Genomic DNA, 114,412 nt, shown 5'->3' with positions numbered 1-114,412 from the left:
TGCGGACGGCCGGAAATTTTCAGCAATCGCGGCAGCGAAGGGCCGTAAATATCGGCATCGAGCATGCCGACCTTGAGGCCGAGCGACTGGAGACCTAGCGCCAGATTGACCGCGGTCGTCGACTTGCCTACCCCGCCCTTGCCCGAGGCCACGGCGATGATGGCCCGCACGCCCGGTACGCCCACCTTTGACGAGCCGGGCTGTGTGGCCGGCCGGCCGGGTGCAGCGGCAGGGCGCGCCGGCGCCGGTTGCTGCTGGCCGGGCTTGCGATCGGCCGTCAGAGCGACGACCGCGCCGACGATACCCTCAACGCTTTTGGCCGCCTGTTCCGCGGCAAGCCGCAGCGGCTCCATCTCCGCAGCCTTGTCGGCCGGTACGGTGATCGAGAAATAGGCTTTCGCATCGGCGATGAAGATTTCCGAGACCATGCCGAGTGCGATGATGCTCTTACCGCTGCCGGGATAGATCACCGCTTCCAGCGCCTTTTCCACCTGGCTCTTGCTGACCTCTGCCATATTCCTGCTCCGCTATATCGTCCGACCGGGTATTGCGTGCCATCCATAGACAAGCCGGAGCGCTTCGCCAATGCCAAAGCGCGACAGTCAGGCATTCGCGACGATTTAACGCTGCCGTTTCAGATTTCGTCGTCCATCGCCAGCGTTTCCGGATCGAAAACATGGCCGTCGAAAAAACAGTCGGGGCCGAGCACCAGACCCGTGCGCGACGCGCCGACATGAACAGGCTCGCGCAACGTGCCTTCGAGTTTCAGATTGGCACCCGGCACCGGCACGAAAAGCGGCTTCATGGCCTTGCGGAAAATATCCGGCCGGTAGGCGTTGCGGGCGGCCTCCACCACGGCGGCATCGAGCCGGTAATCGGCGGAAACCTCGCCCCAGCGCAACATCTGGCTGAAGAACCACAGGGCCTGGCTCTGCCAAGGGAAATTGGCGGCCTTGGCACTCGTCACGAAAAACTCCTGAAACCGCTGCATGTCCCGCTGAGAGGTGGAAATATAGCCTGTCAGCGCCGGCAGCAGGAATTCGCCGTTCTCATCCAGATATTGAGGCGCGGCGAGGATGCCGGCCAGTTCCTCTATGTTGGCGGCGTTGGCGCACCATTCGCCGGCGCGATAAAGCGCCCGCAGCAGTCCTTCCAAAAGGGCGGCGTTTTCCTCTGCCCAGCGCGTCTTCACGGCCAGTATCTTTTCCGGCGCATTGTGCCAGATCAGCGCGCCCGTGGTGACGATACGGCCGGCGCCGCCCAGCACCACGGCGCTGCCCGCCGGTTCGGCGGTACAGAGCGCATCGACCTTGCCGCTTTCCAGCAGCGATGGCATCGCCTTCGGCAGGGCTTCGACGATTTCCATGTCCCGGCCGAGCAGCACGCCGCAGCTTCCGAGCAGATAACGCAGGGCATAAAATGGCGTGGAGACAATATCCTCGACCGCAAAGACCGGCGGGGTTCCACCTGCCGCCCGGCGCGCGGCGCAGACACGGGCCATGGCCCGCCCAAAAGCCGCCGGATCCGGCAGCTTCAGTCCTTCGCGATAAAGTTCGTCGTAAAATCCGTGCGAAACGGTCGTTGCCGATCCGCCAAGGGAGAGTGTGAAAACGCCGACAATATCGCCTGGCAGGTCATCCAGGCCAACAGCGGAACCAACGGGAACCGGGGCGGGCAGATGCGCGACATGAACGCCATCCTCGCCAAGCGCCGCAAGCACGGCGCGCGCGGACTGTTTTCGGAAAAGTTCGAGTTCTATGCCCTCATCGGCAGCAAAGCCTTTTTCGGCAGCGGCTATCAGCACGGCGCAGTCGATAGTCGGAGAAAATCCCGCTTTTACCCTATGCCGTTCCGGCAAACGATTTCTCCTTTCCGGTGATTCGAAAGGAGGATCGCCCAGGAAGCGCTTTATCACAATGATAAAATTACGGTTTCGCTATTTTATCAGGCCGACCCGCAGCGCTTTGGCGACAGCCTGGGTGCGGTTGACCGTGTCGAGTTTTTTCGTTGCGCGGTTCAGGTAATGATTGATGGTGTGTTCCGACAGCATCATGATTTCAGCAATTTCAGCGCTGGTCTTGCCGGCGGCGGTCCAGTTCAGACAGTCGATCTCCCGCTCGCTCAATGTTTCGGGAACCCTCAAATCGAGGCGTCGTATTTCAGATAGCCGGGCAAAGACATGGCTGGAAATGTAGAAAAGCTCGGCAAGCCGGCTGGCGGGCAGAGCCGTCTTGTTGCCGGAAAACGAGACCGCGCCGCGTCGCATGGTGATGTCATGAACGGGAAACCACACCGAATTGATCATCTCGAAACGTTCGAAAAGGTTGATCACGGTTTTCTTGGCGATTTCTCCGTCGCCTCTGACCAGAAAATCCATCGAGACGGAAAAGGGGACGGTCGATTTTTTCAACTGGGCCATCACCCGGCTGGTCTGCAGCATGCCCTCTTCATCGTAGCGCTGCAAAAGCTCGGCCGGCCAGCTGGTGATAACAGTATATTGCGACAGTTCGCTCGCCACTTCCGAGGACAGGTCGAGCACCATGAAAGCCCTGAATTCCCAGGCCTCCGTCAGCCGCTTCAGAAACCGGAATATATCGAATTGCGTGTTGAGATCAGCGATCTCGCGAACGCAATCAACACCAATCGACTGAACGGCGGCCGTCTCTGTTTTCTGCATCAAAGCTGTTCTTCGAGAATGAGAAAATGCCGCCGCAAAGGCCCGCCTTTGCCCGGAAATTGTTGCGGATGTTACTCACCAAAACGATTCATGCAAACAAAAGTTGAAAACTTAATTCAGAATAGTCGAAAATAATATCAAATGCACCTGAATGGACGCGTCCCCGCGCTTTCCATAAGGGAAAATCCACCGGCTAACGCCCCGTTTTTTCCTCAACCATCCGCAACCGGGGATAATCTGCAGGCAAGATCATCGGAAATTCTATCGGCAGTCTCGCGCACCAGAGGGGCCCATTTGCGTAGCTGTTCCACATCCACACGATAGGCCGGACCGGTGACGGAAATCGCCGCGCGAAAATTGCGGCCGGGCGCCCGGACCGGTGCTGCAACGCAGTGAATTCCGATCTCGTGTTCCTGAAGGTCGAAACCGTAGCCATTGTCGCGAATGGTCGCCACATCAGCCATCAGTGCTTCCGGGGTCGTGATCGTATTTTTCGTGAAGTGGTGAAAATCCAGTTCCGCAGCCAGTTCCGCCAGATCATCAGCTGATAACAGCGACAGCGCCGCCTTGCCCACCCCCGTGCAATAGACCGGTGAGGTTTTGCCCACCTGCGAATGCATGCGCAATGTGTGCTGCCCCTCCATCTTGTCGAGATAGGTCACCTGCCTGCCGTTCAACACGGCGAGATGCACGGATTCCTGCGTCATTTCCTGCAACGCTGCCAGATGCGGGGCCGCGACGCTGCGCAGGTCGTTGCCGCTCCAGGCTTTCGCTGCCAGTTGCAGCAGCCTCAACCCCACGGCATAGGTCTGATCGGCAGCGTGATCGATAAGGCCCTCGGCGACGAGATGGGCGAGCTGGCGGTGAACCGAGCCGCGCGGCTGACCGCAGGCTTCGACCACATCGGTAAAGCGCATCGGCTTGTCGGCAAAGGCGATCAACTCCAGCAGCGAGACGGCCTTGCCGAGCGTGCCCGTGTCACTCCCGGTTTTCCGTTGCACCATCGGAACCGCGTCAGGCTTTTGCCCATTGGGCTTTTTATTATCGGCCATGGCAACATCCACCGTCATCTGTCTTGACATAAGCGTGACGCCAAGAGAATAATTCCATTTAGTAAAATCTAGTTCCAAATAATGGAACAATCAAGCCTTTCAATGGATGAGATGACGCCGATGACGCAAGCCCAATTTCCGGACCTCAAGGATGCGGGCGTGCTCGTCACCGGCGGCGGTTCCGGCATCGGGGCATCGCTGGTGGAAGCCTTCGCGATGCAGGGAGCGAGGGTTTCGTTCATAGACATCGCCGAGGAGCCAAGCCTGGCGCTCGTAAAGCGGCTTGCGACAACGGCGCAGCATCCGGTCCACTTCTTCAAAACCGACCTTCGCAATATCGCGGCGATCGGAAAGACGGTGGAGGCGGCGGCCTTGGCCACCGGCGGTATTAAGGTACTCGTCAACAATGCCGCCTGGGACGACCGCCACGACATAGAAACGGTGACCGAAGCCTATTGGGACGCCAATCAGGCGGTCAATCTCAAGCAGATGTTCTTCTCGGTTCAGGCAGCCCTGCCCTACCTCCGGCAGGCGAAGGGCGCCTCTATCGTCAATTTTTCGTCCATCTCGTTTCTGCTCAACATGGGCGAGCTGCCATCCTATGCGGCGGCCAAGGCCGGCATTATCGGGTTGACGAAAAGCCTCGCCGGCCGGCTGGGCCCGGAAAACATCCGCGTCAACACGCTGCTGCCCGGCATGATCGTGACGGAGCGGCAGAAGGAACTATGGCTGACGGATGAGGGCATTACCGCCACCACGGCGCGGCAATGTCTGAAGCGCACGCTCGTCGCCGCCGACCTGGCGGGTCCGTGCCTGTTTCTCGCATCATCGGCATCGAGCGCCATCACGGCGCAATCCATAATCGTAGACGGAGGCCTTCTATAATGTCTGAACCCGCTTTCATCGCCGTCGACTGGGGTACAACCAGTTTCCGGCTCTGGCTCATGAGCCGATCGGGCGCGGTGCTGGCGGAGCGCAGAAGCACGGAAGGCATGACCACCGCCATGCGGACCGGTTTTGCCGAGGTGCTGCAATCGCATCTCGACGCTATCGGCGCACCGGAAGATCTGCCGGTTCTCGTCTGCGGCATGGCGGGAGCGCGGCAGGGCTGGGTCGAAGCGGGTTATATCGACGTGCCGGCATCGCTTTCGGCGGTTCTCGATGGCGCGGTTCGCGTGCCGGGCCAGGTGCGGGATGTGCGCATTCTGCCGGGACTGGCGCAGCGGGATAAAAACGCGCCCGACGTGATGCGCGGCGAAGAAACGCAATTGCTTGGCGCTCTCGCTTCTTCGGACGCCGGTGAAAAACTCGTCTGCATGCCCGGCACCCATTCCAAATGGGTGACCGTAAAGGATGGCGGCGTGACGGGTTTTGCCACTTTCATGACCGGCGAACTCTTCGAAGTCATCTCGAAGCAGACGATCCTTTCCCATGCGGTGGCAGAGGCCGAAGCCTTTACCGGCGAGCATGAGGCTTTCACGGCGGCCGTGCGCGATATTTACGCCCATCCCGCGCTTGCGACCAATCGCCTTTTCACCCTGCGCTCCGGGCAATTGCTGCACGGGCTTACCGCGACCGACGCCAAGGCCAAGCTCTCCGGCATCATGATCGGGCTGGAAATCGCCGGTGCGCATTCGACGGCACGGCGGGAGACGCCCGTGGTGCTGATCGGCTCCGGTGCGCTCGGCGCGCTTTACGAGGGTGCCTTCGCAGCCCTCGAGATTCAATATACGGTCATCGACGCCGACGAGGCCGTGCGGCGCGGATTGCTCGCCGCTGCAAATGCCATCTGGCCATAGGATAAAGAGACATCATGCGTATTCCCTTCCCTTCCATCAAATATCCGCTGATCGCCATCCTGCGCGGTCTGAAGCCCGAGGAAACCGAAGGCGTTGTCGGCGCGTTGATCGAGACCGGCTTCCGCGCCATCGAAATCCCGCTCAATTCGCCCGATCCGTTCCGCTCGATCGAGATCGCCGCAAAGATGGCGCCCGCCGATTGCCTGATCGGCGCCGGCACCGTGCTTAGCGTGGAAGAGGTGGAATCGCTGGATGCGGCCGGCGGCAAGCTGATGGTCAGCCCCAATGCCGATGCCGACGTTATCGTCGCCGCCCGCGTCAAGGGCATGGTGACGATGCCGGGCGTTCTCACCCCCACCGAGGCGCTGGTGGCCGCAAAGGCCGGGGCGACCGGGCTGAAGTTCTTTCCCGCCAGCATCATCGGCCCCGCGGGTATCAATGCGATCCGGACCATCCTGCCGAAGGATCTGGTCATCGCCGCCGTCGGCGGCGTCTCGGACAGGAACTTCGCGGAATATACCAACGCCGGCATTACGGCTTTCGGGCTTGGCACCAGCCTTTATAAGCCGGGCATGACGGCGGCGGAGGTGCGCGAACGCGCCACTGTCACACTTTCAGCCTATGATGCAGCCATCGGAGGATAAGAGCTTGGCGACTGTTTTTCCCTTTGCCGGACGTGTTCTGGACGAGACGCCGATGCTACTCGGCGAAGGCCCGACCTTCGACCCTGCGACCGGCACCGCCTGGTGGTTCAATATTCTCGAGCGGGAACTGCACGAGCTGCATCTCGCCTCCGGCCGCAAGACCGTGCATGCCCTGCCCTTCATGGGCAGTGCGCTCGCCAAGGTCAGCGACAGCAAACAGCTGATCGCCTCCGATGACGGACTTTTCCTGCGAGACACGGCAACCGGCGTGCTGACGCTGCATGCGGAGCTGGAAAAGGATTTGCCCGGCAACCGCTCCAATGACGGGCGCATGCACCCCTCCGGCGCGCTGTGGATCGGCACCATGGGTCGCAAGGCGGAGACAGGCGCGGGCAGCGTCTATCATGTTTCCAAAGGCACCGTGACGAAGCTGTTTGGCGAGATCAGCATTCCGAATTCGATCTGCTTCTCGCCCGATGGGGCGACGGGATATTACGTCGATACCAAGGTGAACAAGCTGATGCGGGTGCCGCTTGATGCCGAGACCGGCCTGCCCTCCGGCAAGGCTGAAGTCTTCATCGATTCCACGGGTATCAAAGGCGGCGTGGACGGATCCGTCTGCGATGCCGAAGGGCATATCTGGAACGCTCGCTGGGGTGAGGGTGCGGTGGATCGTTACGATACGGACGGCAATCACATCGCCCGATATGAGGTGCCCGGCAAACAGACGACCTGCCCGGCCTTCATCGGCCCCGACGCGTCGCGCCTTCTTGTCACCTCGGCGCGCGAACATCTAGACGACGACGCCATTGCCGCCAATCCGCAGCATGGGTTGACGTTCGAGCTCGGGGTTGACGTCAAGGGCCGGTTTGAGCCGCTTTACAGGCTCTGAGACGCGGCACGCACCGCACTCTCCTCATTCCTGTGCTTGTCACAGGAATCTAGCCAGCCCAAGTCCTTGGGCTGAAAGGACTCTCTTCGCCGCGCAGACGCGCGTCGGCTGGATTCCTGTGACAAGCACAGGAATGAGGGAAGTTGGAGATTGCGTCCGCCGCCTTGCAGCCGCCGCCAGACCGCTCTGTCTCAGGAAATATCCGACAATATCTCGCGGTAATTCTCGTGCAGATACCGCTGGGTCGCGGCGGCATCGGCGGGGCGGCCGTAGAAATAGCCCTGCCCCATGGCGCAACCGAGCGCGCGCAGCTTTTCCTCTTCCGCCCGTTCTTCTATCCCCTCGGCCACGACTTCGAGATCGAGCCCTTCGCACATGGCGACGATGGCCTTGATGATATGTTCGGAAGGACGATCGCTGCTGATGCGCGACACGAAGGCGCGGTCGATCTTTACCTTGTCGAAGGTGAAATCCCGCAGGCGGCCGAGGCTCGACTGGCCAGTGCCGAAATCGTCAAGCGAAATGCGAACGCCGGCGCTCTGCAATTCGCTGATGATGCGTTGCGCGGTATCGGCTGATGTCATGACAGCCGTTTCGGTGATCTCAAGTTCCAGCCGATGCGGATCGAGGCCGACACGCGAGAGAATGGACAGAATATTGTCCGCCGTGCTTGGGTCCATCAATTGCGCGGAAGAGAGATTGAAGGACAGGAAGAGTTCACGCGGCCAGAACAGGGCCGCTTCCGCCGCCTTTCTGAGCAGGGCTTCCGACAGCGCATCGATGAAACCGCGCTCTTCGGCGAGCGGCACAAAAACCGCAGGCGATACGAAACCGAGATCGGGATCGTTCCAGCGGGCCAGCGCCTCGAAACCAATGACCTTTGCCTCTTCCAGCCGGACGATGGGCTGGAAATGCACATCGATGGCATCGGTGATGATGGCGTTTCTAAGCGCCTGTTCCAGCTGCGTGGCGCGCTTCATCTCCTGCGCGATCTCACGCGAATAGACCGTGATCTGGCCGCGGCCACGTCTCTTGGACCGATAGAGCGCCGTCTCGGCGCTTTTCAGCAAATCCTCGAATTCATCGCCGGCGAAGGGATAGATGGCGAAACCGAAGGAGGAAGAAAGCCGGACGTTGCGGTCGCCGAGATCATAAGGGGCAGAAAGCACGTCCTTGATCATGTTGCCGATACGTTCGGCGCCAGTACGCTCGAACACCAGCGGCAGCACGAAAGCGAATTCGTCACCGTCATGGCGCGTCACGACCGCGCCATCGGGAATGCAGGCCTTCAGCCGGTGCGCGACCTGGCAGAGGATTTCATCGCCCGCCTGCACGCCGAAAAGATCGTTGATGGGTTTGAAGCCGTCTATATTGGCAATGCCGACCGTGAAGGGGGCGGGATCGCTGGAGCGCTCGCTGGCAAGCATCCGGATCTTGTCCCGCAAACGGTAGCGGTTGCCGAGCCCCGTCAGCGGGTCGCTGTAGGCCATCGCCTGCAACTCGTTCTGGCTGACCTGCAACGATTGCGGCTCTGCCCGTTTCATTCCTGCATCTCGTGAATCCTGTGTCGACCGCGCTCACAATGCAGGGCAAGTATTAAAAAAGCCATAGCCTCCCGGCAATGGCAATTTCAGGCCTGCAGCCGTAGGGCGTCCTTGCCGAAAAGCCGCAGGAAAACCGCCTCGACCATGTCAGGACTGACGGGTTTCAGCAGCATATCGTCCATGCCGGAGGCCCGGCACTTGTCGAGATCGCCCTCGAATGCGTGGGTGATGACACCGACGATGGGAATATGTTTCTCGCCGCCCAGGCCGCGCATGCGGCGGGCGACCTCGAAGCCGTCGATATCGCCCAGCGTCGTGTCGAGCAGGACGGCGGAAGGCGGCTGTTCCACAAAGAGACGCAAGGCTTCCTCGCCCGAGGTGGCGAGCCGCCAGGAAAGCCCCAGGCCTTCGAGTATCTGCGAGAAGACGATCTGGTTGACCCTGTTATCCTCGACGAGAAGTATCTCGCAGACGCCGCCGGTCTTGAGTATTTCGGGCAGATCCTCCGTCATGATCTCCCAGTCCTCGTCAGCGGTTTTCTCATTTGGGGAGGATTTCAACCCAGCGGCAAGATAATGCAGCAGGGAAGCATCTATTTCCTCCTCCTCGATGGTGACGACGGGCAGATCATGCGCGGCGGCAATATCGAGGCATGCGACGCTCATCTGGGCGTCGACAACGACCACATCGATGCTCACACCGGCGGAAGCCGCGACATCGATGAATGTGCGCTGCTCGTCCTCGCTCGTCACCGCCGCATGGTCCATGCCGCCCGCGGTCAGAAGACGACCGGCGGCTTCCGCAAAGCGCCCGTTTTCAGAGACGACCAACACCGCCTTGCTCTTTAAAACCCCGCCGCGATTGTCCGTTTCCTCGTCCCTGCCATAGATGGAGGCCACGAAAGGAACATGTTCGAGCGAGGGGATGACGGGCGTGCCATTGGCATCGATGGTGGCAAGAGCGGTCACGTCCTCCATCGTCGTCACTAGGAAATATCGGCCGGGCCGGCCCACACGCTGCTTGCGGGTGATTGTCAGCACCTCTTCGCCATTCAGGCGTCGCACCCTTTCGGGAATGACAGCCGGCGTACCGCTATCCAGCACCATACGATCGGCGGCATCGATCCGTCCGGCGACCTTGCGCGAGTGGAGATCGAAAACGGTACGGCCGAGAATGCTCTCGGGACTGGTTTCGACCAGGGCGCTGGCGGATTTGTTGAGGGCGACATAGGCCATGTTCCGATCCTTGACGAAGACGGGAAATGGCAGATTGTCGAGAATTTCCTCAACGAGCTGTACGCGCTCAAGGTCGATGCGCCATTGCTCTTCGCGTTTCTTCTGTTCGGAAATATCGGCAACCACGCTGATGCCGAGGCCGGACGGCAGGCGGTTCATGACGAAGCGCAGGAAGCGCTCTCCCTTCAGCCGTTCGGTTTTTTCCGATCTTTCCTTCCAGTGCAGCGCCAGCCGCTCGCCGATCCATTCCTCCCGGCCGAGCGGGCGGGCATTGGCGGAGAGGCTTTCCGCCTCGAGCAGATAACAATCATATAGCGCGCTCAGATAGTCGCGCAGCCGCGCGCCAGGGCCGATGACGGCCTCTTCCAGCGGAAAAAAGCTGAGGAGTTTCCGGCTTGCAAAAATAATGTGATCATTACGGTCGTAAACGACGATCGCCGCGCCAAGCGCGTCGCAAAGGGCATCAAGCATCACCGTATGAACGCCCGCGCCAGAGGACGCCAAATCACTCAACTGCAAACTCCCGCCTGTTTTTCAGGGGTCAGGCTTATGTTTCTAGTGGAATCGTCCAGGGCAAATGCCGGGATGAAACGAAAAATTCCGAAAAAGAGACATCAGGGTTTGCAACTTGAAGCAGTCTTGAGGGGAAGATGACGCTCACCCATAGTCGACGTCACACGCCGCCCGGCGAAGGCGGCCCCGTTCCTGCGGTCATTTCAAGCCGCCTCACCATAATCAAGGCCGATTAAAGGCGGATTAACGCTTAACGCCATGTTGACCGAAATGATCAAATGCCCAAGGGACCGTAAAACATGTGCAAATTTCCACAGCCCGAGTTTTTTGCTTTCGAAGCCGTAGCGAATCCGCGAAAATGACGATCATGGCCATCAAGCAGCTTTCAGAAACCCTTATCAACCAGATCGCCGCCGGCGAGGTCATCGAGAGACCCTCCAGCGCCACGAAGGAACTGGTGGAAAACGCCATCGACGCTGGCGCGACCAGGATCGAGATCGCCACGGCGGGCGGCGGCAAGGGGCTGGTGCGGATTACCGATAACGGTTCCGGCATGTCACCTGCCGATCTGGAGCTTGCGGTCAGGCGTCACTGCACCTCGAAAATTTCCGATACGCTGGATGATATCCGCACGCTCGGGTTTCGTGGCGAGGCGCTGCCCTCCATCGGCTCGGTCGCCAAGCTGACGATTACCAGCCGCCAACAGGGCGCTGAACAGGGTTCGGTGATTTCCGTTACCGGCGGCAAGGTTTCCGATGTCCGGCCCGCCGCCTCGAATGCCGGCACAATCGTCGAGGTGCGCGACCTGTTTTTCGCCACCCCCGCGCGGCTGAAATTCCTGAAGACGGAACGGGCCGAGGCAGCCGCGATTACCGAAGTCGTCAAGCGCATGGCGATCGCCTTCCCGCATATCCGTTTCGTGCTATCAGGCACCGACCGTTCGACGCTCGAAATTCCTTCGACCGGCGACGATCATCTGGCCCGCATGGCGCAGATTCTGGGTGCCGAGTTCAAGGACAACGCCATCGAGATCGATGCCGGCCGCGAGGATGTGACGCTGACCGGTTTTGCCGGTGTTCCGACCTTCAATCGCGGCAACTCGGCGCATCAATATGTCTTCGTCAATGGCCGCCCGGTGCAGGACAAGCTGCTTTTATCCGCCATTCGCGGCGCTTATGCCGAAACCGTGCCGCATGGGCGATATCCGGTCGCGGTGCTGTCCATCACGCTTGACCCCGCCTTTGTGGATGTGAACGTGCATCCGGCGAAATCCGACGTGCGTTTTCGTGATCCCGGCCTCATTCGCGGGCTGATCGTCGGCGCGATCCGCCAGGCGCTGACGCGCGACGGCGACAGGGCCGCGACGACGGGCGCGAGCCAGATGATGAATGCGTTCCGCCCCGGCTATAGCCCGTCCGGCATCAGGCCCTCGCCTTCCATGGCAGCAGCCGCGCCGTGGTCCGCCGCCACCTCACCGTCGCGGCCGCTTGCGGTTTCTGGGGACATGCAATTTGCCGAGGCGGTGCAATCGCGCTTTTCCGACATCACCATGCCGACGGCGCGGGCCGAGCCTCGGGAGATTTACGAGACCGCCACGAGCCCCTCGCCGGAACCCGTGCTTTACCCGCTCGGCGCCGCGCGGGCGCAGCTGCACGAGAACTACATCATCGCCCAGACGGAGAACGGCCTTGTCATCGTCGACCAGCATGCCGCGCATGAGCGGCTGGTGTTTGAGGAAATGCGCAATGCACTGCATTCCCGGCGTCCGCCGTCGCAGGTGCTGCTCATCCCTGAAATCATCGACCTGCCGGAAGAGGATTGCGACCGGCTGATGGATCACGCCGCCGGGTTCGATGCACTGGGGCTCGTCATCGAACGTTTCGGGCCGGGCGCGGTCGCCGTCCGGGAAACACCTGCCATGCTGGGTGAGGTCAATGTGCAGGGGCTGGTGCGTCAGCTTGCCGACGAGATCGCCGAATGGGACGCCGCCTCCACGCTTGCCAACAAGCTGGAATATGTCGCGGCCACCATGGCCTGCCACGGCTCGGTGCGTTCCGGCCGGCGTATGCGGCCGGAAGAGATGAACGCGCTTCTGCGGCAGATGGAAAACACGCCGGGTTCCGGTCAATGCAATCATGGCCGACCGACCTATATCGAACTGAAACTTTCCGATATAGAACGGCTCTTCGGCCGCAGCTGACACCTTCATCCAGCCGCAAGCAGGCGGGGCTGGCCTTGCGCCGCGCCGGCCTATATAAATTCAGGATACTGGAGCATCCGGATTGTTCAGGAAAACGCTACGCCGTTTCGGACTGGGTGCCCTGACAGGACAGAGCAGGAGACGAAAACGGATGAACAGATTTGAAGGAGGCGGCAACCGCCTCGCCGTCATCGAATATCTCGACGGTGACTTCCGCATCGTCCAGACCGGCTCGCATGTCATCTGCGCCATGACAGGCAAGACAATCCCGGTTGATGAGCTGCGCTACTGGAGCGTGGCGAGGCAGGAAGCCTATGTGGATGCGGCGGCTTCGCTGGAGGCCGAAAAGAAGGCTGGTAATTTGCCCGCCTGATAAGGGCGCGGAAGCACGCCCATAAAGAGCCATGCGTGAGAACGCTTCTTTTCACGCTGAGACTGCTCAACTCTCCACCCTCATCCCTGTGCTCGTCACAGGGATCCAGCCAGCCCAAGTCCTTGGGCTGACAAGGCTCTTCCCGCCGCGCGGACGCGCGTCGACTGGATTCCTGTGACAAGCACAGGAATGAGGAGAAGTGGGTGCACAGCGGTTTATATTCTTCGGTACTCTAAATCGACGTCCGTGCATTTTCCCGCAGCAAACGCGCGCGGCAGTTTCTCACCGCCGTATCGATAATCGTCGCGGCGGCATTGGGGTCGTCGAACATCATGTCGATTTCGATCACCAGGCTGTTCCACAATAATTCTTCCGCCCGGCCGTGGTGGCCGTTGAGCCGCACCGCATCCTTGGCCGTCGTCACCAGCTGCAAATTTTGTTTGCCGGCGTCCTGCAGAAGATCGGCGATCTCGTCGTCGCTGAAGTGGTGATGATCCGGGAAAGAGCGCTGCAGCACGATCTCGCCGCCGAGCGCCTCGACGGTTCTGAAGAATTTGGCCGGGTCGGCAATGCCCGCATAGGTCAGCACGCGCCTTCCCCTGAAATCCTGCGGCTCCTGCGGCGTGATCGCCGCAACGAAGACGGGTTTGGCAGCCTTTGCCGCCTGCCTGACCAGCGCATCGGCCGCATGGCCGTTGCCGACCTTCAGGAGCCCGGTCATATGCCGCATCTGTTCGGCAAGCGGCGCTCTTACCGGACCGCCCGGCACGAGATGGCCGTTGCCGATGCCGCGCACCGTATCGATGACGACGAGCGCATAGTCCAGCGTCAGGCGCGCGCTCTGGAAACCGTCATCCATGATGATGAGATCGACGCCTTCCTTCACCAGCCGGTGTGCGCCTTCCACGCGCTTGCGGGAGATGACCGTGACGGCCTCGCGCGCCAGGAGCAGCGGCTCGTCTCCGACATCGGCGGATCGGTGCTGTCCGGGATCGACAAGGGTGGTAACGTCAAGCGTGCCGCCATAACCGCGGCTGAGAAATCCGGGTTTCAGGCCTTTTGCGACGGCGGCTCTCGCAATTGCCATCGCTGTCGGCGTCTTGCCGGCCCCACCCACGGTGAAGTTGCCGATGCAGATAACCGGAACGGGAACGCTTGCCCTTTTTGCCGTTCGCATCCGCCGGCCGGCAACCTTGCCGTAAAGAAGCGAGAAAGGTGACAGGAGCCACGCCTGCCAGCCCGCTTTCTGCCACCAGAACGGCGGCGCTTCAGAAACCATCTATTCCCGCTCCCGGCCGCGTCGCCCACGGCATTCCGTTCGCCTGTCACATGTCAGGAGGTTGTTTGCCAGAAAAAACCGTAAATTGCAAAAATGGATTAGACGGTTCCACGGGGCCATGCCGGGCCCGGCGGAAATCTAACCGGGTTCAGAGAGCCCGTTCCGGCAAAAGCGCTTCGAGAGCGGTAATGTCCTCGAAACAATAATCGGCATCCGCACCCAGGCTTTCGCGCGAGCCTGTTCCCGTCAGAACGGCGATACGCAGACCGGCTCCGGCATTTTTCGCCATGTGCAGATCGTGGTTATTGTCGCCGACAACGGCCACGCGTTCCGGCGGGAAGCCGATCGCCTCGCAGAAGCCCAGAACCATGCCGGGCTGCGGCTTGGTGCCGTAACCGCTGTCATATCCCGCGACGAAATCGACGTCGTTTTCGAAACCGAAGCGGATGGCCGTCTGTCGAATGGAGTTTTCATTGTCGCTGGAGGCAATGCCGAGCTTGTAGCCGCGCGCCTTCAGCCTTGCGAAAAATGCCTTGAGATCGGTCACCGGCACGGATTTATCCGCAGCCTCGGTGAACAGCCGGTCAAGGCGAGCAGTCAGTTCCCCGACATCGCAGGGCGAGCCCGCGGCAACCAGACCGGCGGCAATTTCCGCCGTGTTGCCGGCGGCCAGCAGGCTGTCCGGCACCACATGACCGGTAACGGGGTCCATGCCGCAGGCGGAGAGAAGCCGGTCGGCGAGAACGGGATCGCCCTTGGCCGCGATGGCCGCAAGTTCGCGGTTCACCGGTCCCCAGCTGGCGTCATAGCCTAAAAGCGTTCCGTCCTTGTCGAAAAGGACTGCGGCGATCAATTGCGCCGCGTTGAGTTCGATATCCGCTACCATGAACCGATGGCGCTCCGCGGTTGCAGCTTGGCGGAAACGGTGAGCGGGTTGATATAGGGCTCCAGCGCCTTGACGGTGGAAGAAAGAGCGCCGCGCATATCCTGAATGACCCGGTTGCCCGCATCGATCATCTTGTAACGCTCATTGTCGTTGACCAGGAGGTAATGCACCGCCTTGGCCAGCATCTCGACATCGCGGATGATACGCCCGCCGCCGGCGCGGATGAGCTTCTGATAGGCTTCGCGGAAATTCTGCACATGCGCGCCTGACAGGACGGCGCAGCCGAGCATCGCAGGCTCGAGCGGGTTCTGCCCACCTTCGGCCGTCAGCGAGCGGCCGACAAAGGCAAGTTCGGTCAGCCGCAGGTAAAGCCCCATTTCGCCGATGGAATCGCCGAGGAAAATATCGGTTTCCGGCGTTATCACGTCATTGCGGCTGCGACGCGCCACGGTGAGCCCCATGCCCTTCAGCATGGCTTCCACATCATCGCCGCGCTCGGGATGGCGCGGCACGATGATGGTCAACTGGCCATTGCGGGACTTGATCGCCGCATGCACGGTGGCGGCAGCCTTCTCCTCGCCGTCGAAAGTGGAGATGGCGGCCCATGTCTTGCGATTGCCGACCTGCTTGCGATAGTGCTCCAGAAGCGCCTCATCACAGGGCGGCGGGTCGGTGTCACCTTTGAGGTTACCCGAAATCACCACCGGCCAGGAGCCGAGATCACGGAAACGTTCGGCATCGAGATCGGACTGCGCAACCACCAGCGCCAGCTTTGAAAACAGCGATTCCGCAATATCATGCCGGGCTTTCCAGCGGTCGAAGGAACGGTCGGAGAGACGGGCATTGACCCGGATCTGCGGAATGTGCCGGCGCTCCAGCTCCATCATCGTCACCGGCCAGATTTCCGATTCCGCTGTGATGGCGGCATCCGGCGCCCAGTAGGTGAGGAAGCGATTGACCGCGATCTTGATGTCGAGCGGCACATATTGGTGGATCACGTCATCGCCGAGCCGGGTGCGGGTCAGTTCGGCCGAGGTGACCGTGCCGGTGGTCAGAAGCACGAAGATATCGCGCTTGCGGATTTCACGGATCAGCGGGATGAGGGCAAGCGTTTCGCCGACACTTGCGGCGTGGAACCAGACGAGCGGCCCGCGCGGGCGCTCGGCGCTCGCATAACCGAAACGTTCGAGCCGGCGGCGCTTGTCTTCCTTGCCCTTCGCGGCCCGATAGGAAAGATAGGGCTTGGCGAACGGGTACGCGGCGATACCGGCAATGCGGTAACCGGAAAGAGCGAAACGTGCGAGACGGCTGCTCATGACATTCTGCCCTTGATCATTCCGCGCAATGCCCTGCCCCTGTTCTGGTTGTTATCGCCGCCTACTTCTTCTCAAATTGCGTCATTTTTTGTCATCGGAAACGAAAGCGCGATCACATTTTCTCGCTCCGGCATTCCCGGCCTGCGCCGCTCGCGCAGGAATCACGGGAAAGCTCGCCTTCACCCAATAGTATTACAACGCAAGGGCAAAAGGACTCAAATTTTATCGTCCGGATTGAGAAGACGGTGCATATGCACGATAAAATAACGCATATGGGCGTTATCAACAGTCATTTGCGCCTTGGACTTCCATGCGGTGAGCGCGGAAGCATAGTCCGGATAGATGCCGACGATATCGAGCGCGTTCAAATCCCGGAACTGAACATCCTGAAGGTTTTCAAGTTCGCCGCCGAAGACGAGGTGCAGCAGCTGTTTCGGTTTGCCAGATTCCGTCATTTCTTAGTCTCTTTCTTAAACGCTGAGAGAGGCCTTCATCTGCGGGATTTCCCGGCAAACGTCAACTGTCAGACAGATGTGAAAACGCTTTCAAAAGTGCAGGCAGCGCATAATCTGCTGCAGCGCACAATGCGGGGTGGTTAACCTGCCGGCGATTATACATCAGAGGTTTTCCATCGAGCCCGACCAGACGACCGCCGGCCTTCTCCAGAATGAGGTCGGCGGCGGCCAGATCCCACTCATGCGAGTTGGCCTTGACCAGCGTTCCGTCGATGCGGCCATCCGCCACCATGGCCAGCCGGTAGGCGAGCGAGGGCACGTGTGGAATGCGTTTGACGGTGCTGCGCACCTCTTCCGGCAGATGCGTGATCACGTCTTCGGGCGCTGCCAGATGGAAGATGCCGGCATTTTCGCGCGCGGCAAAAACGGGTGACCCGTTCTTCAGAGCTTCACCACCTTCAAATGCGGTAAACTCCTCCGCAAGCGCCGGAGCGACAAGAGCCGCGACCACCGGTCGGCCTTCATGCACCACCGCGACGCTGACGCACCATGTATCCCGGCCGCCGATGAAGGCGCGGGTACCGTCAATGGGGTCGACGACGAAGACGGTGGAGCGGGAAAGCCTGTCGGTATCGTCATCCGTCTCTTCGGAAAGCCAGCCATAATCCGGCCGGGCGGAGCGCAGGATGGTTTCGAGGATTTCATTGGCGGCGTAATCGGCCGCGCTGACCGGCGAAAGCCCGCCATTTTTCCACCAGACCTCGGGATCCTTGCGGAAGAAACCGAGGGCCGTCTCACCCGCCTTGCGGGCGGCTTTAAGGACCAGCCGCAGATCGGAGGCCCAGCGGGCTTCAGCCATATCGTTCATTTTGCCGTCTTTTCCGCGCGCCTCAAACGGCGCGCCCGTTTTTCTCTTCGCACTTGCACATAAAGTGTCGGCGAAAACAACCCGCAGGCCGCCTCACTTGCCCGCGATCGTCATGCCTTCAATGGCGAGCGTCGGGGCCGCGACGCCGTATTTGCGATCGATATCATTGGCCGGCGTGACCCGCATGAACATGTCCTTCAGGTTCGAGGCAATGGTGACCTCGGAAACCGCGAAGGTCTTTTCGCCATTCTCGATCCAGAAACCGCTGGCGCCGCAGCTATATTCACCCGTGATCATGTTGGCGCCGTGGCCGATCAGCTCGGTGACGTAAAAGCCGGTTCCGACCTGCCTCAGCAAGTCCTCCGGCGAGAGATCGCCCGGCTCCAGCGCGAGATTGGTAGAGGCCGGCGAAACCGCCGTGCCGCCGCGCACGCCGCGCCCGTTGGTTTCAAGGCCAAGTTCCCGCGCCGCCGAAGTGGAAAGGAACCAGTGCTTCAAAACACCATCCTCGATCATCGTCATCTTCTCGCCCCTGACGCCCTCGCCATCGAAGGGACGCGAGGACGGGCCGCGCACGATCTGCGGGTCATCGGTGAGATAGAGGCCCTTTTTCAGAACCTGCTGACCCATCCTGTCGCGCAGGAAGCTGGTCTTGCGGGCAACCGAAGCGCCGTTGATCGCGCCGGCAATCGCACCGACGAAGCCGCGGGCGATGCGTGGATCGAAAACCACAGTGATGTTGCTGCCGGTATCGACCTGACGCGGGCCGACACGCCGCACGACTTTTTCACCGGCGCGGCGACCGATTTCCTCGGCCGCATCGAGATCGGCATAATAAAGGCGGCTGTCGAAATCGTAGTCGCGCTCCATCTTCGTGCCTTGGCCGGCGATGACGCTGACGGAGCGGCTGAAACGGCTGCCCATATAGCTGCCGGAAAAACCGTGTGACGTAGCGAGGACGAGACCACCCATGCCGCTCGATGCGCCGGCACCGGAGGAATTGCTGACGCCCTTGACGCCGAGTGCTGCTTCTTCAGAAGCAAGGGCTGCCTCACGCAGCTGATCGGCCGATACCTCAGTCGCATCGAAAAGCTCAAGATCGTCATAGGACGTCGCAAGCCGCTCCTTGTCCGCCAGGCAGGCAAAGGGATCTTCCGGCGAGACCTTGGCCATGGCGACGGCCCGTTCCGCCAGCGTCTTCAGATCGAAGCCGGGATTGGCGGACACGCTCGCCACCCGGCGGCCAACGAAGACGCGCAGGGAAAAATCGTCGCTTTCGGAGGATTCGGTGCTTTCCACCTTGCCGAGCCGCACGCCGACGGATTGCGAGCGGGAGCGGACCACAACGGCATCCGCCTCATCCGCACCGGCGGCACGGGCAAGATCGACAAGTTCGCTGGCACGATCGAGAAGTTTGGAAGAATCTATTTCTGAGGACATGAGTTGGCCTTTCATTCCTGTTCCATTTATTGTGCCAGCAACCCCGCATCAAGGGCGAAACGCCGCTTTCTCCATTCGGGCGGTTTTGTCGCCACCCTATTCGAAAGTCCGCCCGCATGACCGAGCACGACGCTCTCTTTTCCGAACCATTGCTGCTTCTGGCCGGCGCAGTCATCGCGGCCTCCGTTTTCCGCAAGCTCGGGCTTGGCACCGTGCTCGGTTATCTGGTCGCCGGCATCATCATCGGCCCGTTCCTGCATCTGGTCACGGATGCGAAGGACATCTTCAACGTCTCGGAACTGGGCGTCGTTTTCCTGCTCTTCATCATCGGCCTTGAGCTCAAGCCTTCACGCATCTGGCAGATGCGGCGCGATATTTTAGGCCTGGGGTTGGCTCAGGTGCTGGTGACCGGCAGCGTGCTGGCGGCCATTGCATGGTGGGCGGGGCTGATCGACTGGCGGGGAAGCGTGGTTGCGGGTTTCGGTCTTGCGCTTTCCTCCACCGCCTTTGCGCTGCAAATCCTTGCCGATGACGGCGACATGAATACGCGGCATGGCAACCGGTCCTTCTCTATCCTGCTGTTTCAGGACCTTGCCATCGTGCCGCTTCTTGCCCTCGTCACCATTCTTTCCAACCGCCCGGATGTGCCGACGGATTCGATGGTGTCCGATCTCATCGCCTCCGTCGTTGCGGTGGCGGGCATGGTGCTGGCCGGGCGTTACCTGCTCACGCCGATGTTCCAGATCATCGCCCGCACGGGTGCGCGTGAAGTGATGATCGCGGCCGCCCTTTTTGTCGTCATCGGTGCTGCCGCCATCATGGAGATGGTCGGGCTTTCCATGGGCATGGGTGCGCTGCTGGCGGGGCTGATGCTGTCGGAATCTTCCTATCGCCATGAGCTGGAGGCCGATATCGAGCCGTTTCGCGGGCTGTTTCTGGCGCTGTTCTTCATGGCCGTCGGCATGTCACTGCACATCCATATCGTTTATGAGCACATCGTCCTCATCCTGATCGCCGTGCCGGCGATGATGGCGGTGAAGGCTGCCCTGATCTATGGCCTCTGCCGCATCGCGGGCTCCTCGCGTTATGCATCGAGCCGGATTGCGCTGCTTCTGGCGCAGGGCGGCGAATTCGGTTTCGTGCTTTTCACCACGGCGGCGGCCTCCGGGCTGTTTCCGCAGGCAACCGCCTCGATCCTCGTTGCCGTTGTCACGCTTTCCATGGCGCTGACGCCGCTTCTGGCCGTGATTTCGCGGCGGCTGACGGCGGAGGATGCGGAAGAGGACAAGCTGGAAGAGGATTTCGACGGGGCGGGCGCGGATGTGCTGATGATCGGCTTTTCCCGCTTCGGCCAGATTGCCTCGCAGATCCTTCTCGCCGGCGGGCGCGACGTGACCGTCATCGACAGTTCCGCCGACCGCGTGCGTCAGGCCGCCCGGTTCGGCTTTCGCATCTTTTTCGGTGACGGCACCCGCAAGGACGTGCTGATCGCCGCAGGCATAGAGCGGGCCGATCTCGTGGCGGTCTGCACCCATAAAAAGGAGGTCACCGACCGTATCATCGACATGATCCAGTCAGAATTTCCAAGCGTGCGCATCTATGCCCGCTCTTATGACCGCGTGCATTCCCTCGACCTCAGGAAAAGAGGCGTGGAATATGAAATCCGCGAAACGCTGGAATCCGGCCTGCTGTTCGGCAGGCGCATTCTGGAGGGACTCGACATGGACGGCGAAAGGGCGTTGGCGATTGCCGACGATATTCGCGAACGCGACGAGCAGCGGCTGGAGCTTCAGGCCGTCGAAGGCCTCGCCGCCGGCCGGCAGATGCTGCACAACAAGCCGGTGCGCGAGGTGAAGCCGGAACCGCTGATGAAGCCGAAGACCAAGGCGGAAAAGTGGGAGGAGGAAGAGGGTTCGGAGGAGAGCGAGACGGAAGTTTCGCTGTGATTCAAAGGCGATGGCTGGAAGAGCGCCATTTGTTTCCCAGCGAATATCCAGGACGTACCGCTCAAGCCTCCACACCCTGCCCGCGATGAAACAGCTCCACCTGCATGTCGATCTGCCGTTTCAGGTCGTCCTTGATGCTAGCCGACGCGTTCAGCACCTCCTCGGACTTCAGGAAATCCAGCACGCCGAAACGGTGCACCGGCGGGCGCAGGAAAATATGCGGCGGGCGTAACCTCAGTTTCAGGGCGATTGCCGCCTGCATCATCAGCTGGCTGGCGCCGAACAGGCTGTCCAGCCGGTTCGGCATGGTGGTGCCGTCGCCTTCGGGGCCGCCGACGACATCGACGCCGATGACGATATCGGCCCGATCCAGCAGATGTTCATAGGGCACGGGGTTGAAGATGCCGCCATCGATCATGATGCGGCCATCGATACGAACAGGCATGAACAGTGCCGGAATGGCCGCGGATGCCGCCAGCGCCTGGATGATCTCCCCGCGTTCCACCACCACTTCGGTCTGCGCGTAATAGTCTGTGGTTATCACTTTGAGCGGAATGGCAAGCTCCGAAAAATCCTTCGGCAGAGCCTGCGGCATCAGCGCGTGCAGAATGAGTTCGAGGTTGAACTGCCCAAGGCGAAAACCGTCCACCGCGTGGCGCATCGATGCCGGGCCGAGGCTCCAGAGCCGGTTGGCGACCGAGCCCTTTCGTCCCATGAGTTCAAGCGTGTATTCGCGGATTTCGCGGCCGGTCATGCCGGCTGCCATGCCCGCGCCGATGATGGAGCCGATGGAAGAACCGGAAATCGCGACGGGCCGGATGCCGAGTTCGTCCAGCGCCTCGATGACGTTGATGTGGCAGATGCCCCGCGCCCCGCCGCCGCCGAGCGCCAGTCCGAATGTCGGCTCGTGGCCACCCGCGCCGTCAACTTGGAGAACCTCTTCCCCGGCGCGGACGATCGTGATGCTTTCGTTTACACCCTGCTCCATGCGAACACCCAAATTCTTTCCGCGGCAAAGACTCTGCCTATTTGGCAAACAAGACAAGACCGTGGCGTGACGGGAGGCGTTCCTATTAGAGTGTTTTCGCTTTTCTTCGAATCGCGAAAACACTCTAACTCTTTGTTCTGTCGCATTTCCGGACGGAAAACCGGGCTCCACTTTTCCTGGAAAGGTTCTAGGGCTCGTAGCGGTAGAAATGCATTTTCGTGTCGCCGAAGATGCGGCTTTCGAGCGGCTTGAATACCGGATCGACCTTCACCGCCACATCGCCGCGCTCTTCCAGAATGGCAAGCGCGCCAGGTGTCAGCCAGCCGCCGCCATGGGCTGCAGAGAAAGCCTTCTCACCATGGCCATGGCCATAGGGCGGGTCGGCGAAGAGAAGATCGAAGGGCTCGATATTATTGACACCACCGAGCTTGGTGGCGTCACGCCGCAAAATGCGGGCGCGGCCATGCAGACCCAGCGCATCGATATTTTCCCAGAGCAGCCCCCTGCCCTCGACGCCGTTTTCGACGAAGAGCGCCACACGACAGCCGCGCGAAAGCGCCTCCAGACCAACCGCGCCCGTTCCGGCAAAAACGTCCAGAACGCGCGTGCCGTCCAGACTTTCCGGATAGGCGTGGCTTAAAATGTTGAAGAGGCTTTCCCGCGTCCTGTCGATGGTCGGACGAATGGAATTCGATTTCGGCGCGGCCAGTGTCCGGCCGCGGAACTCACCGCCTACGATCCGCATTACGTGTCATTCCCCTGCCTCCAGAAGGTTTGCCACCCGGGCCTTTGCCGCCCGGCTTGCCGCCGCCGGGACCACCGGGGCCTTTGCTCTTGCCTGAGAAACCCGAACGTTCGCCACGCTCGCCCGATTTTCCGAAGGACGGTTTGCCGAATCCGGGTTTACCGCCCGGCTTGCCGCCACGAGGCTTGTCTCCCGCCGGGCGCTCGCCGCGTGGGCGCTCACCGTCTTCACGGGGCCTGTCGCGGAACGGACGGTCACCGAAAGGTTTTTCACCGCGGGCGGTGCGATCACCGAAACTCTTTTCGCCGCGTGGACGGTCACTGCGCGGACGATCACCCTCTTCACGCGGCTTGTCACGGAACGGCCGGTCGCCGAAAGGTTTGCCGCCGCGCGCCGGGCGGTCACCGAAGCTCTTTTCGCCGCGCGGACGGTCGCCACGCGGGCGATCACCTTCTTCACGCGGCTTGTCGCGGAATGGCCGGTCGCCGAACGGCTTTCCGCCGCGGCCACCACGATCGCCAAAGCTCTTTTCGCCGCGCGGACGGTCGCCGCGTCCGCGGCCACCTTCTTCTTCGCGGGGGGAATCTGAGCGGATCCACTCGCCATCGGCATCCGCATGCCGCACAACGTTGCGGCGCGCCTCGTCCTGGGCGGAAGGCTTCTTGAAGAGGTTTTCGGCTTCCGCGCGGGCGGAAGACTTGCGCTCCTTGCCATCACGGGTGGGCCTTGCACCGGGCGCCATCCAGACATTGGCCGTGCGGCTGGTGCCGGCGGGCTGGCGTGGGCGGCGGTCGTCGCCATCATCCTCGCTGCGGCCCTTTGCGCCAAATTTCCCGGCGGGCTTGGAGCCGAACTTGCCAGCCGGCTTGTCGCCGCGCTTGGTATCCAGCCGTCCGAGCGCCTTTTCGCGACGGTCTTCCGGCTTGCCGGCAGCCTTGTCGAAACGCGGCTTGCCTTCCGGCGCATCGCTCTTTGCCCATTCGGACTTCACCGCCCGCTTCGGCGTGTTGTCTTCCTCGTCTTCAACGGGCGCATTATAGATCGGCGCGTCAAAATTGGCGCCGGCCTGTTCGATCAGACGCGGTCCGAGCTGGTCGCGCAGCATGCGGCCGCGCACTTCCAGCACCTTGCCTTCGGCGAGATCGCCGAGCTGGAACGGACCGTAGGAAACGCGGATCAGGCGGTTGACCTCGAGGCCGAGTGCGCCGAGCACGTTCTTGATCTCGCGGTTCTTGCCTTCACGCAGGCCCATGCTGATCCAGACGTTGTGACCCTGGGTACGGTCGAGCGTCGCGTCGATTGCGCCGTAGAGCACGCCATCGACGGCAATGCCTTCCTTCAGCTTGTCGAGCGCTGCCTGATCAACCTCGCCATGGGCGCGCACGCGGTAACGGCGCAGCCAGCCGGTGGTCGGCAGTTCCAGCACGCGGGAAAGACCGCCATCATTGGTGAGCAGCAGCAGGCCTTCGGTATTGATATCGAGGCGGCCGATGGACAGAACGCGCGGCAGTTCGCTCGGCAGATTGTCGAAAACGGTGGGGCGGCCTTCCGGGTCTGAGTTGGTCGTCACCAGACCGGCGGGCTTGTGATAGAGCCACAGGCGCGTGCGCTCGGCACCGCGAATCGGCATGCCGTCGACTTCGATCTTGTCGGACAGCGTGGCGTTGACCACCGGTGTATCCAGCTTGACGCCGTTCAGCGACACGCGGCCTTCCATGATCATGCGCTCGACATCGCGGCGCGAGGCCACACCTGCGCGCGCCATGATCTTGGAAATGCGCTCGGGCTTGGAGCCGCCAACGGTTTCCGGCGCCGGGGCGGCCTTTGCCTCGGTCGGTTTCTTTTCGCGCTCTGCGGCGGGCTTGCCGGGGCCTTTCGGCTTCTTGTCGCGGCTAATTGTCTTGCCGCCGTCACGCTTCGGCTTGTCTTTAAAAGTCATTTGCTGTTTGCCTGTTGTTTGGGCTGTCCTATCAGGTCCAAGCACAAGGGTTAAGAGGAAATTGAAACGCAATGGCCGAAAGGACGCATTTCATGGAACTGGCGCTGGCGGAAGCCCGTGCCGCCGGCGAGCGGCAGGAGGTTCCGATCGGCGCCGTACTGGTTCTGGACGGCCGCGTCATCGCCCGTTCCGGCAACCGGACCCGTGAATTGAATGATGTGACGGCGCACGCCGAAATCGCCGTGATCCGCATGGCCTGCGAAGCGCTGGAGCAGGAACGCCTGCCCGGCGCTGATCTCTACGTGACACTGGAGCCCTGCACCATGTGTGCTGCGGCGATTTCATTCGCCCGTATCCGCCGGCTCTATTATGGCGCGGAAGACCCGAAGGGCGGCGCGGTGCATAATGGCGTGCGCTTCTTCAGCCAGCCGACCTGCCACCACGCGCCGGATGTCTATTCCGGGCTGGCGGAAAGCGAAAGTGCCGACATCCTGCGGCAATTCTTTCGCGAGAAACGCCTCGACGATTGAGCGGCCGGCGGGAGGCTCATGCTTTCCCGCAGGCCATCAGCCATTCGTTTTTACTGGAAGGGGTTCCACCAGCTCTTGCCGGTGCCGGCGACAGCCGCTTCTTTCTTGCGGCGCTTTTCTTTTTTCTGCTCAGGCTCGCCGAGATCGGTCAACTGATCCTGCGGGACGCTGCGATATTCAGCCGGCGGGTCGGTGAGGAACTTGCGCTGGGCGTTGACGACCGAGCCGCCCTGGGCTTCGGCCTTCGCCTTGCGGAAGGCTTCCCATTTCTGGCTTTCGGTCATCTGGCCGGCAGTGCCGTTACCGGCGAGCAACGGCGAGCGGTAATGCGGGTTGTTCTTATTGGCATCCGCCTCGTCGCGCAGGCGCTCGCGGGTCTCTTCCGGCGATTCCACCCATTGCGGGTTGTTTTCGCGGCTTGCCATGTTCTGCTGCGGCGTGGCCAGCTGTTCGGCACGGGTCTGGGCGGGAACGACGAGACCCGGGCGGGGGCTGTATTTCAGGTTGCGCTTGCTCTGGTCACCGGTGATCGAGGTCGCGTTGCCAAGATCGTCGACAAGCTGTTCAGCCGCCGTCTTGCCCGTACCGTAGGTCGGGCTCGTGCAGGCGCCGAGCAACACGCCTATCGCCGTGATGCCAACAACCGTGCGAAACATGCCCAAACCCTGCGCATTACCCTGCATCGTCTTCATCGAAACCCTTCCAGCCGTCCGTCCCACTGCGCCAGACATCGTCTTTCGGCAGGCGGCAGCCCGCATTGCCGTGCAAATCCGGCCATTTTCAGGCAGGTGTACCGGATGAAGAGGCAAAGCGCAATTCATCCGGCCATTTTCATTATGCGAGGGCTGCAAGCTCGCGCAGCGCGGCCGCATCGCGGGCGGAAACCTCCGGATAGTCCGGATCGGAACCGACATCGGTGGTGATGCGCCAGGAGCGAGCGCATTTTACGCCCTCCGCCAGCTTCTGCTCGACCACGACCTTTGCCACTTCCGGCAGGCGGAAGCCATCGGCGGGGCCTTCGTCACCAACCACCGAGATGGCCGAGGTGATGCAGATTTCGGCGAAATCCTGCCCCTTCAGCGCCGCCAGAAGATCGGCGTCGGCAATGTGCACGACGGGCGCGGCTTCGAGCGAGGAGCCGATACGCTTTTCGCGGCGTTCGACTTCCAGCGCGCCTGTCACGACCGTGCGGACCTTGCGGATTTTCTCCCACTTCGCTTCCAGCGCGTCGTTCTTCCATTCCGCCGGGATTTCCGGGAACTGGGCAAGATGCACCGATTCCGCATCCGGATAACGCGATAGCCACGCTTCTTCGGTGGTGAAGGGCAGCATGGGCGCGAGCCAGGAAACAAGGCAATCGAACAGCTTGGCGATGACCGACAGCGATGCCCGGCGCTTCAGCGACGACGGCGCGTCGCAATAGAGCGTGTCCTTGCGGATATCGAAATAGAAGGCCGAAAGCTCGACATTGGCGAAATCCACCAGCGCGCGGGCGATCTTCTTGAACTCGAAGCCGTCATAACCCTCGCGCACGACCTTATCCAGATCGGACAGGCGATGCAGCACCAGCTTTTCCAGCTCCGGCAGATCGTCATAGGCGATCTCTTCGCCCTCATAATGAGCGAGCGTACCGAGCATCCAGCGGATGGTGTTACGCAGCTTGCGATAGGCATCGACATTGGTCTGGATGATGGCCTTGCCGAGACGCTGGTCTTCCCAGTAATCCGTCGTCATGACCCACAGGCGCAGGATATCGGCGCCGGCGTCCTTCATGACTTCCTGCGGCGAGACGACGTTGCCCTTGGACTTGGACATCTTCTCGCCCTTCTCATCCATGGTGAAACCATGGGTGACAACGGCGTTATAGGGCGCGCGGCCGCGCGTCGCGCAGCTTTCGAGCAGCGACGAATGGAACCAGCCGCGATGCTGGTCGGAACCTTCGAGATAGACATCCGCCGGCCACTTCATGTCCGGGCGGTCTTCAAGCGTGAAGGTGTGGGTGCAACCGCTGTCGAACCACACATCGAGGATGTCCATGACCTGCTGCCATTTGGCGTGGTCGTGGTCATTGCCGAGGAAACGTTCCTTGGCGCCTTCGGCAAACCAGGCATCCGCACCTTCAGCTTCGAAAGCCTCGATGATACGGGCGTTGACGGCCTCGTCGACCAGAACCTCACCATGCTCGTCTGCGAAAACGGCGATCGGCACGCCCCAGCTGCGCTGGCGCGACAGAACCCAGTCGGGACGGCCTTCGATCATGGCGCGCAGGCGGTTCTGGCCGGAGGCCGGAACGAAGCGGGTCTGATCGATGGCGTTCAAGGAGCGCGAACGCAGCGTCGTGCCGTCGCCCAGTTCCTTGTCCATATAGACGAACCATTGCGGCGTGTTGCGGAAGATGACCGGCTTCTTGGAGCGCCAGCTATGCGGATAGCTGTGCTTCAGACGGCCGCGGGCAAAGAGGTTATTGGTAGCGATCAGCGCCTTGATGACGCGGTCGTTGGCGTCGCCCTTCTTGCCGTTATCGTCCATGACGCGGGCAGCGCCGCCTTCGGCGGACGGGCCGAAACCGGGAGCGTCTTCGGTGTAGAAACCATCGTCACCGACCGGGAATGGGATGGCCGACGAAACGCCGCGCGCTTCCAGCTCGCGCTGATGCGCGGTCCAGACGTCAAAGTCCTCACGACCGTGGCTCGGCGCGGTGTGCACGAAGCCCGTACCGGCATCGTCGGTGACGTGATCGCCTTCGAGAAGCGGAACCGGGAAATCATAGCCAAGCGACGCCAAAGGATGGGCGCAGGTGATGGCGGCCAGTTCTTCGGTTTTCACGTCGCGAACGATCTTGAAGGTCAGCTTTGCCTTGGCTGCGGCCTCATCGGCGAGCTTCCTGGCGAAGATCAGCTTTTCACCCGGCTGCGGACCGAAATCATTCTGGGCGCTCTCGACTTCGAACAGGCCATATTCGACCCGCGAAGAAAACGCGATGGCGCGGTTGCCGGGGATGGTCCACGGTGTGGTCGTCCAGATGACGACGGAAACGCCGGCAAGCGCGGGCGCAGCGTCCTTTACCGGGAACTTCACCCAGATCATGTCACTCTCGACATCCGCATATTCGACTTCGGCTTCCGCCAGCGCCGTGCGCTCGACGACCGACCACATGATCGGCTTGGAGCCGCGATAGAGCTGGCCGGTGCGGGCGATCTTCAGGAGTTCGCCGGCGATGCGGGCTTCGGCGTGGAAGTTCATCGTCGTGTAGGGATTTTCGAAGTCGCCCTCGATGCCGAGACGCTTGAACTCTTCGGCCTGGACCTTGATCCAGCCGGCCGCGAAGTCACGGCATTCCTTACGGAATTCGTTGACCGGAACCTCGTCCTTGTTCTTGCCCTTGGCGCGATAGGCTTCCTCGATCTTCCATTCGATCGGCAGGCCGTGGCAATCCCAGCCCGGAACGTAATTGGCGTCGAAGCCGCGCATCTGGAAAGAGCGGGTGATGACGTCCTTCAGGATCTTGTTCAGTGCATGGCCGATATGGATGTTGCCGTTGGCATAGGGCGGGCCGTCATGCAGCACGAATTTCTCGCGGCCGGCGGCGGAGGCGCGCAGGCGCTTGTAGAGGCCCATCTCCTGCCAGCGCTTCACCGTTTCCGGTTCCTTCTGCGGCAGGCCAGCGCGCATCGGAAAATCCGTCTGCGGCAGATAGAGGGTGGAGGAGTAGTCCAGTTTTTCTGCGGTGTCGCTCATAATCGTACCGTTGTTGCGCGCCGTGTCGGTCGCGCCGTCTCAATTTCAAAGAGGGGCAAATACGGAAAGCGCCATGACAAATGCCATGACAAGCGCCAAAATCCCGGACCTTCCGGCTCGTCAGAGCGGGCGGAAGGCCGGGCCAATAATTCGGCCAATCTGAACTGTAAACTTCAACCGGTATTGGGACATGGCCGGTTGTTTATGCGGTTTTCCGGCAAAAAGGAAGAGAAAAGCGACGGCAATATAGCCCGGAATATGGGCTGACAGGTCTCATCAGATCAAAACGCAATCTTCGCATCCAACGCGCTGAGCGGGCGCACGCCCGATAACATCGCTCTCGCCTCTTCTTCATCGCGCCTGATCTGGGCGACGAGCGGATCGAGGCCATCGAATTTCAGTTCATCGCGCAGGTGACCGAAGAAGGAGACCGAACAGACCTCGCCGTACAGATCGCCGGAGAAATCGAAGACGAATGTTTCGAGCAGCGCCGCGCCGTTTTCGGTGACGGTCGGACGATAACCGAAGCTTGCCACGCCATCGTGGATAGAACCATCGGGGCGACGGAACCGCACGGCATAGATGCCGGCCTTCAGTTCCGTTTCCGGGGCGAGCGCCATGTTGGCGGTGGGATAACCCAGCGTGCGCCCCAGCTTCTGGCCGCCGATGACCTCGCTTTCCACCGTGAAGCGGTATCCGAGCAGGCCTGCGGCGCCTGCCACATCACCGTCGCACAGAAGCGAGCGGATACGGCTGGAGGAGACGACATCCGCACCCTCGTCGCGGAAGGCATCCACCAGCGTCACGTCAAAACCATGGCGTTTGCCGGCCTCCATCAGGAATGCCGGGCCGCCTTCGCGGCCCTTGCCGAAATGGAAATCGAAGCCGGTGACGACGGCGCTGGCATGAAGCCAGTCGACCAGGATGGATTGAACGAATTCCTCCGCCGAGCGCTGCGAAAATTCCCGGTCGAAGGGATATTCGATGACGGAGCGGAAACCGATGGCCTCAAGGATGCGCGCCTTCAAAGGCGCGGGCGTGAGGCGAAACACCGGCGTGTCGGGACGGAAGACGGAACGGGGATGCGGCTCGAAGGTCAGCACCAGCGCGGGAACGCCACGGGCTTCCGCCAGTTCCAGAGCACGATCCAGCACAGCCCGGTGGCCGCGATGCACGCCGTCGAAATTGCCGATGGCGATGACGCCGCCACGAAGAGCTTCCGGCAGCGGCTCCTTTTTTTCATTGCGGTGAAAGACGGTCATGGCAATCGATCCATTCCTGCGCCAGCTATTCCTCAGGCGAGATATCCTCAGGCGAGACGGGGCATCCACCAGCCGGGAGCAGCACCCTGCCCCTTGAGATAGGCGTTGAGAAGCGCCTCGTCCGTCTGGCCGTTCAGCGTATATTCGGCAGCGTGAATGCCGCCGCTGATATAGAGAAGGTTGAGACCGCTCGCAATCGCGCCCTTCACATCCGTCGGCATGCCGTCACCGATGGCGAGCACGCGATCCTTGGCGAAGGCGCCGCGCACTTCCCTGGCCGCAGCTAAGCAGGCTTCATAGATCGGCGCATGCGGCTTGCCGGCAATGCGGACTTCGCCGCCGAGCTGTTCGTAATAGGCGGCCATGGCGCCGGCGCAGGGAATGATGCGCTCGCCGCGTTCCACCACCAGATCGGGGTTGGCGCAGATCATCGGCACCTTGCGGGCAATGAAGCCCTTGAGCATTTCGGTATAGTCTTCGGGCGTCTCCGTCTCGTCGTCGAAGAAGCCGGTGCAGACCACGGATTCCGTTTCCGCCTCGCCGACACATTCGACATCGAGACCTTCCAGCAGCGGCATGTCCCGTTCCGGGCCGAGCAGGAAGACCTTTTTCGGGCCTTCCGCGATCAGACCACGGGTAACGTCGCCCGAGGTGATGATGCGGTCATAGGCCTCATCAGGCACGCCGAGAACGCGAAGCTGGGCGATGACGCCGGGGGCGGGACGCGGCGAATTGGTGATGAGCACCACCGTCTTGCCAGCCTTGCGCGCTTCCCGCAGCGCAACCGCCGCATCCGGAAAGGCGCTCACCCCATTGTGCAGCACGCCCCAGACATCCGAAAGAATAACGTCGAACCCATCAGTGATTTCGCCGAGAGTGAGAATGCGGTGGGCCATGAGATGCTTTCCGGATGCGAGAAGAGGGTGAGCGTCACATCGCAAAGCGGGACGCCGATGGCAAGGAAAAAAGCGGTGCGTGACCGGTCTTCGGCCCCGCCTGACGCAGCATGAACACAAATGTCCCGCAGATGGATGCGACGCGCATCGCGCGAAAAGAATGTCGTCATGGCGCGCATCCGCACATGGGAAATTTCTGTCATGGAACGCTGATAACCATAAGCCATGAAATTTTTCAGACAGGGCGTTCTTGACTCCGGCAGACGCCCTCCTTATCTCGGTTCCGCTGGCACTCGATAAAGGAGAGTGCTAACACCCATCAGGCGAGTTCCAAAAGCTCGCGCAGTCATTTGATCGAGGGATTAGGCAATGACAAGCACCAATTTCCGCCCGCTTCACGATCGCGTCGTGGTTCGTCGCGTTGAATCCGAAGCAAAGACCAAGGGCGGCATCATCATTCCCGATACCGCCAAGGAAAAGCCGCAGGAAGGCGAAATCGTCGCCGTCGGTTCCGGCGCTCGCGATGAGGCCGGCAAGGTCGTCGCTCTCGACGTCAAGGTTGGCGATCGCGTCCTGTTCGGCAAGTGGTCGGGCACCGAAGTCAAGCTCGACGGCGAAGACCTTCTGATCATGAAGGAAGCCGACATCATGGGTATCATCGGCTGATTTCGCCGAACCCATCGTTTCCTTAAATTTCAAGCCGGATCCATTCCGGCCGTTCGAAACCAGGAGTTTTGAAAATGGCAGCCAAAGAAGTCAAATTCGGCCGCTCAGCGCGCGAAAAGATGCTCAAGGGCGTCGACATTCTCGCTGATGCAGTGAAGGTCACCCTCGGCCCGAAGGGTCGTAACGTCGTTATCGACAAGTCCTTCGGCGCTCCGCGCATCACCAAGGACGGCGTTTCGGTCGCCAAGGAAATCGAACTGGAAGACAAGTTCGAGAACATGGGCGCACAGCTCGTTCGCGAAGTCGCTTCCAAGACCAACGACATCGCTGGTGACGGCACCACCACCGCGACCGTTCTGGCCCAGGCCATCGTTCGCGAAGGTGCAAAGGCAGTTGCTGCCGGCATGAACCCGATGGACCTCAAGCGCGGTATCGATCTGGCCGTTGCAGAAGTCGTCAAGGACCTTCAGGCCAAGGCCAAGAAGATCAACACTTCGGAAGAAGTTGCACAGGTCGGCACGATCTCTGCAAACGGCGAGCGTCAGATCGGTCTCGACATTGCTGAAGCAATGCAGCGCGTCGGCAACGAAGGCGTCATCACCGTTGAAGAAGCCAAGACCGCTGAAACCGAACTCGAAGTCGTCGAAGGCATGCAGTTCGACCGCGGCTACCTGTCGCCTTACTTCGTGACCAACCCGGAAAAGATGGTTGCGGACCTCGAAGACGCATACATCCTTCTGCACGAAAAGAAGCTTTCGAACCTCCAGGCTATGCTGCCGGTTCTCGAAGCTGTCGTTCAGACCGGCAAGCCGCTCGTCATCATCGCTGAAGACGTAGAAGGCGAAGCTCTTGCAACGCTCGTCGTCAACAAGCTGCGTGGCGGCCTCAAGATCGCTGCCGTCAAGGCTCCGGGCTTCGGCGACCGCCGCAAGGCCATGCTGGAAGACATCGCCATCCTGACCGGTGGTACCGTCATTTCCGAAGACCTCGGCATCAAGCTCGAAAGCGTTACCCTCGACATGCTCGGCAAGTCGAAGAAGGTTTCGATCTCCAAGGAAAACACCACGATCGTTGACGGCGCAGGCCAGAAGTCCGACATCGAAGGCCGCGTTGCCCAGATCAAGGCGCAGATCGAAGAAACCACTTCCGACTACGACCGCGAAAAGCTGCAGGAACGTCTTGCCAAGCTCGCTGGCGGCGTTGCCGTGATCCGCGTTGGCGGTTCGACGGAAGTTGAAGTGAAGGAAAAGAAGGACCGCATTGACGACGCTCTCAACGCGACGCGCGCTGCTGTTCAGGAAGGTATCGTACCGGGCGGCGGCGTTGCCCTGCTGCGTTCTTCCACGAAGATCACCGTCAAGGGTGCAAACGACGACCAGGAAGCCGGCATCAACATCGTGCGTAAGGCTCTGCAGTCTCTGGTTCGCCAGATCGCAGAAAACGCAGGTGACGAAGCTTCCATCGTTGTCGGCAAGATCCTCGACAAGAACGAAGACAACTACGGCTACAACGCCCAGACCGGCGAATATGGCGACCTGATCCAGCTCGGCATCGTCGACCCGGTCAAGGTTGTACGTACGGCTCTGCAGAACGCAGCTTCGGTTGCTTCGCTGCTGATCACCACCGAAGCCATGATCGCCGAGCTTCCGAAGAAGGAATCGGCAATGCCGCAGATGCCCGGTGGCGGCATGGGCGGCATGGACTTCTAATCAGTCCTGTCACTGGAATAAGAAAGGGCGGTCTTCGGACCGCCCTTTTTCTTTGCCGTCCCTGCACGTTTGACGAAAGGGGCGTCATCTTTGGGCCTGTCCCGGGGATCTGCAACCGATTGATTTCCCGCGACGTGATTAGATCCTCGGCACGAGGCCGAGGAGGACGTCGTCTCTCTTGCGAGAGATGCCTAATAAAATCAACCGGTTGCATAATTCTGAAGGCCGAAAGCGGAAGCGCTCAAATATTGTCCCGTTTTGGAACAGCCGTGATTTTATCCGGCTATTTTTTGCCATCCCATGCAATAATGCGGCAGCGCCATGAGCGAATCACCACCCCATACGGGCCTGATTTCCACTCGGACCGGCTTATAAGTGCGCTATTTAGTTGTGCTTTTTCGCAAATCTCGCGATTTTGAAGAAGAAATACATAATATTTTTGATTTTCTCACTGACTGGTTGTTGTAGGTAGGGGAAAATAAACTATAAGTCAGCCCCCGTAAGGGTTCCGCGACTGGGCGGCGAGCATTGAAGGGGTTTCGATGCTTGGCAAACACGTTCGACTGCGGGTGGCGGTAAAGGTTCAACCTGGCAGTGGCGCTAGAAATGGCGGCGCTGGCACGTGTTCATGCGGGGGCGCGATTTGTTTGAAATATCAAGACGCAACGATGCTCTGCCAACGGCGGTGACGACCACGCCCGATCCCCGGACCATGTCGCATTTCTTCATTTCGGAGGAGTGGAGCAGCGATCTTTCGAGCGGCGTCATCCGGCTCGGCGAACACGCATCATTCATGCACGGCCTGCCGCCGGGCGAGTGCGGGTTGCTGAGCCTTGTCCGCTGTTACGACCGCGCTGACCACGCCCGCGTGCTGGAACTTTTCGAGCAGGTTTCCACGGCGCCCTCACGTTTCTGTTTTTCAACCGGCCTCTCCATCTTGCCGGCAATGCGGCAGCCGGTCATCTGCATGGGTGAATCTTCCGGCTTCGAAGACGGCCAGCAAGGGCGCATATCAGGGCTTTTCCTGTTTCCGCGTCTTGAGGATATTCGCTTCGCCGCCTAAGGCTTTTTGCAGCGATGCCATCCACCGTTCACAAAATGAAGACAATTTGTCTTCTGTTGTTCATCTTTATGGATGAGTGATTTTCCGACATTGATGTCTCCAGACATTGCCCTGCAGATCAACCGGCAACACGCCGATCAATTACCGGAGATATCCATGTCCAGCAGCCAGAACGTTCTCGTTCTCATCGCCCGCATTCTGCTTTCCTTCATCTTCATTACTTCGGGCTTCAGCAAGCTCGTCGATCCGGCCGGCACGGCCGGCATGATCACCGGCGCCGGCCTGCCCGCCGCAACCGCGCTTGCCTATGTCGCAGGCCTGTTCGAACTCGTTGCCGGTCTTGCCATTCTCGCTGGTTTCCAGACCAAAATCGCCGCCTGGGCGCTTGCCGTCTTCTGCGTCTTCACCGGTCTGGTTTTCCACAGCGGCACCGTTGCCGTTCCCGGCTGGCCTGAGCCGGCTCTTGGCTGGATCAACACGCTGAACGGCATCATGATGGTGAAGAACATCACGCTTGCCGGCGCTTACATCCTGCTTGCCGCCTTCGGCGCTGGCGCCTACTCCGTCGACGCAAAGCGCGGCGCGGCTGTGGCCCACGCCTGAGCCAGATAGATCGACCAACAAAAAAGCCGCCGGATCGCTCCGGCGGCTTTTTTTGTCTGGCGTCAGACCGCCGCTCTTATGCGCGACGCGATCTCCTCAACCCTTGCATCGCCATCGTGCTCCGGCTTACGGGCGCGGACAAAGCAGGCCTCCGAACGGACAATGATGCCGTCGGAGAGGATTTTCAGATGATTGGCTTTCAGCGTCGAACCGGTTGAGGTGATATCGACGATGATATCCGCCTGCCCCGCCGCCGGCGCACCCTCGGTCGCGCCAAGGCTTTCAACGATACGGTAAAGCTGGATGCCGTGCTGGCGCGAAAAGAACTGCTGCGTCAGCCGCCAGTATTTGGTGGCGATCGCCAGCCTGCGGCCATGACGGGCGCGGAATTCCGAAGCGACATCGCCGAGATCGGCCATGCTGTCCACATCCAGCCAGATTTCCGGCACGGCGACCACGACGTCGGCATGACCGAAACCGAGGCGGGCGCAGAATTCCACCTGCGCATCGGCATTGGTCAGTCCCTCGCGCACAAGGTCCTCACCCGTCACGCCGAAATCCACCGTGCCCGCGCCGATCTCGCGGGCGATCTCGGAGGCCGACAGATAGGCGATCTCGATATCGTCCCGTCCTTCGATACGGCCGCGATAGGAGCGGTCGTTGCCGACTGCCGCGACCTTCAATCCGGCGCGTTCCAGAACGGCGGAAGCGTCTTCCTTCATACGGCCCTTGGAGGGCAATGCGATGGTGATCATGGCTTGTCGCTCCCCCGCACCGCTTCGATGCGATCCAGCCAGAGCGAAAAACCCACAGCCGGTATTTTTTCCTGTGCGCCGAGCAGCGTCAGCAGCCGGTCGAAACGGCCGCCACCGGCCAGAACGCTGTCTCCACCCGCTTCCACCACCTCGAAAACAAGGCCGGTATAATAATCGAGCGGACGGCCGAAGGCCGCGCCATAGGTGACGGTCTCAAGATCGACACCGGCATTGGCAAGGGCTGCGACACGTTTGTCGAAAGCGGAAAGCGCGCCGTCAAGTTTCAGCTTCGCCTTTGCGGCAAAATCAGCCAGAACCTGCGAAGCCTGCGGCAGGGGCGCTTTCAGGGCCAGAAACTGCTTGAGCAGCGCGAAGCTATCATCCGGCAGGCGGGTGGCCGCAAGCGCCAGTTTCTCCCGCAGACGGCGGGCGATTTCCTGCGGCGAACGGCTGGCATTGGTGGAATAGCCGGTCTCTTGCATCACCGTATCGAGATAATCGACCAGCACCGCCTCGTCGCCAGTCGCCAGCAGGCCCGCGACCCGGGCATCAAGACCGGTCATCGGCTTGGGATGCACGAGGCTTTCCAGCAGCGCGTCGAGCTGCGCCATATCGCCAAAGGCCTGCACCAGCCGCTTCTGCCAACCGAGCGGCAGTCCAAGGGCGGCAACCACCGCCTCGAACACCTGCTGATCACCCAGCGTGACGGCAAGCGCCCGGCCCGGCAGCAGGCGCTGCAGAATACCGGTCGCATCGATGACGGCACGGGCATCGGCAGCGGCAATATCGGTATCGCCAAGGTCTTCGATACCGGCCTGATAAAACTCGTTCGCACCCTCACGGCGCTGGCGGAAGACCTCGCCGAGATAGGAATAACGCTTCGGCGTGCCGGTCGCCGTCTCGATATGGCGCAGGCAAACCGGGATGGTAAATTCGGGGCGAAGGCAAAGACTCGTCCCCGTCTCGCTCTCCGTCATGAAGATACGGCGGCGCAAATCCTCGCCGGCCATATCCAGAAACGGTTCGGCGGGCTGGATGACGGGCGTGTTCACCCGGCTCGTGCGGCGCGCGGCGAATTCTTCCAGTAGCTCTCCGGAAAATTCCGGCATGTCGATCAGGGGCATGAAACGGTACTTTTCGTCACGGTTCGAGCGGTTGCATCAATTCGATACGGTTTCCGAAGGGATCATGGACATAAAACCGGTGATATCCTTCAAACGGCTCATCCTCAATCACATGGCAGCCCGCAGTTTCAAGTGTTTTTCGCAAGATCACCAGATCATCGACCAGAAAGGCCGGATGGGCTTTCCGCGCCGGCCGGAAATCCTGCTCAACGCCAAGATGCAGCTTTATCGGGCCGCAGGTAAACCAGCATCCGCCACGCGCGGCCAGATTAGCGGGTTTGACCTGCTCCGCAAAGCCAAGCAGGCCGCCATAAAAGGCACGCGCCTCATCTTCGCGGCCCGCCGGCATCGCCAGCTGAACATGGTCGAGCGCAAGGATCGCCATGGCTTCAGCGCCCTTCGGCGGCGCGGCGAACGTCCTCTGCCTGATGCTCCAGAATCTCGCGGACCTTCGCCACCAGTTCGGCCTCCGGCACGCTGACCTGCGCCACGCGCGCCTCGCGCCAGCTGGCATTGTCCTCGATTTCGCCGGAGAGGCGCTTGCCTTCGATCAGATCCTTGATCTGGACCACGCCTTCGGCACGCTCGTCACCGCCCTGGATGATGGCGATGGGGGAGCCGAGACGGTCGGCATATTTCAGCTGGTTGCCGAATTTCTTCCAGTTGCCCTGGTACATTTCAGCACGGATGCCCTCGGAGCGCAGCGCCTGCGTGAAGCGCTGGTAACGGCCCATGCTTTCCACATTGCCATCCATGACGGTGATCAGAACCGGTGCGAGCGGCTTGACCTGGCCGAGCTTGCCGAGGTTCTTCAACGCCGTCATCAGGCGCGAAACACCGATGGAGAAGCCCGTGGCCGGAACCGGCTGGCCCATGAAGCGCGAGACGAGACCGTCATAACGCCCGCCGCCGCCGACCGAGCCGAACACGACCTTTTCGCCCTTTTCATTGGTGACATCGAAGGACAGCTCGGCCTCATAGACCGGGCCGGTATAATATTCGAGGCCGCGAACGACGGAGGGGTCGATCTTGATGCGCGTCGCATCGTAACCGGCACCGGAGACCAGAGCGCCGATGATGTTCAGTTCATCAACGCCTTCCGCGCCTTTCGAGGTGCCCGCAACCAGTTTCGCCAGATCATCGGCGCTTGCCGTATAGTCCTTGATGCCGACGAAAAACAGGACCTTTTCGATCTGCTCCTCGCCAAGGCCCGCGCCCTTGGTGAAATCACCGGACTCGTCCTTGCGACCGGGACCGAGCAGCAACCTCACCCCTTCAGGACCGAACTTGTCGAGCTTGTCGATGGCGCGCAGCACATTCAGACGACGGCCGGCATTTTCCTCGCCGCCGAGGCCGATGGCTTCCATGACGCCATCAAGCACCTTGCGGTTGTTGACGCGAATGACGTAATCGCCGCGCTTGATTCCGAGCGCTTCCAGCGTATCGGCCATCATCATGCACATTTCGGCATCGGCCTGCACGCCGGCGGCGCCCACCGTATCGGCATCGAACTGCATGAACTGCCGGAAGCGGCCGGGGCCGGGCTTTTCATTGCGGAACACGTAGCCAGCGCGATAGGTGCGGTATGGCAGCTGGATTTCGTTGAAGTTTTCCGCGACATGACGGGCGAGCGGCGCGGTCAGATCGTAGCGCAGGCTCATCCACTGATCGTCGTCATCCTGCAGCGAAAACACGCCTTCGTTCGGACGGTCGCTATCGGGCAGGAATTTGCCGAGCGCATCGGTATATTCGAACAGCGGGGTTTCCACCGGATCGAAGCCGTAGAGCTCATAGACCTTGCGGATCTTCTCGATCATCTCATTCACGGCATGAATATCGGCAGCCGTTCGATCCACGAAGCCGCGCGGCAGGCGGGCTTTCAGTTTCTGAGGCTTTTTTGCTTTTTCGCTCATGGGGCCGATCCGATATTTTCCTGAAATTATGCCGGTGTATTAGAGGATGAAGCCCGGTGCGGCAAGCCGCAAAGGCTCCGGTTTTGCTGGCTCACGCAGCCAGGCGGTGCTATATGGGATACATGTATCCCAATTCGGATCGGGAAGGACGCGACCCATGAGCAAACAGACGGCCATCCGCCTGCCTGATGAGACCTATGAGCGGCTGAAGGCGCTTTCCGAGCGCACCGGCCGCACATCCGCCTATTACATCCGCGAGGCGATCGAGAAACATATCGAGGATATGGAAGATCTTTATCTTGCGGAGGAGGCGACGCGGCAGCGCATCGCCAATAAAGAACGCACCTATACTCTGGAAGAAGTGATGCGTGATCTTGATCTGGAAAATTGAGTTTCAGCGCGCTGCCGTCAAGCAACTGGGCGCTTTGACGAAAAGCGATGCCAATCGCATCGTTTCTTTTCTGACGGACCGCATTGCCAGAGATGGCAACCCTCGAAGGACCGGCGCCGCCCTTCAAGGCTCCGAACTCGGAAATTTCTGGCGCTACCGGGTGGGCGATTACCGCATCATCTGCGATATACAGGATCACAAGCTCGTCGTGCTGGTGGTCGAAATCGGCCATCGCCGTGAAATCTACCGATAGGCATTCATGATCCTCGAAGCCCTGCAATATGCCGCCACACGCGCGGTCACGCCGAAAGAATTCCGGCCGCATATACGCTATTCCGTCAACCTCTGGGCGCGCGCCAACCGCTGCGCCAACGCCTGGGCAGAGCATGAAAACAACAGCCGGCAATTCGTGCTGCAATCGGCCGGAAAGCTGAAGCAGCGGCGAACGGCGGTGGTGCTGGGCTCGGGCCTGTTGCGCGATGTGCCCTATGATGCGCTGGTGGCGATGTTCGATACCGTCGTGCTGGTCGATCTGGTGCATCTCGCCAGCGTGCAGGCAAAGCTGCGCCTCAATGCCAAAAAGAATGTCCGCATCGCCAGTCGCGATCTTTCCGGTTTTGACGATGTTCTCGCCGGCCGGCCGGCCGAACCGCTCGATTTCCTGCGGCGGGTGCCCTATCTCGATCTCGTGGTATCGGCCAATCTCCTGTCACAGATCGGCACCGGTGCGCGCCACCGGCTGGAGCGGGAAAAGATCGCAGATGCCCCGGACGATCTTCTGCCGAAGCTCATTCACACCCATCTGGAAGCGCTGGCTGGCCTGCCCTGCAAGGCCTGCCTGATAACCGACACCTCCTTCGACGTCATCGGCAAGGATGGTAATCTGCACCAGCACGAAGACCTGCTGCATGGCATCGAGCTTCCTGCGCCCGCCGCCGCATGGGAATGGCCGCTTGCCCCGTTTGGCGAGGAAAGCAGGGATTACCGCATCGTGCATCACGTCATTGCGCGCGAACTCACCTGATCGTCATGCTTATTCCATAATTTCCGCGGTAAATTCACGCCATGTCCCAGGTGGTCCGCACATTGATGTTCCTTGCCTGCCTGCTTTACGGCGCAATGCCGGCGCAGATGGCGATGAGCATGCCGACGGGCATGGCGGCTTCCTCACAATCGCCGATGAAACACGACGATGCCCATTCGCATCATGCAGATGATCGGGACCACGGCTCTCAAAAACACGCGGAGAATGCGGCCCATAAAGCGGAAACGGGCGGTTGCTGTCCGCATGGTGACAATGCCGCCCATCCCGGTTCCTGCGCCGCGTGCCTGATCGTGGTTCCACGAACCATCTTCGCCGATAGCGGATGCATGACGTTTGCCTATCCGAAGCCGCAACGCGGCATTGCCTTCGACGGCAAGGCTTTCGCCCCGCCGCTGCCGCCTCCCCGCGCCTGACCGCAGATTTTTTCAGACCACCATCGAAAAATCCGTCAGACACAGGAAGGATAATCCATGTCTATCAAGACCATGACGCTCGCCGTCGCTTTCGCAGCCTCTCTCGCCATGCCCGTTTTTGCACAGGATGCGGGCGGCCATGCCGGACATGACATGTCAAAAGGCACGATGAGCGACAGCGCTTCCACCAAGGCCTTCATGGAAGCCAGCAAGAAAATGCATGGCGATATGGCCATCGATTATAGCGGTGATGCCGATGTCGATTTCGTGCGCGGCATGATCCCGCACCATCGGGGCGCAATCGATATGGCCAAGGTCCAGCTAGAATACGGCAAGAATCCGGAAATCCGCAAGCTGGCTGAAGAGGTGATCAAGGCGCAGGAAGGCGAGATCGCCATGATGAAGGCCTGGCTGGAGTCCAAAGGCAAGTGATTGATGCTGACGAATGGGGAACGCCGGTTGCGGCGCTCCCCTTTTCTTCTCCCCGCCGGGGAGAAGGTGGCCCGAAGGGTCGGATGAGGGGGCAAGCTCTCCGAATATTTCGACCGTCGCCCCCTCATCCCGCTGCCGCGGACTTCTCCCCGGCGGGGAGAAGAAGCAGGCGGCGGCCTTCCCATGCCAACGGTGCCACTCGCCACTCTGCTACAATCCCGCAAGGCCGGCCTTGTAATCCTCCGACGCCGCCCGGCTGAGGCGCTCCAGTTCCATCGCGGCCCGGCTGGTGTGACGTTCCTTGTGACGCAGCAAAGCGAAGTTGCGGGCAGGCAGATCGATGCCGGCGCGGACGAGCAACCCTTGCCGCAGGAACAGGGATGCCACTGAGGCGGACACCGCCGTGGCGGCGCCCCCGGAACGCGCCGCCATCACCACCGCCTCATTGGACGGCAGTTCCAGCATGACGGACAGTTCAGCGGGATCCACCCCCATCTGCCGCACGGCCGCCTCGAAGGCGGAGCGGGTGCCGGAGCCCTGTTCGCGCAGCACCCAGGAGGTGCCATAGAGCATATCGAGCGCGGTGAGGTAACGACCATCGGCAAAGGGGTGGGCCGAACCGGTGACGACCAGCAGCTTGTCGGAGACGACGGGCTGCACCATCAAAGCCGGCTCATCAATCCTGCCTTCGATGAAACCGACCTCCGCCAGACCGTCAAGCACCGCCTGCGTCACCGTCTTGGTATTGCCGATATCAAGCCGCACGGTCACGCCGGGATAGAGTTTCTTGAACTGCATCAGGATCGGCGGCAGCCAGTAGCTTGCAATGGTCTGGCTGGCGCAGACGGTGATTTCACCACGCGTCAGCCCGCCCATTTCGGAGAGAATCAATTCCGCATTGCGCACACGCGCCAGCGTCGCCTTGGCTTCACCCAGAAAAACCCGACCGCTTTCGGTCAATTCAATGTTGCGGCCGACGCGATGGAACAGCTCGACATTATAAAATGCTTCGAGATTCTTGATGGCGGAGCTGACGGCGGAGGCGGTCAAACCGATGGCTTCTGCGGCCCTTGTGAGGTGTTCGCGTTCGGCAACGGCGATGAAGATGCGGAGCTGTTCAAAGGTCATGATCATTCATTCGATTTTATCGAATAATATATGCCATATTATTTGATAGAATAAAACAGGCGGCTGCGGCATTGTCTGGCCATGGCACAACATCGCACCCTCGCTCATCCCTTTCAGTTTTCGCTCCGCTGGCTTACCCCGCTTCTGCCGGGAATTCTCATCTGCGCGGCGGTCAGCTGCGCCGCCATTCTGGCGGAGCGCTTTCAGGTGCGGCTTGCGGGCCACGCATGGCTTGGCGATCTTGTGCTCGCCATTCTGATCGGCACGCTGCTGCGTTCGCTGGTGTCTCTGCCTGCCGTCGCTTCGGCCGGTATAAAGTTCAGCGCCAAGACGCTGCTCGAAATCGCGGTGGCGCTTCTTGGCGCATCCCTGAGCCTTTCCATCCTCAAAGGCGCAGGCGGCTTGCTGATCGGCGGCATTGCGCTGATCGTCGCGCTGTCGCTGGTCGTGAGCTACGCGGCCGGACGAATGCTGGGCCTGCCACCCAAGCTCGCGACGCTGATTGCCTGCGGCAACTCCATCTGCGGCAATTCCGCCATTGCCGCCGCAGCGCCCGCCATTGGCGCCAAGCCGGAAGATGTTGCCGCCTCGATTGCCTTTACCGCGGTTCTCGGCGTCGCCGCCGTTCTTTTGATGCCGTTCCTGCCGCAGCTTTTGGGTCTCGATGCCACCCAATACGGAATTTTCGCCGGCCTGACGGTCTATGCCGTGCCGCAGGTTCTGGCGGCCACCGCCCCGCTCGGCGCGATCGCCGTGCAGACCGGCACCATCGTCAAGCTCATCCGCGTTTTGATGCTGGGGCCCGTGATCGCTGCCCTCTCCGTTATCCACGGCCGGTCCGACAAGGGACGCCTGAAGCTGCAGCAGATGGTTCCGTGGTTCATCATCGGCTTCGTGCTGATGATCATGGCCCGGTCCTTCGGCCTTATTCCCGAGGCTCTGATCGGCCCCGTCGCCTCGCTCTCCAACATCCTCACCATCATGTCGATGGCGGCTTTGGGCCTTTCGGTCGATATCCGCAGCCTGCGCCATGCCGGCGGCAAGGTCATCATCGCCGCCAGCCTGTCACTCGTGCTGCTCTGTGTTCTGAGTTTCGGCCTGATTGTGCTGACCCAGGCGGCCTGAACAAAAGGCGGGCCGTTATTTTCCGGTGCTGACCGTCAACGTGTAGTGCGCGCCCAGCCCACGGCGCGGTGATCCCAGAATAAGCGTCGGGCGGATCAGCCATTCCGTATCCGCCTTCGGCGTCAGCGTCGCGACCTTGCCTTCGGAATCGCTGAAGAAGATCGCATCCTCATCCGGCGTCGAAAAATCGAAGACCGCCATCAGGACGAATTCGCTGGAGGCGGCAAGCTCGATCTTCACCGTCTGCCCGGCCTTCACCTTCAGGCGATAGACATCGCCGCGCCCGCGCCGCGTCCAGCCGTCAAGCTTCAGCGGGCCGGCCGGTGGCAGCGCCACTTCCTTCAGCCTTTCGCCGTCATCCAGCCAGATGCCGTCGACATTGCGGCCTTCTTCGGCGAAGGAGGAATGCGGCACGGCGGCCACGACCATGGTGAGAGCCAGGAGAAGGGAGGTTACCTTCATGGACGTACAAACTCCCGCCGCATGACCTCTATCGGCTGGCGGCAATGACAGCCTTCGATATGATCGTTGACCATACCCATGGCCTGCATGAATGCATAGACGGTCGTCGGGCCGACGAAAGTCCAGCCCCGCTTCTTCAGATCCCTGGAAAGACGAGTGGAGGCGGCGCTGGTGGGGTTGGCCCTTAACGTCGCATAGTCGAGCCTTTGCGGCCTTTCTGCGGCAGCGGGTTCGAAACCCCAGAAATAACGCGCGAGCGAACCGAATTCGTCGCGCAGCGCCACGGCGCGGCGGGCATTGTTGATGGTCGAAACGATCTTGCCGCGATGGCGGATAATGCCCTTGTCGGCAAGGCAGCGCTCGATATCGGCCTCGCCGAACTCAGCCACCTTTTCGAATTCGAAATTGGCGAAGGCAAGACGGAAAGCCTCGCGCTTGCGCAGAACCGTCAGCCAGGAAAGGCCGGACTGAAAACCTTCCAGACAGATCTTCTCGAACAGGCGGCGATCATCGGTGACGGGATAACCCCATTCCTCGTCGTGATAACGGCTGTAATCTTCCAGCCCCTGCTGCCAGAAACACCGCACAAGGCCATCCGCGCCCGTTTCAAGTCCCGCTTCGCTCATTGTGCCGACAATCCCTTTCGCTACCGCTCGCAAGCGGTGTGAACCTGCGCGCTTACCACTCATTCACCACGTTTCAAAACCGGGCGCTAACCTTAAATCCAGCTTTCCCTAATCAAGCGCTTTTTAATGAACAGCCATTTACGATTCGCTGGCGTCGAGGTGCGAACGTGTCCGGCAAAGCGGACGAACAGTCCCGCAAATTCATAGTTGCGACATCCCGCAGAGAGAGTCCACCCGATGCCGATGAAGTCCGTTTTTCTGGCGCTGAGCCTCGTTTCCACCCTCGCCGTCCCGGCCGCCATGGCCAATGAGCGTTATCGCGAGCGTCCGCCCGTCGTCGTCAGCCCGGACCTTTCTGCCCCTTGGGTAACCCAGCTCGGTGGCCGCGGCAATGTTCGACCCGTGGTCTATCCGCGCGCGCCTGCCGCACGCCAGCCGCTGTTCCAGCAGCGCCAGGCGGCCGCCATGCCGCAGCGACCCAGCTCCGGCGTCACATCGCAGCGCCCGGCACGGGTGCAGAATGCCGCCGTCCGCCCGAACGCACCGGTGCGCACCCAGATCGCGCCGCAATTCCTGCCGCAGATCGTGAACTATGACACCGCTGAGAAGCCCGGCACCATCGTCATCGATACGCCGAACCGCTTCCTCTATCTCGTGCTCGCCGATGGCAAGGCCCGGCGTTACGGCGTCGGCGTCGGCAAGCCCGGTTTCGAATGGGCCGGAACCCACAAGGTGACCCGCAAGGCAGAGTGGCCGAGCTGGACCCCGCCGAAGGAAATGATCACCCGCGAGGCGGCCAAGGGACATTACCTGCCGGCCTTCATGGAAGGCGGCCCGGCCAACCCGATGGGCGCGCGCGCCATGTATCTCGGCTCGACTCTTTACCGCATTCACGGCACCAATCAGCCCTGGACGATCGGCAGCAACAATTCCTCCGGCTGCATCCGCATGCGCAACGAGGATGTCACCGATCTTTACGAGCGCGTGAATGTGGGAACCAGGGTCATAGTGATATGATGGCAACGGTTCAGTCATTCCGGCCGCTGCAGGGCCGGAATGGCGGCGTATCCGCTTGAATTGCCGCCTTGCAGCGGTACAATCCGGCTCACTTCAATGAAATTGAGACTTGGCGGGGGACGCCAGGCGCCGGACCTCTCTCAGGGGGATGACGGAACGGCCTTAAAACGGGTGGTCAATAGACCGCCCGTTTTTCGTTTCTGTCATTCAAATGTTATCAAAAAACGCTTTGGTGAATTACTGATATCAATCTGGATTCACTTCATGTCGCGCCATACTTTATTTGTTTGCGCCCTGCTCTGCAGCGGCGTTTCCTTCTCTGCCGCAATAGCGGGCGAACTTGAAATTTCCGGTTACGGCGGCTGGCAAAGCGCGCCGCACAGCGATGTGAAGGTTTCCGACGGGCCGGATTTCCGGGCCGGATGGGAAGGAAAGTCCTTTTCCAACCCGCCCTATTGGGGCGTGCGCGGCACCTACTGGTTCGATGAGGGCCAGCTCCGGAATTTCGGTATTTCGCTCGATTTCACCCATGACAAGGTCTATGCCGACGACCAGACGCTTGCCCGCTCCGGCTGGTCGCATTTCGAATTCACCGACGGCCTGAACCTTTTGACGCTGAACGCGCTCTACCGCTTTCCGCTGGAATCCCTGCCGATCACCCCTTACGTCGGCGCCGGCGTCGGCATCAATGTGCCGCATGTGGAAGTATATCGTCCCTCGGGCAAGACCTTCGAATACCAGTTCGGCGGCGCAACCCTGCAGGCGCAGGCCGGCCTCAGCTACCGCATCACCGACAATTGGTCGACCTTCGTGGAATATAAGGGCACTTATTCCTTCGTCGACGTCGATATCGACAATGGCGGCTCGTTGAAGACCGATATCATTACCAATGCGGTGAATTTCGGCGTGGCGTATAAGTTCTAGTATCGGAGTAACCACCCTCTTCCCTCATTCCTGTGCTCGTCACAGGAATCCAGCCGTCGCGCGCGTCTGCGCGGCGGGGAGAGTCCTTTCAGCCCAAGTCCTTGGGCTGGCTGGATCCCTGTGACAAGCACAGGGATGAGGAGAAGCCTCCGAAAGGCGCACCGGCCCCAACCTATCGTCACGCGCCGTCATTCCGGATCGCTGCCTTATCGGCAAACGGCGCTCTAAACCGAAAGCCTCGCCGGTTTCGGCCCGCCATAAGCCCAGTCCAGCAGCTCCACCGTGTGCAGGATCGGCATATCAGTGCCGGTTCCGATCTGCGTGATGCAGCCGATATTGCCGGTGGCGATGACATCCGCCCGTGTGGCCTCGATGTTCTTCACCTTGCGGGCCTTCAGCTTGCCGGAAATCTCCGGCTGCAGGATGTTGTAGGTCCCTGCTGAGCCGCAGCAGAGATGCCCCTCCGCCGGATCACGCACTATGAAACCCGCCGCCTTCAGCAGCTGTTTCGGTGCGAGCGTTATCTTCTGGCCGTGCTGCATGGAGCAGGCGGAATGATAGGCAACCGTCAGGCCCTGGCTCTGCCTTTGCGGCAGATCGAGACCGGCGAGATATTCGGTGATGTCCTTCGCCAGCGCCGAAACCCGCGCGGCTTTTTCCGCATAGGCGGGATCAAGCCGCAGCATGTGGCCGTAATCCTTGATGGTGGTGCCGCAACCCGACGCGGTAATGATGATAGCGTCAAGGCCGCCATTTTCCATCTCCCGGGTCCAGACATCGACATTACGCCTTGCTTGAGCGAGCGCCTCTTCCTCCCGGCCCATATGATGCACCAGCGAGCCGCAGCAGCCCTCGCCCTTCGGCACCACAACCTCAATGCCAAGCCGCGCGAGAAGCCTCAGCGTTGCCTCATTGATACCGGGGTCGAGCACCGGCTGGGCGCAGCCGGTAAGGATGGCGACGCGCCCGCGCTTTTCGCCCTCGGCCGGTCTTTCTCCCGGACGGGTGGAGGCGGAGGCCGCAGGAACAGCAGCGGGGGCGAGAGCGAGCATGGATTGCAGCGGTTTTAGCGCCGGGGCTTTGGCAAGCAGGCCCGCGAAAGGCCGCGCCAGCCTTGCCAGCTGCAAGGCCAGCCGGAAACGGGTGGGATGGGGCAGAACCGCGACCAGAAGATTGCGGATCAGCCGATCCATGAACGGGCGCTTGTACGTCTGTTCGATGTGGGCGCGGGCATGATCGACAAGATGCATGTAATCCACGCCGGAGGGACAGGTGGTGGTGCAGGCAAGACAGGAAAGACAGCGGTCGATATGGGTGACGACCTCACGGTCGGCCGGGCGGCTGTTTTCCAGCATGTCCTTGATGAGGTAAATACGGCCGCGCGGGCTGTCCAGCTCGTTGCCGAGTGTCACATAGGTGGGACAGGTGGCAGTGCAGAAACCGCAATGCACGCATTTGCGCAGGATTTTTTCGGATTCCGCCACATGCGGATCGGCCAGTTGCTGCGGCGTGAAGGATGTTTGCATGGTTCAGACCGCCCTTTGCATCGTTACGGCCATCTTGCCGGGATTAAAGATGCCCGCCGGATCGAGTTTTTCCCTGATACGTGCAGACAGGATGGCCTCCGCCGCCGGGCGCGGTTCGAAGGCCGCCACAGTGGCGCGCACGGCATCGCTTGCCCTCACCAGCGTGGCATGGCCGCCGCCCAGCGCCTTGATAGCGCCGCGCAGCAAAGCGGCCTCCGGGTCCGCCTCCATCTGCATCCAGACAAGACCACCCTGCCAGTCATAAAAGGCATCGATGCCCGCTTCCATGCGTAGCGCAGCGACGAGCCGGTGGCCGGCGGCAGGTGCAACGGAGACTTTCCACAGCGGCTTGGTATTCTGACCGGCATAGGGCGCAACATCGCACACCTGCCGCCATAAAAGCCCGCTCTCTTCGCCCTCCAGCAGCGCCCATGGCCCGACCCGGTCCATGACGGAGAGGAGTTTACGGGCGCGCGCTTCCACCGAGGCGGAGAGCCCTTCCAGCCGCAGAATTGTCGCCGGACCTTCCGGCAGGTCGCCATCGATGAAGCGGGAACGCACGCTTTCGGGCAGATGCGCCGCTCCGGAGACCTCGACGCTCAGCGCCATCGCCGCGGCCATGATGCGTGTCGCCGCCTCATCGTCGAGACCGGAAACGACCACGGTTTTTTCCGCAGGCGGTTTCGGCAATACGCGGAAAGTCACCTCCGTGAGAAAACCGAGCGTGCCGAAAGATCCGGCAAGGAACTTCGACAGGTCGAGCCCGGTGACATTCTTCATCACCCGGCCGCCGGCCTTGATGATCTCGCCGCTGCCATTGACGAAACGGATGCCGAGCAGGCTGTCGCGGGCGGCACCCGCCACATAACGGCGCGGGCCGGAGGCATTGGCGGCAAAGACGCCGCCGATGGTCGGCTCACCTTCTGTGCCCATGATCGGGCGGTGGTCCATCGGCTCGAAGGCCATCATCTGCCGGTTTTGTGCAAGGGCGGCTTCGATGGTGGCAAGTGGCGTGCCGGCCCTGACGGTCATGACCATTTCGGCGGGGACGTAGGAAACGATGCCAGCCATTGCGCGGGAGCTCAGCCCGGTTTCCGCCGCCACGGCATTGCCGAAACCGGAGCGGGTATTGCCGCCGAAGATTTTCAGCGGGATTCTTCGGGTCGCGTGGTCGCGGATGATATCGGCGACCTGGGTTTCTGCGTACGGCGTCAGCATGGGGTTGCGGGCTCCGGGCATGGGACAGCGAAGTTTTCGCAAGGGATACCCCCCTCCGCCCTGCCGGGCATCTCCCCCTCAAGGGGGGAGATCGAATCGAGGCGATCTCTCACTCCACTCTCGAACGCTGCGAATGAAGCGATGCGCGGGCGTCTTGCCGATCTCCCCCCTTGAGGGGGAGATGCCCGGCAGGGCAGAGGGGGGAGAGCCGTACCCACAGAGACCATAAAACTCACACCCATCACTCCCTCCCCTCCAGCGGAAACACCTTGGAAGGATTCATCAACCAACCCTCGTCAAAAGCCGCGCGCACCGCCATCTGCTGGGCAAGATCGGCCTCACCATATTGGTGGCGCATCAGATCGCGTTTTTCGATGCCCACACCATGCTCGCCGGTCAAACAGCCACCCGCATCCACACAGAGCTTCAATATTTCATTGCCTGCCTCTTCCGCGCGGGCCGCGTCTTCAGGATCATTGGCATTGAACAGGATGAGCGGATGCATGTTGCCATCACCGGCATGGAAGACGTTTGCGACGCGCAGGCCGAGACGGTCGGTGATCTCGCTCGTCTTTTTCAGCACATAAGAAAGCTGGGAAAGCGGCACCGTGCCATCCATGCAGATATAATCCGCGATGCGGCCCGTTGCGCCGAAGGCGGATTTGCGGCCTTTCCAGATCGCCGCAGCCTCCATGGCCGACTGGCATTCCTTCACCGTCTTCACGCCATGTTTTCGGGCAATGGTGACGATATCGGCAAGCATGGCGTCCATTTCCGCCTCGGAGCCTTCGACCTCCACGATCAGAAGCGCGCCGACATCCAGCGGATATCCCGCTTTGGCGAAGGCCTCGCAGATCTCGATGGCCGGCTTGTCCATGAACTCGATGGCAACAGGGATGATACCCGCACCGATGATATCGGCCACGCAGGAGCCCGCTTCTTCCGAGGTCTCGAAGCCGAACAGCACCGGGCGCGCGCCTTCCGGCTTGGCGATCAGCCGTACCGTCGCCTCGGTGACGATGCCGAGCTGGCCTTCCGAGCCGCAGACGAGGGCGAGCAGGTCGTAACCGCCGGCATCGAGATATTTGCCACCCAATTCGAGAACAGTGCCATCCACCAGCACCATTTTCACGCCGAGCAGATTATTGGTGGTGACGCCATATTTCAGGCAATGCGCGCCGCCGGAATTCATGCCGATATTGCCGCCGATGGTGCAGGCCAGCTGCGAACTGGGATCAGGCGCATAAAAGAAGCCTTCAGCGCCGGCCGCATCGGAAATGGAGAGATTGGTAACTCCCGCCTGCACCCGCGCCGTGCGATTGTAAAAATCAAGCTCAAGGATCGCGCTCATCTTCGAAAGGCCGATCACCACCGCATCCTCCTGCGGGATCGCCCCGCCGGAAAGCGAGGTGCCTGCGCCGCGCGGCACGACTGGAATGCCGTAGCGATGACAATATTTCATCACCGCCGCCACGTCCTCGGTCGTCTTCGGCAGCGCCACGGCAAGCGGCAGGCGGCGATAAGAGACAAAGGCATCGGTTTCGAAAGGCACGAGTTCGCGCGGCTCGTGCACAAGACAGTCCGCCGGCAGAATATCCTTGAGATCCGCTATGATGCGGTCGCGATCTGCGACCACCTTCGCGCGCGGCTCCAGAAACTTTATCGGCTGTGTCACCGCCCCTCCTCCATGCCATTTCACCAACTGGTATTGTTTCTTTACCACTTTGAAACGGCGCAATCAAATGATATGGATTTTTTCCATTCCGGAAACAATCAAGGGCAACTATGACAAATCTGGGCGATCTGGAAGTCTTCGCAAGCGTTGCCGCCTCCGGCAGCATGTCGCTTGCCGCCAAGGAGCTTGGTTATTCGCCCGCCGTCATTTCCAAGCGCATCAAGCGGCTGGAAGAAAAGCTCGGCGCACGACTTTTCCAGCGCACCACGCGGCAGATTTCTTTGACCGAAGCGGGACAGGGCTTTTACGAGCGGGTGCTGGCCGTATTGGAAGGGCTGGAGGAAGCGGAGGATTTCGTCTCCGGCCGCGCCAACACCGTCAACGGCACACTGAAGGTTTCCGCACCCACCTCCTTCGGGCGCATGCATATCGCGCCGCATCTGAAGACATTCATGGAGCGGCATCCGGACCTCTCGGTCCATCTGGTGCTCAGCGACGAGTTCATCGATATCATCGAGGGTGGTTACGACCTGGCTATCCGTATTGCCGATCTCAACTCCTCCAGCCTCGTCGCCCGCCGTCTGGCGCCGGTGCGCCGCGTGCTCTGCGCCTCGGCGGACTATGTGGCGGCCCACGGCATGCCGGCGACAATCGAGGATCTGAAGAAACACCGCTGCCTGCCGGCGCACAATAACGACGTGTGGCGACTGGAGGGGCCGGGCGGTGCGCTCAGCATCCGGCCGGAGGGAATGCTGGTCACCAATTCGAGCGAAGTGATCCGCGAGGCGGTGATATCAGGACTTGGCATTGCGCTGCGTTCCACCTGGGATATCGGCCATGAATTGCGCAGCGGGAAGCTGGTACAAGTGCTGCCCGGTTATGAGGGATCGCGCAATGTCACGCTGTCGGCGGTTTATCCGAGCCGGCAGTTCCTACCCGCGAAGGTGCGGCTGTTCATCGACTATCTGGCCGGACTTTATGGGCCTTCGCCCTATTGGGAGCAGGGTTGAAGGCGCCGCCGCCTTCCTCATCCCTGTGACAAGCACAGGAATGAGGGAGACTAGGTGGTCCCTTAGTGCCCGCCCTCTGCATGGGAGCGGCGGATGCGGCGCACGACCCACCACACGCCAAGCACGGCGACGGGAACGGAGATACCGGTGACCACGGCCGGATCAACCGGAAGCACATCATGGCTGATCGCCTTGGTGAGATAACCGATGAGGCCGACGACATAATAGGAGATGGCGGCGACCGAGAGGCCTTCGACCGTCTGCTGCAGGCGAAGCTGCATGGCGGCGCGTTTGTTCATGGTGTTGAGCAACACCGTGTTCTGCCGCTCCAGTTCCACATCGATCCAGCTTCGAACCAGAGCCGTGGCGCGATAGAGCTTGCGCGACAGGTTGGCCTGCCGCTCCTCCACCGACTGGCAGGTGCGCATGGCGGGCGCCATGCGCCGTTCCAGAAAGCTGCCCATGGTCTCATGGCCCTGCACCGGCGTTTCCGCCAGCGCCCGGATGCGTTCGCGCACGATGCCGTCATAGGCGCGGCTGGCGCCGAAACGATAGAGGCTGAGCGCGGCATTGGCTTCGAGTTCCGCCGCAAGCCGGGTCATCTCCGCCAGCAGCGCATCGGCCTCGTCGCGCGCACCGTTTTTCATGCGTTGGGTGATGCCGGTCAGACCATCCTCGATGCGGCGGATTTCCGGCGACAGCGTCTGCGCCATCGGCAGGCCAAGCATGGCGAGCGTGCGGTAGGTCTCGATATCCAGCAGCCGCTGCACCAGCGCGCCGCGGCTGTAATCGGTGAGGCCCCGGTCGATCACCAATATCTGCGTCAGCCCGTCGCGATCCTGGCGGAAATCGGTGAGGATAGCGGCCTGCCCGTCGCGCACATCGCTGTGACAGAGGCTGGTCGGTTCGAACATCGCTTCCGCCTGGGAGGTGACACCGTTCTCAGGACGGATTTCCAGCCGCACGCCCGAGATTAGCGAGCCGGGTGGCGAAAAGCCGTCGCCGAAGGGATCGCCCGCGATTTCGCCGCCAAATTTTTCCGGTGCGGGGCCATCCCAGAACCAGGTCGAGAACTCGGTATGCCGCTCCCAGCGAAGAGTCCCCTGCCCCCAGGGCATGGCATGGTGGCGGGCATCTCGTTCCGGTGGTGCGACACCACGGCTGCGCGACATTTCCGCGATGACCGAGTGATGCACGGCCGAGCCGCCATCCATCATGAAGGCGAGCTGGATGATGATGCGCGATGGGGCGAGCAGCACGGTCGGCCGCGCATGCACCTCGCCCAGTGCCAGCGACCTTTCCGGCGCGCTTGCGAATGCAAATCTACCCTTGGCCATTGCGATATCGTCCCCGCTTCTTGTCCCGGATTTCTAAGCCATCGATCGCAATGAAAACACCGCAATCGAAGCCAATGTAATTGTTTTGATCCATCTGGCGGAAGAATCCGCCATCATCACCCTGTCCAGCTGCTGCTTTAACAAAAGCCAGTTTCAAAGGGCAGATGCCGTGTTGCCGCAGGCAGGAAAAGGCACACGAAGAACTGGATAGAATATTTGACCAGTGCGACGCTTCGCTGGTACTTTGCACGGCATCAAATACGGGGCGGCATCTCGCCGGAGACTTCTGCGATGGACGAAACGCTTTTTGCGCGCATCGAGCACAGCCGCACATCGCAGGAGGTCGTGCTGCGGTTTGAGGAACTGATCCTCGACGGCATCTTGCGGGATGGCGACCGGCTGCCGGGCGAACGGGAACTGGCGCAGAAGCTGGATGTATCACGCCCGATCCTGCGGGAAGCGCTGAAGGAGCTTGAGACCCGCGGCCTTCTCGTGAGCAGACATGGCGGCGGCACCTATGTCGCCGATATTGTCGGCGCGGTCTTTTCAGACCCGCTCAGCGCACTGATCACCCGCCACAGCAGGGCGACGCGGGATTTCCTCGAATATCGCCGTTATATCGAAGGAATGACCGCCGAACTTGCCGCACAGCGGGCGACAGAGCCGGACCGGCGCAACCTTGCCGCCATCGTCGACAGGATGCGTGAGGCGCATGAGGCGGGCCGCTTCGAAGAGGAGCTTTCGGGCGATGTGGAGTTTCACAATGCCATTGGTGAGGCAGCGCATAATATCGTGCTGATGCACACGCTACGCTCCTGCTACCGGCTTCTGAGCGACGACATTTTTTACAATCGCCATCTCATCTTCACCGTCGCAGGCGCCCATGACGAGGTGTTGAGGCAGCATATCGCCATCCACGACGCCATCGCCGCCGGCGATCCGGCAGCGGCAAGAGCGGCGGCGGAGGCCCATATCGACTTCATCGTCGAGACGACATCCAAGGCGCATCAGGCGCAGGAATGGGACCGGATTTCCCGTTTGCGACAGCAGCAGCGCAGCGGCTGAAAACACCATCTTGCGAAATGCGCCATCCATTTTATTCGATTTTTGATGGAACCTTTTGTGCTCTTCGGTCTTTTTATCGGGTTAATTGGAAAAATTTACCAAGATGGGACCCATGACAACCACGAGCGAAACTGAACGCTATCCGCGGATAGCTCTCATATCGACGCATGGCTATGTCGCCGCGCACCCGCCACTTGGCGCGGCCGATACCGGGGGACAGGTGGTTTATGTGCTTGAGCTTGCACGCAAACTCGGCCAGCTCGGCTACACCGTCGATCTTTATACCCGCCGTTTCGAAGACCAGCCGGAATTCGATGAGGTTGACGAGCGCGTCCGTGTGGTGCGCATTCCCTGCGGCGGGCGCGATTTCATTCCCAAGGAATATCTCCACCGTCACCTGATGGAATGGTGCGAAAACGCGCTGCGTTTCATCAAGAAGAACGACCTGAATTATTCTTTCATCAACAGCCATTACTGGGACGCCGGCGTGGCAGGCCAGAGGCTCTCCGAAGCGCTCAAAATCCCGCATCTGCACACGCCGCATTCGCTCGGCATCTGGAAGAAGCGCCAGATGGAGACCGACTATCCGGAAAAGGCCGATACGTTCGAACTGGAATTCAACTTCAGGGAACGCATTCAGCACGAGCTTATCATCTATCGCAGCTGCGACATGGTGATCGCAACCACTCCGGTACAGCTCGACGTGCTGATTGAGGATTACGGGCAAAAACGCAAGCATATCCACATGATCCCGCCGGGTTATGACGACAACCGTTTCTTCCCGGTTTCGGATGCGACGCGGCAGATGATCCGGCAGCGTTTCGGCTTCGAGGGCAAGGTGGTGCTGGCGCTCGGGCGGCTCGCCACCAACAAGGGTTATGATCTGCTGATCGACGGCTTCTCCGTTCTTGCGGAGCGTGAACCGGAAGCCCGTCTGCATCTCGCCGTTGGCGGTGAGAATATGGACGAACAGGAAACCACGATCCTCAACCAGCTAAAGGAGCGGGTGAAAGCGCTCGGCCTGGAAGACAAGGTCGCGTTTTCCGGTTATGTCGCGGATGAAGACCTGCCGGATATCTATCGCGCCGCCGATCTTTTCGTGCTTTCCAGCCGCTATGAGCCGTTCGGCATGACCGCGATCGAGGCGATGGCGAGCGGAACGCCAACCGTTGTCACCATCCATGGCGGGTTGTTCCGGGCCGTGAGCTATGGCCGCCATGCGCTGTTTGCCGATCCTTTCGACAAGGAAGACCTCGGAATCACCATGATGAAGCCCTTCAAGCATGAGCGGCTTTACGGGCGACTTTCCCGCATGGGGGCACACAAGGCGCGCAGCCTGTTCACTTGGACCGGCATTGCCCAGCAGCTGCTCGCCCTTGTGGAAGGCAGGACCATGATGCCGGTTCTGGAAGAAGCCGACTGGGCAGAACCATGGAACGACGGCGATTGAAACCACTTCGTCTTTTTTCCACCGATCTCGACGGAACCGTCGTCGGCAATAATGACGCCACGCGCCGGTTCCGCGATTTCTGGCAGTCGCTGCCGGACGATCAGCGCCCTGTTCTCGTTTTCAACAGCGGCAGGCTGATCGACGACCAGCTTACCCTTCTGGAAGACGTGCCGCTGCCGCAGCCGGACTATATCATCGGCGGCGTCGGCACCATGCTGCACGCGAAGGCGCGCAGCGAGCTGGAAAGCGCCTATACCCATTCCCTCGGCACCGGTTTCGACCCGCAAAAGATCGCCGAGGTGATGGCCGACCTGCCGGGTGTGACGATGCAGGAGGAGCGTTATCAGCACGGCTTGAAATCGAGCTGGTTCCTGCATGACGCCGATGACGCCGCGCTCGGGGAGATCGAAGCAGCGCTTGTAGCGGCTGATATCGACGCCCGTCTCGTCTACTCCAGCGATCGCGACCTTGACATCTTGCCGAAAGCCGCGGACAAGGGCGCAGCGCTCACATGGTTATGTGGACAATTACGCATCGGCCTCGACGAATCAGTGGTTGCGGGCGATACTGGCAATGATCGGGCGATGTTCGAGTTGAAGAATATTCGCGGCGTGATCGTCGGCAATGCCCTGCCGGAGCTTGTCTCGCTGGCACATCAGGAAACACGCTTTTTTCACGCGGCTGCGAGAGAAGCGGACGGTGTGGTCGAGGGCCTCCGGCACTGGGGTATAACCCCTGATTAAAGCAGCCCCGACCACAATTCATAGCGGCTTTGCATTCTGAATGGCTTGAAGGCAGGCAGAGAGAGTATTACCGCATCGGCTGTCCGGCTGCGGGGAACCGCCCGGTCAGAACTTTGTTCGCAAATCTACCACATCCCCTGCGCCCAAAGGCTTCATCAGCATGAAGACAGTAGTGGGTTATGGGTAAAGGGGGATTGGCGGAATCTGCGGCATCTCTATATTAGCAATTATCACTACCCGGCAAAGAGGATTTATTCGGATTGAAGATTTTGAATCGATTGGCGACAGATGTTGGCTTGATGTTGCGCAGACCGCCGCGACAGCAATATGCGGCGCTGTGCTATCGATTGTCGAAAAAAAATCCGGGGCCGGAAGTCTTACTGCTGACCAGCAGGGATACGGGCCGATGGGTCATTCCCAAGGGCTGGCCGATGGCCAACAAGAAGGCCCATGCGGTGGCCGAGCAGGAAGCCTATGAGGAAGCCGGTGTCAAAGGCACGGTGGAAAAGGCGCCCTTCGGTTATTACGACTACGAGAAAAAGCTGAACAGCGGCGTCAACGTGCCATGCAGGGTGCAGGTGCATCTGCTCGAAGTTTCGGAAATGCAGGAAAGCTTTCCCGAGAAGGAATCGAGACGTTTGGAATGGGTCAGTCCGCAAGAAGCTGGCAAGCGCGTCAACGAGCCGGAACTGAAGGCGCTTATGCTCGCTTTCGACAAGCGGATGGCGCATTCGAAATAGCGCGCCCGCCCCTGATGTGGCAATGTGCAGTTTGTTTTTCCAACATGGCTTTTATCGTCTTTCCTTTTGGAAAGATGTGCGAGATGTAACAGTCTTTCTGTAAATTGCCTTCAACCTGCGACGCTGCCGGACGAAAGGGAATGCTGGCAAACGAGGTGTGAATGGCAACGAAGCCGCCATCAAACATGAAGCCGACGCTCGACAAGGATCTCGACAAGTTCACCCGTGTCGAAGAGGCGACGCTGCACGTCACGCAGCAGCTTGCCGGCCTTGGCGCGGGGTTCATGTTCGTTGTCCTCGCGGCGGTCTTCGCGGGCGCTTTCGTCACGGGCACTGCGGGTGCCGTCATCATCATCGCCGCCGTCGCCATCGGCGCTTATATGGCCATCAATATCGGCGCGAATGACGTGACGAACAATGTCGGCCCGGCGGTCGGCGCCAAGGCCATGCCGCTTGCCGTTGCGCTCATCGTCGCCGCCATCTGTGAGATCGCCGGGGCATTGATCACCGGCGGCAATGTCGTGGAGACCATTTCCAGCGGCATCATCAACGTCGAGACCATCCCCGACAGGACCGCCTTTTCCTGGGCGATGCTGTCGGCGCTTCTCGCCGCCGGCCTTCTCGTCAATATCTCGACCTGGACAAGAGCGCCGATCTCCACCACCCATACGGTGGTCGGCGGGGTTGCGGGCGCCGGAATGGCCGCCTATGGGGCGAAAGCGGTCGACTGGCTTTCGCTCGGCAGCATCGCCTTCGCATGGGTACTCGCACCCTTCATCAGCGCCTTCATCGCCGTCGCCATCCTTGCTTTCATCAAGGAATTCATCATTTACCGCGAAGACAAGATCGGCTCGGCCCGGCTGTGGGTTCCGGTTCTCATCGGCCTGATGGCGGGCGTCTTCATGGCCTATCTCATCTGGGTCGGATTGCGGCAGCTCATGCATGTGTCGCTTGGCCATGCCAGCCTCATAGGGCTGGTGACCGGGCTTGTGGCGTGGCGGCTTTGTGTGCCGATCATCCACAAACAATCGGAAGGGCTGGAGAACCGCAACCAGTCGCTTCGAATCCTGTTCCAATGGCCGCTCGTTCTCGCCGCCGCCTTGATGTCCTTCGCGCATGGGGCAAATGACGTTTCGAACGCCATCGGCCCTGTCGTGGCCATCGTGCGCGCCCTGCATGATGAGGCGGTGAGCACCTCCGCCCGCGCACCGCTGTGGGTGATGCTGGTCGGCGCCTTCGGGCTTTCCTGCGGTATTCTTCTTTATGGCCCGCGCCTCATCCGCCTCGTCGGTGAACAGATCACCAAGCTCAATCCGATGCGCGCGTTTTGCGTTTCCGTGGCCACGGCGCTCACTGTCCTCGTTGCATCGCGCTTCGGCCTGCCGGTCAGCACCACCCACACCGCCATCGGCGCGGTGTTCGGCGTTGGCTTCTTCCGTGAATGGTATACGCAATCGTCACGGCGGCGGCAGGAGCTCGTTCAGGCGGGAGCCGGCCAGACAATCCGCCGCGCCCAAAAATATGCCGACAATCCCTCCGAGGTGCGCCGCCGTTATCTCGTCCGGCGCTCCCACTTCATGACGATCATCGCCGCCTGGCTGGTCACCGTTCCCTTAAGTGCAACGCTTGCAGCGCTGCTCTATTGGCTCATGTCCTTCCTCTTTCTCTAAAACCGAAAAATTCCATGCGCGCTAATTTCCGGATGCAACGCCTTTATATCGAAGCCAATCTTGCCGAAGGCGTCGCGCAGGAGGCAACAACCGAACAGTTCAACTATCTCGCCAATGTGCTGCGCATGACCGACGGCGCGGAAATCCTGCTGTTCAACGGGCGTGACGGCGAATGGAAAACGAGACTTACCTTTCCGAGCCGCAAGAAGATCGTGCTCGTTCCCCTCGAGCAGACACGTCCGCAGCCGCACGCACCTGACCTGCATTATCTTTTCGCGCCGCTGAAAGTCGGGCGCATGGACTATCTGGTGCAGAAGGCGGTGGAAATGGGCGCCGGCCTGTTGCAGCCGGTGATGACGCAGCATGTTCAGGGCAAGATTCACAACACCGAAAAGCTGCGCGCCAACGCCATCGAGGCCGCCGAGCAGTGCGGCATACTGTCCCTGCCCGACGTGGCCGAACCTGTGAAACTGAAGGACATGCTCGAGTCCTGGCCTCACGACCGGCGCATCATCTATTGCGACGAAGGCGATGCGGGGCAAAATCCGTTGCCGATCCTGCAATCCGTCACGGAACGCAAAATTGCCCTGCTGGTCGGCCCGGAAGGCGGATTTTCCGAAGAGGAGCGGGAGCTTCTGCGCGGCCTTTCCTTCGTTACCCCCATTCCGCTCGGGCCGCGAATCCTGAGGGCCGATACGGCCGCCGTCGCCGCACTTGCAGTCATTCAGGCTGTTATCGGCGACTGGAACTGAGAGGCACCATTGCGCTTCATGCATCTTTAAAAGAAATTCATTTGCCTCCGGATACGATCCGGCCCTATCTGCCAATCATATGCCTCGCCGTAACAGAGACGTCATAACAAGGTAAGCCATGGCACGCGACACGACCGACCAGACACCCCTCTCCTCCGTCACGGAGCTTACAGATTATCTGGCAGGCGGTTGCAAAGCTGAAGCCGATTTCCGCATCGGCACCGAACACGAAAAATTCGCCTTTTTCCGCAAGGATAACAGTCCCGTTCCCTATTTCGGCGAAGCCAGCATTTCGGCCCTTTTGAAGGGCATGCAGGAAAAGCTCGGCTGGGAGCCGATCATGGACGGTGAGAACATCATCGGCCTTGGCGAACAGCACGGCATGGGGGCCATCTCCATCGAGCCGGGCGGCCAGTTCGAACTGTCAGGCGCGCCGCTCGAAAACCTGCATCAGACCTGCAAGGAATCCAATCAGCATCTGGCGACCGTGCGCGAAGTGGCCGAGCCGATGGGCATTCGTTTCCTCGGCATCGGCGGCAGCCCGTTGTGGAGCTATGACGAAACGCCGCATATGCCGAAATCGCGTTACGCGATCATGACGCGCTATATGCCGAAGGTCGGGACCAAAGGTCTCGACATGATGTACCGCACCTGCACCATTCAGGTTAATCTCGATTTCTCCTCTGAAGCCGACATGCGCCAGAAGATGCGCGTTTCCATGAAGCTGCAGTCGCTGGCAACCGCGCTCTTAGCCTCTTCGCCCTTCACCGAAGGCAAGCCGAACGGTCTGCTCTCCTGGCGCGGCGATATCTGGCGCGACACCGACAATCGCCGCTCGGGCGTGCTGCCCTTCACCTTCAAAGATGACTTCGGCTTCAAGGACTATGTGGAATGGGCGCTTGATGTGCCGATGTATTTCATCGTGCGCGACGGCAAATATCACGATTGCACCCATGTCACCTTCCGTCAGTTCATGAATGGCGCGCTAAAGGGCGAAATCGCCGAGTGGCAGCCGACAATGGGCGACTGGACGAACCATCTTTCCACCCTGTTCCCGGATGTGCGCCTGAAGCGCTTCCTCGAAATGCGCGGTGCGGATGGCGGCCCGTGGAGGCGCATCTGCGCCCTGCCGGCGTTCTGGGTCGGACTTCTCTATGATCAGGAAGCGCTTGATGCTGCCGATGCACTGACGGCCGGCTGGAGTTTCGATGAGGTCATTGCGCTACGCGACGCCGTACCGGCCAAGGGTCTGGCCGCAGAGATCGCCGGCAAGCCACTCCTCGGCATCGCCCGTGAGGTGCTCGACATTTCCCGCACCGGCCTGAAAAACCGCAAACGCCTGAATGGCGAAGGCCAGGATGAGACCGTGTTCCTGTCCTCGCTGGATGAGGTTCTGGCCAAGAAGACCACCCTCGCCGAAGACCTGCTTGCGCTTTATAATGGCCGCTGGGGCGGTTCGGTGCTGCCGGTCTTCGAGGAATATCAATATTGAGGCATTGGCACTAAAGCTGCACCGCCATTAAAAAAGCCCGGCGCGGCCGAGGGGCCTGACACCGGGCAAAGGCAGGGCTATTGGCAAATCACCCTGCGGGGAAAACTTTTCAGCTCGGAGCAGTTCCGGCAGCTGGAGGTCTGCCAGAGTTGCGCGAACAAAACTTAGAGCGCCTCAAACCGCGTGACCGAGCGTAGCTGTGCAGCCCGGGTCAGATGGGCGGTCGGGTCATCGAAAAGGCCGGTATTGAGCGCGTTCGTCACATCCGATCGCACCAGGCCGACATCCGCAAGCAGGCGGTCATCGAGTTCCGTCAGCTCATTGGCGCAGATACGGTTATAGATGCGCTGCAGAAAGGTTTTCACGGTCGAAGCAACACCGACAACGAGGCGACGAAGCGCATCGCTTTCCCTGCCGGTTGCGAGTTCCAGTTCCATTCTCCGTTCTGCCGTGCGCATGACACTTATCCTTCCGTAACGGCACGATGCGGCACCGCTCCCGGCGCACCACGCGCGAGAAGCTGCCTCGGGTTGAGGGCTCGACATCTCGTCGGCCCGGGGTTGATATTGATTTGCTTGGTGTCAAAATGTCGCAAGACTATTGATCAGTCCAACGAATGTTTCTAATGTGAGGCATCAATCATTCTGATGGATGACCATCCATGTCCGCACCTCTCGACATAGACCAGCTGCACACCTTCATCGCCATCGTTGATACGGGCAGCTTCACCAAGGCCGCAGATCGCGTCTTCAAGACGCAATCCGCCGTCTCCATGCAGATGCGCCGGCTTGAGGAACGCATCGGCAAGCAGCTTTTCGCCAAGGACGGGCGCGGCAACCGCCTGACGGCGGAGGGCGAAAAACTGATGAATTACGCCCGCCGCATCATCCGCCTTAATAACGAGGCAATCGCCGCCTTCGACGACAACAGGCTGGAAGGCACGCTGCGCATCGGCACACCTGATGACTATGCCGACCGCTACATGCCTGAGATCATCGGGCGTTTTGCCAAGACTCACCCCAATGTCGAGCTCTATATCGTCTGCGAACCCTCGGTCAGCCTGGCCGAAAAAATGGCGCGCGGGGAACTGGATATTGCCCTCGTCACCCATAATCCACGCGCGCGCTCTTCGGATGTGGTGCGCACTGAACCGCTCTGCTGGGTGGCCTCCGCCAACCATCCGCTGAAGGATGACGCGCCGGTGCCGCTCGCCGTGGGCCGGCGCGACTGCCACTGGCGTCAGCTCGCCTGTTCGGCCCTCGATGCCGATGGGCGGGATTATCAGGTACTGTTTACCAGCTGGTCTTCCACCGTGGTCGCCGCCGCCGTGCTGGCCGGTATGGCCGTCTCGGTGCTGCCGGAATCGGCGCTGCGCACCGGCATGAAGGTTCTGACTGCCGCCGATGGTTTCCCGCCGCTGCCGCCGGTGCAGATCGGCCTGATGAAACGCCCCGGTCTCTCGCCTTCGCTGGTGAATGCCATTACCGACCACATCACCGCCTGCCTCGACAATATCTCGCCGATGAGCGTTGCCGACGAGATGGACAATGATGTGAAGACCTACCCCAAGATGCCGCGCCTGCGCGCCGGGCATATGCTGCCGGGGTGGTGAGGGGATAGTGGGTATGGCAAAGGCCGGACATGTCCGGCCTTCCTCTTTTCGAGCTATCGTGCCCGTAGCGTCGCGACCGCCAGCAACGTATCGCCGCTGATACCCACCGAGCCGCTGCCATTGAACAGGGTCATGATGGGATCGGCGACGTTCTGCTGATTGTCGTACATGATGGTGAAACGGGCGATCAGCTTCTTGACCTTATCCGGGTCCTGAAAATCCTTGATGTCGAAATATTTCTTCATCATCGCCACCTGGGTATCGACGCCGGCATTACCGAGTTCATCGGGAATGCCGAAGGTAGTCTTGATGAAGTTCTGGATCGCGGTATCGGCAAGGATCGAATAATAGGATGTCGTCCCGGCCGCCATGCGCTTGAAATAGAGCGCCAGTCGCACGCCGGCGTTTTCTTCGCCCGCCTGCGTTTCCAGCGTCTGGGTCAGATAATTGTCGAGCGTTTCATAGAGGCCGCGCCGGGTCTGGATCAGGCTGCGGTCTTCATGAAGGAGCTTGCCGTCCGTGTCGAAATTGAAGGCGGTGACGAGGCGACGGAAGACCGGATCCATCTCCTTGTTGACGTAGCTGTCCTTGTCATCAAGATTTGACGTGAATATCTTCTGCAGCTGTTCTTTCGTCACGCTCGTGGGGTCAATGCCGAGCGATTCCATCGCGAATTTGGTCAGGCGGTCATTGGCCAGAAATTCACTGAGCGTCTTGATCTTCTGCATTTCGCCCGAGAAATATTTCGCCTCGCTCGTGGCGGCTTCCTTGTCCTTAGCAGTACCGAAAGCCGATTTCTTCTTGATGTAGTCGGCCGACATGGTCTGCAGCTCGATTTCCGACTGCGCCAGAATGGGTGCACCGACCGAACCGTCCTTGGTGAAGTTGAAGAGTTCGGCAAGCTTCACATACCGATCGTCCTTCAGCGTATAAACGTAACTCTTCTTATCCTGAAGGTCGCTGGTCAGCACCCTCTGGATATCAGAAATGTTCACCTTGGCGGGATCGAGGCCGACGGCCTTCAGCGCATAGGTATACACCGCATTGGTTCCGAGGAAATCATTGACGCTTGTGACCTTGCCAATGCTGCTCTTGAACAGCGTGAGCGCCTTTGCGTCAGCTGCCTCGTCCGCATCATTGTAATGGGTCATGTAACCGCTGGTGGTCGTCGCGGTCTGTGTCGTTGTCTGCGGCGTCGTGCCGGCCGCGAGCGTCCCGTCGGGTAGAAAGTTGAACGCGTTTTTCAGGGCGAGGTAACGCTTGTCGTTCTTGCCCATGGTCGCGATGTAATTGTTCGGATCGCTGAGATCGCTTGTGAGGATGTTCTTGATCGTTGCCGGCACGATGGTCAGGTCGTTCAGGTCGAAAGCCGTTCTGATGTAATTGACAAGCCGCGCATCCGACATCAGTTCCTCTACTGTCGTGATGGAACCAATCTTCGATTCGAAGTAATCGCGGTTCAGCGTCGCGACGGTCGGCGTCACACGCGCTGCGCTGCCGATATAGGAGTCCGTGATGGCTTTCAGATTGTCCGCCGTCTGTGCCCCGCCGGCAGTTACCGTGCCGTCATTCTTGAACTCGAAGGCGTTAGCGATCTGCGCCATCTTGTTATATTGGGTGACGGTGTTCGACAGCGTCGTCTGTTCCGCCTTGATCGCCGCAAGCTTCGCCTCCCACTCATCCTTCGGTGGCAAAACGGCCTCAAGCTGGGTCAGCTGGTCCTGGCGGGTCACCTTTTCCGCCTCGAGCTTCGTGCGCTCTTCGTTTGTCAGACCCGTGCCCGCAAGTTCGGTATCGATGGCCGTAATTCGGGTGGTGACCTGCGCATACAGTTCGATATTACCCTTCATCGTCAGTTTTTCGACCGCGTCATTATAGGCCGCGCCGTATTTCTGGTTGATGTAGCTATTGGGATCGTTGACGTCGCTCGTCATCAATCCCTTGATATGGGCATAAGAATAGGTCTTCTCATCGACGCCGAAGACCTGGAAGATATAGGCGCGGGTGCGGTCGTTGCGCAGCAGCTGGTCGGCATTCGTCACCGTGCCGATGATTGCCTTGTAATAACGTGTCTCTTCCGCAAGGCTGCTGTTCAGATTGGTGATCGACGTATCATAAAGCCCGATCATCTTGTCGAGCTGTGCGTCTGTCTGCACGGTCTTTGTCGAAGAGCTGAAATTAAAGGCGGCGGCAAATTCCCGATAACGCTCGTCGGTCAGCTTGTTGGCGAAGCTGTTCTGGTCGTTCAGGTCGCTGTCGAGCACCTTTTTCATGAAGGCCTTGGCATAGGTCATCTCGCCCAGACCGAAGGCATCCATGGCATAGGAATAAAGCTGGTAGTTATCGAGGAATTCATCGACGCTTTTCACATTGCCGATGTTTTCCTTGTAATATTTCGTCTGCCGCTCCACGAGCCCCTGCTGCGACACGCGCGAGATGCTTGCCTTCATATCGCGGTTGATGAGGTCGTAGCTGAGATAAGTCGATACCATCCGTATGCCCTCTGGAGCACAGCGCATCCCCTCGGGGGACACCAAAAGCTCCGGTTTTGAACCACCCATCGCGCGCCCATCCGGACGCACGGCAAGCCTTGGCATGACTATGCATGACGCGCCTTGCCCGTAGCTTGAAAGAGCACAATTCCGATCGGGATAAAAACCGCATTGTCTCGATCTGCTTTACCTAAGCGAAACCATGCCACAGTGTGTTTTGCTAACCATTTGGGAATGCAAAGTTTTCTTAACCGCGATTTTTAAGCAGTCTCGAACATGCGGCGGATATTCTCCCGACATCAGAGGACGAAAAGTCCCGATGAGAAGACCGGAAACCGGCTCTCAGGTAAAACAAGGGTAGAATAAACATGACCAAGACCGTTCTGAAGCCCGACTGGGCCGTCGCCACTCTCAGACTCGACCCGGCACGTTTTCCGCAACAGGTCACCTATGGAAAAGGCAATGGCGCGACCGATGTCGCCGTCACTCTCGATGAACGGGGCGCCGTTCTGCGAAAGGTTCTGTCCTCTTCCGGCCTGCCTCTGTCCTTCGCCCTGCCTGCCCGCGCTTTCAAGGGTGTTGCCGCCCGCGCCATCGACCATGGCGACGGACAGGTGACGGTGACCCTGGAACTGCACCATGACGATCCGGATCTCTGCGTTCCGCTTCTCGTCGCTCACGATCTCTGCGATATCGCCGCCGACTGGCGCAGCTGGTCTGAAGCCTACCGCATTCCCATGCTGATGGTGGAAGCCGATGGCGTTGCCCGTCCGCTGGAAGAACATCTCGGCAAGGTGCGCACCCAGAATACCCGTCCGCGCCGCCGCCATTCCTATTTCGCGGAACGCCGTCCCCGCTTCCTCGTTCGCCGCTCCACCGGTTCGCTCGGCATGAGCATGAAGATCGAGGGCAAGGAAATCATCGCCCGCAGCTGATAATCTTCAGCCAGACAAATCAAAAAGCCCGGCGCGGATGACGCGACCGGGCTTTTTCATTCCGTGTTTTCACGGCTTACGCCAGCAGGAGCGGCAGGATCAGGCCTGCGAAAATCAGCACGCCGACGCGGTTGTTGGATTTGAACAGCACGAGGCACTGGTCCACGTCATCGATATCGAGCACCCAGACCTGGCGGAACAGCATGAGCGCGGCAGCGGCAAGGCCGCTATAGGCAATGATGTTAACGTCCGCCATCCAGAACGACAGGAACATCATGGCAAGTGCTGTGCCATAAAGGAAAACCAGCCAGCGATGTGTGTTCTCGCCAAACAGCAGGGCGGTCGAACCGATGCCCACCGCGGTGTCATCTTCCTTGTCCTGATGGGCGTAGATTGTATCATAACCGATCGTCCAGGCGATGGAGCCGACATAAAGCAGGACAGCCGGCCAGGCGAGCGATCCGAACTGTCCCGCCCAGCCCATCAGCGCGCCCCAGGAAAAGGCAAGGCCGAGGAAAAATTGCGGCCAATTGGTGAAGCGCTTGGCGAAGGGATAGATCGCCACGAAGACCAGCGAGAATATGCCGGTCGCGATTGCGAAACTGTTGAACTGCAAAAGCACGACGAGCCCGGCAAGCGCCTGCAGGACGATGAAGACCTTGGCCTGCATCCGGCTCACGCGGCCGGAAGGCAGCGGCCGCGAACGGGTGCGCGCCACGGCCATGTCGATCTTGTGGTCGGCCAGATCATTATAGGTGCAGCCCGCACCGCGCATCGCCACCGACCCGATGAAGAACAGCGCCAGATGCCAGATCAGTGTCGCCCAGGAAAAGCCGCCGCTTGCCACCGCCACATTGGCCGCAAGGGCCGCGGACCAGAAACACGGCCACATCAACAATTGCCAGCCGATGGGGCGATCCCATCGTGCAAGCTGCGCATAGGGCCAGAGGGACCTCGGCAAAATCCGATAGACCCAGTTGTTGGATGGCGCGTCGGAAACGCGGTCTGACAAATCGCTGTGGTGAACCATAGGGATGGTTCTACAGCATCGGCGGGAAAATCGGAATGGATTTCAAAGTGCAAAGATGCGCGGTTCTTGGCGGATTGCAACACGCCACCGGCAAAGCGAAAACCTCACCGACGTTATCCTCGGGCTTGACCCGAGGATCCACAACCCGTTGAAATCAATGGATCCTCGGGTCAAGCCCGAGGATGACGTCGAACGCGGATTGGCAGAAACATCAAGGCCCGCAACGGTTTCCTGCGGGCCATCAACCTCAGACATTCGGTTTCTTGTCTCAGGGCAGCGAAAAATTGAATTTATAGCTTGCCTGAACACCGATGATGAACTGGTTTTTCGAGCCGCGCTCGCGCACCAGCGAGCTATCGGCGGCATCACCGGTCAGGCGGCGATATTCCGCAAACGACCCGACTTCGGCGTTCTCGGTGACCTTCCAGGTGATGGCGGCGCCGATGCCGGCGGAATGCAGGCCGCCGCCCGGGCTATAGGGCGATGGCGCACCGGCGGCCGTCTGTGCGGCACTGACGCCGTAATAACGCTCATTGTACTTGCTGCTCACCCATGTGGCGCGCGGGCCGGCGGAAATCTGGATGCCGGGGGCGATATCGGTGAAGGCATCGACGGCAACATCGCCGACCACGCCGCTATGGCTGCGGATACCCTGACGGACTTCGCCGCGAACGCGCAGCCAGTCGGTCGGATAAGCCTCGGCGAAACCACCAAGCTCGCCACCGCGCTTGATGCGGGTCATGCCCTTGAGATCGGCGGAATCGCCCTCGTCACGCGGGGAAACCAGCTTGCCGGCCAGACCCATGCTGATCGGGCCATTGTCCAGAAGCGAAATCGAGGCGCTGTCGTTGCGCGAGGTAAAACGTGCGCCCTGCCCCTGACGGCCGAGCGAAATGATGGGCGAAAAGCCGAATTCATTCTTGTTGTCGCCCTGATATTTCGGCGCGGTGAAACCCGCACCACCGAGCTTCAGATACCAGTCGCCCGAAAACCAGCCTTCCGCATGGGCATTGCCCACGGCAAAAAGCGACAGGACACAGGCGGCGGCGGCCGCTGATGGCTTGAACATGAAAGAACCCCAGAAACGCAATACAGACAAGGTGCCCGTAGAATTAGAGGGATTGTCTTTCCATTTCATTAACCAGAGCGGGAAAGCAAACCGGCGGCTACTTCCCCGTCATTCCGGCCCTGAGCCGGCATGACGGGGAAACACCTTAGAACGTCACCTTCTCGAGTGGCGCACGGGTCTTCTCGAACTCCAGCAGCTTCGCCTCGTTCTGCGCAATGTAGTCGCGATTATGCGGAACGGCATCGCGGTCCTTGGCGAGCTGGATCTGGAAGATATGGAAATTTTCGTGGGTAAAGGCCATTTCCGACCCCGCCAGATAAAATTCCCACATGCGGAAGAAACGTTCGTCGTAAAGCGCTATCGCTTCCGCCTTGCGCGCCACGAAACGCTCACGCCAATGCCTGAGCGTATGCGCATAATGCATGGGCAGGATTTCGATATCCTTCACCAGCAGCCCGGATTTCTGGATCGACGGCAGCACCTCGGCAAGCGAGGGTATGTACCCACCGGGGAAAATATATTTTTCGATGAAGGGATTGGTCGCCAGTGCAGGGCTGGGCTGGCCGATGGAATGCAGCACCATCACGCCCCTGTCGTCCAGCACCTCCGCCACCTTGTCGAAATAATCGCGATAATGCGTCGGCCCGACATGTTCGAACATGCCGACGGAAACGATGCGGTCATATTTCTTCGAGGCCGGCAGATAGCGGTAATCCTGCAATTCGAAGCGGACATTACCGGCAAGGCCCCGTTTTGCCGCACGATCGCGGGAAACGCGCAGCTGTTCCTCGCTGAGCGTGATGCCGGTCACGTCGGCACCGGCGCTTTCAGCGATATACATCGCCATGCCGCCCCAGCCGGAGCCGATTTCCAGCACGCTCTGGCCCGGCTCGGTCATCAGCTTGGCCGCTATATGCCGTTTCTTGGCGACCTGCGCCTCATAAAGGCTGATGCCGGGCGGATTGAAATAGGCGCAGGAATATTGCCAGTCCTCATCAAGGAAGAGATCGAACAGCTTGGCACTCAGGTCATAATGATGGGCGACATTGCTCTTGTTGTGATTGACCGGCAGATGCATCTTGATGCGGGCGGCGATGATGCGCGCCATGCCGCGCCAGACCATGCCGAAGGACAGCGCCTCGCTCAGCGTGTTGCCTTTGACCAGTGCGAGGAAATCGTAGATGTCGCCTTCTGCGACCTTCGCCCGGCCCTCCATGTACATTTCAGCGAGCTTCAGCGCCGGATCGGCGGCTATCTCCTGCATGGCGGCTTCATCGGTGAAGTTCAGAACCACCTTTTTTCCCGTGCCGTTGCCGAAAGTGCGGCTGCCGCCCGGGCTGTTGACGGTGAGATCACCGATCTTGATTATCTTTTCGAGAAGAACATGCAGAGACGACGCCATGGCACCCCCAATTGCTAAGTCTCACTTATCAATTTTGCAGACCGTATTCCTTTCGGCACAAGTTTCAAGATAGTCTTATTTCAAAAAAATTGAACGATTTCATCAAGGAAAAAGCCCCGCCGGGGTATACGGCGAGGCTTTTTGGTAAAAAATCATTTCAACCCAGGGTCAGCGCCGCTTCATGGCTTCAGCCAGCGCGGCGGCAAGCGCACCACCGGTTTGCGACCCCTCGTTGCGCTCTTTCGGTTTTGATGTCGCGTGGCGCATGGCGCTGGCATTGCCCTTTTCACGCATCGGCTGCGGCGCTGCCTCGCCGCCATCCTTACGCATGGTGAGGCCGATGCGCTTGCGCTTCACGTCCACTTCCACGACTCGTACCTTGACGACATCGCCCGCCTTGACGACCTCATGCGGGTCTTTCACGAAACGATCGGCAAGCTGCGACACATGCACAAGCCCGTCCTGATGCACGCCGATATCCACGAAGGCGCCAAAGGCGGCGACATTGGTGACCGTACCCTCCAGCAGCATGCCCGGTTTCAGATCGGTGATCTCGTCCACACCTTCGGCAAAGGTCGCGGTCTTGAAGCTCGGGCGCGGGTCGCGGCCGGGCTTTTCCAGTTCGGCGATGATGTCTTTTACGGTGGGCAGACCGAATTGCTCGTCGATGAAAGTCTTCGGATCAAGCGCCTTCAGCGCGGCGCTGTCGCCCATCAGCGAACGCAGATCGCGGCCGCAGGCGGCAACGATCTTTTTCGCCACGCCATAGGCCTCCGGGTGAACCGAGGAAGCATCCAGCGGCTCCTTGCCGTTCGGGATGCGCAGGAAGCCCGCGCATTGCTCGAAGGTGCGCTGGCCGAGGCGCGGCACCTTCAGCAATTCCTTGCGGCTGGCAAACGGCCCGGTCTGGTCACGATGGGCGACGATGGCATCGGCAATCGAGCTGCCGAGACCGGAGACCCGCGCCAGAAGCGGCGACGAGGCCGTGTTGAGATCGACGCCGACGGCGTTCACCGCATCTTCCACCACAGCATCGAGTGAGCGGCTGAGACGGCCCTGATCGACATCATGCTGGTACTGGCCGACACCGATGGATTTCGGTTCGATCTTCACCAGTTCCGCCAGCGGATCCTGAAGACGGCGGGCAATGGAGACGGCGCCGCGCAACGAAACGTCGAGATTGGGGAACTCCGCTGCCGCCCGCTCCGAAGCGGAATAAACGGATGCGCCCGCTTCCGAGACGATGACCTTGGTGGGCTTTGCACCGGAAGCGGAAGCCGGCATCTGCGCCAGAAGATCGGCCACCAGCTTTTCCGTCTCGCGGCTGCCCGTGCCGTTGCCGATGGCGATCAGCTCGACATTGTGTTTGCGAATGAGCAAAGCGAGTTCCGCCTGCGTACCGCGCACATCATTCTTCGGCGGGAAGGGATAGACCGTGCTGGTGTCCAGGAGCTTGCCGGTACCATCCACGATCGCAACCTTCACGCCGGTGCGGATGCCGGGATCAAGCCCCATGGTGGCGCGGGAGCCGGCGGGGGCTGCCAGCAGCAGGTCCTTCAGATTGCGGGCGAAGACATTGATCGCCTCCTCTTCCGCCCGCTCGCGCAACTCGCGCATCAGATCGAGCGACAGCGACATGGAAAGCTTCACCCGCCAGGTCCAGCCAGCGACCTCCATCAGCCATTGATCGGCGGGGCCAACATTGCGGATATCGAAGGCGGCGGCGATGGTGCGCTGCGCGGGTTTCACCGGTGAGGGATCATCCGCATCGACATCGATCGTCAGCGTCAGAATTTCTTCGTTCCAGCCGCGCAGCATGGCCAGCGCGCGGTGGCCGGGCACCGTCGCCCAGCGCTCGAAATGATCGAAATAATCGGAGAATTTTTCGCCCGTCGCCTGTTTGCCGTCCACGACCTTGGCGCGGAAGGTGGCGTTCTGGCGCATGTAATCACGCAGGCGGCCGAGCAGATCGGCATTTTCCGTCATGGTTTCAGCCACGATGTCGCGCGCGCCCTCAAGCGCCGCCTTCACATCGGCCACTTCGCCCTGCACATAAGCTTCCGCCAATTTCGCCGGATCGGCAGCGCGGTTTTCCCAGATGGCTTCCGCAAGCGGGCCGAGACCGCGTTCACGGGCGATTTCCGCGCGGGTGCGGCGTTTCGGCTTATAGGGCAGGTAGAGGTCTTCCAGCTCCGCCTTGGTCCCGGCCTGCATGATCTTGACCATCAGCTCGTCGGTCATCTTGCCCTGACCGGTGATGGAATCGACGATGGAGGCGCGGCGCGCATTGAGTTCGCGCAGATAGACGAGACGTTCCGAAAGCGTGCGCAGCTGGGTGTCATCAAGCCCTCCGGTCACTTCCTTGCGGTAACGGGCGATGAAGGGAACGGTCGCGCCCTCGTCCAGCAAGGCCACCGCCGCCTTCACCTGATCGGGGCGGGCGTTGATTTCGGAGGCGATGAGCGTGGTGAGGCGGGCATTATCTGCGGTCATGAGGTTCTCTGATGTCACATCTGGAGCGGCGAACATAATGTCTGATTGTGGCGTGACAACAAGAGGCGGGAACGATTCCACAGGAAAGGCTGACTTCAAGGGAAAGACGGGCATTTGCGGCGCTTTCTCCTTGACCTTTCGCCCCCCTGCCCTTAACGCCCCTGACACAAGGTTACTGGCGAATTTGCAGGGGTATTGACCATGAAAGTTCTGTTGATCGGTTCCGGCGGACGCGAACATGCGCTGGCGTGGAAAATCGCCCAGTCTCCCTTGCTTGAAGAATTTTATGCCGCCCCCGGCAATCCAGGCATCGCCGACCACGCGACACTCGTTTCGCTTGATGTGGAAGACCATGCGGCCGTCATCGCCTTTACGAAAGAAAAGGCAATCGACTTCGTTGTCGTCGGCCCGGAAGCGCCGCTGGTTGCGGGTCTGGCGGATGATCTGCGTGCCGCCGGCATCGCCACCTTCGGACCGTCGAAAGCGGCGGCCCAGCTTGAAGGCTCCAAGGGCTTCACCAAGGATCTCTGTGCGCGCTACGATATTCCGACCGGCGCTTACCAGCGTTTCAAGACTGCCGAACCGGCCAAGGACTATGTTCGTGCACAGGGTGCGCCGATCGTCATCAAGGCGGACGGACTTGCCGCCGGCAAGGGCGTAACCGTGGCCATGACCGAAGCGGAAGCGCTTACCGCCATCGACGACTGTTTCGACGGCGCTTTCGGTGCAGCTGGCGCCGAAGTGGTGGTGGAGGCCTTCCTCGACGGCGAAGAAGCCAGCTTCTTCTGCCTTTCCGACGGCAAGACCGCGCTGGCGCTCGCCACCGCGCAGGATCACAAGCGTGTCGGCGATGGCGATACCGGCCCGAATACCGGCGGCATGGGCGCCTATTCTCCCGCCCCCGTCATGACATCGGCCATGGTGGAGCGCACCATGAAGGAAATCATCGAGCCGACGATCTCGGGCATGGCCAAGGATGGTAATCCCTTCTCCGGCGTGTTCTTCGCCGGCCTGATGATTACCGCCAAGGGCCCGGAACTCATCGAATATAACGTCCGTTTCGGCGATCCCGAATGCCAGGTGCTGATGATGCGCCTGAAAAGCGATCTGCTGCCGATCCTCTACGCCACCGCCACCGGCACGCTGGACAAGGTTGAGGCGGAATGGCGCGACGACGCTGCGCTGACTGTCGTTCTTGCCTCGAAGGGTTATCCCGGCGCTTACGACAAGAATACGCCGATCGCCCATATTCCCGAGGCGAGCGAAGAGGCGAAGGTCTTCCATGCCGGAACCGCGCTGAAGGACGGCAGTCTGGTGGCGACGGGTGGACGCGTGCTGAACGTCACCGCCCTTGGGAAGACAGTGACGGAAGCGCAGGCCCGAGCCTATGCGCTGGCGGACAAGGTGGAATGGGAAAACGGCTTTTGCCGCCGCGATATCGGCTGGCAGGCTGTCGCGCGCGAAAAGGCCTGATCCTTAAGGAAAACGCGGTTGGGAGCGAATATTTCGTTCAATTTTTACCAAGTTTGCTGACCCGATGGAAACGAAACACCGGTAATACTTGCCGGAATATTGAATGGCGCACTGTGCCTCGATCACGAGGCCGCGCCGTCATTTCGGGGGCTTTTCGATGCGTCGTCTTTTTCTGACAGCTGTTATCGCGCTGACCGGCGGGTCGGCGATGGCATCTTCCATCGAATATATAAACGGCGTGCACGTGGCCAATGGCAGCTTCGTTCGTCGTGATTGCGCGGGCTGCCAGCCCGTGAAGGGCAAAGCCGCAACACAAGGTTATGCGGTTCCCTCCATTGAGCCCGGCACGCAGCACACGGAAATGCGCGAAGTCGACGGCAAGCGCACCCTGGTGCGCACCGAAGCCTGGCTTGGCGGTGCGCCCGTCACCTTCATCAGCACCAATCCCGCATGGATGACGGAAACCTCCGGCACCGCCATCGCGACCTATGACGAGGCAGAACCCGCGGCACATCCGGTTGAGACGGTTTCGACACCGGCCGGCATCGACGTGACGACGACCACGGCAGCCGTCAAGGAACTTTCCACCGAAAACGCAGCCGAGCCGGCCAGCGCCTCGGTAATCGGCGCGCCCCAGTTCCCGGATTTCAAATTGCGCGGCAACTGACCGGCCGATCACGTTTTTGATGACGAACGTCAAATAATCGCGTCATCGCTGCATTCCCGAAATGACACTGCAACCATGCGGGGAATATTGCTTTCTCCGCCGCTTATTCTGCCTATGAGGCCTGATAAAGCATTCGCTAATTAAATATTTATTCAAATTTTTAGCCGCTAAGTGCCTTTATAGTGCGATGCAGCACAGGATGAGGCCACGGCGCGGACACGCGCTTTTCTGGCTTTTTATCGCGCATCATGCGCCTCTCCCTTCTCTGAAACATCGGTACCGCGCGGCATTTTCAGGCGCGCAATTCCAAACGCTTGTGAGCGCCCATGAAGAACCTTTCCATTTCCCGTCAACTGATCGTTCTCGTGGTGGCCCTGATGGCCGCCTTCGCCGTGGCGACGTTTTACCAGCTGAAATCCGCCACCGATGCTATCTATGAGGAACGCTACGGCATGCTGCGGACGCAGGTGCAATCGGCGATCTCCATCCTGCAATCCTTCAACGACAAGGAAAAGGCCGGAACGCTTTCGCGCGACGAGGCCATGAAACAGGCTTACGCGACTGTCAGCGCCATGCGCTTCACCCCCGATGGCTATCTCTTCGGTTATGACTACGACGTGACGATGAAGTTCCATCCCGATGCCAAGCGCGTCGGCGAAAGCTTCAAGGGCAAGCCTGACAGCAAGGGTTTCGCCTATCGTGACGAATTGGTGCGGCTTGGCCGCAATGGCGGCGGCCAAACGGATTTCTACGGCCCGAAGCCCGGTATGGAAGGCAATGATTACGCCAAGAGCTCCTATGCCCTTGCCTTTGAGCCCTGGCAGGTGGTGGTCGTGACCGGCGTTTACATCGATGATCTGAACGCGCAGGTTCGCGGCGATGTGATGAAGGCGCTGTCGATCGGCGCGCTGATCTTCGTGCTGGCGCTTGCCGCCGCTTTCTACGTCATCCGTGGCATTTCGAAGCCGCTCGGCGACATCCACCGCGCGCTTGGCGAAGTGGCCAATGAGAACGTCTCGCTTGCCATTCCCCATACCGGCCTCACCAACGAAGTGGGCATGATGGCGAAGGCCACCGCCTCGCTTCAGGACAAGGTGCGTGAGCGCCACGCCATGCAGCGCCGTGAGGAAGAACAGCAGCGGCAGCTCAATGCCGAGCGCCAGAACAATCTCGACATGCAACGCGACGAAGCCGAATTGCAGGCACGCGTCGTCGCCACCATCGGCGAGTCCCTCGAGAAGCTCGCTGGCGGCGATCTGACCGTGCGTTGCGGCGATCTTGGCAGCCGTTACGCGGCGCTGCGCGACAATTTCAACGAGGCCCTGACCCATCTTGACGCCGCCATGGCCAAGGTGAACTCCAAGAGCATCGATATTGGCGGCTCCAAGGAGGAAATCCGCAAGGCCTCCAACGAGCTTTCGCAGCGCACCGAACGGCAGGCTGCCAATCTGGAAGAAACGTCCGCAGCGCTCGACGAGCTGACGGTCGCGGTGCGCCAGACGGCGGAAGGGGCGGCCGATGCGGCCAAGCGCGTTACCACCGTCAGCTCGGAGGCCATGCGCAGCGACCGGGTGGTGGAAGAAGCAATTACCGCGATGAGCGGTATCGAACAATCCTCCGACCAGATTTCGAACATCATCGGCGTGATCGACGACATCGCCTTCCAGACCAACCTTCTGGCGCTGAATGCCGGTGTTGAAGCGGCGCGTGCCGGTGAGGCTGGCAAGGGCTTTGCCGTGGTGGCGCAGGAAGTGCGCGAATTGGCGCAGAAATCCGCCGCCGCCGCCAAGGAGATCAAGGACCAGATCGCCCGCTCTTCCGCCCAGGTGGAAAATGGCGTGCGGCTTGTCGGCGAGGCCGGCGATGCCCTGAAGCGCATCTCGGACCAGATCAAATCCGCCAACGAGATCGTCAGCAAGATTGCCCATTCGGCTGCCGAACAGGATACGACGCTGCGATCGATCTCTTCCTCGCTCAACCAGCTCGATGTTGCCACCCAGCACAATGCCGCCATGGCGGAAGAAACCACGGCTTCGGCGGAAGCGCTGGCGGTGGATACCGAAGAGCTGCTGAACCTCATCCGCGGCTTCCGCGTCTCCTCCGGCCATCAGCTTCATGGCATGGCGCACGAGATGCGCATGGCGGGGTGACCACGAACGGTCTCATGCGATTGAAACAAAAATGCCGGGCACAGACCCGGCATTTTTGCGTGCTCTCCAACATGTTCCCCACACATTCGGCGTCATCCTCGGGCTCGACCCACCCACATCTTCAGCGGGGAATGGATCTCGCCTCAAGGGCGAGAATGACGGAGGAGAGTATCAGCACGTTCGGAAATGAGCCATGCCGTGTCTGCGTGGCCTCGTCTCAACGAGAAAGCGCATCCAGCCGGTCAATATCGGCAGGTGAAAATACGGCAATACCGGCCTTTTCGAGCAGCGCCGCCGTCACACCATTGCCCGCATGTTTAACGCCAGAAAACGAACCATCGTAAATCGCAAGCGACCCGCATGACGGGCTGCCGTCGATCAGAAGCGCGTGGGTGCAACCATTGGCCCTGGCGAAGGCGAGCGCCTTTTCCGCACCGGCGATGAACTCAGCCGTGACATCGCCACCGGTTACTTCCAGCACACGGGCGCGGCCTTCGAGCACATCGAGGCCGGAGGCCCCTTTCTCGATTTCCGCCGGCGGGCGCGGCACGGGCATGCCGCCCGCCATTTCCGGACAGATTGTCACCAGCCTGCCCTCACTTCGCCAGCGGTCTATCGCCGGGTGGGAGAAGGGTTTGCCTTTGCCGTCATAGCGTACGGGCTGGCCGAGGAGGCAGGCGCTGATGAGGATTTTAGGAGGCGTGTGGGTCAATGGGAAATCATCCTGCGAAAGCGCAAGCCTCGAAGTACCCTCCTCTGTCCTGCCGGACATCTCCCCCACAAGGGGGGAGATCGGCAAGTGGGACACTCCCCGCCAAAGCCGTAACATAAAGATAGTCGAGAGGTCGCCACGATTCGATCTCCCCCTTGTGGCGGAGATGTCCGGCAGGACAGAGGGGGGTGAGCCGCGCACACTGACATGTACGGCTACCCCAAGCTCCCTCACCCCGTGATCTTCGAAAAATCCGCAACCGTTCCGGTGGCTTCGCGGATGGCCTTCAGCAACGCCAGACGGTTTGCACGGATGGCCGCATCCTCGTCATTGACGAGCACATCCTCGAAGAACTTGTCCACGGGCGCGCGCAACGTCGAAAGCGCCTGCATGGCCGAGCGGAAATCTTCGCCCGCAACAGCCTTCGCAGCATCTGCAGACGCGGTCCTGATCGCCGCATAGAGCGCCTTTTCAGCATCGAGTTTCAACAACTCTTCCGAAACGCCATCGGCTACCACGGTGCCCTTCTTTTCCTCGGCGGCCAGAAGCTGGGTGGCCCGCTTGGCGCCTGCCAGAAGGTTGCGGCCATCCTCGCCGGTGATGAAGGCGGTGAGCGCCTCGACACGGCGAGCGATCATCAGCAGATCGTCGGACTCAGGTGTGAGGACGGCGTCAATCAGGTCGTAACGCGCGCCGAGGTCGCGCAGGTAGACTTTCAGGCGGTCATGGAAGAAGGAGAGAAGGTCCGCATCCTTCGCAACGCTCAGCAGCGAAAGGCGCACGTTTTTCTCGAGCAGAATGCGCACGACGCCGAGCGCAGCGCGGCGCAGCGCGAAGGGGTCCTTCGAACCCGTCGGCTTTTCATCAATGGCCCAGAAACCGACGAGCGTGTCGAGCTTATCGGCCAGAGCGACCGTGATCGCCACCTTATCGGCCGGCAGGCGGTCGGAGGGACCCTGCGGCTTGTAATGGTCTTCGATCGCGGCGGCCACGCTCTCGTTTTCACCCTGCAGCGTCGCATATTTGCGGCCCATCAGGCCCTGAAGCTCGGGGAATTCGCCGACAGCTTCGGTACGCAGGTCGGCTTTCGCCAGCACCACAGCGCGGTCCACCAGAGCGGCATCGGCGCCGACGACCGGGGCCAGCGCCTTCGCCAGTTCGCGAATTCGCGTTACACGCTCGCCCTGCGATCCAAGTTTGGCATGGAAGGTGACATTGAGCGCATCGAGCTTCGCCATGCGCTGGTCGAGCGGCTTCTTGAGATCGAGGCCGAACTTCGCAGCCGATTCCTTCAGCGTTTCCAGATCGGGCAGATCGCCCTGGTCGCGGTTCCAGAAATGGCGGGCATCCGAAAGGCGGGCGCGCACGACCTTGCCATTGCCATGGATGATTTCCTTACCGCCATCGCTTGCCTCGATATTCGAGATCAGGATGAAGCGGTTGGAAAGCCCCTCTTCCGCACCCTGCGCGCGGGTGACGAAACACTTCTGGTTGGTCTTGATGGTAAGCCGGATGATTTCCGCCGGGATTTGCAGATAGTCTTCCTCGAAGGTGCCCATCAGCACCTGTGGCCATTCGACGAGGCCGGAAACTTCTTCCAGCAGGCCTTCGTCTTCCACCAGGTCGAGACCATTGGCGAAAGCAAGGTCCTTGGCGTCGTGCAGGATGATATCCTTGCGGCGCTCGGCATCGAGAATGACCTTCGCCTTTTCAAGGCTCGAGACATAGTCCTCGAAACGGCGCACGGTGATCGGGCCGGGCGCATGGAAACGATGGCCATAGGTGACGTTGCCGGCAACGATGCCGTCGATCACAAAGGGAATGACCTGCGTTTCGTCATGTTCGGGGCCGAACAGGCAGACGATGGATTGCAGCGGGCGCACCCAGCGCAGGCTTTCCGAGCCCTTGCCTTCGATACCGGCATAACTCGAGCCCTTCGGCATGGAGGCCGGGCCGGAGCGCATGGATTTCGGCCAGGGGAAAGAGCGGATGATGCCGGGCATCACCTCGGCGATGATCTCTTCCGCCGGGCGGCCGGGTTTGTTGATGATGGCGATATAGAAATCGCCCTTCTTCGGATCGGAAACGACTTCAGCCTGCGAAATATCGCTCAGGCCCGCACCGCGCAGAAAGCCCTCAATGGCCTTTTCATTGGCATCGGTACGCGGACCTTTTTTTTCTTCACGCACATCGGCGGAGCGGGCGTTGAGGCCGCGAATATCCAGCGTCAGACGGCGCGGCGTCCAGTATTCGCGCGCACCCTCATAGGTAAGCCCTCTCTCCACAAGCGCGTCGGTGACGAGTTTCTTCAGATCGCCAGCCGCCTTGCGCTGCATGCGGGCGGGGATTTCCTCGGAGCGGAGTTCAAGCAGAAGATCAGGCATGGGATCAGGACTTTATCTGTTGTCGGACGATTGCGGTCGGCTTAGCAAGCAACGCGGCAAAAGTCACCAAGGCATTCGGTTAAATTACCGCCGGCGGGCGTTACCAGCCGCCGCCGCCACCGCCGCCGCCGCCCGAGCCGGAGAAACCACCACCGCCACCGCCGGAAAAGCTGGAACCGGAGGAACTGACGGGCTGGGGAATGGTGGAGGCGATGGTATTTGCCATGGAGGTGGAGAAGCCGCCGATCCTGTCGCCGAAGCTGCCGTAATTTCCGCCCAAATACCAGCCGGGCGCATAACTTGCAGCAACGGCACCGGCAGCGGCTGTCGCAAGCCAGGTCTCGAAAGTGCGGCTCCACGGTTTTTCGACGCCGAGCGCCACCGCATAGGGCAGCAATTTCTCGAAATGCTGCGGCGACATGGCGGGGGCGCCAGCGGTGTTCATCCGGTCCTTTTCCGCCAGCGTCAGATAGGTTCGGAGACCTTCGATGCCATCCATCAGCTTGCGGCCAAGCGGCGTCGGCGCACCCATCAGGAACAGGAAAAGCGCATTTGTGAGTACGATGCCGCCGATGGCGGCCAGCGCCAGCGACTTGGTGTCATGTGTCACATCCAGCAGGATTTGCGTGGCGATGCCGCCAATGGCGGAAAAGGCCACAAAACCGGCAAAGGCCAGCATGACGATGCCGCCGATGCGTTTGCGCAGCGGTGCGCCACGCGAGAACTGCCGGCCGATGCCGATCGACAGGATGCTGAAGAAGAATGCGAAAAAGCCGAAGACCAGAACGGCGGCAATGGCGCTTTCATCGAGATCGCCGAACACCAGCGTCGCAACGATGATGGCGATGCTGAAGAAGATGCCGAACACGGTGTAACCGGCGTTGCTGCGGTAATATTTGCCGCGATGTTCTTTCTCTATCGCCGCGCGGAACTGCGTTCCGACCTTTTCGACCTCCGCACCATGGGCCTTGTCGATGGTCAGCGTCTCCCCCGCACCGCCGATGGAGGCAAGCAGCGTCTTCTGCCCGGTCGGCAGATCGGCAGCGGTTGCCTTTTCCGTGCGCCTGATGACGATGGCGTTCTTCAGGTCTTCCAGAACGACAAAACCCTTCACCGCAAGATCAAGGGCCGAGGCGGAGAGCGCCGTCCAGCCCGCGCCGGAAAAACCGCGGTTATCGACATAGTTGACCAGAGCCGGGGAAAGCCCCTCCGGCGCATCCCAGCGCGGCACGACTACGCCTTTTGCGGGATCACGGCCGACGGCGAACCAGGCCCTCAGATAATAGAGGAGCACGGCGAAAAGCCCGCCGCCCGAAAGCAGAATGGCGAGATTATCCCGCAGCCACCAGCCTGCCTCCTGCGAGGTATCAGGTGCGGCGATGGCGCCCTTGGGCAGCTTGACGGCAACCGTCATGCCCTCGCCCACCGAAAACGGGCGGGTGGAGGCGAAGAACACCTCGTTGCCTTCGTTCAGAATCCGCGCATCCTTGCCCTTGGCGCCAAGCGGGCCGGTGAAGACGGCGGTATCCGTGGCCTTCACACCCTGCGGCAGAGTGATGGTCGCGGAAATCTCGCCCATGGGGAATTGCCAGCCATTACCGGTGACGTTCCAGGTCAGCTCGTCATAATCGCTGAAATAACGGATCTGCCGGGCGGTGGTATAGGTGATCTGGAAGATATGCTCACCAGTCGGCAGAAAGCGGTCGGCGCTGCCGGTATAGATGCGGATGCCGCCATCGATATTTTCGGTGCGCCAGTTTTCCGGCGCGCCATCGCGCTCCACCGAAACGACGTTGAAATCCACCTTGGTGCGGCGGTTGTTCGCATCCAACGCATAAAGCGGGAAATCGCGGAAGATGCCGCGCTTGATGTTCCGGCCCTCGGCGCGGGCGGTGATGGTTTCCGTCACCGCCAGCTTGCCATCCGCCGCCACCTCGATGACGGAATGGTAGGAGCGGATGAATTCCTCCGCAAAAGCCGGGAAGGCCGCGCCCAGGAAGACGAGCAGCGCGAGAAGTCTTGCGGCGATGGTCTTCACGGGCGGTCCCTCCTCAATGGCTTCAGTGCTGCGGCTCGGCAGCGCTTTCCTTTTCGGTATAGTCGACGCCCAGCGAGGCGAGCGCTTTCCAGTAGGCGGGATAGGTTTTGCCCACGCAGGCGGGGTTCTGGATGGCGATACCACCGATCTTCAGCGCCGCGAGCGCAAAGCTCATGGCGATACGGTGGTCGGCAAAGGTATCGATGGAAGCATCGACCGTCTGGCCCGCGAGAGCCGGATCGGAATGCACGATCAGATCGTCGCCTTCTTCATGCGCCAGACCGTCGCGGATTTCATTGAGGCCGAGCGAGACAGCGCGGATGCGGTCGCATTCCTTAACGCGCAGATTGGCGATGCCGACGAAACGCACTGGCGTCTCGTTGAAGGCGGCCAGAACCGCGATGGTCGGAATGGCGTCCTGCATCTGCGAGCCGTCGATTTCGGCGGGCAGATGCGGAAACTTTGCCATAACCTCATAGGCCTTGGCATCCGGCTGGGTGAATTTGTCGGCGGGCGTGCCGATATCGATGGCGCCGCCGGTCAGAAGTTCCACGCCCCAGAGATAGGTGGCGGCGGAGGCATCCGGCTCGATGTGGAAATCGGTTGCCGTGTAACCCGTCGGATGCACGCGCCAGATGGCGTTGCTGACCCGCTCAATCTTCGCGCCGAAAGCTTCCATGGCGGATGTAGTGAGATCGATATAGCCCTTCGCGCCGATTTCCTCGCCTTTGAGAATGATATCGACAGGCTTGTCGCCGCAGGCAGCAGCCATCAGAAGTGCCGACACATACTGGCTGGAGAGGTTGGCATCGATGGTGACGCTGCCTTTCGGGAACCCTGTGCCCTTGCCGCAGACGGTGACGGGCGGGCAGCCGGTCGGCGCTTCCGCTTCGACGCCGAGGGAGCGCAGGGCTTCCACCAGCGGCATGATCGGGCGTTTGCGCATGTGCTCGTCGCCATCGATGATGACGGCGCCATCCACAAGTGCTGCCGCCGCAGTGAGGAACCGCGTGGCGGTGCCGGCATTGCCAAGGAAAAGCGGCTTTTCCGGCTGCTGCAAAACACCGGTGCCTTCCACCACAAAGGTGGTGGCATCCGGTTCGGTTACCTTGACGCCCATCTCGCGCAGGGCTTCGGCCATATAAAGCGTGTCATCGCTTTTCAGCGCACCGGTCAGCCGGCTTTTGCCCTTGGCGAGGCCAGCCAGCAGAAGCGCGCGGTTGGTGATGGATTTGGAGCCGGGCGGCTCGACCTTGCCGGAAAGCGGGTGGCCGGGCGGTGTAATGGTCAGTTCGATCATGATTGTCGTCTTGTCAAAGAATGCGGCGAAGAGCCGGATTATCGGAATTTGAACGGGAGGTTTTAAGCCGCCGAAGAAGCAATGCGCTTAGAATTTCACGGTCGGCACGGCGCGGTCGGCCGGGTTCTCGATCTCGAAATAGGGCGCCTTGGAAAATCCGAACTGGCCTGCAACCAGATTGGACGGGAAGCTTTCCACCTTGACGTTGAGATCGCGGGCAGCGCCATTGTAATAACGGCGCGACATCTGGAGTTCACCTTCGATGGTTTCCAGCGACCGCTGCAATTCCAGAAAGTTCGTATTGGCCTTGAGATCGGGATAGGCTTCGGCCAGCGCAAAGAGCTTGCCGAGCGCCTGCGACAGCAGCCCTTCGGCCTGGGCACGACCTTCAACATCCCCCGCCGGCACGGCCTGCGCCCGGTTGCGCATGGCGATCACCTCTTCGAAGGTGCTTTTTTCATGCGCCGCGTAACCCTTCACGGTCTCGATGAGGTTGGGAATGAGATCGGCTCGGCGCTTCAGCTGCACGTCGATGCCCGACCACGCCTCTTCCTTCATCTGCCGCGCCTTGACCAGACCGTTATAGATGAAGACGACATAAAGCGCGATTGCCGCGATGATTGCCAGCGTGATGAACATGAATTGCGATTCCCAGCTTCGTTGCGCGCACGATAGCCGCTCATTACCGCAAAGTCATGGGGCTTCGCTCATTCTGTCCGTTTTTGCCGGAAGCGACACGCTGCGGTAAGCAAACACCCGTTATTTATAAAAGACGGTACAATATAATTTCAGACCGGATACCTTGCGTACAAAAAGAGTATAGGAGGCAAGCCTGTAGCCTCGCTCGGCCCAATACTCCTTGTTTCCCTCCAGATGATTCCAGCCGTCTATGACCCAGTCGAGCATTTTCGTATTGCGCGTGTAGTGCATGCGGACGAGCGCGCTGCCCACATCGAGAGAGCGCTGGCCGCTATCCTTGCACTCCATGCGGGTGACGATCATTCCGAAAGAACGCAGCTTGTCGGCACGGGCAAAGGCATCGTTGCCGCTCATCCAGTCCGTCGTTTCCGCAGCCGCGCTGTTGCCGAGAATGGATCCGAGTGTAAGCACAAATAAAAAACAGAAATTTCTAATATTATTCACGGTTAAACCCATCGCTTTATTCAGCATACCAATCCACACAAAATAAAAGGCCGTCAAGAACGGCCTTTCAAATTCATCAAAACTTTGGACAACAGCTTACCACCAAAAATCAGGCAGCCCGGCTCCAGTTCAGCCCGCCCGCATCCGTCAGCAGGAAGGCCTCGCCGCAGGCTTTCGCCAGCGTGCGCACGCGCAGAATATAGCTCTGGCGTTCCGTCACCGAGATCACGCCGCGTGCATCCAGAAGATTGAAGACATGGCTTGCCTTGATGCACTGGTCATAGGCCGGGAATACGCATTTATGCAGGCGCTGATTGTCGTTATCACCGGGCGCACCGGCGGCGAGAAGCGCCAGGCATTCCTTTTCGGCGTCGATGAAATGGCGATGCAGCATGGCCGTATCGGCAAATTCGAAATTATGGCGGGAATATTCTTGCTCGGCCTGCAGGAAGACATCGCCATATGAAATCTTCTCTTCACCCTCGCGGCCGTTAAAATTCAGGTCGTAGACATTGTCGACGCCCTGAACATACATGGCGAGGCGTTCCAGACCATAGGTCAGCTCGCCCGTAACCGGCGAGCATTCGATGCCGCAGACCTGCTGGAAGTAGGTGAACTGCGACACTTCCATGCCGTCGCACCAGCATTCCCAACCGAGACCCCAGGCGCCGAGCGTCGGGCTTTCCCAGTCGTCTTCGACAAAGCGCACGTCATGCAGCAGCGGATCGAGGCCGATCGCCTTCAGCGAACCGAGATAGAGTTCCTGCAGATTGGACGGGTTGGGTTTCAGGATGACCTGATACTGGTAATAGTGCTGCAGGCGGTTGGGGTTTTCGCCGTAACGGCCGTCGGACGGGCGGCGCGACGGCTGCACATAAGCAGCCTTCCACGGCTTCGGACCAAGCGCGCGGAGCGTCGTCGCCGGATGAAACGTGCCCGCGCCCACTTCCATATCGTAGGGCTGCAGCACCGCGCAGCCCTTGTCGGCCCAGTAGTTGTGCAGCGTCAGGATAAGCGCCTGAAAGGAACGCTTGGGGTTCATATGGTCTGGAATATCGGTCATTGCAGTCATCGCGGCGTTAGGAGGAGAAGTAAGCACTTACTTACTTCGGATGCGGACTGGTGCCACGGCATGGCGAAGGGGTCAAGGATTTATGCGCTTCGACGCCGCCTTACGTCTCATCCTCGCGCTTCACGCGGTATTCGCCGGTTTCCGGGTCCTTGATCAGCGTGCCGATGGCGCCGGTCTCGCGTTCCTTCTCGCGCTGTTTCGATTTCGCGGAAAGCTTTTCCGCATCGCGGACGAAGCGGCGGTAAAGGATGACGGATCCCACCACCAGAAGAATGATTGTAATAAGCTGCGCCATAAGGCTCTATTCCCGCGACATCATAGACCGAAACGCGACCACAATGCCTTTTCTTCGGCAACTTCCGCAAGCCCCGAGACGGTGCCTGCCGCGAGCCTTTCGGCATTGAGGCCGAGGGCCGTATTCACGCCCGGCACTTTTTTGCCGAACAGCGAGCGCCCGCCGCTAACGAGCTGGAGCTTGACCTTTTCACCGTAACGGCGGCGCAGAATCTCGCGCATGTCGCCCAGCCCGTCGATCAGGCCGAGGTCGAGACCACGCATGCCGGTCCAGAACAGGCCGGAGAAGATCGCCTCATCGTCCTTCAGCTTCGAGCCGCGGCGCATCTTGACCATGTCGATGAAAACATTGTGGATTTCGACCTGAAGCGACTTCAGGTAGTCGATATCGCCTTCCTTTTCCGGCTGGAAGGGATCAAGGATGACCTTGTTCTCGCCGGCCGTATAGACACGGCGCTCCACGCCGAGCTTCTTCAGCATTTCCGGAAAACCGAAACCACCGGAAACGACACCGATCGAACCGACGATGGAGGTGGGATCGGCGATGATCTCGTCGCCGGCAAGCGCGATCATGTAACCGCCGGAGGCTGCAACGTCCTCCACGAAGATCAGAACCTTCTTTTCCTTCTCCTCGGCAAGCTGGCGGATGCGGTTATAGATCATCCTTGCCTGCACCGGCGAACCGCCGGGCGAGTTGAGAGAAATGGCGACGGCCGGCGCATCCTTGACGGCGAAGGCCTTCTCCAGAAGGGGGGCGTAGGAGGCGAGATTGAGCGCGGGGCGGAACTGGTTGCCGCCGGCCATGATCGCGCCATGCATGCGCACCACCGGGATGACGAGCTCTTTTTTACGAAAGCGTTTCGGCACCAGATACTTCAAAAAACCCACTATTCAATCCTCGCAGCATTTATCCGTTCGTCACGGATGTATGTATCGCCCCGCAAAACACAATGGTTTGCGGCTGGCGGAACCCCGATATTTATGGCGCCGGCCGGATTGCCCTTACATTACGCGAATAGGCGGCGCGGCCATTGTTCAGGTCATCCACGAAGGGGGTGAAGGCGTGACTGCCGTTTTCATGCATGATGAGCGGTGCGCGGAAGGACAGCCGCGCACGCGAACCCTTGATGGCGGTGACGAGCATGCGCACCGCGTCCTCACGGGCACGCGGATGGATGAGGGTGATTTCGATGCCGCCGAAACGGCTGCCGCAGGCGGCGATGATCTCCGCCACCGATTGCGGCCTTGAAATCAGGGAAAGCTGCCCGCCCGAAACCATGATCGCACCCGCGGTCCTGATCCAGTCTTCAAACAGACCCTCCGTCATGGCGTGGGCCTCGGCCTTCAGGGCATCCGGCGTGCGGCGGTCGCCTGCGTCATTATAGGGCGGGTTCATGATGACGTGATGGAAATAGTCATCGGGCAATCCCGCCTCAATGCGTGCTTTCGCTCGCAGGGTCACATCGGCCTCGCGCACGCTGACACGGGCGGAAAAAGCAGCGTTTTCGGGCAATTCGAGACTGCGATGGGCAAATTGCACCATTTCCGGCGCGCGTTCGTAGAGCGTCACCTCGGCCTTTTCGAGCCGCGCCGCAACTGCCATGCCGGCAGCTCCCGCACCCGCGCCGAGATCGGCGATCCGGCAGGCGCGATCGTCCGCCACCAGTGACGCCAGAAGCATGGCGTCCATTCCGGCCCGGTGCCCCCTGCCCTTCGGCTGGATGATGTGAAACCGGCCCCGGTGAAAGGCATCGATCGTTTCGGAAATGCCGCCGCCCACCGCCGTTCAAGCCTCTTCGTTGCGCAACTCGTCGCCCAGCCCGGCATCGATGAGAATGCGGCGGGCCTGGTCCGCCCGATCTTCCTCCACCAGAAACCGACGGGGCAAAAGGCCGAGCGATCCCTCCAGAATACTCATCGCCTGATCGGCAATGAGGCAGTGGATGCCGGCATCCTTCATCAGGCTTTCAGCGAAGGACAGAAGCACTGCATCGTTGGTACGGATCAGTTCACGCATGGATAAGCCCTAAATTCCCATCTTTTTGAATGGCTAGCGGCAATTCGCCCCTTGCCGCGCAAGGCGTCAGTTTTTATTGTCGAATTCAAATTCGAACTGGAGTCCTGTCCCTTGGGCGTCGTCATACCGCTTGAAGAAAGCAAAAACAAACTCGCATCCGTCAAGCCGCTTGTCGACCTGACCCGCCCCGACATGGAACGGGTGAACCAGCTTATCCTTTCCAAGGCCGGTTCCGATGTCCAGATGATACCCGAAGTGGCCAATCATCTCATCTCCTCCGGCGGCAAGCGCCTGAGGCCGATGCTGACGCTCGCCTCGGCCTCGATGTTCGGTTACGAGGGCGACAACCACATCAAGCTCGCCACCAGCGTGGAATTCATGCATACGGCGACGCTTCTGCATGACGATGTGGTCGATGAGAGCGATCTGCGCCGCGGCAAATCCACAGCCCGCACCATCTGGGGCAACCAGGCGAGCGTTCTCGTCGGCGACTTCCTGCTCGGCCAGGCGTTTCGCATGATGGTGGATGTCGGCTCTCTCGATGCGCTCGACGTGCTGTCCACCGCCGCCTCCGTCATCGCCGAGGGCGAAGTGCTGCAGCTTTCGGTCGCCAAGAACATGGAAACGACCGAAGACGATTATCTGCAGGTGATTCGCGCCAAGACGGCCGCCCTTTTCGCGGCGGCGGCGGAAGTCGGCCCCATCGTCGCCAAAACCGACAAGGCGACCCGCAGCGCGCTGAAATCCTACGGCATGAATCTCGGCCTCGCCTTCCAGCTCGTTGACGACGTGCTGGATTACGGTGGAAAGTCCGCCGATCTCGGCAAGAATACCGGCGACGATTTCCGCGAAGGCAAGATCACGCTGCCGGTCATACTGTCCTATCGCCGCGGCACGCAGGATGAGCGCGCCTTCTGGCGCACCGCCATTGAAAAAGGCGAAAGCAGCGACGAGAACCTCGAAAAGGCGCTTGGCCTGATCACCAAATATAACGGTCTTGGCGATACGATCGGCCGCGCCACGCATTATGGCACCATTGCCCGTGACGCGCTCGCGCCGCTGCCGCAGAGCCCGTGGAAAGACGCGCTTCTGGAAGTGATCGACTTCTGCATCGAGCGTCTGAACTGACGCTAGAGGCCGGGCGAACGGCGGATGGAAAAGACCATCCGCCCGAGGTTCCGGGCCAGCTTCTCCGCAAGGTGTGATTGTGGCCGGGGCCATAATTTCTTGCGGCGTTGCTTCAAAAAAGCCATTCTATCGTGACCAACAATGGAAACTGATTTTTCCGTGCTTCTGCACAAAGGCAAAGGTTCCCTCATGCGGCGTAAACCAGCACTCCGTCTTCTCTGCAGCGCGGCTCTCGCCGCTGCTCTCGCAATCGGCGCGGGTGCAAGCCCCGGCTTTGCGGAGACGAAGGCGAAACCGGAAGACAAAGCCGTTACGTTCGATCCCGGCAAGGTAAATACCTTCTCCGGCGCCTTCCTCGCCGGGCGCAATGCCGATGTCGATCAGGACTATCCGACCGCGATTTCGCTCTACAAGAAGGCGCTTGAATTCGATCCGGCCAATACGGAAATCCGCCAGCGGCTGATGATCGCCGAACTTCTGAGCGGCAATTTCGAAGCCGGCGCCAAGATCGCCGATTCGATGAAGGACGATACCTCGGTGGAGCGTGTCACGACCATCGTGCGCGGTCTGGACGCCATCAAGGACAAGGAATTCGCCAAGGCCGAGAAGATCCTGAAATATACCGGTCCGAACGATCTCGACCGCATGGTCAATACGCTTTTGACCGCCTGGGCGCGTGCCGGTTCCGGCAAGCCGAAGGAAGCGCTGGCGCTCGTCAACAATATGAAGGGCCCGGGCTGGATTTCGATCTTCCAGAAATACAATGCGGCGGCCATCGCCCTTGTTTCCGGCAATACTGAAGCCGCCCGCAAGAGCCTGAACGAAGCGGTGACGGACCGCGAAGGCGGGGCAACCGCCTCCGACACCTATATGCGGGCGGTCATGGCGCTTGCCCGGCTCGAAGCTTCCGCCGGCAACAAGCAGAAGGCGCTGGACGCGATTGCGGTCGGCGACACTTTCGCGCCGAACTACGCGCCGCTGAAAGCACTTCGCCAGTCCATCGAAAATGGTGAAAAGCCGGAGCAGCAGATCACCAATGCCGTGGAAGGTGCGGCCAGCGTCATGTTCTCCATCGCCGGCGCGTTGAACCGCGAAGGCGCCGAAGAGATAGTGACGCTTTATCTGCAGACGTCGCGCGCGCTCGATCCCAAGAGCCCGGATACGCTCATCCTTCTCGGCGGCCTTTCTGAAGCCCTGAAACAGCCTGACCGCGCCATTGCGTTCTACCGCGAGGTGCCGAAAGATTCCCCGATGTATCGCATCTCCGAGCTGCAGCTCGGATTGACGCTTGCGCAGACGGGCAAGGTGGATGAGGCGCGCAAGCATCTCAAATCCCTCCTCGAATCCGATCCGAAGGACATCCGTTCCTATCTCGCCTATGGCAGCGTGCTTTCCGATGCCAAGGACTACAGGGCAATGGCCGAAAACTACGACAAGGCCATCGAGGTGATCGGCTCCGTGCCGCAGAAATCCGACTGGACGGTCTTCTTCCAGCGCGGCATCGCCTATGAGCGGCTGAAGGAATGGGACAAGGCCGAACCGAATTTCAAGCGGGCGCTGGAGCTGAACCCCGAGCAGCCGCAGGTTCTGAACTATCTGGGGTATTCCTGGGTGGACAAGGGCATCAATCTCGATGAAGCCATGAAGATGATCAGCCGCGCGGTCGAGCTTCGGCCGAATGACGGCTATATCGTCGATTCGCTCGGCTGGGCGCATTATCGCCTCGGCGCTTTCGATGAGGCGGTAACCGAGCTGGAACGGGCAATCGAGCTCAAGGCCGGCGATCCGACCATTAACGACCACCTTGGCGACGCCTATTGGCGCGTGGGTCGCAAGATCGAGGCGGTCTATCAATGGAACCGCGCGCTGATCGGCGACAATGATGATGTGGACAAGGCCAAGGTGAAGGAAAAGATCGCCAACGGCCTGCCGCCGGTGGAGAAGGACGCCGAAAATACCGCCAAGAAGGATGCAGCGCCGCAACCGCCGGCTCCTCCTGCCCCGGCGGCCCCTGCTCCGGACAAGAAATCCTGACGCCATATGCCGACGCAGGGCATCACCGGGGCGGCTGAGACAATCGAGGCGGCCCCGGCCAAGATCAATCTGGCGCTGCATGTGACCGGCCAGAGAGCGGATGGTTATCATCTGCTTGAAACGCTGGTGACCTTCACCGAAGCCGGCGATACGATCCGCATCCGCGACGCCGATGCCGATAGTTTCTCCATCTCAGGCCCCTTCGGCGATCTTCTGCGCGCCGGGGATGGCGGCGACAATCTCGTCACCCGCGCCAGAGATTTGTTGCGCGATAGACTTGCGTCGACGGGTCAGCCAGCACGCCCGGTCGCCATTCACCTTGAAAAGAACCTGCCGGTGGCATCGGGCATCGGCGGCGGTTCGGCGGACGCGGCGGCGACGCTGCGAGGGCTTTTGCGGCACTGGCGCGCCGGGGCGGCACCGGATGCGCTTTCCTCCATGGCCCTGAAGCTTGGAGCGGATGTGCCGATGTGCCTTGAGAGCCGACCCCTGATCGCGCGCGGCATTGGCGAGGACATTGAACCGGTCACCAATTTGCCGGAACTGTTCCTGGTTCTGGCCAATCCGCTGAAGGCCGTCTCTACACCGGAGATTTTCCGGCGATTGCGGAACAAGGCCAATCCGCCCCTGCCCGCCCATGCGACAATTGGCTGGATGGATTTTCTCGCCCGGAGCCGTAACGATCTGCAACCACCAGCACAGGCGCTGCTTCCGGAAATTGGGGAGATTGCCGGGTTACTCTCGCAGGAAGGTGCTGCGCTTGTCCGCATGTCTGGTTCGGGTGCAACCTGTTTCGGGATTTTTCATTCCCTTGAAGCGGCCCTGATAGCGCAAACATCGCTTCGAAAGAAACGCCCCGGCTGGTACTTTCAGGCGACTCGGACCATTTGAGGATTAGGCTATGGCAGGCGAACGACCCTTCATCCCCTTGGGCATTGCGGTTTTGACCGTTTCGGACAGCCGCACGCTGGAGAATGACAAATCCGGCGATACGCTCGTCGCAAGGCTGGAAGATGCGGGCCACAGGCTTGCCGCCCGCGCCATCGTGCCTGATGACAAGGAAGCGATTGCCGGCACCGTGCGCGAGTGGACGCTCTCTGAAGGCGTGGATGTGGTCATCACGACGGGCGGCACCGGCTTTACCGGCCGCGATGTGACGCCAGAAGCGCTGGAACCGCTGTTCGAAAAGCGCATGGACGGGTTTTCCGCCCTCTTTCACCGTATCTCCTATGACAAGATCGGCACCGCCACCATCCAGTCACGCGCGACCGGCGGCGTGGCGAACGCGACCTTCATCTTTGTGCTGCCCGGCTCTCCGGGGGCGTGCAAGGATGCGTGGGACGGCATCCTCAAGGCTCAGCTCGATTATCGCCACCTGCCCTGCAATTTCGTGGAGATAATGCCAAGGCTTGACGAGCATTTGAAGCGCGGGGCTGGTGGCGTTTAGATCAGCGGATCGAGGGTATCGGGCTTTACCCCCCTCTGCCCTGCCGGGCATCTCCCCCTCAAGGGGGGAGATCGGCAAGAAGCCCTCTTGTCGCTTCATTCTCAAGCTTCAAGATGGACGAAACATCGCCGCAGATTGATCTCCCCCCTTGAGGGGGAGATGCCCGGCAGGGCAGAGGGGGTGAAGCCGCATAGGCCTTCGATCCACTGTCAATTGACAACATCCAGAGCCTTTCGCCAACGGTGATAAGAACCGAGTGGCAACCTCGAAACCCCATCACACCAGATATTTCTTGAAGAAATCCGTCGTCCGGCCCCAGGCAAGATCGGCAGCCGCCTTGTCGTAACGCGCCGAGGAAGTGTCATTGTTGAAGGCGTGGTTGACGCCGTCATAAACGAAGATTTCGAAGGTCTTGCCGTTTTCCTCCAGCGCCTTCCTGTAGGCGTCGATGCCGGCATTGATGCGCTCGTCGAGACCCGCATAGTGCAAAAGCAGTGGCGCCTTGATGGCAGGCACATCGGCCGCCGGCGCCTGCTGACCATAATAGGCGACGCCGGCATTCAAACCTGCCGACTTGGTCGCGAAACGATTGACCAGCCCGCCGCCCCAGCAGAAACCGACCGCGCCGACCTTGCCATTCGCCCCCTGCCTTGCCGCAAGCCATACCCGGCCCGCTTCGGCGTTGGCGACGGTCGCATCCATGTCGAGACCGCTGAACATCTGCCGTGCCTTCTCCTCGTCAGCGGGCGTGCCGCCCTGCGGGGAGAGGAAATCGACCGCAAGCGCCCGGAAACCGGCAAGCGCCACCCGTCTGGCCACGTCACGGATATGGTCGTTCAGACCGCGGTTCTCATGGATGACAATGACCGAGCCGATGGGGCCAGACGCCGATTTCGGTGTAACGAGGTAACCCTTCATCTCGCCGGCGGGGCCGGGATATGTCACCTCTTCCGCGACGATCCCCGCATCACCGGGTGCTACGATTGCCGCACGGGCGCTGTTGGCGGAAAGCAGCGGGGCGATTGCCGCGGCGGCCGCACCGGAGCCGGCCAGCACGGTGAGCTTTTCCATGAATTTGCGGCGGTCGAGGCTGAGATGGGTATATTCATCATAAGCGTCGATCATGGCCTGCGTAATCTTGGGCTTGTCCATCGCTCTATCCTCCTTGAACGCACGGATGCGGAAGGATAGCGCAGATCGCCCTGCGGGGAACGATGCGGGCGGAAGCGGCGTCACACATTTGCGTGAGCGCCGCGGCCGCATTTTCACATCAGGCGGCGAGGTCCACGACGATGCGGCCGTCGATCTTGCCCTCTTCCATGCGATGGAAGATATCGTTGATGTTTTCGAGCTTGTCCCACGAGAAGTGGGCGGCGACCTTGCCTTCTCCGGCAAAGGTCAGCGCCTCCTCCAGATCCTGCCGTGTGCCGACGATGGAGCCGCGCACCGTGATGCGCTTCAGCACCGTGTCGAAAACCGGAATGGAGATAAAGCCCGGCGGCAGGCCGACAAGCGCCATCGTCCCCTTGGAGCGGAGGAAACCGTAGGCCTGCTCCATGGCCTTGGGCGAAACCGCCGTCACCAGCGCGCCATGGACACCGCCGGTTGCCTTCTGCACCTGCTCAACTGCGTCAGGCGCACGGCCATTGACGACGACATCGGCTCCGAGTTTTTTCGCAAGCGCCAGCTTTTCGGCGAAAATATCGGCAGCAACGACATGCATGCCCATCGCCTTCGCATATTGCACGGCCATGTGGCCAAGCCCGCCAATGCCTGAAATGACCACCCACTCACCGGGCCTGACTTCGGTTTCCTTCAGACCCTTGTAGACGGTGACACCGGCGCAGAGCACGGGTGCGGCGGGACCGAATTCTAGATTATCCGGCAGGCGGCCGACGAATTTCGGATCGGCAAGGCCATATTCGGCAAAGCTGCCATTAACGGAATAACCCGAATTCTTCTGGCTTGGGCAAAGGGTCTCCCAGCCGGTACGGCAGGGAATGCAGCATCCGCAGGCGGTGTAGAGCCACGGTGTGCCGGCGCGGTCGCCTTCCTTGATGCCGGTGACGCCTGCGCCGATCTTGGCGACATAACCGACACCTTCATGGCCGGGAATGAAGGGCGGGTTGGGCTTGACCGGCCAGTCGCCCGTTGCTGCGTGCAGGTCGGTGTGGCAAATGCCCGTCGCCTTGTAGTTGATGAGAATTTCACCGGGACCGGGATCCGGTATCGCCACTTCCTCGATGGTCAGCGGTTTTCCAAATGCGCGGACAACCGCCGCCTTCATTGTCTTAGCCATGACATACTCCCTAATCTCTGCTCGCCTGAAATCCTCGACGGCAGGCAGAGATTAACGGGGATGCGGCGTCATGGAATTGACCCATCGCAAATCGGAGTATTTTGCAAGGCGGGATTGTCTCACTTATGAGGCAACCTCACGGTGCTGATTTATTCCAGCGCCAACCATATGGCGAGCCATGCCCACAGGCAGACGACCAGTGCAAAGCCGATGCCGAACAATGCCCCGCGCTGACGCAGGCGATTGCTGGTGACGTGGACATAGGAATGGACGTAGCGCGAGAGCACGAACAGCCACGCCAGAACAACGGTGACGACATTATCCGCATCCGTGATGTAAAGCAGCAGGCAGGCGATGTGGAACAGGACCGGCAGCTCGAACTGGTTGGCGATATTGCGGTTCACCAAACGGCTTTCGTGCGCCTCCTCGCCGTGATCACGCAGCTTGATCGCCGATTCGCGATCCTTGAAGGTGTATTTGTTGCGCCGGATGATCAGCAGGCCGTAAAGCAAGAAGACGAGAAAGACATGGGCGATCATCGGCCAGAACATTGCGGTCGTTGGTGACATGCTTTCTCCCCCAATCGTGAAAACGCTCCCCGATCCGGCTTGAGATCGGGGAGCGCCAAATAACTAGCCTATCTTTTTACGGATTCGGCTCGAAAGATCAAACCGCGCCGGGATAGTTCGGGCTTTCGCGGGTGATCGTCACGTCATGAGCATGGCTTTCGCGCAGGCCCGCGCTGGAGATGCGAACGAAGGTGGCGCGCTCCTGGAATTCCTTGATGTTGCTGCCGCCGACATAACCCATGGCGGCCTTGAGGCCACCAGCCAGCTGGTGCAGCACGCCGGAAACCGGACCCTTATAGGGAACCTGGCCTTCGATGCCCTCGGGAACGAGCTTCAGCGTATCGCGCACTTCCGCCTGGAAATAACGGTCTGCCGAGCCGCGCGCCATGGCGCCAACGGAACCCATGCCGCGATAGGCCTTGAAGGAACGGCCCTGGTAGAGGAACACCTCGCCCGGGCTTTCATCCGTACCGGCCAAAAGCGAGCCGATCATGACGGCGGAGGCACCGGCGGCGATCGCCTTGGCCAGATCGCCCGAGAACTTGATGCCGCCATCGGCGATGACAGGAATGTCAGCCGCATTGGCCACCTCGACCGACGACATGATCGCGGCAAGCTGCGGAACGCCGACGCCGGCGACGATGCGGGTGGTGCAGATGGAACCGGGGCCGATACCGACCTTGACGCCATCGGCGCCGGCATCGATCAGCGCCTTGGTGCCGTCAGCGGTTGCGACATTGCCGGCGATGATGCGAACCGAGTTCGACATCTTCTTGACCACCGAAACGGCATCGAGCACGCGCTGCGAATGGCCGTGTGCGGTATCGACGACCAGAAGGTCTACACCAGCATCGATGAGGCGCTCGGCGCGCTCGATGGCATCGGCACCAACGCTGATGGCGGCGGCGGCGCGAAGACGGCCCTGTGCATCCTTGGTGGCATTGGGATTAAGCTGCGATTTCTCGATATCCTTGACGGTGATGAGGCCGACGCAATTGCCTTTTCCATCCACCACCAGCAACTTTTCAATGCGGTGCTTGTGCAGCAGGCGGCGCGCTTCCTGCTGATCGACGCTGCTTTCCTTGACCGTGACCAGATTTTCGCGGGTCATCAGTTCATAGATTTTCTGCTGCGGATCGGAAGCGAAGCGCACGTCGCGATTCGTCAGAATGCCGACGAGGCGGCCGTTCTTGTGGCCGCCGGAGCCGCCATTTTCAACCACCGGAATACCGGAAATGCCATGCGCCTTCATCAGCGCCTGCGCTTCTGCAAGCGTCGCATCCGGGCCTATCGTGACCGGGTTGACGACCATGCCGCTTTCGAACTTCTTCACCTGCCGAACTTCTTCAGCCTGTTCGATGGGGGTGAGGTTGCGGTGGATAACGCCGATGCCGCCGGCCTGGGCCATGGCGATAGCGAGACGGCCTTCGGTCACCGTGTCCATGGCGGAAGAGAGGATTGGAAGGTTGAGATCGATATCGCGGGCGATGCGGGTGGCGATATTCGTCTGTCCCGGCATAACCTCGGAATGTCCGGGTTGCAGCAACACATCGTCAAATGTGAGAGCGTCCAAACCAGTGGGTGTTTGAATGATGCGTGCCATGACCAAATTCCTTCATAATGAAAATGCGTGGCCGTTCCGGAACGAAAAGTTCACCCCGGCGCCCTGCAAGGATTGCTTGGAAGTTGGCGAGGGCTGGTAACACGTTCATGACAGGAAGGGAATAGAAAAAACCCGGAATTGCCTTCCGGGTCCCCTCTGTTGCTGCATTGCAGCAGATATCAGATATCGAACTGATAGGATTTCGGCACGAAACGGTAACCCGTCTCCAGCTTTTCCGCGTAACCGACAGCCGGAAAAGGCATGTGATACCCAAGGAAGGGCAGCCGGTCGGTAGCGATCATGTCATAGACTTTCTTGCGGGTCGCGGCCGCCGCCGCCTTGTCCATGTCGAACTTGACCTCCCAGTCCGGCCTTTGCAGTGACAGGACAAAATGATTGGCCGTGTCCGCCGTCAGGATCAGCTGCTTGCCTTCCGATTCGACACGGAAGATCATATGGCCAGGCGAATGGCCGAAAGCCGCAATGCCGGTGATGCCCGACACCACATTGGCGCCATCGCCAATGAAGGTCGCCTTTTCCGCCAGCGGCTTGACGCTGGCCAGAACACCCTTATGGCCGCCCTCGGCAGGTGTGCCGACACGCTTCTCGTCCGCCCAGAAATCATATTCCGCCTGTCCGAAAACATAACGCGCCTTGGAGAACGCAGGCGCGCCCTTTTCCATCAGCCCGCCTATGTGGTCGCCATGCATATGGGTCAGCACCACCACGGTTACATCTTCAGGCGAATAACCGGCCGCCGCCATGCCCTCGGTCAGGCGGCCATTGCCGGCGCCGCGACCGGCCTCACCAAAACCGGTGTCGAACAGCACGAGGTCCGTGCCTGTATTGATGAGAACCGGCGAGAAGGAATTGACGAATTGCTCCTTCGGCAGAAAATTGTCTTCCAGCAATTTGCCGACCGTTTCCGCAGACTGATCCGTGCCGAAGGTCTCGCCGGGATTGGGTGCGGCGCGCGAGCCGTCCTTCACCACGAGCACTTCGAAATTGCCGAGCTTGAAGCGGTTGGTTTCCGGCGGCATGGCGTGTTTGATCTCCATGGAGGTCTGCGGCTGGTTGGTCTGGGCATTTGCGCTGCGCGCCATCAAAAGCGGCGCGCCGAGAACGCTTGCACCGGCCGCACCGATGAGGCCGCGTCTGCTCATGCTCAAGGATTGGGTCATCATCTTTCTCCCGATATCGCCAACTGGCCGTGATCGCCAACTGAACTCACCCAACGGACAATAGAGCGAGAAAGTTGCAAGAAAACCGGCCTCACGCAGGTTTGATCGGAACTTGAGAAATTGATAATTAACGTGTTGGCAAGCCCGCTCATCAGGCGTAGGAGGAACGGCGATATCCTTTGTCGCAGCGGAAAGCCGCAGGCAGCCTCATGAACCGCATCATTCCCCTCATCCTGGCAGTCGCTCTCTTCATGGAGCAGATGGACTCCACCGTCATCGCCACCTCGCTTCCGGCGATTGCAGCCGACCTTAATGTTGGGCCGATCACGCTCAAGCTCGCGCTGACCGCCTATATGGTGGCGCTGGCGATCTTCATTCCCATCAGCGGCTGGATGGCCGACAAATACGGCGCGAAGAAAATCTTCCGTTTCGCCATCGGCGTCTTTGTCGTGGGGTCGATCTGCTGCGCGGTGTCCTCGTCGGTGTTCGAATTCGTGCTTTCGCGTTTCCTGCAGGGCATGGGCGGTGCGATGATGACGCCCGTCGGCCGCCTCGTGCTGCTGCGCACGACCAAGCGCAGCGAGCTCGTCTCAGCCATGGCGCTGCTGACGATACCCGGACTTGTGGGACCGCTGACCGGCCCGCCCATCGGCGGCTTCATCACCACCTATTTTTCATGGCACTGGATTTTCCTGATCAACGTGCCCATCGGCGTCATCGGCATCTGGCTCTCGACGATCTTCCTGCCGGAAATCGAAACCACCAACCCACCGCCGATGGACGGCAAAGGGTTCGTGCTCTCAGGCATCGCCGCTTCCGGGGTCGTATTCGGCCTCTCGGTCGTCAGCCTTCCGGCCCTGCCGCCCGCCATCGGCATCGCCTCGACGATCATCGGTTTCATCTGCGGTTTTCTTTACATGCGCCACGCCGCACGCCACCCTGCCCCCATTCTGGATTTCCGCATATTCCAGAACGCGACCTTCCGGGCGGCTTCCGTCGGCGGCACCGTTTTCCGCATTTCCACGGGCGCCATTCCCTTCCTGATGCCACTGATGCTGCAGATCGGTTTCGGGTTGAACCCGTTCCAGTCAGGCATGATCACCTTTGCAGGCGCAATCGGTGCGATCACCACGAAATTCATGGCCAAGCGGGTCTTTGCGGCGACAGGCTTCCGATCGACGCTGATTGGGGCCGGCATCGTCGGCGCCTTCACAACGCTTGCCAACAGCTTCTTCACGCCGGAAACGCCCTATCCGCTGATCATGATCTTCCTTGTCACGGCGGGGTTTGCCCGTTCCTTCTTCTTCACGGGGTCAAACGCGCTCAGCTATTCCGATATCGAGGACAGCCAGGCCAGTCAGGCGACCTCGATGGCGTCTGTACTGCAGCAGATCAGCCTGGCGCTGGGCGTGGCTTTCGCCGCCTCCATTCTGGAAGTCAGCAGCATGATGTCAGGCTCGCATCTGCAGCTTGCCGATTTCCACGTCGCCTTCACCATCGTGGCGCTGGTATCGCTGTTCGCCATCGTGCCGATCATCCGCATGGACGGCAATGCCGGGGCGGCCGTCTCCGGCCACCGCGGCAAGGTCTCGCAACCGGCGGAGTAATCAGTCTTCCGCCGCCTCGTCGGCTTCGGATGCGTCAACCGGCTCGTTCTTGCGGCCCTTGAAGTGCTTGGCAAGCAGGAACATTTCCACCGATTCCGAGCGTGAGGACGCCGGCTTGACGTGCAACACCTGCTTGAAGTTCTTCTTCAGCATGTCCAGCAACTGCTTTTCCGTGCCGCCCTGGAAGGTCTTGGCAAGGAAATGGCCGCCTTCCGCCAGCACCTGAACGGCGAAATCGGCAGCGACTTCACACAGATGCATGGTGCGGATATGGTCGGTCTTCTGGTGCCCGGTGGTGGGCGCCGCCATATCCGACAATACCAGATCAGGCGTGCCGCCAACGGCCTCCATCAGCTTTTCGGGTGCTGTCGGATCAAGGAAGTCGAGCTGCAGGATTTTTACGCCGGGAATGGGATCGATTTCGAGAAAATCGATCGCCGCGACGCGGATATCGTCCTCGGTGGAATCCGTCACCTTCGAAGCGATCTGCGACCAGCTTCCTGGTGCCGCACCAAGGTCGATGATGCGGGTCGCGCCCTTCAATATCTGATGCTTGTCGTTGATTTCCAGCAGCTTGAAGGCGGCGCGGGCGCGATAGCCTTCAAGCTTGGCGCGCTGCACATAGGGGTCATTGATATGACGTTCAAGCCAACGGCGCGATGAGGCCTTGAGCTTGGTCTTCTTGACCTTCTGGCCGATCTTTCGGCCGGTGCGATTGGTGCTTGTCGGCGCCTTGCTCATGTCAAACCTTCCGTCCTGTCCTGCCGTGTCATCTGCATGCGCCTTATGCGGTTACGCCGCCATGCGCCGTCATCCGCCATCATATCCGTCAAGAGGCCTTCGCGCAGACCGCGATCGGCCACCCGCATACGCCGCGCCGGCCAGCGGCGGCGAATGGCCTCGAGAATGGCGCAGCCGGCCAGAACCAGATCGGCCCTGTCAGGCCCGATGCAGGCATTGGCGGCGCGGCCGGCGAAATCCCAGGCCAGAAGCTTGTCCTGCATCGCCGTCACCTCGGCGTCGGAAAGCCAGAGGCCATCCACCTTGCGGCGATCGTATCGTGGCAGATCGAGATGGACGCCGGCAAGCGTCGTCACCGTGCCCGACGTTCCGATCAGGTGAAAATCCTCGTGATGCATCTGCGGCGCCAGAGGCGGGCAATGGAAGGCATCGAGCAGCCCTTCGACTTCCCGCACCATGGCGGCAAAGACATCCGGCGTCACATCACGGCCGCCGTGACGTTCCGAAAGCGTGACGACGCCAACCGGCAGCGAGGTCCAGTGGGTGATGTGATTGGCGAGCCGGTTCGAGCGATTTTCCCCGACCTTGATAACGGCGATTTCCGAGGATCCGCCACCGATATCGAACAGCACGACGGAGCGTGCTTCACGCCCGACGAGCGAGGCGCAGCCAGACACCGCAAGGCGGGCTTCCGTCTCGCGGCTGATGATTTCAAGCTTCAGTCCCGTTTCCCGCGTGACACGCGCCAGAAACTCTTCGCCATTCGACGCAGCGCGGCAGGCCTCGGTGGCGATGAGACGCATGCGCCTGATCGGGCGGCCCGAGAGTTTCGCGGAGCAGACTTTCAGCGCCTCGACAGCACGATCCATGGCATCATCGGACAGCCGCCCACTCGACACCAGCCCCTCACCCAGCCGGACGATACGCGAAAAGGCATCGACGACCCGGAACTGACCGGGCCGCGTCGGCTGCGCGATCAGAAGGCGGCAATTATTGGTGCCGAGATCGAGCGCGGCATACATATCCGCCGGCGGCTCCTGGCCATGCTCGTGCTGGCGGCCTGCGTGGCGGGCGGATATTTCGGATTGCCGGTGCGGTTCCTGTCCAGCCCCGTTGGCCCGGCCATTCTGCTTGCCGACATGTTTCGGCGCATGGGTAGGAACCAGCGGACGACCCTGTGGATCACGGCCGCGCGGATCGCGATGCCCACGCTTGCGGTGGCGCGACTTTCGCCCGCCGCCCGGCGGCACGGAGGATGGATTGGCCGCATCTGTTGCGGCTGGAGCCTGCGTCTGCGCGCTGGAAGCTGGGGCAGCCTGTTGAGACGTACCCTTGCCGCGGGAGCGCCTGCGGCGCTTTCTCTTGCGCGGCTCGGCATCCGGCTCGAGAGCCGATACGTAGGAGGAACCGGCCGGAACATCCGCGGCAACATCATGCGACAGCACAACAGCGTCACGGGGCTGACCGTCACGCTTGTGTTTCTTGCCACGACGGGATCGCTTCGCTTTCCCTTTGTTCGCCACCGACGCCCCTTGTTCCGACGGCTTTGGGCCGTTTCCGGGGTCGATCACTGTCTTGTCCATTTCGCCGCGCACAAGCGTAGACGCTATGCTGCTGGCTTTCATAAGGTTTCGTTGGGCGGACAATACCAGCGCAAGAGATTTTAGCCAAATGGTTTTTGCCGGGCTGCATGTGGCCCAGGGTTCATGCGTTACCCATGCTGCATGGGAACGACACAGTCACGCAATGGTTTTGGGGATTTTCGGAAATCGGAAGCAGCCTGCGCGGCGTCAGGGCTTCAGCAGGGATCCGCAGGCATGAACAGCATCGACGGAAGAAAATACTCCCCTCTCCCGGTAAGTCATTGTGACATATAGACTTATCGGGAGAGGGGAATGGTACGGTTGAGTGGGGTCGAACCACCGACCTCAGGTGCCACAAACCTGCGCTCTAACCAACTGAGCTACAACCGCACATGAAACGCCGAAGCGGCGTCACGGGGGGTGACATAAAAGGTGTTTCCCCCATTTGCAAGTGCCTCTTCGAATTTTGCGAAAAAAGGCGTCGAAAGGCAAGTTCTTTTCAATGGGCCGGGCTGACATGGAGAAGCCGCAGCGGCCTGTTGATGTTAACTCTATTTGGCGATTCATCCCGCAGATGGTGGACCCGGCAGCGCTGTGAAGTTATTTAAAATTCTGTTAACGTGATGCCTCGGCGGGTTTACGTTTTGCGCTTCATGAGGAAGCCGAAAGCCCGCAAGGTCCGGTAGTGCCAGAATAGGTTTCGACATGCCCGCCGTCCAGTATCCCTTTATCGATATCGCAGTACATGAACGGGTGCGTGAAGGTTTCGGGCGTGGCGCGGCCATGGCGCTGTTCTCGCTGGACCTTAAAAATGCCCTTTGGGCCAATGGCCGGGGTGCGGCGCTGTTCGGCACGCCGATGGTCTATGATTTTCTGGAACAGGGCCCGAAGCCACAGGACGTGACCTTCCGGCAATTGGCGGCCACGGCGGCGCGGCTTTCCAAAGCGGGCGACAGCCTGCCGTTTACCATTCGCGTCACATCGGGTTTCCGCAGCCTTGCCGTCACCGCGCGCGCGGAAATCATCGAGGCCGAGCCCGGTCAGCCGGCCATCCTGTTTTCGGCCCTTACCGATCAGGCCGCACCCGACACGGCAGAATGCGCCCGGCGCATGATCGAAGGTTTTGACGATCCCGATATCCATATGGCGGTTCTGAACGGCGCGAACGAGATTATCGCCGCCTCGCCCGGCTTTTCGTCGCTCGGTATCACGCCGCACACGGCGCGGACACTGGTGAAAATGGCAGCCGGCCAGTCCGGCCGTCTCGTCAAGCGGCCGGTGCCAACCGGCAAGGGCTATCTGCCCGCCGCTACCGGCCAGATCGCGGCATCGCCCGAACTGAACCTCATGTTCGTGGTCGAAACCGCGCTGGGCACACTCGACCCCGTTAATGGTTTTGCGGAAGACAGGCCGCAGGAAACGCCCACCGCCGCCGAACCCGCCTTGCCGGTTGCGGAGGCCGCGCCTGCTGTCGCAACAGCCGCCTCCTTCGATTCCGTGCTCGATGCCGTCGCTGGCATCGAAGATGTGGAAGAGGTGCAGGAACTGCTGGCCGATCCCGAAGAGGAAGTGGCAGCACAGCAGGATGAGAACAGCCTTCTGACGTTGCCGGAAATCGGAGCGGAGACCCCGGCGGAGCTTTCCGCGCAGGAGGCCGACGCCGCCGCTGATATGGCGATGACTGACGACATCGCCGATCTTTTCGAACTTGATGAAGATGAATCAGAGGCTCCCTTAACCGAGCGGGCGATCGTCGACGCCCCTGCCGAAGAGGCCCGGGCCGAAGAAAGCGCAGTTGCGAACGATGAAATCCTCGAAACCGCAGCGGCAGAAGCTGCTCCTGCGGCGGATGAGGAGATAACGACGGAGACCGAGGAGACAGACAACGGCGCTGGCGCAGAAGCACAGCCTTTTGTCTTCAATGCTGGTGCACGCGCTTCCCGTTTCGTCTGGAAAATCGACGCCGAAGGACGTTTCAGCTCGATCTCGCATGAGTTTGCGGAAGCCGTGGGCGCCAAGGCTGCTGCCGTCGAAGGCATGGGCTTTGCCGATGTCGCGGCCCTGTTCAATCTCGATCCCGACGGCAAGATCCGCGAGCTTCTCGGCCGTCGCGACACCTGGTCGGGCAAGACGATCTATTGGCCGGTGGAAGGCACATCGCTGATGGTGCCGATCGATCTCGCCGCCCTGCCCACCTATACGCGCTCACGCGAATTCGACGGTTTCCGCGGTTTCGGTATCGTGCGGCTTGCCGATGCCACCGAAGACCCGCATGCCACGGGCCTTACCTTCCTCGATGGCGAAGAGGCCGATCCGGTAGAAGCACTACCGCAGCCGTCTATCGAGGATGAAAGCCACGAATTGCTGGCCTTTATCGATGAGGATGACGACGAAGGCGGCGATTCCGGTGAGGATGAGGCCCCGGCAACGGACCTCGATGCGGCAGACGGCGCATCGGATGCGGTCCCTGTCGAAGAACCGCACCTTGATTATACCCCGCCGGAATTCGAAGCGCCTGTCATAGCGCCGGCGCTGGAGCCAACCTATTCCGACAAGGTCGTCCATCTGGAGGAGCGCCGTTCCCGCTCCCGCGAGGGCCTGACCGCAGGCGAGCAGGCTGCCTTCCGCGAAATCGGCCGGGCTCTGGCGCCGGCGGATACTGCTTCGGAGGAAAACCCGGGCACAGATGCGGAGACCATTTCCGCCGAGCCGGCAGGGCAGGATATCCAGCAGGATATCGTTGCGGATGCGCCGGAAAGCGCACCCTTCGATACGAAAAATGACGAAAAGACGAACGAACCGGCGGAAGAAGACGATCTTTTTGCGGACTATGTTCGTGGCGAGCAGCCCGCGACCATTCGCGCAGCGGCGGATGAAAGCGGCTCTGACGAAAAGCAGGAGACTGCAATTGACGAGCAGCCGACTGCCGATATTGCCGCCTCCATGGTCAGCCCGTCCGTTCGCCCCGCAAATGCGTTGACGGCCGAGACGCTGGACCAGATGCCCGTTGCGCTTCTGGTGCATGCCGGCGACAGGCTGATCCACGCCAATCCGGATTTTCTGCGGTTGACGGGATATGGTTCTCTCGCCGAACTGCAAGATGTCGGCGGGCTGGAAGCGCTGCTGCAGCGGCAGGATCTGGAGGACATGCCGGACAATGAGGGCGGCATGGTCGTCGTCAGCGCCGAAAACGACATCATTCCGGTCAAGGCGCGGCTACAATCCATCCGCTGGGAAGAAACCAAGGCGCTGATGCTGTCGCTGGTGCCGCTTGAGGAAAAGCAGGCGCCGGTTGCGGCCGCCAACGAAAACATAGCGGCCGGCGACATCGAAAATGCGGAAGCAGGCAGCCTCTCCCTCCTGCAGGGCGAAGTGGAGGAACTGCACTCCATTCTGGAAACCGCCACCGATGGCGTGGTGCTTCTGGGAGACGAAGGCGAAATCCGCTCGCTCAACCGTTCCGCCAGCGCGCTGTTCAATTATGATAATGGCGAAATCGCCGGCAAACCTTTCGTCACCCTCTTTGCCCATGAGAGCCAGCGCGCCGTGCTGGACTATCTTTCCGGCCTTGCCAATAACGGTGTCGCGAGCGTGCTGAATGATGGCCGCGAAGTGATCGGCCGCGAGGCATCCGGCGGCTTCCTGCCGCTGTTCATGACCATCGGCCGGCTTAAATCCTCGCATGGCTATTGCGTTGTCATCCGTGATATCACCCAGTGGAAGCGCACGGAAGAGGAACTGCGCAACGCCAAGCGGGCGGCGGAAACCGCCAATGCCCACAAGACCGATTTCCTCGCGCGCGTCAGCCATGAAATCCGCACGCCGCTCAACGCCATCATCGGCTTTGCCGACATGATGGCGACTGAACGCTTCGGGCCTATCGGCCATTCGCGCTATGTGGAATATTCCAATGATATCGGCCGCTCCGGCCGGCATGTGCTCGATATCGTCAATGATCTCCTCGATATTTCGAAGATCGAGGCCGGGCAGATGGATGTGGATTTCATCGCCGTGCCGCTGAACGAGACGGTGGCCGAGGCGGTGTCGCTGGTGCAGCCGCAAGCCAATAACCAGCGTGTCATTATCCGCACGGCCCTTGCGCAATCTGTGCCGCAGATCGTCGCCGACCTGCGCTCGATCAAGCAGATCGTGCTGAACATCCTGTCGAACGCCATCCGTTTCACGCCATCAGGCGGCCAGATCGTCGTTTCCACAGCCTATGAAGCCAATGGCAGCGTGTCGCTGCGCATCCGCGATACCGGCATCGGCATGACGCGCGCGGAACTGGAGCAGGCCATGAAGCCGTTCCGGCAAGTGGCCTCTTCCGGCAAACGTGTGCGGGGCGACGGCACCGGGCTCGGCCTGCCGCTGACCAAGGCCATGGTGGACGCCAACCGTGCGAATTTCTCCATCACCTCGACGCCAAATGAAGGAACGCTGGTGGAAATCACCTTTCCGTCGCAGCGGGTTCTTGCCAACTGACGTCATGCGGGCGTAGCAATGCGAAAGCCGCCGGCTGAAGGATCAGTCGGCTAAGGCTTTTGCAAGACAGCAGGCTCGCATGCCCATGACGGCTCCCCTTCCCGCGACAAAACGCGTTTCGCTATTGCCGATTGCGGCCATCATCGTCGCAGCCATTGCCGCCATGCCCATTCTGGCGATCTTCTGGCTGGCGCTGACCGGCAGCACGGAGGGGTGGCAGCATCTTCTCGCCAATGTTCTGCCGCGCGCCGGCTTTCGCACCTTCATGCTGCTGGGGATGACGGCCGCGACGACGGCATTTTTCGGTATTGTCTGCGCCTGGCTCATCACCACATTCGAGTTTCCGCTGCGACGACTATTGTCGGCAGCACTTGTCCTGCCGCTCGCCATTCCGTCCTATCTGGCAGCCTATGCGTTCGGTGAGTTTCTCGACTTTACCGGCCCGGTGCAGAGCACCCTTCGCGACGTCTTCGGTTATCACAGCATCCGCGATTACTGGTTTCCGGATATACGCTCGCTCGGCGGTGCTGTCATCGTTCTGAGCTCGGTACTCTATCCCTATGTCTATCTCTCGGCGCGCGCCGCCTTTTCCATGCAGGGACGTTTTGCGGCTGATGCGGCCCGCACGCTTGGCGCAAGGCCTCTGAACGTGTTCTTCTCCGTGCAATTGCCGATGGCGCGGCCGGCGATTGCCATCGGCCTGTCGCTGGTATTGATGGAGACGCTGAACGATATCGGCGCGGTCGAATATCTCGGCGTCCAGACGCTGACCTTCACCATTTACGAGACCTGGCTTAACCGCGGCAATCTTGCCAATGCGACCCAGATCGCCGCCGTCATCCTCATCATCGTCGGTGCACTGATCGTCATCGAACGCAACGCCCGCGAAAAACAGCGCTTCGGCGCGCCGAAGGCGACAAGCATGGCGCAGCGCCACCGGCTGAAGGCGCTGACCGGCTGGCGGCGCTGGTGCGCCGGCCTGTTCTGCTTCGTACCCGTGGCGAGCGGATTCTTCATTCCGGTGATCGTGCTCGGCGGTTACGCAGCAAAGAGGCTCGACGCGCTGTTCTCCCCGAAGCTTCTGAAAGCGCTCGGACACAGTCTCGAAGTCTCGCTTTCCGCCGCCTTCGTGACGCTGATTGCCGCTTTTGTGTTTTCCTATGCCATCCGCACCGAGCGCTCGCGTACCTCCAAGGTCGCCGCCCGCTTCGGCTCAATGGGATATGGCGTGCCGGGAACCGTGCTCGCCATTGGCGTGCTCATTCCGCTGGCCAGCCTCGATAACGGCGTCGACGGGTTCATCCGTTCCCATTTCGGCTTTTCCAGCGGCCTGCTACTATCAGGCACCGCCTTCGCCATCATCTATGCCCATGCCGTGCGCTTCATGACCATGGCGGAAGGCACGCTCGATGCCGGTTTCCAGAAGCTCTCGCCGCATATCGACATGGCCTCGCGAACGCTTGGGCGCAACCGGGCACAGACGCTGTTCAAGGTGCTGTTGCCGAACATGCGGCCGGCCGCGCTGACTGCTTTTCTTCTGGTGCTGATCGAATCCATGAAGGAATTGCCGGCCACCATCCTGCTCCGGCCTTTCGGTTTCAACACGCTGGCAACGCTGGTCTATGAGGATGCATCCCGCTCAAAGGTGCAGGATGCTGCCGTACCGGCGATCATCATCATTATCGCCGGGCTTGTTCCTGTGCTGCTGGTCTCGAAATCGATGGATCATCCGGAAAATCGCTGAATGGCATCGGCCGTCGCGGCAAAAAGAAAGGCGGCCTTGCGACCGCCTGTATTAGTTGTGCTTTTTTTCAACGAGAGAAAGGGGGACAACCTCGCGATATGGAAATTATCAATCCCGGCCATCAGAAATTTGACAGCCCTGCGTTGGGTTTACTTTCCGCCAACTCCTATTAACAAGCGGTTAAAACCAAAATCGAGCAATTACCGACGAAAATTCCTATTCTGAGACCGTAAAGCGCCGAAACTAAATTAAAAGTTCCTGAATTAATCGCGATTTCAACAGTAACGCGAGAAAATCGAAGAGGTCCGTTTGATCAGTGTCGAGCGGCGGCGTGTTCATCCCGCATCCGCTGCAACTCCGTGCGTTTGGATGCGATGGAGGCAACGATAACGCCGATGGTCACAAGCCCGATGAGGATCGTGCAGATGGCGTTGATTTCCGGTGTCACGCCAAGGCGGACCTGCGAGTAGATCTTGATCGGCAGCGTCGTCGCACCGGGGCCGGTGGCGAAGCTGGCGATGACAAGATCATCGAGCGACAGGGTGAAGGCCAGCATCCAGCCGGCGATAACGGCGGGGAATATCAAAGGCAGGGTGATGCGGAAGAAGGTCTTGACCGGCGGGCAGCCGAGATCGAGCGCCGCCTCCTCCAGACTGCGATCGAAGGTCAAAAGGCGCGACTGCACGACGATCGCCACGTAACACATGGTGAAGGTGGTGTGCGCAATGACCACGGTCCAGAAACCGCGATCCACCCCGACCGCCACGAAGAGCAGCAGCAGCGACAGGCCGGTAATCACCTCCGGCATGACGAGCGGCGCATAGATCATGCCGGAAAACAGTACCCGACCGGGGAAGCGGGCAAAGCGGGTGAGCGACAGCGCCGCCAGAGTGCCGAGGATGGTGCCGATGGTGGCGCTGAGGATACCGACGCGCAGCGTCACCCAGGCAGCGTCCATCAGCCCCTGGTTCGACCACATGGAGCGATACCATTGCAGCGAAAACCCGCCCCAGACGGTGACCAGCTTGGAGGCGTTGAAGGAATAAACGATCAGGATGATGATCGGGATATAGAGAAAGGCAAAACCGAGGGTGAGGACGGTGATGTCGAATTTTCCGCGCTTCATGGCCTCACCCCACCTTCTTCTGCTGGTTCTGGAAGATGGCGATGGGCACCACCAGCAACAGCAAAAGCAGCACGGCGACGGCGGATGCCAAAGGCCAGTCGCGGTTGCCGAAGAATTCCGTCCACAGCGTCTTGCCGATCATCAGCGTCTGCGCGCCGCCCAGGAGATCGGGGATGACGAACTCGCCCGTTATCGGGATGAAGCAGATCATCGACCCGGCTACGACGCCCGGCAGGGAGAGCGGAAACGTGATCTTCCAGAAGGCCTTCCATGGCGGGCAACCAAGATCGGCAGCAGCTTCCAGGAGCGTATTGTCGAGCTTTTCCAGCGCCGAATAAAGCGGCAGCACCATGAAGGGCAGATAGGAATAAACAATGCCGATGAAGATCGCCGTCTCGGTGCGGAAGATGTTGACCTGCTGGTCGGGCCCCAGAAGGCCGATCGACTGGAACAGCACCGTCAACAGGCCTTCGGGCTTCAGAATGCCGATCCAGGCGTAAACGCGGATCAGGAACGAAGTCCAGAACGGCAGGATCACCAGCATCACCAGCGTCGGGCGAATGGATGACGGTGCGCGCGCCATCGCCAGCGCCATGGGATAACCGATCAGCAGCAGCAGGAAGGTGGAGATGAAGGCGATGCGCAGCGACGACAGATAGGCGTCGATGTAGAGCGGGTCTTCCGTCAGGAACAGGTAATTTTCGAAATCCAGCTGCGAAAAGAATTCGCCGAGCTTCGAAAACCCTTCGAAGACCGGCGTATAGGGCGGCATGGAGATCGCCGTATCCGACAGCGAGATCTTGAAGATGATTAAGAAGGGTGCTGCGAAAAACAGCAGCAGCCAGAAATAGGGAACCGCGACAACCAGCCAGCGCCAGGGGCTTTGCCGGTTTTCGGGAGTGGTGATCGCCATGAAAGCCTCCCTCAGCGCGTCAGGACAAGGCCGGAATCCGGCCTCCAGTTCAGCCACACCATGTCGCCGAAGGTGATCGGGCGATCCACGAGACGCGAGACGTTCGCCTGCGCTGCACGGATGACGCGGCCATCGGCAAGCTTGACGATGAAGACCGAGAAGTCGCCGAGATAACCGATATCCCAGACCTCGCCATAGGCGGAGTTGACGCTGCTGTCGGCGGGCTGGTCTAGCGAGATGCGAACCTTTTCCGGGCGGATGGCGTAAGCGACCTCACTGCCGGTCGCGGCAGCACATTCCTGCTCCACCGCCACTTTCAGCCCTTCGCAATCCAGCGTCACCAGGCCGGGCTTGCCGATATCCGAGGCATTGTCGACGACCTTCGCGTCGAAAATATTGATGTCGCCGATGAAGTCGGCCACGTAACGGCTGTTCGGTGCCTCGTAAATCTCGGCCGGTGTCGCCACCTGCACGACGTTGCCTTTGTCCATGACAGCGATCCGGTCCGAAACCGTCATCGCCTCTTCCTGGTCATGGGTGACGATGAGGAAGGTGAGGCCGAGATTGGTCTGGATATCCATCAGCTCGAACTGCGTTTCTTCGCGCAGCTTCTTGTCGAGCGCGCCGAGAGGCTCATCGAGAAGAAGCACCTTCGGCCGCTTGGCAAGCGAACGCGCGAGCGCCACACGCTGCCGCTGGCCGCCGGAAAGCTGGCTGGGCTTGCGCTTGGCGAATTCCGTGAGCTTGACGAGGCGCAGCATTTCCTCGACGCGGGCGGCGACGTCCGCCTTGGGCAGACCATCCTGCTCCAGACCGAAAGCGACGTTCTTTTCCACCGACATATGCGGGAAAAGCGCATAGGACTGGAACATCATGTTGGTGGGGCGCTTATAGGGCGGAACGCCGGAAATATCCTTTCCCTGCAGCAGGATGCGGCCCTCAGTCGGTTCCTCGAAACCGGCGAGCATGCGCATCAGCGTGGTCTTGCCGCAGCCGGAGGGACCAAGCAGCGAGAAGAACTCGCGCTCGTAAATATCGAGCGTCAGATTATTGACGGCGACGAAATCGCCAAAACGTTTGGTGACGTTTTCAAAGCGGATGAAGGGCACCGCATCGGGATTGTCCCAAGGGCTAAATTTGCGTTTGACCGGCCCTAGAGTTTTCGCCATTCACCCTACCCTCAAATCCCGTTGGTCTTTCGAACGATGCTTCGGGGCGGGCGACACCGGCAGGTCGCGGGACCTGCCGGCAAAGGATTTGAGAAACAGGCCCGCCGGCCGTTCCTCAACCAGCGGGCGGAGGTCTTAGCTGCCGGTCTTGATCTGCGTCCAGACGCGGTTCAGCACGCGCTGTTCCTTCGGTCCGTAGGGCGAGATGGTGAAGAGCTTCTTCATAGTCTCCGCATTGGGATAGACAGCCGGGTTCTTGGCAACGGACTCATCCATCAGCGCCTGCGAAGCGAGGTTGCCATTGGCATACTGAACGTAGTTGGACGCCTTGGCGATGACTTCCGGCCGCATCAGATAGTTGATGAAGGTGTGGGCTTCCTCGACATTCTTGGCATCCGCGGGGATGGCAAGGTTGTCGAACCACATATAGGTGCCTTCCTTCGGGATGATGTAGTTCACCTCGACGCCGTTCTTGGCTTCCTCGGCACGGCTCTTCGCCTGCAGGATATCGCCCGACCAGCCGATGGTGATGCAGCTGTCGCCATTCGCGAGTTCGTCGATATAGGCGGAGGAGTTGAAGGTCTTCACAAAAGGACGGATCTTCGAATAGACCTCGCCACCGGCTTCCAGGTCGGCCGTTTCCTTGCTGTCGGGATTCTTGCCGAGATAATTCATGGCGATGGCGAAGGTTTCGTCCGACGCATCGAGAATATTGATACCGCAGGATTTCAGCTTTTCGGCATTTTCCGGCTTGAAGAGAATATCCCAGCTATCGACGGGAACATCGCCAAGCGCAGCCTTCACCTTGGCGACGTTATAACCGATGCCGGTGGTGCCCCACATGTAGTTCACGGCATATTCGTTGCCGGGGTCGTATTTCGCCAGACGCTCGGAGACCTCGGGCCACAGGTTCTTCAGATTCGGCAACTTGGACTTGTCGAGTTTCTGGAACACGCCGGCATTGATCTGGCGGGCAAGGAAGGGGCCGGTCGGCACCACGACATCATAACCGGAGCTGCCGGCCAGAAGCTTGGTTTCCACAAGTTCGTTGCTGTCGAACACGTCATAGACGACCTTGATACCGGTTTCCTTGGTGAAATCGGTAAGGATCGATTCGTCGATATAATCCGACCAGTTATAGACGTGGACGACCTTCTCCTGGGCCATTGCCGAGCCTGCTGCAACGAGCGCGGTGGTGAGAGCCAAGGTCAGACGGAGAGAACGGTTTTTCATGATGTCTCCTGTTAACGCATCCTCACGGTGGAAGCGTGATCCCCTTTTTTTGGAGAGACTAGAAAGGAAAACAAAAGGGAGCAAGCGGGAAATGTGCAGCACAGCATTTTCAACCAAATGTGTTCCGGCCGCAAAAAAGCGGATGGAAACACCTACTGGAAGTCGAAAACACTAAGGCCGGTCACCATTTCATCCAGCCCCAGCGGCCGTGTCAGCGGCGCTTCGGCGCGCGACAGACAGCCCTGCCTTTCGCACAGCCGGCACGAGGGGCCGACGGCAACGGGCGACGCACCCGAGGCGGCTGGGCCATAGACCGTCTCTCCCGCCTGAGCGAGATCGCAACCGACAAGCACGGCCGTTCGCCGCACCCTCTCGCCGAAACCCGCCTGCGGGCCTTCCAGTGTGCGCGAAACCGTGAGGAAGGCATCACCGTCAGGCATCTCCACCGCCTCCACCAGCACCTGCCCCGGCTGGGCGAAGGCGGCATGGATATTAAGCCGCGGACAGAGGCCGCCGAACCGCGCCCTCGGAAAACCACCGGCCCCTGCGAGGCGGAACCGGTTGCCGGCATTGTCGATCTCCATCAGGAAAAACGGTATTGCCGCAGCCGTTGGCCGTTGCAGGCTGACGAGGCGATTGGCGGCCTGCTCGAACGACACGTTGAAGCGCGACCGCAAAACATCAAGATCGTATTTCGCGCGCTGGGCGGCAGCAAGGAATGCGCCATAAGGCATCATCAGGGCATGGGCGGCATAACGCGCCAGCTCGAAGCGGGCGATGCGCTTTGCCTCCTCCCCTTTCAAACCAAGCCCGTCAAGCTCCGCGCCTATCTCTTCGCGAAGGGCCAGAAGACAGGTCTCCATGGCCATTTCCCTCAGCTGATCCGGCTGCGACAGGCGCTCGGATAAAAACAGCCGCATCGAATGGCGGTCATAACGCCTCCTGAGGTTCGGCATGGCGTGTACAGGCAAGGTTCTGACCACGATACCGTGGTTTTTCTGCAGCCATGCCCTCAGCCCGGAGGCGAGATCATCGCCCGCCGCCAATTGTTTATGGAGCTCTTCCGCCGCCGCATCGATGGCGTGGAAATAGGCCGACCGGTTTTCAAAGACATGCCGCACCTCGTCGATCGGCAGGCGGGTGGAGGAGAGCGCCGTTTCGTGCCCTTCCCGCGCCAGAAGATCGGAAAGGTCGGAAAGGCGCTGCGCCTGTTCCCGGTAGGCCCGGTAAAGCTTGAGGACACCGCTTGCCGCATTGGGCGCCGCATCTGCGACCTCGATCAGCTCCTGCGGCGACGGCACCTCACCCACCAGCAGCGGATCGGCGAAGACTTCACGCAATTGTCCGGCGGAACCGGCGCTCTCGCCCTGCAGATCATCAAGATCGACCTTATAGACAGAGGCGAGCTTCAAAAGCAGCTGCACGGTCAGCGGTCGCTGGTTGCGCTCGATGAGATTGAGATAGGACGGCGAAATCGCCAGCGCCTCGGCCATGGCCGTCTGCGTCAGCCCCAGCCCATTGCGAATGCGGCGCACGCGCGGGCCTGCAAAAATCTTGTTTTCCGACACCGTCTTGCCTCTCCATCCCGACGACTCATACAAGCCTGTTACAAACTCTCGGGGTGAATAGCTTTTACAAAATTTACAATTTTACAGCTCCACCCTGTCATGCATCCTACAGGATAACCTCTTTCAAGTCACTGTTTTTATGTTTGTTCTGGCGCTCAAATCTCCAAAAATGTAAATGTAGTCACATCGAACGGCGCTTCACAAAGTTGAAGGCAGCGCGTTTCCGAAACGGCATTTGTCAAGGGAGAGAGAAGTATGACGGATTTTTACAAACTTGTTCCGGGTGCACCGCAGGGACGCTTCGACGGCATCGAGCGCACTTACACCGCCGCGGATGTGGAGCGGCTGCGCGGCTCCGTCGAAATCCGCCATTCGCTGGCCGAAATGGGCGCGAACCGGCTGTGGAAGCTG

At 60.4% G+C, this 114,412-nt stretch carries 100 protein-coding genes and 1 tRNA gene (2 of these 101 running past the window's edge); 41 read left to right on the top strand and 60 right to left on the bottom strand.

The window, feature by feature from the left end; genetic code table 11:
• The 4 genes from AC5I5B_RS14710 to AC5I5B_RS14695 form a co-directional block, all read right to left on the bottom strand.
• Window positions 1-515 carry the 5' portion of an Mrp/NBP35 family ATP-binding protein gene (locus AC5I5B_RS14710; protein WP_003503126.1) on the bottom strand. Its footprint begins 616 nt before the window's first position, so 515 of the gene's 1,131 nt are visible here — the first part of the coding sequence; it begins with the start codon at window positions 513-515; its stop codon lies off the left edge, out of view.
• Between the two features lie 119 nt (window positions 516-634).
• Window positions 635-1,858, bottom strand: a complete 1,224-nt coding sequence (locus AC5I5B_RS14705; RefSeq protein ID WP_111833675.1) for a CmpA/NrtA family ABC transporter substrate-binding protein — start codon at window positions 1,856-1,858, stop codon at window positions 635-637.
• A gap of 78 nt (window positions 1,859-1,936) precedes the next feature.
• Window positions 1,937-2,677 carry a helix-turn-helix transcriptional regulator gene (locus AC5I5B_RS14700; protein ID WP_099085615.1) on the bottom strand — a complete coding sequence of 247 codons (741 nt, stop codon included), beginning with the start codon at window positions 2,675-2,677 and terminating at the stop codon, window positions 1,937-1,939.
• Between the two features lie 212 nt (window positions 2,678-2,889).
• The gene (locus tag AC5I5B_RS14695) at window positions 2,890-3,759 is read right to left on the bottom strand and encodes an IclR family transcriptional regulator (RefSeq protein ID WP_162695457.1); all 870 of its coding nucleotides are present in this window, start codon (window positions 3,757-3,759) and stop codon (window positions 2,890-2,892) included.
• A gap of 72 nt (window positions 3,760-3,831) precedes the next feature.
• On the opposite strand from AC5I5B_RS14695, the gene AC5I5B_RS14690 reads away from it, so the two are divergent.
• From AC5I5B_RS14690 to AC5I5B_RS14675, 4 genes are read left to right on the top strand one after another with little or no spacing between them, the layout of a single operon-like run.
• Complete coding sequence (locus tag AC5I5B_RS14690) at window positions 3,832-4,614, top strand: SDR family NAD(P)-dependent oxidoreductase (protein WP_060726058.1); 783 nt, start codon at window positions 3,832-3,834, stop codon at window positions 4,612-4,614.
• Entirely contained in the window at window positions 4,614-5,528 is a 915-nt protein-coding gene (locus AC5I5B_RS14685; protein ID WP_080865895.1) for a 2-dehydro-3-deoxygalactonokinase, read from the top strand. The genes AC5I5B_RS14690 and AC5I5B_RS14685 overlap by 1 nt, the downstream gene beginning before the upstream one ends.
• Before the next feature lie 14 nt (window positions 5,529-5,542).
• Entirely contained in the window at window positions 5,543-6,172 is a 630-nt protein-coding gene (locus AC5I5B_RS14680) for a 2-dehydro-3-deoxy-6-phosphogalactonate aldolase (RefSeq protein ID WP_003503136.1), read from the top strand.
• A gap of 4 nt (window positions 6,173-6,176) precedes the next feature.
• A complete protein-coding gene (locus tag AC5I5B_RS14675) occupies window positions 6,177-7,064 on the top strand; it encodes an SMP-30/gluconolactonase/LRE family protein (protein WP_111833809.1) in 888 nt (295 codons plus the stop codon).
• A gap of 191 nt (window positions 7,065-7,255) precedes the next feature.
• On the opposite strand, the gene AC5I5B_RS14670 is transcribed toward AC5I5B_RS14675, so the two are convergent.
• Together AC5I5B_RS14670 and AC5I5B_RS14665 are read right to left on the bottom strand one after the other, a co-directional pair.
• Window positions 7,256-8,608 carry a putative bifunctional diguanylate cyclase/phosphodiesterase gene (locus AC5I5B_RS14670; protein WP_003503140.1) on the bottom strand — a complete coding sequence of 451 codons (1,353 nt, stop codon included), beginning with the start codon at window positions 8,606-8,608 and terminating at the stop codon, window positions 7,256-7,258.
• A gap of 86 nt (window positions 8,609-8,694) precedes the next feature.
• Window positions 8,695-10,314: a response regulator gene (locus tag AC5I5B_RS14665; protein ID WP_162695473.1), complete on the bottom strand. Its 1,620-nt coding sequence runs from the start codon at window positions 10,312-10,314 to the stop codon at window positions 8,695-8,697.
• Window positions 10,315-10,723: 409 nt separating this feature from the next.
• Between AC5I5B_RS14665 and mutL the strand changes: the two genes are divergently transcribed.
• Both mutL and AC5I5B_RS14655 read left to right on the top strand, forming a co-directional pair.
• The gene (gene mutL, locus AC5I5B_RS14660) at window positions 10,724-12,556 is read left to right on the top strand and encodes a DNA mismatch repair endonuclease MutL (protein WP_099086150.1); all 1,833 of its coding nucleotides are present in this window, start codon (window positions 10,724-10,726) and stop codon (window positions 12,554-12,556) included.
• Between the two features lie 151 nt (window positions 12,557-12,707).
• A complete protein-coding gene (locus tag AC5I5B_RS14655; RefSeq protein ID WP_003503147.1) occupies window positions 12,708-12,929 on the top strand; it encodes a DUF2093 domain-containing protein in 222 nt (73 codons plus the stop codon).
• A gap of 232 nt (window positions 12,930-13,161) precedes the next feature.
• On the opposite strand, the gene lpxK is transcribed toward AC5I5B_RS14655, so the two are convergent.
• From lpxK to AC5I5B_RS14625, 6 genes are all read right to left on the bottom strand, one after another.
• Window positions 13,162-14,208: a tetraacyldisaccharide 4'-kinase gene (gene lpxK, locus AC5I5B_RS14650; protein WP_111833677.1), complete on the bottom strand. Its 1,047-nt coding sequence runs from the start codon at window positions 14,206-14,208 to the stop codon at window positions 13,162-13,164.
• Window positions 14,209-14,356: 148 nt separating this feature from the next.
• Window positions 14,357-15,094 carry an HAD family hydrolase gene (locus tag AC5I5B_RS14645; protein WP_111833678.1) on the bottom strand — a complete coding sequence of 246 codons (738 nt, stop codon included), beginning with the start codon at window positions 15,092-15,094 and terminating at the stop codon, window positions 14,357-14,359.
• Window positions 15,088-16,410 (bottom strand): lipid IV(A) 3-deoxy-D-manno-octulosonic acid transferase, encoded by a 1,323-nt coding sequence (waaA, locus tag AC5I5B_RS14640; protein WP_020010543.1) that lies wholly within the window; start codon window positions 16,408-16,410, stop codon window positions 15,088-15,090. The genes AC5I5B_RS14645 and waaA overlap by 7 nt, the downstream gene beginning before the upstream one ends.
• Before the next feature lie 215 nt (window positions 16,411-16,625).
• The gene (locus AC5I5B_RS14635; RefSeq protein ID WP_003503155.1) at window positions 16,626-16,865 is read right to left on the bottom strand and encodes a DUF4170 domain-containing protein; all 240 of its coding nucleotides are present in this window, start codon (window positions 16,863-16,865) and stop codon (window positions 16,626-16,628) included.
• Window positions 16,866-16,926: 61 nt separating this feature from the next.
• Complete coding sequence (locus AC5I5B_RS14630) at window positions 16,927-17,733, bottom strand: 3'(2'),5'-bisphosphate nucleotidase CysQ (RefSeq protein WP_003503157.1); 807 nt, start codon at window positions 17,731-17,733, stop codon at window positions 16,927-16,929.
• 93 nt (window positions 17,734-17,826) lie between these two features.
• Window positions 17,827-19,173: a TldD/PmbA family protein gene (locus AC5I5B_RS14625; RefSeq protein ID WP_111833679.1), complete on the bottom strand. Its 1,347-nt coding sequence runs from the start codon at window positions 19,171-19,173 to the stop codon at window positions 17,827-17,829.
• Between the two features lie 116 nt (window positions 19,174-19,289).
• Here AC5I5B_RS14625 and AC5I5B_RS14620 point away from each other — a divergent pair, with 116 nt between their 5' ends.
• Window positions 19,290-21,119 carry a monovalent cation:proton antiporter-2 (CPA2) family protein gene (locus tag AC5I5B_RS14620; RefSeq protein WP_060722959.1) on the top strand — a complete coding sequence of 610 codons (1,830 nt, stop codon included), beginning with the start codon at window positions 19,290-19,292 and terminating at the stop codon, window positions 21,117-21,119.
• A gap of 61 nt (window positions 21,120-21,180) precedes the next feature.
• On the opposite strand, the gene AC5I5B_RS14615 is transcribed toward AC5I5B_RS14620, so the two are convergent.
• From AC5I5B_RS14615 to AC5I5B_RS14605, 3 genes are all read right to left on the bottom strand, one after another.
• Window positions 21,181-22,107 carry a patatin-like phospholipase family protein gene (locus tag AC5I5B_RS14615; RefSeq protein WP_111833681.1) on the bottom strand — a complete coding sequence of 309 codons (927 nt, stop codon included), beginning with the start codon at window positions 22,105-22,107 and terminating at the stop codon, window positions 21,181-21,183.
• Between the two features lie 187 nt (window positions 22,108-22,294).
• Window positions 22,295-22,852 carry a 16S rRNA (guanine(966)-N(2))-methyltransferase RsmD gene (rsmD, locus tag AC5I5B_RS14610; RefSeq protein WP_003503166.1) on the bottom strand — a complete coding sequence of 186 codons (558 nt, stop codon included), beginning with the start codon at window positions 22,850-22,852 and terminating at the stop codon, window positions 22,295-22,297.
• Complete coding sequence (locus AC5I5B_RS14605; protein ID WP_111833682.1) at window positions 22,833-24,791, bottom strand: pseudouridine synthase; 1,959 nt, start codon at window positions 24,789-24,791, stop codon at window positions 22,833-22,835. Before AC5I5B_RS14605 ends, rsmD begins: the two co-directional genes overlap by 20 nt.
• A 71-nt stretch (window positions 24,792-24,862) precedes the next feature.
• Between AC5I5B_RS14605 and AC5I5B_RS14600 the strand changes: the two genes are divergently transcribed.
• The gene (locus AC5I5B_RS14600; protein ID WP_003503170.1) at window positions 24,863-25,321 is read left to right on the top strand and encodes a nucleoside deaminase; all 459 of its coding nucleotides are present in this window, start codon (window positions 24,863-24,865) and stop codon (window positions 25,319-25,321) included.
• A gap of 50 nt (window positions 25,322-25,371) precedes the next feature.
• On the opposite strand, the gene AC5I5B_RS14595 is transcribed toward AC5I5B_RS14600, so the two are convergent.
• The 4 genes from AC5I5B_RS14595 to AC5I5B_RS14580 form a co-directional block, all read right to left on the bottom strand.
• A complete protein-coding gene (locus AC5I5B_RS14595) occupies window positions 25,372-26,013 on the bottom strand; it encodes a hypothetical protein (RefSeq protein ID WP_020811949.1) in 642 nt (213 codons plus the stop codon).
• A gap of 142 nt (window positions 26,014-26,155) precedes the next feature.
• Entirely contained in the window at window positions 26,156-29,059 is a 2,904-nt protein-coding gene (ileS, locus tag AC5I5B_RS14590) for an isoleucine--tRNA ligase (protein WP_111833683.1), read from the bottom strand.
• A 281-nt stretch (window positions 29,060-29,340) separates the two neighbouring features.
• The gene (locus AC5I5B_RS14585; RefSeq protein ID WP_035261003.1) at window positions 29,341-30,321 is read right to left on the bottom strand and encodes a bifunctional riboflavin kinase/FAD synthetase; all 981 of its coding nucleotides are present in this window, start codon (window positions 30,319-30,321) and stop codon (window positions 29,341-29,343) included.
• A 47-nt stretch (window positions 30,322-30,368) separates the two neighbouring features.
• Window positions 30,369-31,217, bottom strand: a complete 849-nt coding sequence (locus tag AC5I5B_RS14580; protein ID WP_031234240.1) for a TIGR01459 family HAD-type hydrolase — start codon at window positions 31,215-31,217, stop codon at window positions 30,369-30,371.
• A 369-nt stretch (window positions 31,218-31,586) separates the two neighbouring features.
• Here AC5I5B_RS14580 and groES point away from each other — a divergent pair, with 369 nt between their 5' ends.
• From groES to AC5I5B_RS14560, 4 genes are all read left to right on the top strand, one after another.
• On the top strand, window positions 31,587-31,883 hold the full coding sequence (gene groES / locus AC5I5B_RS14575) for a co-chaperone GroES (protein ID WP_003494080.1): 297 nt from the start codon (window positions 31,587-31,589) through the stop codon (window positions 31,881-31,883).
• Between the two features lie 74 nt (window positions 31,884-31,957).
• The gene (groL, locus tag AC5I5B_RS14570; RefSeq protein WP_003503181.1) at window positions 31,958-33,592 is read left to right on the top strand and encodes a chaperonin GroEL; all 1,635 of its coding nucleotides are present in this window, start codon (window positions 31,958-31,960) and stop codon (window positions 33,590-33,592) included.
• Between the two features lie 628 nt (window positions 33,593-34,220).
• The gene (locus AC5I5B_RS14565; protein ID WP_003503182.1) at window positions 34,221-34,655 is read left to right on the top strand and encodes a hypothetical protein; all 435 of its coding nucleotides are present in this window, start codon (window positions 34,221-34,223) and stop codon (window positions 34,653-34,655) included.
• Window positions 34,656-34,811: 156 nt separating this feature from the next.
• Window positions 34,812-35,258 carry a DoxX family protein gene (locus AC5I5B_RS14560; protein WP_003503183.1) on the top strand — a complete coding sequence of 149 codons (447 nt, stop codon included), beginning with the start codon at window positions 34,812-34,814 and terminating at the stop codon, window positions 35,256-35,258.
• Window positions 35,259-35,320: 62 nt separating this feature from the next.
• Here AC5I5B_RS14560 and hisG read toward each other — a convergent pair whose 3' ends face one another.
• Genes hisG through hisS form a run of 4 tightly spaced genes read right to left on the bottom strand, consistent with a single transcriptional unit; the run spans window position 35,321 to window position 39,050 of the window.
• Entirely contained in the window at window positions 35,321-36,013 is a 693-nt protein-coding gene (gene hisG / locus AC5I5B_RS14555) for an ATP phosphoribosyltransferase (protein ID WP_003503184.1), read from the bottom strand.
• Window positions 36,010-37,137, bottom strand: a complete 1,128-nt coding sequence (locus AC5I5B_RS14550) for an ATP phosphoribosyltransferase regulatory subunit (protein WP_111781269.1) — start codon at window positions 37,135-37,137, stop codon at window positions 36,010-36,012. Before AC5I5B_RS14550 ends, hisG begins: the two co-directional genes overlap by 4 nt.
• Before the next feature lie 16 nt (window positions 37,138-37,153).
• Complete coding sequence (locus AC5I5B_RS14545) at window positions 37,154-37,522, bottom strand: VOC family protein (RefSeq protein ID WP_111833685.1); 369 nt, start codon at window positions 37,520-37,522, stop codon at window positions 37,154-37,156.
• Between the two features lie 4 nt (window positions 37,523-37,526).
• On the bottom strand, window positions 37,527-39,050 hold the full coding sequence (gene hisS / locus AC5I5B_RS14540) for a histidine--tRNA ligase (protein WP_111833686.1): 1,524 nt from the start codon (window positions 39,048-39,050) through the stop codon (window positions 37,527-37,529).
• A gap of 157 nt (window positions 39,051-39,207) precedes the next feature.
• On the opposite strand from hisS, the gene relB reads away from it, so the two are divergent.
• Genes relB through copM form a run of 5 tightly spaced genes read left to right on the top strand, consistent with a single transcriptional unit; the run spans window position 39,208 to window position 41,331 of the window.
• Complete coding sequence (gene relB / locus AC5I5B_RS14535; RefSeq protein ID WP_003503188.1) at window positions 39,208-39,441, top strand: type II toxin-antitoxin system RelB family antitoxin; 234 nt, start codon at window positions 39,208-39,210, stop codon at window positions 39,439-39,441.
• Complete coding sequence (locus tag AC5I5B_RS14530; RefSeq protein ID WP_003503189.1) at window positions 39,425-39,694, top strand: type II toxin-antitoxin system RelE family toxin; 270 nt, start codon at window positions 39,425-39,427, stop codon at window positions 39,692-39,694. The genes relB and AC5I5B_RS14530 overlap by 17 nt, the downstream gene beginning before the upstream one ends.
• Window positions 39,695-39,700: 6 nt before the next feature.
• Window positions 39,701-40,465, top strand: coding sequence for a hypothetical protein (locus tag AC5I5B_RS14525; protein WP_003503190.1), 765 nt, complete (start codon window positions 39,701-39,703; stop codon window positions 40,463-40,465).
• A gap of 41 nt (window positions 40,466-40,506) precedes the next feature.
• Window positions 40,507-40,899 carry a hypothetical protein gene (locus AC5I5B_RS14520; protein WP_236775528.1) on the top strand — a complete coding sequence of 131 codons (393 nt, stop codon included), beginning with the start codon at window positions 40,507-40,509 and terminating at the stop codon, window positions 40,897-40,899.
• 57 nt (window positions 40,900-40,956) lie between these two features.
• The gene (copM, locus tag AC5I5B_RS14515) at window positions 40,957-41,331 is read left to right on the top strand and encodes a CopM family metallochaperone (RefSeq protein ID WP_111833687.1); all 375 of its coding nucleotides are present in this window, start codon (window positions 40,957-40,959) and stop codon (window positions 41,329-41,331) included.
• Between the two features lie 210 nt (window positions 41,332-41,541).
• On the opposite strand, the gene AC5I5B_RS14510 is transcribed toward copM, so the two are convergent.
• On the bottom strand, window positions 41,542-42,459 hold the full coding sequence (locus tag AC5I5B_RS14510) for a LysR substrate-binding domain-containing protein (RefSeq protein ID WP_026363679.1): 918 nt from the start codon (window positions 42,457-42,459) through the stop codon (window positions 41,542-41,544).
• 81 nt (window positions 42,460-42,540) lie between these two features.
• On the opposite strand from AC5I5B_RS14510, the gene AC5I5B_RS14505 reads away from it, so the two are divergent.
• On the top strand, window positions 42,541-43,584 hold the full coding sequence (locus AC5I5B_RS14505; RefSeq protein WP_065694890.1) for a YeiH family protein: 1,044 nt from the start codon (window positions 42,541-42,543) through the stop codon (window positions 43,582-43,584).
• Window positions 43,585-43,599: 15 nt separating this feature from the next.
• On the opposite strand, the gene AC5I5B_RS14500 is transcribed toward AC5I5B_RS14505, so the two are convergent.
• Window positions 43,600-44,046 carry a hypothetical protein gene (locus tag AC5I5B_RS14500; protein ID WP_087743401.1) on the bottom strand — a complete coding sequence of 149 codons (447 nt, stop codon included), beginning with the start codon at window positions 44,044-44,046 and terminating at the stop codon, window positions 43,600-43,602.
• Window positions 44,043-44,672: a DNA-3-methyladenine glycosylase I gene (locus tag AC5I5B_RS14495; RefSeq protein WP_003503196.1), complete on the bottom strand. Its 630-nt coding sequence runs from the start codon at window positions 44,670-44,672 to the stop codon at window positions 44,043-44,045. The genes AC5I5B_RS14500 and AC5I5B_RS14495 overlap by 4 nt, the downstream gene beginning before the upstream one ends.
• 237 nt (window positions 44,673-44,909) lie before the next feature.
• Here AC5I5B_RS14495 and AC5I5B_RS14490 point away from each other — a divergent pair, with 237 nt between their 5' ends.
• The gene (locus AC5I5B_RS14490; protein WP_003503197.1) at window positions 44,910-45,689 is read left to right on the top strand and encodes a L,D-transpeptidase; all 780 of its coding nucleotides are present in this window, start codon (window positions 44,910-44,912) and stop codon (window positions 45,687-45,689) included.
• A 264-nt stretch (window positions 45,690-45,953) separates the two neighbouring features.
• Window positions 45,954-46,613 carry an outer membrane beta-barrel protein gene (locus tag AC5I5B_RS14485; protein WP_080865871.1) on the top strand — a complete coding sequence of 220 codons (660 nt, stop codon included), beginning with the start codon at window positions 45,954-45,956 and terminating at the stop codon, window positions 46,611-46,613.
• 224 nt (window positions 46,614-46,837) lie between these two features.
• On the opposite strand, the gene glcF is transcribed toward AC5I5B_RS14485, so the two are convergent.
• From glcF to AC5I5B_RS14470, 3 genes are all read right to left on the bottom strand, one after another.
• The gene (gene glcF, locus AC5I5B_RS14480) at window positions 46,838-48,139 is read right to left on the bottom strand and encodes a glycolate oxidase subunit GlcF (RefSeq protein ID WP_060726046.1); all 1,302 of its coding nucleotides are present in this window, start codon (window positions 48,137-48,139) and stop codon (window positions 46,838-46,840) included.
• Window positions 48,140-48,142: 3 nt separating this feature from the next.
• On the bottom strand, window positions 48,143-49,357 hold the full coding sequence (locus AC5I5B_RS14475; protein WP_111833688.1) for an FAD-binding protein: 1,215 nt from the start codon (window positions 49,355-49,357) through the stop codon (window positions 48,143-48,145).
• Between the two features lie 241 nt (window positions 49,358-49,598).
• On the bottom strand, window positions 49,599-51,032 hold the full coding sequence (locus AC5I5B_RS14470; protein ID WP_080865868.1) for an FAD-linked oxidase C-terminal domain-containing protein: 1,434 nt from the start codon (window positions 51,030-51,032) through the stop codon (window positions 49,599-49,601).
• Between the two features lie 110 nt (window positions 51,033-51,142).
• On the opposite strand from AC5I5B_RS14470, the gene AC5I5B_RS14465 reads away from it, so the two are divergent.
• Window positions 51,143-52,042 (top strand): LysR family transcriptional regulator, encoded by a 900-nt coding sequence (locus AC5I5B_RS14465; protein WP_003503202.1) that lies wholly within the window; start codon window positions 51,143-51,145, stop codon window positions 52,040-52,042.
• Window positions 52,043-52,104: 62 nt separating this feature from the next.
• Here AC5I5B_RS14465 and AC5I5B_RS14460 read toward each other — a convergent pair whose 3' ends face one another.
• A complete protein-coding gene (locus AC5I5B_RS14460; protein ID WP_111833689.1) occupies window positions 52,105-53,379 on the bottom strand; it encodes a DUF3422 family protein in 1,275 nt (424 codons plus the stop codon).
• A gap of 291 nt (window positions 53,380-53,670) precedes the next feature.
• Between AC5I5B_RS14460 and AC5I5B_RS14455 the strand changes: the two genes are divergently transcribed.
• The 7 genes from AC5I5B_RS14455 (at window position 53,671) to AC5I5B_RS14425 (ending at window position 61,291) form a co-directional block, all read left to right on the top strand.
• Window positions 53,671-54,444, top strand: coding sequence for a FadR/GntR family transcriptional regulator (locus AC5I5B_RS14455; protein ID WP_020010510.1), 774 nt, complete (start codon window positions 53,671-53,673; stop codon window positions 54,442-54,444).
• 103 nt (window positions 54,445-54,547) lie between these two features.
• Window positions 54,548-55,894, top strand: a complete 1,347-nt coding sequence (locus AC5I5B_RS14450; protein WP_162266766.1) for a glycosyltransferase family 4 protein — start codon at window positions 54,548-54,550, stop codon at window positions 55,892-55,894.
• Complete coding sequence (locus tag AC5I5B_RS14445) at window positions 55,891-56,637, top strand: HAD family hydrolase (protein ID WP_099085626.1); 747 nt, start codon at window positions 55,891-55,893, stop codon at window positions 56,635-56,637. The genes AC5I5B_RS14450 and AC5I5B_RS14445 overlap by 4 nt, the downstream gene beginning before the upstream one ends.
• A 299-nt stretch (window positions 56,638-56,936) precedes the next feature.
• Window positions 56,937-57,377 (top strand): NUDIX hydrolase, encoded by a 441-nt coding sequence (locus tag AC5I5B_RS14440; RefSeq protein WP_035212549.1) that lies wholly within the window; start codon window positions 56,937-56,939, stop codon window positions 57,375-57,377.
• 161 nt (window positions 57,378-57,538) lie between these two features.
• The gene (locus AC5I5B_RS14435; protein ID WP_060726040.1) at window positions 57,539-59,047 is read left to right on the top strand and encodes an inorganic phosphate transporter; all 1,509 of its coding nucleotides are present in this window, start codon (window positions 57,539-57,541) and stop codon (window positions 59,045-59,047) included.
• Between the two features lie 14 nt (window positions 59,048-59,061).
• A complete protein-coding gene (locus AC5I5B_RS14430) occupies window positions 59,062-59,799 on the top strand; it encodes a 16S rRNA (uracil(1498)-N(3))-methyltransferase (protein ID WP_162686159.1) in 738 nt (245 codons plus the stop codon).
• A 118-nt stretch (window positions 59,800-59,917) separates the two neighbouring features.
• Window positions 59,918-61,291, top strand: coding sequence for a glutamate--cysteine ligase (locus AC5I5B_RS14425; protein WP_111833691.1), 1,374 nt, complete (start codon window positions 59,918-59,920; stop codon window positions 61,289-61,291).
• Between the two features lie 164 nt (window positions 61,292-61,455).
• On the opposite strand, the gene AC5I5B_RS14420 is transcribed toward AC5I5B_RS14425, so the two are convergent.
• The gene (locus AC5I5B_RS14420; RefSeq protein WP_060722940.1) at window positions 61,456-61,749 is read right to left on the bottom strand and encodes a YjiS-like domain-containing protein; all 294 of its coding nucleotides are present in this window, start codon (window positions 61,747-61,749) and stop codon (window positions 61,456-61,458) included.
• Between the two features lie 203 nt (window positions 61,750-61,952).
• Here AC5I5B_RS14420 and AC5I5B_RS14415 point away from each other — a divergent pair, with 203 nt between their 5' ends.
• Entirely contained in the window at window positions 61,953-62,903 is a 951-nt protein-coding gene (locus AC5I5B_RS14415; RefSeq protein ID WP_020010502.1) for a LysR substrate-binding domain-containing protein, read from the top strand.
• A 53-nt stretch (window positions 62,904-62,956) separates the two neighbouring features.
• Here AC5I5B_RS14415 and AC5I5B_RS14410 read toward each other — a convergent pair whose 3' ends face one another.
• Window positions 62,957-65,395, bottom strand: a complete 2,439-nt coding sequence (locus AC5I5B_RS14410; RefSeq protein ID WP_111833692.1) for a DUF1217 domain-containing protein — start codon at window positions 65,393-65,395, stop codon at window positions 62,957-62,959.
• A 368-nt stretch (window positions 65,396-65,763) separates the two neighbouring features.
• On the opposite strand from AC5I5B_RS14410, the gene AC5I5B_RS14405 reads away from it, so the two are divergent.
• Entirely contained in the window at window positions 65,764-66,330 is a 567-nt protein-coding gene (locus AC5I5B_RS14405; protein WP_003503226.1) for a DUF6101 family protein, read from the top strand.
• A gap of 76 nt (window positions 66,331-66,406) precedes the next feature.
• On the opposite strand, the gene ubiA is transcribed toward AC5I5B_RS14405, so the two are convergent.
• The 4 genes from ubiA to AC5I5B_RS14385 all read right to left on the bottom strand — a co-directional run bounded on the left by ubiA (window position 66,407) and on the right by AC5I5B_RS14385 (window position 72,324).
• Window positions 66,407-67,360 (bottom strand): 4-hydroxybenzoate octaprenyltransferase, encoded by a 954-nt coding sequence (gene ubiA / locus AC5I5B_RS14400; RefSeq protein ID WP_080865853.1) that lies wholly within the window; start codon window positions 67,358-67,360, stop codon window positions 66,407-66,409.
• A 268-nt stretch (window positions 67,361-67,628) separates the two neighbouring features.
• Window positions 67,629-68,429 carry a MipA/OmpV family protein gene (locus AC5I5B_RS14395; protein ID WP_003503231.1) on the bottom strand — a complete coding sequence of 267 codons (801 nt, stop codon included), beginning with the start codon at window positions 68,427-68,429 and terminating at the stop codon, window positions 67,629-67,631.
• Window positions 68,430-68,574: 145 nt separating this feature from the next.
• Window positions 68,575-69,831: a cyclopropane fatty acid synthase gene (locus tag AC5I5B_RS14390; protein WP_060722936.1), complete on the bottom strand. Its 1,257-nt coding sequence runs from the start codon at window positions 69,829-69,831 to the stop codon at window positions 68,575-68,577.
• 168 nt (window positions 69,832-69,999) lie between these two features.
• On the bottom strand, window positions 70,000-72,324 hold the full coding sequence (locus tag AC5I5B_RS14385) for a Tex family protein (protein ID WP_003503236.1): 2,325 nt from the start codon (window positions 72,322-72,324) through the stop codon (window positions 70,000-70,002).
• Window positions 72,325-72,525: 201 nt separating this feature from the next.
• Here AC5I5B_RS14385 and purD point away from each other — a divergent pair, with 201 nt between their 5' ends.
• The 3 genes from purD (at window position 72,526) to AC5I5B_RS14370 (ending at window position 76,614) form a co-directional block, all read left to right on the top strand.
• Window positions 72,526-73,797, top strand: a complete 1,272-nt coding sequence (purD, locus tag AC5I5B_RS14380; RefSeq protein WP_111833693.1) for a phosphoribosylamine--glycine ligase — start codon at window positions 72,526-72,528, stop codon at window positions 73,795-73,797.
• A gap of 157 nt (window positions 73,798-73,954) precedes the next feature.
• The gene (locus AC5I5B_RS14375; protein WP_495752745.1) at window positions 73,955-74,464 is read left to right on the top strand and encodes a plant virulence effector HPE1-like domain-containing protein; all 510 of its coding nucleotides are present in this window, start codon (window positions 73,955-73,957) and stop codon (window positions 74,462-74,464) included.
• A gap of 326 nt (window positions 74,465-74,790) precedes the next feature.
• Window positions 74,791-76,614 carry a methyl-accepting chemotaxis protein gene (locus AC5I5B_RS14370; RefSeq protein WP_495752744.1) on the top strand — a complete coding sequence of 608 codons (1,824 nt, stop codon included), beginning with the start codon at window positions 74,791-74,793 and terminating at the stop codon, window positions 76,612-76,614.
• 217 nt (window positions 76,615-76,831) lie between these two features.
• Here the strand turns inward: AC5I5B_RS14370 and AC5I5B_RS14365 are convergent, their stop codons facing one another.
• The 11 genes from AC5I5B_RS14365 to AC5I5B_RS14315 all read right to left on the bottom strand — a co-directional run bounded on the left by AC5I5B_RS14365 (window position 76,832) and on the right by AC5I5B_RS14315 (window position 87,574).
• Window positions 76,832-77,326, bottom strand: a complete 495-nt coding sequence (locus tag AC5I5B_RS14365; RefSeq protein WP_495752743.1) for a 2-thiouracil desulfurase family protein — start codon at window positions 77,324-77,326, stop codon at window positions 76,832-76,834.
• A 230-nt stretch (window positions 77,327-77,556) separates the two neighbouring features.
• Window positions 77,557-79,710: a glycine--tRNA ligase subunit beta gene (gene glyS / locus AC5I5B_RS14360; RefSeq protein ID WP_020813595.1), complete on the bottom strand. Its 2,154-nt coding sequence runs from the start codon at window positions 79,708-79,710 to the stop codon at window positions 77,557-77,559.
• Between the two features lie 100 nt (window positions 79,711-79,810).
• Window positions 79,811-81,748 carry a DUF2207 domain-containing protein gene (locus tag AC5I5B_RS14355; protein WP_129565310.1) on the bottom strand — a complete coding sequence of 646 codons (1,938 nt, stop codon included), beginning with the start codon at window positions 81,746-81,748 and terminating at the stop codon, window positions 79,811-79,813.
• A gap of 22 nt (window positions 81,749-81,770) precedes the next feature.
• Window positions 81,771-83,048 (bottom strand): 3-phosphoshikimate 1-carboxyvinyltransferase, encoded by a 1,278-nt coding sequence (locus AC5I5B_RS14350; protein ID WP_113076132.1) that lies wholly within the window; start codon window positions 83,046-83,048, stop codon window positions 81,771-81,773.
• An 87-nt stretch (window positions 83,049-83,135) separates the two neighbouring features.
• Window positions 83,136-83,687, bottom strand: coding sequence for a LemA family protein (locus AC5I5B_RS14345; protein ID WP_020813593.1), 552 nt, complete (start codon window positions 83,685-83,687; stop codon window positions 83,136-83,138).
• 120 nt (window positions 83,688-83,807) lie between these two features.
• On the bottom strand, window positions 83,808-84,248 hold the full coding sequence (locus tag AC5I5B_RS14340; RefSeq protein WP_111833697.1) for a hypothetical protein: 441 nt from the start codon (window positions 84,246-84,248) through the stop codon (window positions 83,808-83,810).
• 52 nt (window positions 84,249-84,300) lie between these two features.
• Window positions 84,301-85,263: a glycine--tRNA ligase subunit alpha gene (locus AC5I5B_RS14335; protein WP_162695459.1), complete on the bottom strand. Its 963-nt coding sequence runs from the start codon at window positions 85,261-85,263 to the stop codon at window positions 84,301-84,303.
• A gap of 100 nt (window positions 85,264-85,363) precedes the next feature.
• Window positions 85,364-85,558, bottom strand: coding sequence for an NfeD family protein (locus AC5I5B_RS14330; RefSeq protein WP_003503256.1), 195 nt, complete (start codon window positions 85,556-85,558; stop codon window positions 85,364-85,366).
• A 20-nt stretch (window positions 85,559-85,578) separates the two neighbouring features.
• Complete coding sequence (locus AC5I5B_RS14325; protein WP_495752771.1) at window positions 85,579-86,448, bottom strand: S49 family peptidase; 870 nt, start codon at window positions 86,446-86,448, stop codon at window positions 85,579-85,581.
• An 88-nt stretch (window positions 86,449-86,536) separates the two neighbouring features.
• The gene (locus AC5I5B_RS14320) at window positions 86,537-87,337 is read right to left on the bottom strand and encodes a tRNA1(Val) (adenine(37)-N6)-methyltransferase (RefSeq protein WP_111833698.1); all 801 of its coding nucleotides are present in this window, start codon (window positions 87,335-87,337) and stop codon (window positions 86,537-86,539) included.
• Between the two features lie 6 nt (window positions 87,338-87,343).
• Window positions 87,344-87,574, bottom strand: coding sequence for a putative signal transducing protein (locus tag AC5I5B_RS14315; protein WP_003503261.1), 231 nt, complete (start codon window positions 87,572-87,574; stop codon window positions 87,344-87,346).
• Between the two features lie 111 nt (window positions 87,575-87,685).
• Between AC5I5B_RS14315 and AC5I5B_RS14310 the strand changes: the two genes are divergently transcribed.
• The 4 genes from AC5I5B_RS14310 to moaB all read left to right on the top strand — a co-directional run bounded on the left by AC5I5B_RS14310 (window position 87,686) and on the right by moaB (window position 92,183).
• Window positions 87,686-88,702, top strand: a complete 1,017-nt coding sequence (locus tag AC5I5B_RS14310) for a polyprenyl synthetase family protein (RefSeq protein ID WP_003503263.1) — start codon at window positions 87,686-87,688, stop codon at window positions 88,700-88,702.
• Window positions 88,703-88,891: 189 nt separating this feature from the next.
• Entirely contained in the window at window positions 88,892-90,736 is a 1,845-nt protein-coding gene (locus AC5I5B_RS14305; RefSeq protein ID WP_087744258.1) for a tetratricopeptide repeat protein, read from the top strand.
• A gap of 6 nt (window positions 90,737-90,742) precedes the next feature.
• Complete coding sequence (locus tag AC5I5B_RS14300) at window positions 90,743-91,627, top strand: 4-(cytidine 5'-diphospho)-2-C-methyl-D-erythritol kinase (RefSeq protein WP_111833699.1); 885 nt, start codon at window positions 90,743-90,745, stop codon at window positions 91,625-91,627.
• A gap of 10 nt (window positions 91,628-91,637) precedes the next feature.
• Complete coding sequence (gene moaB, locus AC5I5B_RS14295; RefSeq protein WP_060722926.1) at window positions 91,638-92,183, top strand: molybdenum cofactor biosynthesis protein B; 546 nt, start codon at window positions 91,638-91,640, stop codon at window positions 92,181-92,183.
• Window positions 92,184-92,459: 276 nt separating this feature from the next.
• Here moaB and AC5I5B_RS14290 read toward each other — a convergent pair whose 3' ends face one another.
• The 5 genes from AC5I5B_RS14290 to AC5I5B_RS14270 form a co-directional block, all read right to left on the bottom strand.
• Entirely contained in the window at window positions 92,460-93,335 is an 876-nt protein-coding gene (locus tag AC5I5B_RS14290) for a dienelactone hydrolase family protein (protein ID WP_495752742.1), read from the bottom strand.
• Between the two features lie 118 nt (window positions 93,336-93,453).
• The gene (gene adhP / locus AC5I5B_RS14285) at window positions 93,454-94,482 is read right to left on the bottom strand and encodes an alcohol dehydrogenase AdhP (protein WP_003503273.1); all 1,029 of its coding nucleotides are present in this window, start codon (window positions 94,480-94,482) and stop codon (window positions 93,454-93,456) included.
• Window positions 94,483-94,631: 149 nt separating this feature from the next.
• Window positions 94,632-95,033 (bottom strand): MAPEG family protein, encoded by a 402-nt coding sequence (locus AC5I5B_RS14280; RefSeq protein WP_003503274.1) that lies wholly within the window; start codon window positions 95,031-95,033, stop codon window positions 94,632-94,634.
• A gap of 115 nt (window positions 95,034-95,148) precedes the next feature.
• A complete protein-coding gene (guaB, locus tag AC5I5B_RS14275; protein ID WP_020812622.1) occupies window positions 95,149-96,654 on the bottom strand; it encodes an IMP dehydrogenase in 1,506 nt (501 codons plus the stop codon).
• A 179-nt stretch (window positions 96,655-96,833) separates the two neighbouring features.
• Window positions 96,834-97,835: an MBL fold metallo-hydrolase gene (locus tag AC5I5B_RS14270; RefSeq protein ID WP_031234390.1), complete on the bottom strand. Its 1,002-nt coding sequence runs from the start codon at window positions 97,833-97,835 to the stop codon at window positions 96,834-96,836.
• A gap of 209 nt (window positions 97,836-98,044) precedes the next feature.
• On the opposite strand from AC5I5B_RS14270, the gene AC5I5B_RS14265 reads away from it, so the two are divergent.
• Window positions 98,045-99,442, top strand: coding sequence for an MDR family MFS transporter (locus AC5I5B_RS14265; protein ID WP_020010474.1), 1,398 nt, complete (start codon window positions 98,045-98,047; stop codon window positions 99,440-99,442).
• Here the strand turns inward: AC5I5B_RS14265 and AC5I5B_RS14260 are convergent, their stop codons facing one another.
• The 3 genes from AC5I5B_RS14260 to AC5I5B_RS14250 all read right to left on the bottom strand — a co-directional run bounded on the left by AC5I5B_RS14260 (window position 99,443) and on the right by AC5I5B_RS14250 (window position 102,156).
• Window positions 99,443-100,183, bottom strand: a complete 741-nt coding sequence (locus AC5I5B_RS14260) for an RlmE family RNA methyltransferase (protein WP_003503282.1) — start codon at window positions 100,181-100,183, stop codon at window positions 99,443-99,445.
• On the bottom strand, window positions 100,180-101,808 hold the full coding sequence (locus AC5I5B_RS14255; RefSeq protein ID WP_031234391.1) for a Ppx/GppA phosphatase family protein: 1,629 nt from the start codon (window positions 101,806-101,808) through the stop codon (window positions 100,180-100,182). Before AC5I5B_RS14255 ends, AC5I5B_RS14260 begins: the two co-directional genes overlap by 4 nt.
• A gap of 271 nt (window positions 101,809-102,079) precedes the next feature.
• Window positions 102,080-102,156 (bottom strand) — tRNA-His (locus AC5I5B_RS14250).
• Between the two features lie 315 nt (window positions 102,157-102,471).
• On the opposite strand from AC5I5B_RS14250, the gene AC5I5B_RS14245 reads away from it, so the two are divergent.
• Both AC5I5B_RS14245 and AC5I5B_RS14240 read left to right on the top strand, forming a co-directional pair.
• The gene (locus tag AC5I5B_RS14245) at window positions 102,472-106,248 is read left to right on the top strand and encodes an ATP-binding protein (protein WP_111833702.1); all 3,777 of its coding nucleotides are present in this window, start codon (window positions 102,472-102,474) and stop codon (window positions 106,246-106,248) included.
• Between the two features lie 79 nt (window positions 106,249-106,327).
• Window positions 106,328-107,992 (top strand): ABC transporter permease, encoded by a 1,665-nt coding sequence (locus AC5I5B_RS14240; protein WP_162695460.1) that lies wholly within the window; start codon window positions 106,328-106,330, stop codon window positions 107,990-107,992.
• A gap of 313 nt (window positions 107,993-108,305) precedes the next feature.
• Here AC5I5B_RS14240 and AC5I5B_RS14235 read toward each other — a convergent pair whose 3' ends face one another.
• The 5 genes from AC5I5B_RS14235 to AC5I5B_RS14215 all read right to left on the bottom strand — a co-directional run bounded on the left by AC5I5B_RS14235 (window position 108,306) and on the right by AC5I5B_RS14215 (window position 114,001).
• Window positions 108,306-109,118, bottom strand: coding sequence for an ABC transporter permease (locus AC5I5B_RS14235; protein ID WP_020010469.1), 813 nt, complete (start codon window positions 109,116-109,118; stop codon window positions 108,306-108,308).
• Window positions 109,119-109,122: 4 nt separating this feature from the next.
• Window positions 109,123-110,031 (bottom strand): ABC transporter permease subunit, encoded by a 909-nt coding sequence (locus AC5I5B_RS14230; protein WP_003503296.1) that lies wholly within the window; start codon window positions 110,029-110,031, stop codon window positions 109,123-109,125.
• An 11-nt stretch (window positions 110,032-110,042) separates the two neighbouring features.
• On the bottom strand, window positions 110,043-111,200 hold the full coding sequence (locus tag AC5I5B_RS14225) for an ABC transporter ATP-binding protein (protein ID WP_111833703.1): 1,158 nt from the start codon (window positions 111,198-111,200) through the stop codon (window positions 110,043-110,045).
• 135 nt (window positions 111,201-111,335) lie between these two features.
• Window positions 111,336-112,433 carry a polyamine ABC transporter substrate-binding protein gene (locus tag AC5I5B_RS14220; RefSeq protein WP_003503300.1) on the bottom strand — a complete coding sequence of 366 codons (1,098 nt, stop codon included), beginning with the start codon at window positions 112,431-112,433 and terminating at the stop codon, window positions 111,336-111,338.
• A gap of 152 nt (window positions 112,434-112,585) precedes the next feature.
• Window positions 112,586-114,001: a helix-turn-helix domain-containing protein gene (locus tag AC5I5B_RS14215; RefSeq protein WP_003503301.1), complete on the bottom strand. Its 1,416-nt coding sequence runs from the start codon at window positions 113,999-114,001 to the stop codon at window positions 112,586-112,588.
• Window positions 114,002-114,256: 255 nt separating this feature from the next.
• On the opposite strand from AC5I5B_RS14215, the gene aceA reads away from it, so the two are divergent.
• Window positions 114,257-114,412: the 5' end (the start) of an isocitrate lyase gene (gene aceA, locus AC5I5B_RS14210; RefSeq protein ID WP_003503303.1), read on the top strand. The gene runs 1,134 nt beyond the window's last position; 156 of the gene's 1,290 nt are visible here — the first part of the coding sequence; it begins with the start codon at window positions 114,257-114,259; the stop codon falls past the right edge of the window.

It is taken from the genome of Agrobacterium sp. (assembly GCF_059499945.1).
The sequence above is the reverse complement of the archived record's forward strand: the minus strand, read 5'-3'. Positions and strand labels throughout refer to the sequence as shown.

What these genes read in the sequence shown, in the direction of transcription:
- AC5I5B_RS14430 (WP_162686159.1), top strand. Translation starts at nt 59,062, where the DNA reads ATGCGCGCTAATTTCCGGATGCAACGCCTTTATATCGAAGCCAATCTT.
- AC5I5B_RS14655 (WP_003503147.1), top strand. Translation starts at nt 12,708, where the DNA reads ATGAACAGATTTGAAGGAGGCGGCAACCGCCTCGCCGTCATCGAATAT.
- AC5I5B_RS14410 (WP_111833692.1), bottom strand. Translation starts at nt 65,395, where the DNA reads ATGGTATCGACTTATCTCAGCTACGACCTCATCAACCGCGATATGAAG.
- AC5I5B_RS14580 (WP_031234240.1), bottom strand. Translation starts at nt 31,217, where the DNA reads ATGGCCCACCGCATTCTCACTCTCGGCGAAATCACTGATGGGTTCGAC.
- AC5I5B_RS14630 (WP_003503157.1), bottom strand. Translation starts at nt 17,733, where the DNA reads ATGAACGATATGGCTGAAGCCCGCTGGGCCTCCGATCTGCGGCTGGTC.
- AC5I5B_RS14665 (WP_162695473.1), bottom strand. Translation starts at nt 10,314, where the DNA reads ATGCTTGATGCCCTTTGCGACGCGCTTGGCGCGGCGATCGTCGTTTAC.
- AC5I5B_RS14635 (WP_003503155.1), bottom strand. Translation starts at nt 16,865, where the DNA reads ATGACGGAATCTGGCAAACCGAAACAGCTGCTGCACCTCGTCTTCGGC.
- copM (WP_111833687.1), top strand. Translation starts at nt 40,957, where the DNA reads ATGTCTATCAAGACCATGACGCTCGCCGTCGCTTTCGCAGCCTCTCTC.
- AC5I5B_RS14240 (WP_162695460.1), top strand. Translation starts at nt 106,328, where the DNA reads ATGCCCATGACGGCTCCCCTTCCCGCGACAAAACGCGTTTCGCTATTG.
- AC5I5B_RS14645 (WP_111833678.1), bottom strand. Translation starts at nt 15,094, where the DNA reads ATGGTAGCGGATATCGAACTCAACGCGGCGCAATTGATCGCCGCAGTC.
- AC5I5B_RS14370 (WP_495752744.1), top strand. Translation starts at nt 74,791, where the DNA reads ATGAAGAACCTTTCCATTTCCCGTCAACTGATCGTTCTCGTGGTGGCC.
- AC5I5B_RS14390 (WP_060722936.1), bottom strand. Translation starts at nt 69,831, where the DNA reads ATGGCGTCGTCTCTGCATGTTCTTCTCGAAAAGATAATCAAGATCGGT.
- rsmD (WP_003503166.1), bottom strand. Translation starts at nt 22,852, where the DNA reads ATGCGGATCGTAGGCGGTGAGTTCCGCGGCCGGACACTGGCCGCGCCG.
- AC5I5B_RS14335 (WP_162695459.1), bottom strand. Translation starts at nt 85,263, where the DNA reads ATGACTGCAATGACCGATATTCCAGACCATATGAACCCCAAGCGTTCC.
- AC5I5B_RS14700 (WP_099085615.1), bottom strand. Translation starts at nt 2,677, where the DNA reads ATGCAGAAAACAGAGACGGCCGCCGTTCAGTCGATTGGTGTTGATTGC.
- AC5I5B_RS14490 (WP_003503197.1), top strand. Translation starts at nt 44,910, where the DNA reads ATGCCGATGAAGTCCGTTTTTCTGGCGCTGAGCCTCGTTTCCACCCTC.
- AC5I5B_RS14605 (WP_111833682.1), bottom strand. Translation starts at nt 24,791, where the DNA reads ATGACTTTTAAAGACAAGCCGAAGCGTGACGGCGGCAAGACAATTAGC.
- AC5I5B_RS14510 (WP_026363679.1), bottom strand. Translation starts at nt 42,459, where the DNA reads ATGACCTTTGAACAGCTCCGCATCTTCATCGCCGTTGCCGAACGCGAA.
- AC5I5B_RS14450 (WP_162266766.1), top strand. Translation starts at nt 54,548, where the DNA reads ATGGGACCCATGACAACCACGAGCGAAACTGAACGCTATCCGCGGATA.
- AC5I5B_RS14235 (WP_020010469.1), bottom strand. Translation starts at nt 109,118, where the DNA reads ATGAAGCGCGGAAAATTCGACATCACCGTCCTCACCCTCGGTTTTGCC.
- AC5I5B_RS14230 (WP_003503296.1), bottom strand. Translation starts at nt 110,031, where the DNA reads ATGGCGATCACCACTCCCGAAAACCGGCAAAGCCCCTGGCGCTGGCTG.
- AC5I5B_RS14255 (WP_031234391.1), bottom strand. Translation starts at nt 101,808, where the DNA reads ATGAAAGCCAGCAGCATAGCGTCTACGCTTGTGCGCGGCGAAATGGAC.
- AC5I5B_RS14375 (WP_495752745.1), top strand. Translation starts at nt 73,955, where the DNA reads ATGCGTCGTCTTTTTCTGACAGCTGTTATCGCGCTGACCGGCGGGTCG.
- AC5I5B_RS14625 (WP_111833679.1), bottom strand. Translation starts at nt 19,173, where the DNA reads ATGTCCTCAGAAATAGATTCTTCCAAACTTCTCGATCGTGCCAGCGAA.
- AC5I5B_RS14315 (WP_003503261.1), bottom strand. Translation starts at nt 87,574, where the DNA reads ATGCGTGAACTGATCCGTACCAACGATGCAGTGCTTCTGTCCTTCGCT.
- lpxK (WP_111833677.1), bottom strand. Translation starts at nt 14,208, where the DNA reads ATGGTTTCTGAAGCGCCGCCGTTCTGGTGGCAGAAAGCGGGCTGGCAG.
- AC5I5B_RS14495 (WP_003503196.1), bottom strand. Translation starts at nt 44,672, where the DNA reads ATGAGCGAAGCGGGACTTGAAACGGGCGCGGATGGCCTTGTGCGGTGT.
- hisG (WP_003503184.1), bottom strand. Translation starts at nt 36,013, where the DNA reads ATGATCACCATCGCATTGCCCTCCAAGGGCCGTATGAAGGAAGACGCT.
- AC5I5B_RS14435 (WP_060726040.1), top strand. Translation starts at nt 57,539, where the DNA reads ATGGCAACGAAGCCGCCATCAAACATGAAGCCGACGCTCGACAAGGAT.
- AC5I5B_RS14695 (WP_162695457.1), bottom strand. Translation starts at nt 3,759, where the DNA reads ATGTCAAGACAGATGACGGTGGATGTTGCCATGGCCGATAATAAAAAG.
- AC5I5B_RS14485 (WP_080865871.1), top strand. Translation starts at nt 45,954, where the DNA reads ATGTCGCGCCATACTTTATTTGTTTGCGCCCTGCTCTGCAGCGGCGTT.
- AC5I5B_RS14475 (WP_111833688.1), bottom strand. Translation starts at nt 49,357, where the DNA reads ATGCTGACGCCGTACGCAGAAACCCAGGTCGCCGATATCATCCGCGAC.
- AC5I5B_RS14270 (WP_031234390.1), bottom strand. Translation starts at nt 97,835, where the DNA reads ATGACCCAATCCTTGAGCATGAGCAGACGCGGCCTCATCGGTGCGGCC.
- ileS (WP_111833683.1), bottom strand. Translation starts at nt 29,059, where the DNA reads ATGAGCGACACCGCAGAAAAACTGGACTACTCCTCCACCCTCTATCTG.
- AC5I5B_RS14225 (WP_111833703.1), bottom strand. Translation starts at nt 111,200, where the DNA reads ATGGCGAAAACTCTAGGGCCGGTCAAACGCAAATTTAGCCCTTGGGAC.
- ubiA (WP_080865853.1), bottom strand. Translation starts at nt 67,360, where the DNA reads ATGGTTCACCACAGCGATTTGTCAGACCGCGTTTCCGACGCGCCATCC.
- AC5I5B_RS14425 (WP_111833691.1), top strand. Translation starts at nt 59,918, where the DNA reads ATGGCACGCGACACGACCGACCAGACACCCCTCTCCTCCGTCACGGAG.
- AC5I5B_RS14265 (WP_020010474.1), top strand. Translation starts at nt 98,045, where the DNA reads ATGAACCGCATCATTCCCCTCATCCTGGCAGTCGCTCTCTTCATGGAG.
- purD (WP_111833693.1), top strand. Translation starts at nt 72,526, where the DNA reads ATGAAAGTTCTGTTGATCGGTTCCGGCGGACGCGAACATGCGCTGGCG.
- guaB (WP_020812622.1), bottom strand. Translation starts at nt 96,654, where the DNA reads ATGGCACGCATCATTCAAACACCCACTGGTTTGGACGCTCTCACATTT.
- AC5I5B_RS14455 (WP_020010510.1), top strand. Translation starts at nt 53,671, where the DNA reads ATGGACGAAACGCTTTTTGCGCGCATCGAGCACAGCCGCACATCGCAG.
- glyS (WP_020813595.1), bottom strand. Translation starts at nt 79,710, where the DNA reads ATGCCTGATCTTCTGCTTGAACTCCGCTCCGAGGAAATCCCCGCCCGC.
- AC5I5B_RS14670 (WP_003503140.1), bottom strand. Translation starts at nt 8,608, where the DNA reads ATGAAACGGGCAGAGCCGCAATCGTTGCAGGTCAGCCAGAACGAGTTG.
- AC5I5B_RS14260 (WP_003503282.1), bottom strand. Translation starts at nt 100,183, where the DNA reads ATGAGCAAGGCGCCGACAAGCACCAATCGCACCGGCCGAAAGATCGGC.
- AC5I5B_RS14330 (WP_003503256.1), bottom strand. Translation starts at nt 85,558, where the DNA reads ATGGCGCAGCTTATTACAATCATTCTTCTGGTGGTGGGATCCGTCATC.
- AC5I5B_RS14420 (WP_060722940.1), bottom strand. Translation starts at nt 61,749, where the DNA reads ATGCGCACGGCAGAACGGAGAATGGAACTGGAACTCGCAACCGGCAGG.
- adhP (WP_003503273.1), bottom strand. Translation starts at nt 94,482, where the DNA reads ATGGCTAAGACAATGAAGGCGGCGGTTGTCCGCGCATTTGGAAAACCG.
- AC5I5B_RS14395 (WP_003503231.1), bottom strand. Translation starts at nt 68,429, where the DNA reads ATGTTCAAGCCATCAGCGGCCGCCGCCGCCTGTGTCCTGTCGCTTTTT.
- AC5I5B_RS14460 (WP_111833689.1), bottom strand. Translation starts at nt 53,379, where the DNA reads ATGGCCAAGGGTAGATTTGCATTCGCAAGCGCGCCGGAAAGGTCGCTG.
- groL (WP_003503181.1), top strand. Translation starts at nt 31,958, where the DNA reads ATGGCAGCCAAAGAAGTCAAATTCGGCCGCTCAGCGCGCGAAAAGATG.
- AC5I5B_RS14600 (WP_003503170.1), top strand. Translation starts at nt 24,863, where the DNA reads ATGGCCGAAAGGACGCATTTCATGGAACTGGCGCTGGCGGAAGCCCGT.
- AC5I5B_RS14465 (WP_003503202.1), top strand. Translation starts at nt 51,143, where the DNA reads ATGACAAATCTGGGCGATCTGGAAGTCTTCGCAAGCGTTGCCGCCTCC.
- hisS (WP_111833686.1), bottom strand. Translation starts at nt 39,050, where the DNA reads ATGAGCGAAAAAGCAAAAAAGCCTCAGAAACTGAAAGCCCGCCTGCCG.
- AC5I5B_RS14585 (WP_035261003.1), bottom strand. Translation starts at nt 30,321, where the DNA reads ATGACCGTCTTTCACCGCAATGAAAAAAAGGAGCCGCTGCCGGAAGCT.
- AC5I5B_RS14680 (WP_003503136.1), top strand. Translation starts at nt 5,543, where the DNA reads ATGCGTATTCCCTTCCCTTCCATCAAATATCCGCTGATCGCCATCCTG.
- AC5I5B_RS14415 (WP_020010502.1), top strand. Translation starts at nt 61,953, where the DNA reads ATGTCCGCACCTCTCGACATAGACCAGCTGCACACCTTCATCGCCATC.
- AC5I5B_RS14685 (WP_080865895.1), top strand. Translation starts at nt 4,614, where the DNA reads ATGTCTGAACCCGCTTTCATCGCCGTCGACTGGGGTACAACCAGTTTC.
- AC5I5B_RS14245 (WP_111833702.1), top strand. Translation starts at nt 102,472, where the DNA reads ATGCCCGCCGTCCAGTATCCCTTTATCGATATCGCAGTACATGAACGG.
- AC5I5B_RS14500 (WP_087743401.1), bottom strand. Translation starts at nt 44,046, where the DNA reads ATGAAGGTAACCTCCCTTCTCCTGGCTCTCACCATGGTCGTGGCCGCC.
- groES (WP_003494080.1), top strand. Translation starts at nt 31,587, where the DNA reads ATGACAAGCACCAATTTCCGCCCGCTTCACGATCGCGTCGTGGTTCGT.
- AC5I5B_RS14220 (WP_003503300.1), bottom strand. Translation starts at nt 112,433, where the DNA reads ATGAAAAACCGTTCTCTCCGTCTGACCTTGGCTCTCACCACCGCGCTC.
- glcF (WP_060726046.1), bottom strand. Translation starts at nt 48,139, where the DNA reads ATGCAAACATCCTTCACGCCGCAGCAACTGGCCGATCCGCATGTGGCG.
- AC5I5B_RS14565 (WP_003503182.1), top strand. Translation starts at nt 34,221, where the DNA reads ATGCGGGGGCGCGATTTGTTTGAAATATCAAGACGCAACGATGCTCTG.
- AC5I5B_RS14300 (WP_111833699.1), top strand. Translation starts at nt 90,743, where the DNA reads ATGCCGACGCAGGGCATCACCGGGGCGGCTGAGACAATCGAGGCGGCC.
- AC5I5B_RS14545 (WP_111833685.1), bottom strand. Translation starts at nt 37,522, where the DNA reads ATGGCGATCCTTGCGCTCGACCATGTTCAGCTGGCGATGCCGGCGGGC.
- AC5I5B_RS14305 (WP_087744258.1), top strand. Translation starts at nt 88,892, where the DNA reads ATGCGGCGTAAACCAGCACTCCGTCTTCTCTGCAGCGCGGCTCTCGCC.
- AC5I5B_RS14520 (WP_236775528.1), top strand. Translation starts at nt 40,507, where the DNA reads ATGTCCCAGGTGGTCCGCACATTGATGTTCCTTGCCTGCCTGCTTTAC.
- AC5I5B_RS14350 (WP_113076132.1), bottom strand. Translation starts at nt 83,048, where the DNA reads ATGATCGAACTGACCATTACACCGCCCGGCCACCCGCTTTCCGGCAAG.
- AC5I5B_RS14560 (WP_003503183.1), top strand. Translation starts at nt 34,812, where the DNA reads ATGTCCAGCAGCCAGAACGTTCTCGTTCTCATCGCCCGCATTCTGCTT.
- AC5I5B_RS14345 (WP_020813593.1), bottom strand. Translation starts at nt 83,687, where the DNA reads ATGTTCATCACGCTGGCAATCATCGCGGCAATCGCGCTTTATGTCGTC.
- relB (WP_003503188.1), top strand. Translation starts at nt 39,208, where the DNA reads ATGAGCAAACAGACGGCCATCCGCCTGCCTGATGAGACCTATGAGCGG.
- AC5I5B_RS14385 (WP_003503236.1), bottom strand. Translation starts at nt 72,324, where the DNA reads ATGACCGCAGATAATGCCCGCCTCACCACGCTCATCGCCTCCGAAATC.
- AC5I5B_RS14550 (WP_111781269.1), bottom strand. Translation starts at nt 37,137, where the DNA reads ATGCCCCTGATCGACATGCCGGAATTTTCCGGAGAGCTACTGGAAGAA.
- waaA (WP_020010543.1), bottom strand. Translation starts at nt 16,410, where the DNA reads ATGAGCAGCCGTCTCGCACGTTTCGCTCTTTCCGGTTACCGCATTGCC.
- AC5I5B_RS14690 (WP_060726058.1), top strand. Translation starts at nt 3,832, where the DNA reads ATGGATGAGATGACGCCGATGACGCAAGCCCAATTTCCGGACCTCAAG.
- AC5I5B_RS14280 (WP_003503274.1), bottom strand. Translation starts at nt 95,033, where the DNA reads ATGTTCTGGCCGATGATCGCCCATGTCTTTCTCGTCTTCTTGCTTTAC.
- AC5I5B_RS14290 (WP_495752742.1), bottom strand. Translation starts at nt 93,335, where the DNA reads ATGGACAAGCCCAAGATTACGCAGGCCATGATCGACGCTTATGATGAA.
- AC5I5B_RS14525 (WP_003503190.1), top strand. Translation starts at nt 39,701, where the DNA reads ATGATCCTCGAAGCCCTGCAATATGCCGCCACACGCGCGGTCACGCCG.
- AC5I5B_RS14615 (WP_111833681.1), bottom strand. Translation starts at nt 22,107, where the DNA reads ATGGAGCAGGGTGTAAACGAAAGCATCACGATCGTCCGCGCCGGGGAA.
- AC5I5B_RS14440 (WP_035212549.1), top strand. Translation starts at nt 56,937, where the DNA reads ATGTTGCGCAGACCGCCGCGACAGCAATATGCGGCGCTGTGCTATCGA.
- moaB (WP_060722926.1), top strand. Translation starts at nt 91,638, where the DNA reads ATGGCAGGCGAACGACCCTTCATCCCCTTGGGCATTGCGGTTTTGACC.
- AC5I5B_RS14620 (WP_060722959.1), top strand. Translation starts at nt 19,290, where the DNA reads ATGACCGAGCACGACGCTCTCTTTTCCGAACCATTGCTGCTTCTGGCC.
- AC5I5B_RS14595 (WP_020811949.1), bottom strand. Translation starts at nt 26,013, where the DNA reads ATGAAGACGATGCAGGGTAATGCGCAGGGTTTGGGCATGTTTCGCACG.
- AC5I5B_RS14405 (WP_003503226.1), top strand. Translation starts at nt 65,764, where the DNA reads ATGACCAAGACCGTTCTGAAGCCCGACTGGGCCGTCGCCACTCTCAGA.
- mutL (WP_099086150.1), top strand. Translation starts at nt 10,724, where the DNA reads ATGGCCATCAAGCAGCTTTCAGAAACCCTTATCAACCAGATCGCCGCC.
- AC5I5B_RS14505 (WP_065694890.1), top strand. Translation starts at nt 42,541, where the DNA reads ATGGCACAACATCGCACCCTCGCTCATCCCTTTCAGTTTTCGCTCCGC.